At 69.8% G+C, this 112624-nt stretch carries 111 protein-coding genes, 2 tRNA genes and 4 pseudogenes (2 of these 117 running past the window's edge); 82 read left to right on the top strand and 35 right to left on the bottom strand.

The annotated features are described in order from the left end of the window. The 4 genes from P5G46_RS02525 to P5G46_RS02510 all read left to right on the top strand — a co-directional run. Positions 1 to 496, top strand: the 3' end of a protein-coding gene (locus P5G46_RS02525) for a 3-isopropylmalate dehydrogenase (protein WP_408904908.1). It extends 557 nt beyond the left edge of the window; only the last 496 of its 1053 coding nucleotides appear in the window; the start codon falls outside the window, past its left edge; the stop codon is at positions 494 to 496. A gap of 58 nt (positions 497 to 554) precedes the next feature. After that, a complete protein-coding gene (locus P5G46_RS02520) occupies positions 555 to 1661 on the top strand; it encodes a branched-chain amino acid aminotransferase (protein ID WP_239274634.1) in 1107 nt (368 codons plus the stop codon). Between the two features lie 219 nt (positions 1662 to 1880). Further along, a complete protein-coding gene (locus tag P5G46_RS02515) occupies positions 1881 to 2648 on the top strand; it encodes a fumarylacetoacetate hydrolase family protein (protein WP_408904907.1) in 768 nt (255 codons plus the stop codon). Continuing rightward, positions 2641 to 3936, top strand: coding sequence for an MFS transporter (locus tag P5G46_RS02510; protein WP_408904906.1), 1296 nt, complete (start codon positions 2641 to 2643; stop codon positions 3934 to 3936). Before P5G46_RS02515 ends, P5G46_RS02510 begins: the two co-directional genes overlap by 8 nt. Here P5G46_RS02510 and P5G46_RS02505 read toward each other — a convergent pair. Further along, positions 3920 to 4987, bottom strand: a complete 1068-nt coding sequence (locus tag P5G46_RS02505; RefSeq protein WP_408904905.1) for an aminotransferase class V-fold PLP-dependent enzyme — start codon at positions 4985 to 4987, stop codon at positions 3920 to 3922. The two genes, P5G46_RS02510 and P5G46_RS02505, sit on opposite strands and share 17 nt — an antisense overlap. Positions 4988 to 5067: 80 nt before the next feature. Between P5G46_RS02505 and P5G46_RS02500 the strand changes: the two genes are divergently transcribed. From P5G46_RS02500 to P5G46_RS02480, 5 genes are all read left to right on the top strand, one after another. Then, positions 5068 to 6048 (top strand): LysR family transcriptional regulator, encoded by a 981-nt coding sequence (locus P5G46_RS02500; protein WP_408904904.1) that lies wholly within the window; start codon positions 5068 to 5070, stop codon positions 6046 to 6048. Between the two features lie 10 nt (positions 6049 to 6058). Next, positions 6059 to 7573, top strand: coding sequence for a glutamate--tRNA ligase (gene gltX / locus P5G46_RS02495; protein WP_408904903.1), 1515 nt, complete (start codon positions 6059 to 6061; stop codon positions 7571 to 7573). A 408-nt stretch (positions 7574 to 7981) separates the two neighbouring features. Continuing rightward, positions 7982 to 8053 (top strand) — tRNA-Gln (locus P5G46_RS02490). A gap of 202 nt (positions 8054 to 8255) precedes the next feature. Further along, on the top strand, positions 8256 to 11351 hold the full coding sequence (locus tag P5G46_RS02485) for an alpha/beta hydrolase (protein ID WP_408904902.1): 3096 nt from the start codon (positions 8256 to 8258) through the stop codon (positions 11349 to 11351). Between the two features lie 107 nt (positions 11352 to 11458). Then, entirely contained in the window at positions 11459 to 11878 is a 420-nt protein-coding gene (locus P5G46_RS02480; RefSeq protein WP_408904901.1) for a hypothetical protein, read from the top strand. Here the strand turns inward: P5G46_RS02480 and P5G46_RS02475 are convergent. Next, the gene (locus tag P5G46_RS02475) at positions 11853 to 12545 is read right to left on the bottom strand and encodes a response regulator transcription factor (protein ID WP_408904900.1); all 693 of its coding nucleotides are present in this window, start codon (positions 12543 to 12545) and stop codon (positions 11853 to 11855) included. The genes P5G46_RS02480 and P5G46_RS02475 overlap by 26 nt on opposite strands. Before the next feature lie 93 nt (positions 12546 to 12638). Here P5G46_RS02475 and P5G46_RS02470 point away from each other — a divergent pair, with 93 nt between their 5' ends. From P5G46_RS02470 to P5G46_RS02440, 7 genes are all read left to right on the top strand, one after another. Then, on the top strand, positions 12639 to 13679 hold the full coding sequence (locus tag P5G46_RS02470; RefSeq protein ID WP_408904899.1) for an iron ABC transporter substrate-binding protein: 1041 nt from the start codon (positions 12639 to 12641) through the stop codon (positions 13677 to 13679). Positions 13680 to 13717: 38 nt separating this feature from the next. Beyond that, on the top strand, positions 13718 to 15244 hold the full coding sequence (locus P5G46_RS02465; RefSeq protein ID WP_239274705.1) for an ABC transporter permease: 1527 nt from the start codon (positions 13718 to 13720) through the stop codon (positions 15242 to 15244). Further along, on the top strand, positions 15241 to 16182 hold the full coding sequence (locus P5G46_RS02460; protein ID WP_408904898.1) for an ABC transporter ATP-binding protein: 942 nt from the start codon (positions 15241 to 15243) through the stop codon (positions 16180 to 16182). Before P5G46_RS02465 ends, P5G46_RS02460 begins: the two co-directional genes overlap by 4 nt. A 90-nt stretch (positions 16183 to 16272) precedes the next feature. Next, positions 16273 to 17058 (top strand): DeoR/GlpR family DNA-binding transcription regulator, encoded by a 786-nt coding sequence (locus P5G46_RS02455; protein WP_408904897.1) that lies wholly within the window; start codon positions 16273 to 16275, stop codon positions 17056 to 17058. Next, the gene (locus tag P5G46_RS02450) at positions 17055 to 18020 is read left to right on the top strand and encodes a 1-phosphofructokinase family hexose kinase (RefSeq protein WP_408904896.1); all 966 of its coding nucleotides are present in this window, start codon (positions 17055 to 17057) and stop codon (positions 18018 to 18020) included. The genes P5G46_RS02455 and P5G46_RS02450 overlap by 4 nt, the downstream gene beginning before the upstream one ends. A gap of 20 nt (positions 18021 to 18040) precedes the next feature. After that, the gene (locus tag P5G46_RS02445) at positions 18041 to 20107 is read left to right on the top strand and encodes a PTS fructose transporter subunit IIABC (protein WP_408904895.1); all 2067 of its coding nucleotides are present in this window, start codon (positions 18041 to 18043) and stop codon (positions 20105 to 20107) included. A gap of 27 nt (positions 20108 to 20134) precedes the next feature. Then, positions 20135 to 20404, top strand: coding sequence for an HPr family phosphocarrier protein (locus P5G46_RS02440; RefSeq protein WP_063257512.1), 270 nt, complete (start codon positions 20135 to 20137; stop codon positions 20402 to 20404). A gap of 220 nt (positions 20405 to 20624) precedes the next feature. Here the strand turns inward: P5G46_RS02440 and P5G46_RS02435 are convergent, their stop codons facing one another. Beyond that, positions 20625 to 21263, bottom strand: coding sequence for an MBL fold metallo-hydrolase (locus tag P5G46_RS02435; RefSeq protein ID WP_239274710.1), 639 nt, complete (start codon positions 21261 to 21263; stop codon positions 20625 to 20627). 216 nt (positions 21264 to 21479) lie between these two features. Here P5G46_RS02435 and P5G46_RS02430 point away from each other — a divergent pair. Beyond that, positions 21480 to 21555: transfer RNA gene (locus P5G46_RS02430), tRNA-Glu, on the top strand. Between the two features lie 118 nt (positions 21556 to 21673). Here the strand turns inward: P5G46_RS02430 and P5G46_RS02425 are convergent. After that, positions 21674 to 22741 carry a DUF4349 domain-containing protein gene (locus tag P5G46_RS02425; RefSeq protein WP_408904894.1) on the bottom strand — a complete coding sequence of 356 codons (1068 nt, stop codon included), beginning with the start codon at positions 22739 to 22741 and terminating at the stop codon, positions 21674 to 21676. After that, the gene (locus tag P5G46_RS02420) at positions 22738 to 23292 is read right to left on the bottom strand and encodes an RNA polymerase sigma factor (RefSeq protein WP_239274712.1); all 555 of its coding nucleotides are present in this window, start codon (positions 23290 to 23292) and stop codon (positions 22738 to 22740) included. The genes P5G46_RS02425 and P5G46_RS02420 overlap by 4 nt, the downstream gene beginning before the upstream one ends. Positions 23293 to 23445: 153 nt before the next feature. Here P5G46_RS02420 and P5G46_RS02415 point away from each other — a divergent pair, with 153 nt between their 5' ends. Continuing rightward, complete coding sequence (locus tag P5G46_RS02415; RefSeq protein WP_239274713.1) at positions 23446 to 24510, top strand: TerC family protein; 1065 nt, start codon at positions 23446 to 23448, stop codon at positions 24508 to 24510. Between the two features lie 101 nt (positions 24511 to 24611). Here the strand turns inward: P5G46_RS02415 and P5G46_RS02410 are convergent, their stop codons facing one another. Further along, the gene (locus P5G46_RS02410; protein WP_239274714.1) at positions 24612 to 25925 is read right to left on the bottom strand and encodes an LLM class flavin-dependent oxidoreductase; all 1314 of its coding nucleotides are present in this window, start codon (positions 25923 to 25925) and stop codon (positions 24612 to 24614) included. Beyond that, entirely contained in the window at positions 25922 to 27274 is a 1353-nt protein-coding gene (locus P5G46_RS02405) for an O-acetylhomoserine aminocarboxypropyltransferase/cysteine synthase family protein (RefSeq protein WP_239274715.1), read from the bottom strand. The genes P5G46_RS02410 and P5G46_RS02405 overlap by 4 nt, the downstream gene beginning before the upstream one ends. 232 nt (positions 27275 to 27506) lie before the next feature. Between P5G46_RS02405 and leuC the strand changes: the two genes are divergently transcribed. The 6 genes from leuC to P5G46_RS02375 all read left to right on the top strand — a co-directional run bounded on the left by leuC (position 27507) and on the right by P5G46_RS02375 (position 33878). Beyond that, on the top strand, positions 27507 to 28988 hold the full coding sequence (gene leuC, locus P5G46_RS02400; RefSeq protein WP_239274716.1) for a 3-isopropylmalate dehydratase large subunit: 1482 nt from the start codon (positions 27507 to 27509) through the stop codon (positions 28986 to 28988). Position 28989: 1 nt separating this feature from the next. Beyond that, positions 28990 to 29586, top strand: coding sequence for a 3-isopropylmalate dehydratase small subunit (gene leuD / locus P5G46_RS02395; protein ID WP_239274717.1), 597 nt, complete (start codon positions 28990 to 28992; stop codon positions 29584 to 29586). Positions 29587 to 29649: 63 nt separating this feature from the next. Beyond that, complete coding sequence (gene murA / locus P5G46_RS02390) at positions 29650 to 31023, top strand: UDP-N-acetylglucosamine 1-carboxyvinyltransferase (protein WP_239274718.1); 1374 nt, start codon at positions 29650 to 29652, stop codon at positions 31021 to 31023. Between the two features lie 3 nt (positions 31024 to 31026). Further along, positions 31027 to 31767, top strand: a complete 741-nt coding sequence (locus P5G46_RS02385) for a lysophospholipid acyltransferase family protein (RefSeq protein WP_375095524.1) — start codon at positions 31027 to 31029, stop codon at positions 31765 to 31767. Continuing rightward, positions 31757 to 32893: an NAD(P)H-dependent glycerol-3-phosphate dehydrogenase gene (locus P5G46_RS02380; protein ID WP_239274720.1), complete on the top strand. Its 1137-nt coding sequence runs from the start codon at positions 31757 to 31759 to the stop codon at positions 32891 to 32893. Before P5G46_RS02385 ends, P5G46_RS02380 begins: the two co-directional genes overlap by 11 nt. Further along, complete coding sequence (locus P5G46_RS02375; RefSeq protein ID WP_239274721.1) at positions 32793 to 33878, top strand: D-alanine--D-alanine ligase family protein; 1086 nt, start codon at positions 32793 to 32795, stop codon at positions 33876 to 33878. Before P5G46_RS02380 ends, P5G46_RS02375 begins: the two co-directional genes overlap by 101 nt. Positions 33879 to 33893: 15 nt before the next feature. On the opposite strand, the gene P5G46_RS02370 is transcribed toward P5G46_RS02375, so the two are convergent. Then, positions 33894 to 34391: a DUF3515 family protein gene (locus tag P5G46_RS02370; protein ID WP_239274722.1), complete on the bottom strand. Its 498-nt coding sequence runs from the start codon at positions 34389 to 34391 to the stop codon at positions 33894 to 33896. A gap of 25 nt (positions 34392 to 34416) precedes the next feature. Between P5G46_RS02370 and thiL the strand changes: the two genes are divergently transcribed. Then, positions 34417 to 35409: a thiamine-phosphate kinase gene (thiL, locus tag P5G46_RS02365; protein ID WP_408904893.1), complete on the top strand. Its 993-nt coding sequence runs from the start codon at positions 34417 to 34419 to the stop codon at positions 35407 to 35409. A 91-nt stretch (positions 35410 to 35500) separates the two neighbouring features. Here the strand turns inward: thiL and rsmD are convergent, their stop codons facing one another. Then, positions 35501 to 36064, bottom strand: a complete 564-nt coding sequence (rsmD, locus tag P5G46_RS02360) for a 16S rRNA (guanine(966)-N(2))-methyltransferase RsmD (RefSeq protein WP_239274724.1) — start codon at positions 36062 to 36064, stop codon at positions 35501 to 35503. Between the two features lie 49 nt (positions 36065 to 36113). Between rsmD and P5G46_RS02355 the strand changes: the two genes are divergently transcribed. From P5G46_RS02355 to mutM, 6 genes are all read left to right on the top strand, one after another. Beyond that, a complete protein-coding gene (locus tag P5G46_RS02355) occupies positions 36114 to 38276 on the top strand; it encodes an ATP-dependent DNA helicase RecG (protein ID WP_408904892.1) in 2163 nt (720 codons plus the stop codon). A 16-nt stretch (positions 38277 to 38292) separates the two neighbouring features. Beyond that, a complete protein-coding gene (coaD, locus tag P5G46_RS02350) occupies positions 38293 to 38790 on the top strand; it encodes a pantetheine-phosphate adenylyltransferase (protein ID WP_239274726.1) in 498 nt (165 codons plus the stop codon). A 119-nt stretch (positions 38791 to 38909) separates the two neighbouring features. Beyond that, positions 38910 to 39404, top strand: a complete 495-nt coding sequence (locus P5G46_RS02345) for a YceD family protein (protein ID WP_408905268.1) — start codon at positions 38910 to 38912, stop codon at positions 39402 to 39404. Positions 39405 to 39406: 2 nt separating this feature from the next. Continuing rightward, on the top strand, positions 39407 to 39616 hold the full coding sequence (gene rpmF / locus P5G46_RS02340) for a 50S ribosomal protein L32 (RefSeq protein ID WP_013586329.1): 210 nt from the start codon (positions 39407 to 39409) through the stop codon (positions 39614 to 39616). Between the two features lie 10 nt (positions 39617 to 39626). Continuing rightward, positions 39627 to 40307 carry a ribonuclease III gene (rnc, locus tag P5G46_RS02335; protein WP_239274727.1) on the top strand — a complete coding sequence of 227 codons (681 nt, stop codon included), beginning with the start codon at positions 39627 to 39629 and terminating at the stop codon, positions 40305 to 40307. Then, positions 40300 to 41190, top strand: a complete 891-nt coding sequence (gene mutM, locus P5G46_RS02330) for a bifunctional DNA-formamidopyrimidine glycosylase/DNA-(apurinic or apyrimidinic site) lyase (RefSeq protein WP_375095528.1) — start codon at positions 40300 to 40302, stop codon at positions 41188 to 41190. The genes rnc and mutM overlap by 8 nt, the downstream gene beginning before the upstream one ends. Before the next feature lie 117 nt (positions 41191 to 41307). Here mutM and P5G46_RS02325 read toward each other — a convergent pair whose 3' ends face one another. Together P5G46_RS02325 and P5G46_RS02320 are read right to left on the bottom strand one after the other, a co-directional pair. Beyond that, a complete protein-coding gene (locus P5G46_RS02325) occupies positions 41308 to 42390 on the bottom strand; it encodes a GNAT family N-acetyltransferase (RefSeq protein WP_375095529.1) in 1083 nt (360 codons plus the stop codon). A gap of 55 nt (positions 42391 to 42445) precedes the next feature. Beyond that, on the bottom strand, positions 42446 to 42727 hold the full coding sequence (locus tag P5G46_RS02320; protein WP_408904891.1) for a hypothetical protein: 282 nt from the start codon (positions 42725 to 42727) through the stop codon (positions 42446 to 42448). Between the two features lie 441 nt (positions 42728 to 43168). On the opposite strand from P5G46_RS02320, the gene smc reads away from it, so the two are divergent. From smc to P5G46_RS02300, 4 genes are all read left to right on the top strand, one after another. Further along, a complete protein-coding gene (gene smc / locus P5G46_RS02315) occupies positions 43169 to 46696 on the top strand; it encodes a chromosome segregation protein SMC (RefSeq protein ID WP_408904890.1) in 3528 nt (1175 codons plus the stop codon). Between the two features lie 4 nt (positions 46697 to 46700). Beyond that, entirely contained in the window at positions 46701 to 47573 is an 873-nt protein-coding gene (gene ftsY / locus P5G46_RS02310) for a signal recognition particle-docking protein FtsY (protein WP_239274732.1), read from the top strand. Between the two features lie 70 nt (positions 47574 to 47643). Then, positions 47644 to 48144 carry a DUF2004 domain-containing protein gene (locus P5G46_RS02305; protein WP_375095533.1) on the top strand — a complete coding sequence of 167 codons (501 nt, stop codon included), beginning with the start codon at positions 47644 to 47646 and terminating at the stop codon, positions 48142 to 48144. Position 48145: 1 nt separating this feature from the next. After that, complete coding sequence (locus tag P5G46_RS02300) at positions 48146 to 48574, top strand: MSMEG_6728 family protein (protein ID WP_408904889.1); 429 nt, start codon at positions 48146 to 48148, stop codon at positions 48572 to 48574. Position 48575: 1 nt separating this feature from the next. Here the strand turns inward: P5G46_RS02300 and lipA are convergent, their stop codons facing one another. Both lipA and lipB read right to left on the bottom strand, forming a co-directional pair. Beyond that, positions 48576 to 49610: a lipoyl synthase gene (gene lipA / locus P5G46_RS02295; protein ID WP_239274735.1), complete on the bottom strand. Its 1035-nt coding sequence runs from the start codon at positions 49608 to 49610 to the stop codon at positions 48576 to 48578. After that, the gene (gene lipB, locus P5G46_RS02290; RefSeq protein ID WP_308192640.1) at positions 49607 to 50284 is read right to left on the bottom strand and encodes a lipoyl(octanoyl) transferase LipB; all 678 of its coding nucleotides are present in this window, start codon (positions 50282 to 50284) and stop codon (positions 49607 to 49609) included. Before lipB ends, lipA begins: the two co-directional genes overlap by 4 nt. Before the next feature lie 26 nt (positions 50285 to 50310). Between lipB and P5G46_RS02285 the strand changes: the two genes are divergently transcribed. Both P5G46_RS02285 and ffh (P5G46_RS02280) read left to right on the top strand, forming a co-directional pair. Next, the gene (locus P5G46_RS02285; protein WP_239274737.1) at positions 50311 to 50856 is read left to right on the top strand and encodes a TetR/AcrR family transcriptional regulator; all 546 of its coding nucleotides are present in this window, start codon (positions 50311 to 50313) and stop codon (positions 50854 to 50856) included. A 148-nt stretch (positions 50857 to 51004) separates the two neighbouring features. Beyond that, on the top strand, positions 51005 to 52549 hold the full coding sequence (ffh, locus tag P5G46_RS02280; protein WP_239274738.1) for a signal recognition particle protein: 1545 nt from the start codon (positions 51005 to 51007) through the stop codon (positions 52547 to 52549). Positions 52550 to 52597: 48 nt separating this feature from the next. On the opposite strand, the gene P5G46_RS02275 is transcribed toward ffh (P5G46_RS02280), so the two are convergent. Continuing rightward, a complete protein-coding gene (locus tag P5G46_RS02275) occupies positions 52598 to 53761 on the bottom strand; it encodes a glutamate--cysteine ligase (RefSeq protein ID WP_408904888.1) in 1164 nt (387 codons plus the stop codon). Between the two features lie 189 nt (positions 53762 to 53950). Between P5G46_RS02275 and rpsP the strand changes: the two genes are divergently transcribed. The 4 genes from rpsP to trmD are packed head-to-tail and all read left to right on the top strand — an operon-like array spanning position 53951 to position 55971. Next, complete coding sequence (rpsP, locus tag P5G46_RS02270; protein WP_239274740.1) at positions 53951 to 54364, top strand: 30S ribosomal protein S16; 414 nt, start codon at positions 53951 to 53953, stop codon at positions 54362 to 54364. Between the two features lie 5 nt (positions 54365 to 54369). Beyond that, a complete protein-coding gene (locus P5G46_RS02265; protein WP_063257548.1) occupies positions 54370 to 54600 on the top strand; it encodes an RNA-binding protein in 231 nt (76 codons plus the stop codon). Continuing rightward, a complete protein-coding gene (gene rimM, locus P5G46_RS02260; protein ID WP_408904887.1) occupies positions 54600 to 55280 on the top strand; it encodes a ribosome maturation factor RimM in 681 nt (226 codons plus the stop codon). The genes P5G46_RS02265 and rimM overlap by 1 nt, the downstream gene beginning before the upstream one ends. A 1-nt stretch (position 55281) precedes the next feature. Continuing rightward, positions 55282 to 55971 carry a tRNA (guanosine(37)-N1)-methyltransferase TrmD gene (trmD, locus tag P5G46_RS02255; protein ID WP_239274742.1) on the top strand — a complete coding sequence of 230 codons (690 nt, stop codon included), beginning with the start codon at positions 55282 to 55284 and terminating at the stop codon, positions 55969 to 55971. Positions 55972 to 56060: 89 nt separating this feature from the next. Here trmD and map read toward each other — a convergent pair whose 3' ends face one another. After that, complete coding sequence (map, locus tag P5G46_RS02250) at positions 56061 to 56843, bottom strand: type I methionyl aminopeptidase (RefSeq protein WP_408904886.1); 783 nt, start codon at positions 56841 to 56843, stop codon at positions 56061 to 56063. 103 nt (positions 56844 to 56946) lie between these two features. Between map and P5G46_RS02245 the strand changes: the two genes are divergently transcribed. From P5G46_RS02245 to P5G46_RS02210, 8 genes are all read left to right on the top strand, one after another. Further along, positions 56947 to 57438, top strand: coding sequence for an MFS transporter permease (locus tag P5G46_RS02245; RefSeq protein WP_239274744.1), 492 nt, complete (start codon positions 56947 to 56949; stop codon positions 57436 to 57438). Between the two features lie 157 nt (positions 57439 to 57595). Then, complete coding sequence (gene rplS, locus P5G46_RS02240) at positions 57596 to 57943, top strand: 50S ribosomal protein L19 (protein ID WP_228164508.1); 348 nt, start codon at positions 57596 to 57598, stop codon at positions 57941 to 57943. 266 nt (positions 57944 to 58209) lie between these two features. Continuing rightward, entirely contained in the window at positions 58210 to 58947 is a 738-nt protein-coding gene (gene lepB / locus P5G46_RS02235; protein ID WP_239274745.1) for a signal peptidase I, read from the top strand. Then, the gene (locus tag P5G46_RS02230; RefSeq protein ID WP_239274746.1) at positions 58944 to 59597 is read left to right on the top strand and encodes a ribonuclease HII; all 654 of its coding nucleotides are present in this window, start codon (positions 58944 to 58946) and stop codon (positions 59595 to 59597) included. Before lepB ends, P5G46_RS02230 begins: the two co-directional genes overlap by 4 nt. A gap of 48 nt (positions 59598 to 59645) precedes the next feature. Continuing rightward, positions 59646 to 59969, top strand: coding sequence for a DUF2469 family protein (locus P5G46_RS02225; RefSeq protein ID WP_022878868.1), 324 nt, complete (start codon positions 59646 to 59648; stop codon positions 59967 to 59969). 93 nt (positions 59970 to 60062) lie between these two features. Then, complete coding sequence (locus tag P5G46_RS02220) at positions 60063 to 60425, top strand: YraN family protein (protein ID WP_239274747.1); 363 nt, start codon at positions 60063 to 60065, stop codon at positions 60423 to 60425. After that, positions 60422 to 61945, top strand: a complete 1524-nt coding sequence (locus tag P5G46_RS02215) for a YifB family Mg chelatase-like AAA ATPase (RefSeq protein WP_408904885.1) — start codon at positions 60422 to 60424, stop codon at positions 61943 to 61945. Before P5G46_RS02220 ends, P5G46_RS02215 begins: the two co-directional genes overlap by 4 nt. Continuing rightward, entirely contained in the window at positions 61942 to 62388 is a 447-nt protein-coding gene (locus P5G46_RS02210) for a hypothetical protein (RefSeq protein WP_408904884.1), read from the top strand. The genes P5G46_RS02215 and P5G46_RS02210 overlap by 4 nt, the downstream gene beginning before the upstream one ends. 81 nt (positions 62389 to 62469) lie before the next feature. Here the strand turns inward: P5G46_RS02210 and P5G46_RS02205 are convergent, their stop codons facing one another. Continuing rightward, entirely contained in the window at positions 62470 to 63087 is a 618-nt protein-coding gene (locus tag P5G46_RS02205; protein ID WP_344071390.1) for an aquaporin, read from the bottom strand. 40 nt (positions 63088 to 63127) lie between these two features. Between P5G46_RS02205 and P5G46_RS02200 the strand changes: the two genes are divergently transcribed. Then, the gene (locus tag P5G46_RS02200; RefSeq protein WP_195691676.1) at positions 63128 to 64090 is read left to right on the top strand and encodes an IS481 family transposase; all 963 of its coding nucleotides are present in this window, start codon (positions 63128 to 63130) and stop codon (positions 64088 to 64090) included. A 10-nt stretch (positions 64091 to 64100) separates the two neighbouring features. Continuing rightward, a complete protein-coding gene (locus tag P5G46_RS02195) occupies positions 64101 to 64418 on the top strand; it encodes a hypothetical protein (protein ID WP_195691675.1) in 318 nt (105 codons plus the stop codon). Here the strand turns inward: P5G46_RS02195 and P5G46_RS02190 are convergent. The 3 genes and pseudogenes from P5G46_RS02190 to P5G46_RS02180 all read right to left on the bottom strand — a co-directional run. Beyond that, a pseudogene (locus tag P5G46_RS02190) lies at positions 64415 to 64576 on the bottom strand (gamma carbonic anhydrase family protein); the annotation flags it as partial. The gene P5G46_RS02195 and the pseudogene P5G46_RS02190 sit on opposite strands and share 4 nt — an antisense overlap. Beyond that, positions 64509 to 64868 carry a histidine phosphatase family protein gene (locus P5G46_RS02185; RefSeq protein ID WP_408904883.1) on the bottom strand — a complete coding sequence of 120 codons (360 nt, stop codon included), beginning with the start codon at positions 64866 to 64868 and terminating at the stop codon, positions 64509 to 64511. The pseudogene P5G46_RS02190 and the gene P5G46_RS02185, both read right to left, overlap by 68 nt. Positions 64869 to 64915: 47 nt before the next feature. Further along, positions 64916 to 65299, bottom strand: coding sequence for a histidine phosphatase family protein (locus tag P5G46_RS02180; RefSeq protein ID WP_267189647.1), 384 nt, complete (start codon positions 65297 to 65299; stop codon positions 64916 to 64918). Positions 65300 to 65413: 114 nt separating this feature from the next. Here P5G46_RS02180 and P5G46_RS02175 point away from each other — a divergent pair, with 114 nt between their 5' ends. From P5G46_RS02175 to P5G46_RS02120, 12 genes are all read left to right on the top strand, one after another. Then, positions 65414 to 66460 carry an ABC transporter substrate-binding protein gene (locus tag P5G46_RS02175; RefSeq protein ID WP_195691674.1) on the top strand — a complete coding sequence of 349 codons (1047 nt, stop codon included), beginning with the start codon at positions 65414 to 65416 and terminating at the stop codon, positions 66458 to 66460. Continuing rightward, on the top strand, positions 66457 to 67239 hold the full coding sequence (locus P5G46_RS02170) for an ABC transporter permease (protein ID WP_195691673.1): 783 nt from the start codon (positions 66457 to 66459) through the stop codon (positions 67237 to 67239). The genes P5G46_RS02175 and P5G46_RS02170 overlap by 4 nt, the downstream gene beginning before the upstream one ends. After that, a complete protein-coding gene (locus P5G46_RS02165; protein ID WP_195691672.1) occupies positions 67236 to 68027 on the top strand; it encodes an ABC transporter permease in 792 nt (263 codons plus the stop codon). Before P5G46_RS02170 ends, P5G46_RS02165 begins: the two co-directional genes overlap by 4 nt. 2 nt (positions 68028 to 68029) lie before the next feature. Then, positions 68030 to 69058: an adenosine deaminase gene (add, locus tag P5G46_RS02160; RefSeq protein ID WP_228178106.1), complete on the top strand. Its 1029-nt coding sequence runs from the start codon at positions 68030 to 68032 to the stop codon at positions 69056 to 69058. Then, entirely contained in the window at positions 69055 to 70467 is a 1413-nt protein-coding gene (locus tag P5G46_RS02155; RefSeq protein ID WP_195691670.1) for an amidohydrolase family protein, read from the top strand. The genes add and P5G46_RS02155 overlap by 4 nt, the downstream gene beginning before the upstream one ends. Further along, positions 70464 to 71279 (top strand): ABC transporter ATP-binding protein, encoded by an 816-nt coding sequence (locus tag P5G46_RS02150; protein ID WP_228178107.1) that lies wholly within the window; start codon positions 70464 to 70466, stop codon positions 71277 to 71279. The genes P5G46_RS02155 and P5G46_RS02150 overlap by 4 nt, the downstream gene beginning before the upstream one ends. Before the next feature lie 49 nt (positions 71280 to 71328). After that, entirely contained in the window at positions 71329 to 71970 is a 642-nt protein-coding gene (locus tag P5G46_RS02145; RefSeq protein WP_195691669.1) for a GntR family transcriptional regulator, read from the top strand. Positions 71971 to 72031: 61 nt separating this feature from the next. Then, positions 72032 to 72775, top strand: a complete 744-nt coding sequence (gene biuH, locus P5G46_RS02140; RefSeq protein WP_330169682.1) for a biuret amidohydrolase — start codon at positions 72032 to 72034, stop codon at positions 72773 to 72775. After that, positions 72775 to 73794, top strand: coding sequence for a ring-opening amidohydrolase (locus tag P5G46_RS02135; protein WP_195691667.1), 1020 nt, complete (start codon positions 72775 to 72777; stop codon positions 73792 to 73794). Before biuH (P5G46_RS02140) ends, P5G46_RS02135 begins: the two co-directional genes overlap by 1 nt. Next, positions 73791 to 74495: a biuret amidohydrolase gene (gene biuH, locus P5G46_RS02130; protein WP_228178108.1), complete on the top strand. Its 705-nt coding sequence runs from the start codon at positions 73791 to 73793 to the stop codon at positions 74493 to 74495. Before P5G46_RS02135 ends, biuH (P5G46_RS02130) begins: the two co-directional genes overlap by 4 nt. Further along, positions 74492 to 76258: an allophanate hydrolase gene (gene atzF, locus P5G46_RS02125; RefSeq protein ID WP_286932984.1), complete on the top strand. Its 1767-nt coding sequence runs from the start codon at positions 74492 to 74494 to the stop codon at positions 76256 to 76258. The genes biuH (P5G46_RS02130) and atzF overlap by 4 nt, the downstream gene beginning before the upstream one ends. Continuing rightward, the gene (locus P5G46_RS02120; RefSeq protein WP_408904882.1) at positions 76227 to 76943 is read left to right on the top strand and encodes an alpha/beta fold hydrolase; all 717 of its coding nucleotides are present in this window, start codon (positions 76227 to 76229) and stop codon (positions 76941 to 76943) included. The genes atzF and P5G46_RS02120 overlap by 32 nt, the downstream gene beginning before the upstream one ends. 15 nt (positions 76944 to 76958) lie before the next feature. Here P5G46_RS02120 and P5G46_RS02115 read toward each other — a convergent pair whose 3' ends face one another. Beyond that, a complete protein-coding gene (locus tag P5G46_RS02115) occupies positions 76959 to 77477 on the bottom strand; it encodes a gamma carbonic anhydrase family protein (RefSeq protein ID WP_228178109.1) in 519 nt (172 codons plus the stop codon). Positions 77478 to 77565: 88 nt separating this feature from the next. Here P5G46_RS02115 and ffh (P5G46_RS02110) point away from each other — a divergent pair. After that, positions 77566 to 78642 (top strand): annotated as a pseudogene (ffh, locus tag P5G46_RS02110) (signal recognition particle protein); the annotation flags it as partial. Between the two features lie 57 nt (positions 78643 to 78699). On the opposite strand, the pseudogene P5G46_RS02105 reads toward ffh (P5G46_RS02110), so the two are convergent. The 3 genes and pseudogenes from P5G46_RS02105 to P5G46_RS02095 all read right to left on the bottom strand — a co-directional run. Then, a pseudogene (locus tag P5G46_RS02105) lies at positions 78700 to 78810 on the bottom strand (hypothetical protein); the annotation flags it as partial. A 49-nt stretch (positions 78811 to 78859) separates the two neighbouring features. Next, positions 78860 to 79351 (bottom strand): GNAT family N-acetyltransferase, encoded by a 492-nt coding sequence (locus tag P5G46_RS02100; RefSeq protein ID WP_408905267.1) that lies wholly within the window; start codon positions 79349 to 79351, stop codon positions 78860 to 78862. Positions 79352 to 79365: 14 nt separating this feature from the next. Further along, positions 79366 to 80685 carry an FAD-dependent oxidoreductase gene (locus P5G46_RS02095; RefSeq protein ID WP_408904881.1) on the bottom strand — a complete coding sequence of 440 codons (1320 nt, stop codon included), beginning with the start codon at positions 80683 to 80685 and terminating at the stop codon, positions 79366 to 79368. 88 nt (positions 80686 to 80773) lie between these two features. On the opposite strand from P5G46_RS02095, the gene P5G46_RS02090 reads away from it, so the two are divergent. Further along, positions 80774 to 81127, top strand: a complete 354-nt coding sequence (locus P5G46_RS02090) for a metalloregulator ArsR/SmtB family transcription factor (protein ID WP_408904880.1) — start codon at positions 80774 to 80776, stop codon at positions 81125 to 81127. Here the strand turns inward: P5G46_RS02090 and P5G46_RS02085 are convergent. The 7 genes from P5G46_RS02085 to P5G46_RS02055 form a co-directional block, all read right to left on the bottom strand. Further along, positions 81124 to 82119 (bottom strand): hypothetical protein, encoded by a 996-nt coding sequence (locus tag P5G46_RS02085; RefSeq protein ID WP_408904879.1) that lies wholly within the window; start codon positions 82117 to 82119, stop codon positions 81124 to 81126. The two genes, P5G46_RS02090 and P5G46_RS02085, sit on opposite strands and share 4 nt — an antisense overlap. 62 nt (positions 82120 to 82181) lie before the next feature. Then, on the bottom strand, positions 82182 to 82349 hold the full coding sequence (locus P5G46_RS02080) for a hypothetical protein (RefSeq protein WP_408904878.1): 168 nt from the start codon (positions 82347 to 82349) through the stop codon (positions 82182 to 82184). Then, positions 82349 to 83098 carry a hypothetical protein gene (locus P5G46_RS02075; RefSeq protein ID WP_344069013.1) on the bottom strand — a complete coding sequence of 250 codons (750 nt, stop codon included), beginning with the start codon at positions 83096 to 83098 and terminating at the stop codon, positions 82349 to 82351. Before P5G46_RS02075 ends, P5G46_RS02080 begins: the two co-directional genes overlap by 1 nt. A 6-nt stretch (positions 83099 to 83104) precedes the next feature. Beyond that, positions 83105 to 83491 carry a hypothetical protein gene (locus P5G46_RS02070; protein WP_344069016.1) on the bottom strand — a complete coding sequence of 129 codons (387 nt, stop codon included), beginning with the start codon at positions 83489 to 83491 and terminating at the stop codon, positions 83105 to 83107. Positions 83492 to 83517: 26 nt separating this feature from the next. Then, positions 83518 to 86067, bottom strand: a complete 2550-nt coding sequence (locus P5G46_RS02065) for a hypothetical protein (RefSeq protein WP_344069019.1) — start codon at positions 86065 to 86067, stop codon at positions 83518 to 83520. Further along, positions 86060 to 86410 (bottom strand): helix-turn-helix domain-containing protein, encoded by a 351-nt coding sequence (locus tag P5G46_RS02060; RefSeq protein WP_344069021.1) that lies wholly within the window; start codon positions 86408 to 86410, stop codon positions 86060 to 86062. The genes P5G46_RS02065 and P5G46_RS02060 overlap by 8 nt, the downstream gene beginning before the upstream one ends. Beyond that, positions 86410 to 87522: a tyrosine-type recombinase/integrase gene (locus tag P5G46_RS02055; protein ID WP_408904877.1), complete on the bottom strand. Its 1113-nt coding sequence runs from the start codon at positions 87520 to 87522 to the stop codon at positions 86410 to 86412. Before P5G46_RS02055 ends, P5G46_RS02060 begins: the two co-directional genes overlap by 1 nt. A 163-nt stretch (positions 87523 to 87685) precedes the next feature. On the opposite strand from P5G46_RS02055, the pseudogene P5G46_RS02050 reads away from it, so the two are divergent. The 3 genes and pseudogenes from P5G46_RS02050 to P5G46_RS02040 form a co-directional block, all read left to right on the top strand. Continuing rightward, positions 87686 to 88432 (top strand): annotated as a pseudogene (locus P5G46_RS02050) (DNA-processing protein DprA); the annotation flags it as partial. 87 nt (positions 88433 to 88519) lie between these two features. Then, positions 88520 to 89422, top strand: coding sequence for a tyrosine recombinase XerC (locus P5G46_RS02045; RefSeq protein ID WP_408904876.1), 903 nt, complete (start codon positions 88520 to 88522; stop codon positions 89420 to 89422). A 194-nt stretch (positions 89423 to 89616) separates the two neighbouring features. Continuing rightward, positions 89617 to 90312 carry a DUF3060 domain-containing protein gene (locus P5G46_RS02040; protein WP_408904875.1) on the top strand — a complete coding sequence of 232 codons (696 nt, stop codon included), beginning with the start codon at positions 89617 to 89619 and terminating at the stop codon, positions 90310 to 90312. Between the two features lie 36 nt (positions 90313 to 90348). Here P5G46_RS02040 and P5G46_RS02035 read toward each other — a convergent pair whose 3' ends face one another. Continuing rightward, a complete protein-coding gene (locus P5G46_RS02035) occupies positions 90349 to 90888 on the bottom strand; it encodes a murein hydrolase activator EnvC family protein (protein ID WP_408904874.1) in 540 nt (179 codons plus the stop codon). Between the two features lie 314 nt (positions 90889 to 91202). Here P5G46_RS02035 and rpsB point away from each other — a divergent pair, with 314 nt between their 5' ends. From rpsB to P5G46_RS01990, 9 genes are all read left to right on the top strand, one after another. After that, positions 91203 to 92096 carry a 30S ribosomal protein S2 gene (gene rpsB, locus P5G46_RS02030; RefSeq protein ID WP_239276225.1) on the top strand — a complete coding sequence of 298 codons (894 nt, stop codon included), beginning with the start codon at positions 91203 to 91205 and terminating at the stop codon, positions 92094 to 92096. A gap of 129 nt (positions 92097 to 92225) precedes the next feature. Further along, positions 92226 to 93053 carry a translation elongation factor Ts gene (gene tsf, locus P5G46_RS02025; protein WP_408904873.1) on the top strand — a complete coding sequence of 276 codons (828 nt, stop codon included), beginning with the start codon at positions 92226 to 92228 and terminating at the stop codon, positions 93051 to 93053. Between the two features lie 115 nt (positions 93054 to 93168). Further along, a complete protein-coding gene (gene pyrH / locus P5G46_RS02020) occupies positions 93169 to 93888 on the top strand; it encodes a UMP kinase (RefSeq protein WP_375095544.1) in 720 nt (239 codons plus the stop codon). 74 nt (positions 93889 to 93962) lie between these two features. Then, positions 93963 to 94517, top strand: a complete 555-nt coding sequence (gene frr / locus P5G46_RS02015; RefSeq protein WP_408904872.1) for a ribosome recycling factor — start codon at positions 93963 to 93965, stop codon at positions 94515 to 94517. A gap of 3 nt (positions 94518 to 94520) precedes the next feature. Further along, positions 94521 to 95570, top strand: a complete 1050-nt coding sequence (locus P5G46_RS02010) for a phosphatidate cytidylyltransferase (protein WP_408904871.1) — start codon at positions 94521 to 94523, stop codon at positions 95568 to 95570. Next, entirely contained in the window at positions 95567 to 96142 is a 576-nt protein-coding gene (locus P5G46_RS02005; RefSeq protein WP_239276220.1) for a DivIVA domain-containing protein, read from the top strand. Before P5G46_RS02010 ends, P5G46_RS02005 begins: the two co-directional genes overlap by 4 nt. A gap of 46 nt (positions 96143 to 96188) precedes the next feature. Next, a complete protein-coding gene (locus tag P5G46_RS02000) occupies positions 96189 to 96905 on the top strand; it encodes an aggregation-promoting factor C-terminal-like domain-containing protein (protein ID WP_408904870.1) in 717 nt (238 codons plus the stop codon). A 7-nt stretch (positions 96906 to 96912) separates the two neighbouring features. After that, the gene (locus tag P5G46_RS01995) at positions 96913 to 97200 is read left to right on the top strand and encodes a hypothetical protein (RefSeq protein WP_408904869.1); all 288 of its coding nucleotides are present in this window, start codon (positions 96913 to 96915) and stop codon (positions 97198 to 97200) included. Beyond that, on the top strand, positions 97200 to 97922 hold the full coding sequence (locus P5G46_RS01990) for an alpha/beta hydrolase (protein WP_408904868.1): 723 nt from the start codon (positions 97200 to 97202) through the stop codon (positions 97920 to 97922). Before P5G46_RS01995 ends, P5G46_RS01990 begins: the two co-directional genes overlap by 1 nt. A 3-nt stretch (positions 97923 to 97925) precedes the next feature. Here P5G46_RS01990 and P5G46_RS01985 read toward each other — a convergent pair whose 3' ends face one another. Beyond that, positions 97926 to 99002, bottom strand: a complete 1077-nt coding sequence (locus P5G46_RS01985; protein ID WP_239276216.1) for an AI-2E family transporter — start codon at positions 99000 to 99002, stop codon at positions 97926 to 97928. A gap of 174 nt (positions 99003 to 99176) precedes the next feature. Here P5G46_RS01985 and P5G46_RS01980 point away from each other — a divergent pair, with 174 nt between their 5' ends. Beyond that, positions 99177 to 100979, top strand: coding sequence for a DUF8094 domain-containing protein (locus P5G46_RS01980; protein WP_408904867.1), 1803 nt, complete (start codon positions 99177 to 99179; stop codon positions 100977 to 100979). Then, on the top strand, positions 100976 to 101923 hold the full coding sequence (locus P5G46_RS01975; RefSeq protein WP_408904866.1) for a tetratricopeptide repeat protein: 948 nt from the start codon (positions 100976 to 100978) through the stop codon (positions 101921 to 101923). The genes P5G46_RS01980 and P5G46_RS01975 overlap by 4 nt, the downstream gene beginning before the upstream one ends. Before the next feature lie 57 nt (positions 101924 to 101980). On the opposite strand, the gene glgB is transcribed toward P5G46_RS01975, so the two are convergent. From glgB to glgX, 3 genes are all read right to left on the bottom strand, one after another. Continuing rightward, positions 101981 to 104119, bottom strand: coding sequence for a 1,4-alpha-glucan branching protein GlgB (gene glgB / locus P5G46_RS01970; protein ID WP_239276213.1), 2139 nt, complete (start codon positions 104117 to 104119; stop codon positions 101981 to 101983). After that, entirely contained in the window at positions 104116 to 106083 is a 1968-nt protein-coding gene (locus P5G46_RS01965; RefSeq protein ID WP_408905266.1) for a maltotransferase domain-containing protein, read from the bottom strand. Before P5G46_RS01965 ends, glgB begins: the two co-directional genes overlap by 4 nt. A gap of 201 nt (positions 106084 to 106284) precedes the next feature. Continuing rightward, positions 106285 to 108375 (bottom strand): glycogen debranching protein GlgX, encoded by a 2091-nt coding sequence (glgX, locus tag P5G46_RS01960; RefSeq protein ID WP_408904865.1) that lies wholly within the window; start codon positions 108373 to 108375, stop codon positions 106285 to 106287. Positions 108376 to 108421: 46 nt separating this feature from the next. On the opposite strand from glgX, the gene P5G46_RS01955 reads away from it, so the two are divergent. From P5G46_RS01955 to ligA, 3 genes are all read left to right on the top strand, one after another. Continuing rightward, positions 108422 to 109606, top strand: a complete 1185-nt coding sequence (locus P5G46_RS01955; protein WP_408904864.1) for a cysteine desulfurase family protein — start codon at positions 108422 to 108424, stop codon at positions 109604 to 109606. Positions 109607 to 109615: 9 nt separating this feature from the next. Continuing rightward, positions 109616 to 110713 carry a tRNA 2-thiouridine(34) synthase MnmA gene (gene mnmA / locus P5G46_RS01950; protein WP_275438187.1) on the top strand — a complete coding sequence of 366 codons (1098 nt, stop codon included), beginning with the start codon at positions 109616 to 109618 and terminating at the stop codon, positions 110711 to 110713. An 81-nt stretch (positions 110714 to 110794) separates the two neighbouring features. Then, on the top strand, positions 110795 to 112624 hold the 5' portion of the coding sequence (ligA, locus tag P5G46_RS01945; RefSeq protein ID WP_408904863.1) for an NAD-dependent DNA ligase LigA. 579 nt of this gene lie beyond the right edge of the window; 1830 of the gene's 2409 nt are visible here — the first part of the coding sequence; it begins with the start codon at positions 110795 to 110797; its stop codon lies off the right edge, out of view.

The following is a 112624-nucleotide window of genomic DNA, read 5'->3' as shown; positions in this document are numbered from 1 at the left end:
CCTCGTGCACAAGACGAACGTGCTCGTGCACGCCGGTGGAATGTGGAAGCGCATCGTGGATGCCGTCGCGTCGGAGCACCCCGAGGTCGACGTAGACTACCTGCACGTCGACGCGGCCACCATCTTCCTGGTCACGAACCCGAGCCGCTTCGATGTGATCGTCACCGACAACCTCTTCGGCGACATCCTGACCGACCTGGCCGGCGCCGTCACCGGTGGCATTGGCCTCGCCGCATCGGGCAACATCAACCCCGACGGCGCGTTCCCCTCGATGTTCGAGCCCGTCCACGGATCGGCGCCCGACATCGCGGGCACCCAGAAGGCCGACCCCACGGCCGCGATCCTCTCCGTCGCCCTCCTGCTCGATCACCTCGGGCTCGGCGACGAGGCCGCCCGCGTCACCCGCGCGGTCGAGGACGACATCGCGGCCCGGGATGCCACTCCCCGAACCACTGCGCAGATCGGCGACGCCATCGCCGGACGCGTCCGGGCGTAACCTGGACCGATCGGCACGCGCCGTCGCTCGCGCCCCCCGACACCGTGTGAAAGAGACCATGACGACCATCGACACCGACCCCGACACCGGACTCGACCCGCTCGAGTTCGCCGTCACCCGCAACCTCGCCGCCAAGAACGCCGCTCAGCGCGACGAGATCCTCGCCAACCCGGGCTTCGGGCAGAACTTCACCGACCACATGGTCGACATCTGCTGGTCGGTCCGCGGCGGGTGGCACCGCCCGCGCGTCTCGCCCTACGGCCCCATCTCGCTCGATCCGGCGGCCGCCGTACTCCACTACGGCCAGGAAATCTTCGAGGGCATCAAGGCCTACCGCCACGCCGACGGGTCGATCCACACGTTCCGCCCCGACCAGAACGGTCGACGGCTGCAGCGCTCGGCTCGGCGTTTGGCGCTGCCCGAGCTCCCCGTCCCGTACTTCCTGCAGTCGCTGCGCGAACTGATCGCCGTCGACGGGGCCTGGGTACCTTCGGGCGCCGACCAGAGTCTCTACCTGCGTCCGTTCATGTTCGCGAAAGAGGCGTTCCTCGGCGTGCGGCCCGCTCACAAGGTCGCCTACTACCTGATCGCGAGCCCCGCGGGCGCCTACTTCAAGGGCGGAGTGCAGCCGGTGTCGATCTGGCTGAGCGAGGACTACTCCCGCGCCGGCAAGGGTGGCACTGGAGCGGCCAAGACGGGCGGCAACTACGCCGCGAGCCTGCTGCCGCAGTCGGAGGCCTACGAGAACGAGTGCGACCAGGTCGTGTTCCTCGATCAGGACCGCAACGTCGAAGAGCTCGGCGGAATGAACGTCGTGTTCGTCTACAAGGACGGCACGATCGTGACGCCCCAGTCCGACTCGATCCTCGAGGGCATTACGCGCGACTCGCTGCTGCAGCTCGCGCGCGACCGCGGCCACCACGTCGTCGGACGCAACGTGTCGCTCACCGAGTGGCGCGAGGGTGTGGCATCCGGGGACATCGTCGAGGTGTTCGCGTGCGGAACCGCGGCCGTCGTCACCCCGATCGGCGTTCTCAAGGGGCGCGACTTCATCGACGAGCAGCCCACCGGGACGCTCGCGCTCGAGCTGCGCGAAGAGCTGACGAACATCCAGTACGGTCGCGCCGAGGACAGGCACGGCTGGCTGTACCGCCTCGACGCCTGACCGCGTCCCGCACGGAGGGGTTCCCGGATGCCGGGGCCCCTCCGTTCGCGCTTGCCCCGGTGCCCCCCCCCACGCATAAACGCGATCGGCGCGCAGAAACACGTGTAGAGCGCGTTTCTGCGCGCCGATCGCGTTTATGCGCGAGAGGCCGGGACGCGTATGGCTCCGCCCCGTCGCTCGGACCGGACGGATGGCGGATGCCCTGGATAGGCTGAGACGGTGAAGATCGCTCGATTCAGCTACCAGGACACCCTTCGTTACGGAATCGTCGACGACGCCGAACTCGTCGTGCTCGGGGGCGACCCGCTGTTCGCCGGCTTCGACACGACGGGGGAGCGGATTCCGCTGTCCGAGGTGACCCTGCTCGCGCCGGTCATTCCGCGGTCGAAGGTCGTGTGCATCGGAAAGAACTACCACGATCACGCGGCCGAGATGGGCGGTGAGGCCCCGGCCGAGCCCCTCATGTTCCTCAAGCCCACCACGTCGGTGATCGGCCCCGACGACGCGATCGTCCGGCCCACCGCCCTCAGCTCTCGCACCGACTACGAGGGAGAGGTCGCGGTCGTCATCGGTCGCGTCGCCAAGAACGTCCCGGCCGAACGCGCCGACGAGTACATCTTCGGCTACACCGTCGCCAACGACGTGACGGCGCGAGACCTGCAGAAGCGCGACGGTCAGTGGACCCGGGCCAAGGGGTTCGACACGTTCTGCCCCGTCGGACCCGTCATCGAGACCGAACTCGACACGGATGCCGCGACGATCACGACGCGCGTCAACGGCGAGGTGCGACAGAACGGGCCGATGTCCGACATGATCCACTCCGTGCCCGAGCTCATCGCGTACGCCTCGTCGGTGTTCACGCTTCTCCCGGGCGACCTCATCCTCACCGGGACCCCTGCGGGGGTCGGGCCGTTCGAGGCGGGCGACACCGTCGAGGTCGAGGTGAGCGGGATCGGAGTGCTGCGCAACACCGTGCGCGATGCCTGACACCGGGCCGGGCGCTGCCGGTCGGCCCGGTGCCGGACCCTCCGCTGCCACGCCCGACGGTTCGCGCGCGGGCGCGGTCGGCATCGCGCACGTGCAGCGGCGCTCGGTCCGGGTGCTGGCGGCGGGGCAGGTGCTCACGGGTGTCGCGTTCGGTTCCACACTTTCGCTCGGCGCTCTTCTCGCGGCCGACCTGTCGGGCCAGGAGGAGCTGTCGGGTTTCGCGACGGCGGCGGTGACCCTCGGCGCGGCGCTCACCGCGATCCCCCTGGCGCGGCTGGCTTCGGCCCGCGGCCGGCGATTCGCTCTCAGTACCGGCAACATCGCCGCCCTGGCGGGTATCGCGGTGGTCATCCTCGCGGCATCGACGCGCGCGTTCCCTCTGCTGCTGGCGGGCATCGCGCTCATCGGCGCCGGCAATGCCGGAACGCTGCAGGCCCGCTTCGCAGCGACCGACCTGGCGAGCACCGCGCGCCGTGGCCGTGACCTCGCGACGGTCGTGTGGGCCACGACGGTCGGCGGAGTGGTCGGTCCTCTGCTCCTGGCTCCTGGCGAGGTGCTCGGCGCGGGGATCGGGATGCCACGGCTCACCGGCGCCTACCTGTTCTCGTTCGCGGCGCAGGCGTGCGCGCTGGCGCTGTACGTTCTGCTTCTTCGTCCCGACCCGCTGTTGCTCGCGCAGCGCCGCGCGCGCGAAGGCGCGGCGGCGGCCATCGCCGATACGGTGACCGACCGTCCCGCGCTCGCCCGATATGCGATGTTCGCGGTGGCCGCATCGCACGTGACGATGGCGGCCGTCATGGCGATGACACCCGTGCACCTGTCGCACATCGTCGCCCCGGATGCCGTGACCTGGGCGGTCGGCGTCACCATCGCGCTGCACGTGTTCGGGATGTACGGGCTGTCGCCGGTGTTCGGCATCCTCGCCGACCGCGTCGGGCGCCTGCCCACCGTGCTGCTCGGGCAGGCGCTCTTCATCGCCGCGCTCACGATCGCGGCGTCGCTGTCGTGGTCGCAGGCCGGGGTGCTGGTGGCACTGGTTCTGCTCGGACTCGGCTGGAGCGCCTCGACGGTCGCCGGCTCTGCGCTGCTCACCGAGGCGACGCCGCTGGCCGCGCGGCCGAGGCGGCAGGGCCGCAGCGACACGCTCATGACGGCATCGGCCGCGGTGGGCTCGATCGTCGCGGGGCTCATCCTCGGCGCGGCTGGTTACGGCGGGCTGGCGCTGTGGGCGCTCGTCCCGGTCAGTGCCGTCTGCCTCGGCGCGGCGTGGGTCAGGACACGACGGTAAGCATTGGCGACCGCTCCGCGCGCAACGCCGAGACGGCGCGATCGACGTCGTCCTCGTCATTGAAGACGTGGAAGGCGACGCGCGCCCGCCCGGCGCGTCCCGAGGCGGTGATTCCGGATGCCGTGAGCTGGGCGAGCGCGGTGCCCTCGGCATCCGGCCAGGTCACGATCGCCGAGGGGCGCACCGGTTCGGTGAGCTCCAGGGCCGCGCGAAAGCGCGTCGCCAGCCCCGTGGCGTGCGCACGGAGGGCGTCGGCATCGGCAGAGGCGAACAGCGCGAGGGCCGGTGCGGCACCGACGAAGGCCTGCCAGGCGGGGGACACGTCGAAACGTCGCGCGTCGGCGGCCAGCCGCGCCTCCGCTCCGTAGCAGGACGCCCACGGGTCGTGGCCCGAGTACCAGCCGGCCTGCACGGGACGAAGCCGTGCGGCAAAGCCGGGAGAGAGGGTGAGGAACGCTACTCCGCGGGGGGCGCACAGCCACTTGTAGGCGTGGCACACCGTGGCGTCGAACACCGTGGCATCCACGGGAAGCCACCCCGCGGCCTGAGTGAGGTCGCACAGCGTCCGTGTTGCGGTGCGCGCCGCGGCGGCCACGATGGCGGCGGCGTCGGCGACCTCGCCGGTGGCGGACTGCACGAGAGAGAAGGCCACGAGCCACGTGTCGGCGGTGATCTCCTCGGCGAGGTGTTCCAGGGGCGCACACCGCAGACGTACTCCGCGGCCTGCCTGGGCGAACGGCGCGACGAGTGAGGCGAAATCACCCGCGGCGCAGAGGACCTCGGCCCCGTCGGGCACACTCGCGGCGATCAACGACACCGCAACGGACGTCTGCGCGGCGATGGCGACATCCGACGTCGGCGCGTGGACGAGACGGGCGTACGACCGGCGGGCGTCCTCGACGGCACGGGAGGCAGCGGCGATGTCCGGGTGCCCGGATGCCGCGGCGTCGAGGTCGGCGGTGAGAGCTGCGACCGTCGCACGCGGGGGCAGGCCGAGCGTGCAGGCGGCGAGGTAGTCGCGGCCTCCGGTGAAATGACGGGCGAGGGTCATGCGTCCAGGGTGCCCGGCTCCGCGCTATTGCACTACAGGAGGCTTTGCATGAAAAACATGCCTCGTGCTTATGTATGGGAATGACCGACGGGCTCACCGACGACATCCTCGACGCGCACTCCCTGCGCGTGGTCAAGACGATCGCCGATACGGGATCGATCACGGCGGCCGCACACGCCCTCGGCTACAGCCAGCCGGCGGTCAGTCAGCAGCTGCGGCGGTTGGAGCGGCGAGCCGGGCTCCCCATCGTCGAGCGGGTGGGGCGAGGGGTGCGCTTGACCGAAGCTGGGTGGGTGCTCGCGCGCCACGCGGCGGCGGTGACGACGGCGCTCGACGCGGCCGCCGGTGATCTCGCGGAACTGCGGGGAATGCGAGCCGGGCGTGTTCGCATCGCGGCGTTCCCTTCGGCGTCGTCGACGGTCGTGCCGAAAGTGATCGCGTCGCTCACGGCCCGTCGGCCGGGTATTGCGCTGAGCTTCGTCGAGAAGGAGCCCCCCGAGGCCATCGCCGCCGTCCGGGAGGACCGTGCCGACATCGCGCTCGTGTACAGCTTCCCCGGCGACCGCTCCGAACGGGGAGCGCCCGCCGCGACGGGCCTGTCGGTGCGGACCGTGGGCGCCGACGACACGGTGGTGGTCGTCCCCTCGGGGCACCCTGCCGCCGGAGACGAGCCCGTCGACCTGTCGCTCCTCGCGGGCGAACGGTGGATCGCGGGGTGCCCGCAGTGCCGCGGTCACCTCCTCGAAGCGTGCGGTCGCGCCGGCTTCGCCCCCGACATCGCGTTCGAGACCGACAACTACGTCGCCGTCGAGAACCTCGTCGCCCAGGGGGTGGGAGTCGCGATCCTGCCGCGGATGGCGGTGGCATCCCTCCCGCTCGTCGCCGGGATCGCGGTGCCGCGCCTCCCCGCGGCCGAGGCCCGCACGCTGCAGGTCGTCACGGCCCGCGGCGCCCACCGCGTGCCGGCGGTCGGGGCGGCGCTGCGCGCCGTCGACGAGGTGCTCGCCGACTATCCGGGTCCGCGCTCCACCGGCCCCGGATTCGAAGGCGCCCCCGAGTAGGATCGAGGGGATGTCTGCCACGCCCGATCCCCGCACTACGACCGCCACCGGCGCCGACGTCCGCGTCCGGTTCTGCCCGTCTCCGACGGGCCTTCCGCATGTCGGTCTCGTCCGCACGGCCCTGTTCAACTGGGCCTACGCACGTCACCACGGCGGCACGCTCGTCTTCCGAATCGAAGACACCGACGCCGCGCGCGACAGCGAAGAGAGCTACCAGCAGCTTCTCGAGGCGCTGCGCTGGATGCGCATCGACTGGGACGAGGGCGTCGAGGTGGGCGGTCCGCATGCGCCCTATCGGCAGTCGCAGCGCCACGACATCTACCGCGAAGTCCTCGGCAAGCTGATCGCCGCCGGCGCGGTCTACGAGAGCTACTCGACGGCGGAAGAGATCGACGCACGCAACGAGGCCAACGGCCGTGCCAAGCAGCTCGGCTACGACAACTTCGACCGCGACCTCACCGAGGAGCAGAAGGCGGCGTTCCGCGCCGAGGGCCGCGAGCCCGCGTGGCGGCTCCGCGTCCCCGATGAAGACCTCACGTTCGTTGACCTGATCCGCGGCGAGGTCACCTTCCCCGCCGGGTCCTTCCCCGACTTCGTCATCGTGCGGGCCGGCGGCGTCCCGCTCTACACGTTCGTCAACCCCGTCGATGACGCGCTCATGGGCATCACCCATGTCATCCGGGGCGAAGACCTCATGCCGTCGACGGCTCGCCAGCTCGCGCTCTACCGTGCTCTGATCGACGCGGGGGTCACCTCCTACGTGCCGCGTTTCGGTCACATGCCCTTGGTGCTGGGCGAGACCGGCAACAAGAAGCTCTCCAAGCGCGACCCGCAGGCCGACCTGTTCCTGCAGCGCGAGAAGGGCTTCGTCCACGAGGGTCTCCTGAACTACCTGGCGCTGCTCGGATGGTCGATCGCCCCCGACCGTGACGTGTTCACGCTCGACGAGCTCGTCGCGGCCTTCGACATCGCCGACGTCAACCCCAACCCGGCGCGCTTCGACCAGAAGAAGGCCGAGGCCATCAACGGCGACCACATCCGCATGCTGGATGCCGACGACTTCGCCGCGCGCATCGTGCCGTATCTCGCGGGCGCGGGGTACATCGCCGAGGAGCCGTCCGAGGAGCACCGCGCGCTCATCGCCGCCGCGGCGCCGCTCGTGCAGGAGCGCGTGCAGCTGCTGGGCGAGGTGCCGGGGATGCTGGGCTTCCTCTTCGTCGACGACGTGTCGTACGCCGAGGACGCGCTGAAGGGTCTGCCGGCGAACGCGGGCGAGGTGCTGGTGGCGTGCGTGGGCGCGCTCGAGCTCGTCCCCGAGGGGGAGTTCTCCGCGGCTGCCGTGCAGGACGCGCTCTCGCGCGCTCTCGTGGAGGAGCTGGGCCTCAAGCCCCGCGTGGCCTACGGGCCGCCGCGCGTCGCGCTCACCGGCCGCCGCGTGTCGCCGCCGCTGTTCGAGTCGATGGAACTTCTCGGCAAGGCCGCGACGCTCCGCCGCCTCGACGCCCTGGTGCAGCACCTGGGCTGAGCCGCTCGGGGTCGCGCCGCGGCCGGGCGGCTGGGGGTTCTTCGCGCGTGCGGTTTCCGCGTGCGTTCGGTTCCGCGTCCCGCGCCCGCACGGGTTCCGCACGCGCGCGTGCGCGTGCCCGCCTCCGCGCCCGCGTGGTCCGCGTCCCGCGCCCGCGCGGAACACGCATGCGCCCGTGCGGGTTCCGCGTCCCGCGCCCGTGCGGGTTCCGCGTGCGTCGGCGTCCGGACTCGCCGCCGATCTTCTGTTCAGTGTCCAAGACACGCGGATGCCAGGTCCCGGCGTCGGCGTGTCTTGGACACTGAAGCGCGGAGGGCTGGGCGCGACGCGCGCGGGAGGGCGCCGGTTTGGCGCTCGGCGCCGCGTCACGTAAGCTTGATCCTCGGCACGAACTCCGGTTCTGCGCCTTGGGGTATGGTGTAATTGGCAACACGGCTGATTCTGGTTCAGTTGTTCTTGGTTCGAGTCCAGGTACCCCAGCAAGAGAGAAAGTCCGGAATTATCGCTTCGCGATGACCGGGCTTTTGTCATTCCTGGGCGCATTCTTCGCGCAATTCATCGCCGGAATCAGATTCGTGCTCGCGCCCCGCCCCGGCGATCTGCTTTACTGCGGTGAATCACGTGACCGGGGGGCATCGTCGTGAGCTTCCGGTCGTTCGCCCTGTCGTCCCGGAGCCGCCCGATGTTCACTCGCCCCCGGCGTCGCCGCCTGGCCGTCGTCTCGATCCTGCTTCTGCTCTTGACGGGAATGGCCGCCGCTCCGGCATCCGCGCTCTCGCCCGACGACGTCGTCGTGGCATCGGGGGAGAACTGGACGGTGGAGAGGGCCCCGGCGGGGTACACCGTCACCCTGCGGCTGACGGAGCCCCTGCCGGTCGTCAGCGACGCTCCGACGATCGTGGTCGATGGCGAACCGGTGGGCATCGCGCGGACGACGGACGGCGGGCGCACGCTGACCCTGACCACACCGGACCAGCGCGTCGCCTCGGCGGAGGAGGTCGTGAGGGGCTGGGCTTCAGGATCCGGCCCCAAAGCGGGGGAGGACGGCGCGGGGCAGGACGATCAGCGTCGAGCGCCGACCCCGCGGGGTGACGAACCGCAGGAGCGGGACGCTCCTGCCCCCACCATTCCGCTCGCCGACCCGTCCGAGACGGGGCCTAACGCCGTCCGTGAGGCGGAGTACGACTTCGGCGATCGCAGCGTCGCCCTCGCCGGCTACACCGACATGCGGGGCGAAGTCGCCGGCAAGCTGTACCTGACGACCGCCGCCGGCGCGCGCCCCGTCGTGCTTCTGCAGCACGGTCGTCACGTCACCTGCGGGGATGCCGGATCGGGCGAGGCCGGCCTGGTCTGGCCGTGCGACGGAGACGACATGGTCATCCGGTCCTACCTCGGCTACGAGAAGACAGCGCGGTCCCTCGCGTCCCACGGGTACAACGTCGTCTCGATCTCCGCGAACGCGATCAACGCGACGGATGCCGAATTCACCCTGGACCAGGGGGCGCAGGCGCGCGGCCGGCTCGTGCTCGACACTCTGCGGATGCTCGAGCGGCTGAATCGCGGCGAGGCGGTGGTCTTCGAGGATCGCCCGGACGACGGCGGCGCCGCCTCGCGTACGTTTGACGACGCCCTGACCCGCGCGACCGAGCGCGCGGATCACCCCGCGGCACCTGCCGGTCTGACGTCGGACGACCTCGAGGGCCGCTTCGATCTGTCCCGCGTCGGTCTCATGGGTCACTCCCGCGGCGGAGAGGGCGTCGTCACCGCCGCGCAGCTCAACGCCGCCGCGGCCGAGCCGATCGGCATCCGGTCGGTGCTTCCGCTGGCGCCGACGGATTTCGCCCGGCGCACGCTGTCGGACGTCACGACGATGGCGGTCCTCCCGTACTGCGACGGCGACGTCGCCGACCAGCAGGGGCAGAAGTACATCGACGACTCGCGCCGCGCCTTCGGCGACGACGTCCTGCGTTCGGCGGTCTGGGTGATGGGCGCCAACCACAACTTCTTCAGTTCGGTGTGGACGCCGGGGGAGTACCCCGTGGGCGGATCCGACGATTGGAGCACCGACGACACGACGTCCGCGTGCGCGACGACCGACCCCACGCGCCTGACCGCTGCCGAGCAGTACCAGGTCGGCGCGACCCTCATGACGGGGTTCTTCCGCCTGACCCTCGGTGATGAAGCCGGCTACCAGGGTTTCGTCGACGGCACGGTGGCCCCGTCGACGAACCTCACGACCTTCGCCGACATCCGGGTGATCGCGACGCAGCCGCGATCGGCGAGCGATCTCGTCACCGACTTCGCCGGCGGGGGAGCCCCCGTGATCCTCGACGGAGACGCCACCGCGGAGGTGTGCGAAGGCGCCATGGTCATGGCATCCCGCCCGTCCTGCTCGGGGCGCTCCGACGCGCAGGTTCCGCACTGGAACCCGTCGTTCCTGGCCCCGTACGTCCCCCTGTTCCCGGCCACGCGCTTCGAGTGGGAGATCGCCGGCGCCACCGCCCTGCGCATCCCCCTGCCGGAAGGACAGCGCGATGTGCGCGACCGCGCGGCACTCACCGTCAAGATGGCGCCGGGAGACCGCGTCGACGTCGGTACGGACCTGCTGATCACCCTCGTCGACGGCACTGGTGCCGAGTTCGCGACGACGGCGTCGTCGCTAAATCTTCGGGCGGTCCAGCGGATGCCGGCGGGGGCGTTCCCGTTGGACAAGGTCGTGCTGCAGCAGGTCACGCTTCCCCTCGACGACGTCGTCGGCATCGACCTCGGTGATGTGCGCGAGGTCCTCCTGGAGCCGCAGGTCGGTGTCGACGGCGTGCCGTGGGGTGAGCTGTACCTGTCGGATCTTGCGTTCGAGTCCCCTTCCACGGGGGCACCGACGGTGGTGGCACGCTCCTCGGTGAACATGGCCGAGACGCGGGTGGAGGAGAAGGCGGAACCGTGGACGGCTGCTGTCGCGGTGTGGCTCGACCGTCCGTCGGATGAACCGGTCAGCGCCTACGTCGGCATCGGCTCCGGGCCGGGTGGCGAGGCGCCGCCCGCAGGGCTGGGCGCCGAACGTGTCACCTTCGCACCCGGCGAGACGTGCCTCGCCGTTCCCGTCACCATCGTCGGGAACCAAGACCCATCAGGTGAGCCTGTCTCCATCGCGGGGACGGCGGCCACCACCAGCGAGACGGCGGTCTCGGGGTCGAGCGACTTCTCCGGCATCCTGGTCCGCGAGGACGACGGGGTCGAGAGTGCACCGTCCGTTCCCGCGTTCGGCGTGCAGGGTGACGTGTGCGCGGAACTGTCGGCCTCGCGTACCCCCGGTGTTCTCCTGACCTCCGAGAACGAGCCCGCACGCGGCGAGCCGGTCTCGTTCACGGCCACCGGGTTCCGCAACGGCGAGGCGGTGGTGGTGACCCTCGGCGGTACGGCCCTTCCCGCCGTGATCGCGAACGCGGCCGGAACAGCCGTGATCGAGACGGTGGTGTCGACGGATGCCGTGCTCGGGTCGATGCTCGTGAGGGCGGAGGGCGCCGGCTCGGCGCGCGTCCAGGAGGCAACCGTCCGCGTGCAACCTGCGGCACCGACCCCGACGCCCACGCCGACCCCCGTTCCGACCTTCACGGCGACGGTGACACCGACGGCCACTCCCGCGGCCTCGGACGGCGGCCGGCTGGCACGCACCGGCGTGGACGGCCAGATGTGGCTGTTCGCGGTCATCGGAGGAGTCCTTCTCGCCGCTTCCGGGGTCACTGCCGTAGCGGTCAACCGGCGCCGGCGCGGTCAGTGATTCCGCCGGGCACGGGGCGCGCGGTATCAACGTCGGGGCATCGACGGGCCGCGCGGTAGCATCCGAATCGGCATCCGCTTCCGGCCTCGCCCCGAGAGAAGGTTCCCGTGACTCGTACCTGGTTCGCCGCGACGGTTGTCGTCGCGTCCGCGCTCGTCATCAGCGGCTGTGCGTCCCCGACCACTCCCGCTGAGCCTGCCGGAGCGTCGCCGTCTGCCAGCGTCAGTGCGGACGGAGGGCCGCAAGCGCTGCCCCCGACGATCGTCTCCCCCGGGGAACTGGACGGCACGGACGTGGCCGTGATCGTCGGAACCGCCCTCGTGATCGCGGTCGACGACGGCACCGAAGACCAGTGGCGTGGCACGACCACCGACCCGGCGATCGCGGAGTTCTCCGCGGGCGGGGCGGAGGGCGGGGCGACCTTCCGCCCCGGCTTCGAGGCGCGCGAGATCGGCACGACTCAGGCGACCCTCACCGCACCGGACGGGCGCGAGATCGCGTTCACGATCTCGGTCGTCGCACCCTGACGACGGACGACGCCCCCCGGACGGCGCTCCGCGTGAGTGATCGTCGTCGAGGCAGGGCGACGTGGCCGCCGGCCAGGGCGAGTGCCACCGCCTCGAGCTGGGACCGGGCACCCAGAGCCTCGCGCAGGGCCTTGATGTGGTCGCGGACGGTGTGCGGTGACAGACCGAGCTCGGTCGCGATCTGAGCGGGACGGCATCCCCGGCACAGGAGCTCGAGGATGTCGCGCTGCCGCGGGGACAACGTGTCGAACGGGGTGATCGCGAGCCCCGCGGTGATGCGTGGGTCGTCGGGGGTGGCGTGATGGATCGCGTCGACGAGGTCGTCGAGGCGCGTGTCTTTCGCGAGGTACGCCGATGCGCCGCCGCGCAGCGCACGCGCCGCCGCCCCGACGGTGGGATGAGCGGTCAGCAGGAGGATGCGCGTCCCGGGGGAAACGGCGGCGAGTGACCGGACATCGACCTCGTCTCCGACCGGCACGTCGATGACGGCGGCACCGACGTCGCAGGCCGCGAGCTTTCGGCATCCCTCGTCGAGCGTGCTCGCCGTGGCAGCGCACGAGAGGGCCGGGGAGGCATCGAGCGCGAACGCGAGGAGGTCAGCGTGGACGCGCTGATCGGTGATGACGAGCACCCGCAGAGGTGGGGCGGCCGGGCTGACGGCGGACATGACTCCCTCACTTTGGGGGGAAGGGGCGATATAGGTAAGGCTAACCTGATCTTGTCGCGATCACGACCGTCCACATCGAAGTCCAGGAGCAGCATGTCTCGTCGTCGTCCCGCCCTCAGCGCGCTCGCACTCGCCATCGTGGGCACCATCGCCCTCACCTCGTGCGCCACCGGCGCCCCTCAGGCCGTTCCCTCCCCGCCTGAGCAGGAAACGTCGCTCGTCGTCTACTCGGGTCGAGACGAGAAACTCGTCGCCCCTCTCATCGCGCGGTTCGAAGAGGCATCCGGGATCGACGTCGAGGTGCGCTACGCCGGCTCCACCGAACTCGCTGCGCAACTGCTCGAGGAGGGGGATCGGACACCCGCGCAGGTGTTCCTCTCCCAGGACTCCGGGTCGCTCGGGGCGGTGGAGGCCGAGGGTCTCCTCAGCACTCTCCCCGACGTTGTCACGTCGGCCGTGCCCCCGGAGTACTCGTCCGCGAACGGCTCCTGGGTGGGGCTCACCGGTCGTGCGCGCGTCATCGCCTACGACAGCCAGACCTACACGGCCGATCAGGTCCCCGGCGACGTGTTCGCGCTGACGGAGCCGGAATGGAAGGGCAAGGTCGCCATCGTGCCCTCGAACGCCTCCTTCCAGGCTTTCCTCACGGCGCTGCGCGTCGAGGAGGGCGAGGAGCGTGCGCGCGAGTGGCTGGAGGGGATGGTCGCGAACGAGCCGCAGATTTATGCGAAGAACGGAGAGGTGCTCGAAGCCGTCAACAACGGCGCCGTTCCTCTCGGGCTCATCAACCACTACTACTGGGCACGCTCGGAGCAGGATCCGTCAACGCTGCGAGCGCAGCTGAAGTTCGGTGACCCCGGCACCGTGTCGGCCCTCGTGAACGTCACCGGTGCCGCAATCCTCGAAGGGGCCGCCGACTCGCGAGCTGCCCGGGATTTCGTGCAGTTCCTCGTTTCGGAGGACGCGCAGAGGTACTTCGCCGAGGAGACGTCGGAGTACCCCCTCGTCGCGGGCGTCCCCTCGCCGGCAGGTGTCCCCGAGCTGTCGGAGCTCGGGGGGCCCGACATCGACCTGTCGTCGCTCTCCTCCGTCCGGGAGACGGTCGCGATGCTGACGCAAGCGGGGCTGCTCTGACGGTTCACGAACGCCACGGACACCGGGGGGCCGCCATCGTGCGAACGGGCCCCCCGGTGTTCGCGCTCGCCCTCGCCACCCTCGTCGCTGCAGCGGTCGCCGCCCCCCTCGTCCAGCTGGTGGTGCGGGTGGGGTCGGGTGATGTCGGGGCCGTTGCCGCCGTGGTGTTCCGTTCCCGGACCATGGACCTGCTGATCGCCACCGTCGGGATCGCTTTCGCAACCGCGGCGGGGGCTCTCGCTCTCGGCGTCGCCACCGCGTGGGCGCTCGTCCGCGTGCGCCTGCCCGCACGGGCGCTGTGGCGCGTGGTGGCGTGCGCACCGATGGCGCTCCCCAGTTACGTCGCGGCGTTCGGTTGGATCTCCGCGGTACCGGGGCTCTCGGGGGTCGGTCCTCTGGTCGTGCTCCTCGTGCTGGTCACCGCGCCCTACGTCACGGTGCCGACCATGGTGGCGTTCGCCCGAATGGACGCTTCGATCACCGACGCCGCTCGCACCCTCGGCAGCTCTCCGGCTCGTGCCTTCGTCGTCGGCACGCTGCCTCAGGTGATTCCGGCGGCTCTCGCCGGCACGCTTCTCGCCGCCCTGTACGCCCTGTCGGACTTCGGAGCGCCCGCCCTCCTGCGAGTGGATACGCTCACCACCGGAATCTACGCCCAGTTCACGGGCGGTTTCGATCGCGCGCTGTCCGCGGCCCTGGGGCTCGTGCTGGCCCTTCTGGGCGCGGTCTGCGTCGCCGCGGAGTCCGGCGCACGCCGCCGGGCCGGCGCCCGGGCCGGTGCGAGTACGGCGCCGCCCGCGCCACTGGTCCTGAGCCGAGCGGCCACGGTCGGCGTCCTTGCCGCCCTGACGCTCATCGGTGCGGCGGCCGTGCTGGTCCCGCTGGGAGCCCTGGTCGCTCGGGCTCCGATGGCGGGCCGCTACGCCGCGACCGCGCAGGAGCTGGGGGATGCCGCGATGTCGACCCTCGCGTTGGGAGTGGGTGCGGCAGTGCTCACCGTGCTGGCCGCACTTCCCGTGGCCTGGCTCGGTGCGAGACATCGCACGCGACTCGTGCGGGTGCTCGAGACCGTCAGCTCGATGGGGCATGCACTGCCGGGCCTCGTCGCGGCGCTCGCCCTGGTGGCTCTCACGCTCGCGGTGGCGCCCGGCGCCTATCAGGGTGCGGGCGCCCTGGTCGCCGCCTACGCAGTGCTGTTCCTTCCCAAGGCGATCGTGTCGAGCAGAGCGGCCTTTGCCGGGGTGCCGCCGTCGCTCGAGGACGCCGCGCGCACCCTCGGCGATGGACCCTTCGTCGCGTGGTGCCGAGTGACGCTGTCCAGCGCGGGTCCCGGGATCCTGGCGGGGGGAGTGCTCGTCATGGCCGCGGTGATGAAGGAGCTGCCCGCTACCCTCCTGCTCCGCCCGATCGGGGTGGACACCCTCGCCACCGAGCTGTGGTCGGCCACGAGCGCGGGGGCCTACGGGGCGGCGGCGTGGCCCGCACTGCTCCTGGTCGCCGTCGGTCTCGTACCGGCGCTGGCGATGGCGCGCGGCATCCGTTCGCTGGGGGAGGCTGATCGATGACCCTCCGACTGCACGCGGTCTCCGGCGGCTATGGACGTGGGGCCGTGGTCGACGGTGTCGATCTCGACGTCTCTCGAGGCGAGATCGTGTCGGTGCTGGGCCCTTCGGGGAGTGGGAAGAGCACCCTCCTTCGAATGATCGCGGGACTGCATCCGCTGACGTCGGGCGGTATCTCCTTCGACGGGCGCGACATCACGGCGGTGCCGACGCACCGTCGCGGGGTCGGTCTCGTCCCGCAGGACGGTGCGCTGTTCCCGCGTCGCACGGTCGCCGGCAACGTCGCTTACGGCCTGCCGGGAGTGTCGGCACGTCGCGCCGCCTCGCATCCGGAGGTGCGGCGACTCCTCGACCTGGTGCAGCTGTCGGACCTCGCCGATCGATTGCCGCATCAGCTGTCGGGCGGTCAACGGCAACGGGTCGCGGTGGCGCGGGCATTGGCCGCGCGGCCGGGGGTGGTGCTTCTCGACGAACCGTTCAACGCCCTCGACGCGGCTCTGCGCGCGGAGGTGCGGACGGGAGTGTGCGCGTTGCTGCGCGAGGTGGGTGTCGCCGCCCTGCTCATCACTCACGATCGGGCGGAAGCGTTCCTGGCCGCTGACCGGGTGGCCGTCTTCCGGGATGGCTCCATCGCCCAGATCGGCTCGCCGGGCGAGGTCTATCGTCACCCCGTCTCGGCCGAAGTCGCGTGTCTGACCGGCGACGTCGTCGATGTTCCGCCGGTGCTGCGTGGGGGCGCCCCGGACGGTGTGGTGCGTCCTTCTCAGATCTCTCTCGATCCGAAGGGCGGGGTCCGCGCGGTCGTCACTGCGGTGCGGGACGCGGGGGAGCGGCAGATCGTCTCGGTCAGGATGGCGGGCGGCGAGGTGCTCGACATCGATTGCTCCGCGTTCTCGCTTCCGCCTGAGGCGGGTTCCGAGGTGGGACTGCGGTTGGACTGAAGCGCATCCTTCTCGGCGATCCGCACCGACCGGGGTGTTGCTTCTTGTTGTTTTGCGTTGTAACGTGTGGGAATCTTCGAAGGAGATTCCGTGTACGCAATGGAGCGCCAACAGCTCATCGAGCGCGAACTGCGCGAGATCGGCCGAGTCAGCGTCGTCGACCTCGCCCGACGTTTCGACGTCACCACCGAGACCGTGCGTCGAGACCTCGACCGCCTGGAGCGCACCGGTTCGCTGCGCCGCGTGCACGGTGGCGCGGTCGGCATCGACCGCGCGAGCACCACGGAGGTGTCACTCTCCGAGCGTCGGCTCCGGCAGGGGGAAGCGAAGCGAGCGATCGCTATCGAGGCGACGCGCCTGCTCACTCCCGGCTTCCGCGGCTCGATCTTCATCGACGCGGGTACCACCGCAGCCGCCGTCGCAGCCGAACTGCCGCAGGTGTTGGCAGAGGGCGGGGCCGAGGTCGAACTGGTGACCCATTCCCTCGAGGCGGCACATCTCCTCGCCGGAGACGATCGCGTCTCCCTCACGGTCATCGGTGGGAGGGTCCGCGGGGTCACCGCTGCGGCCGTAGGCGCACACACCGTGCGAACGATCGGCGAGTTGCGCCCCGACATCGCGTTCATCGGGACCAACGGCGTGAGCGCCGGATTCGGACTCAGTACACCCGACCCCGAAGAGGCGGCCGTGAAGACCGCGATCATCCGGGCCGCGCGTCGGGTCGTGGTCGTCGCCGACACCGCCAAGTTCGGCGAGGAGCTGCTGGTGCGTTTCGCCCGACTCGACGAGATCGACGTCCTCGTCTCCGACGGATCGCCGCCCGAGGACCTGGCCGCGGCTCTCGCCGAAGCCGACGTGGAGGTGCGCGTCGCATGATCGTCACTCTGACCGCCAATCCGTCGGCGGACCGCGCGGTTCACCTGACGGAGCCCCTCGTGCCCGGGGAGGTCCAGCGGGCGGCGTCGTCCCGCGAGGATGCCGGAGGCAAGGGCGTCAACGTCGCCCGTGTCGTGTCCGCCGCCGGCGCGCCCGCACGCGCCGTCGTCCCGGTCAACGATCACGATCCTTACCGGCTGCTGCTCGACGACGCGGGAGTGCCGTTGCAGATCGTGCCGGTCGCGGGCCGCGTTCGCGCCAACCTCACCATCACCGACCCGACGGGGGAGACGACGAAGCTCAATCTTCCCGGTGCGCAGCTCGCGCCGGCCGAGGTGCGAGCCCTCACGCAGGGAGTCGTCGACGCGGCGGAAGGGGCCACCTGGCTCGTCCTCGCCGGCTCGATCCCGCCCGGTGTGCCGGAGACGTTCTACGCCGACCTCATCGCCGCCGTCCGCGACCGCTGGGGCGCCGCGGCACCCCGCATCGCCGTCGATGCCTCGGGAGCCGCCCTGGCCGCCGTCGTCGCCACGGCCCACCCCGACCTCATCAAGCCCAACCACGAAGAGCTCGCCGAACTCCTCGGCGAGGATGCCATGGGCGATGGTGACATCGTCCCCGACGCGACGCGACGAGCCTCGGCTCTCGTGCCCGATCGCGTGGCATCCGCTCTCGTGACGCTCGGTGCCGACGGCGCGCTGCTGTTCGATGCCGACGGCGCCTGGCGCGGACGCGCTCCCCGGATTCGAGTCGCTAGCACGGTGGGCGCGGGCGACAGCTCGCTCGCCGGGTACCTGCTCGCCGATCTCGAGGGGGCCCCGGCCCCCGAACGCCTCGCCCGCAGCATCGCGTATGGCGCCGCTGCGGCGACCCTGCCGGGGACACAACCCCCGACACCGGCCGACCTGCCCGACGGGCCGATCGCCGTGACCGTCCTCTCCACACCCACCGCAACATCCTGACCACGAAAGGTCACAAGACAATGTCCGACATCATCACACCGGAGCTCGTCAGTCTCGACGCGCCCCTGGGAGCCGACAAGCAGTCGGTGATCCGTGCTCTGGCCGAGCGGGTCGTCGCGCAGGGCCGCGCGACGAGCGCCCAGGAACTCTTCGACGATGCGTGGGCCCGCGAACAGAAGGACGAGACGGGCCTGCCCGGGGGCATCGGCATCCCGCACGCTCGCAGCGCCTCGGTCACCGAGCCGACGCTGGCCTTCGCGCGGCTGTCTCCCGGCGTCGATTTCGGTGCGCCGGACGGTCCCGCCGACATCGTGTTCCTCATCGCCGCGCCCTCCGGCGCCGACGAGGCCCATCTCGCCGTGCTGTCGCAGCTGGCGCGCAGCCTCATGAAGCCCGAGTTCACGGGCGGTCTGCGTGCCGCGGCGACTCCGGCCGACGCGGTGCGCATCATCACGGATGCCATCACCCCCGCCGAGTTGCCCTCCGCGGCCGCGGCCACCCCGGTGCCCGCCGCGACGCGCGCCGAGGCGCGCACCGCCACCGCGACGAAGACGACGAAGATCGTCGCCGTCACGGCCTGCGCGACCGGCATCGCCCACACGTTCATGGCGGCGGACGCCCTGACCGCGGCGGGCGCCGAGACCGACGGCGTCGAACTCGTCGTCGAGCCGCAGGGCTCGAGCGGCTACAAGGCGCTGCCGCAGAGCGTGATCGATGACGCCGACGCCGTGATCTTCGCCGTCGACGTCGACGTGCGGGAGCCGCAGCGGTTCGCCGGCAAGCCGGTCGTCCGCGCGGGTGTCAAGCGCGGCATCGAACAGCCGAAGCAGCTCATCGCCGAGGCGATCGCCGCTTCCGAGAACCCGAACGCGGCGCGCGTGCAGGGCGGTGCCGCTGCGGCATCCGCGTCGGACGCTCCTGTCGCCCAGCAATCGGTCGGTCGCCGCATCCAGCGGTGGCTGCTCACGGGCGTCAGCTACATGATCCCGTTCGTCGCCGGTGGCGGTCTGCTCATCGCGCTCGGCTTCCTGCTCGGCGGGTACCAGGTCACGCAGAACGCGGCGAACGTGATCATCCAGAACTCGCTGTGGGATCTTCCCACCGACGACATCACGTCGCCGCTCGGGCCCGTGGGCCAGTACCTCGGATCCGTGGCGTTCATGATCGGTGCGACGTCGATGGGCTTCATCGTCGCAGTGCTCGCCGGTTTCATCGCCTACGCGATCGCCGACCGCCCCGGTATCGCCCCCGGTTTCGTGGCCGGTGCCGTCGCGGTCCTCATGAACGCGGGCTTCATCGGCGGCATCATCGGCGGTCTGCTCGCCGGTTTCATCGCGTGGTGGCTCGGCCGCTTCGACGCCCCGCGGTGGCTGCGCGGCCTCATGCCCGTCGTGATCGTGCCGTTCCTGGGCTCGATCTTCGCCTCGGGTCTGATGATCCTGTTCCTCGGCCGCCCCATCGCCGCGCTCATGGCGGCGCTCACCGAGGGGCTCACCTCGCTCGCCGCATCCAGCGCGGGTGCCATCGTCCTGGGCGTCATCCTCGGCCTCATGATGTGCTTCGACCTCGGCGGACCGGTCAACAAGGTCGCCTACGTCTTCGCCACCACGGGGCTGGCCGCCGCGACCCAGACCAACACGGCTCCGTACCTGATCATGGCCGCTGTGATGGCCGCCGGCATGGTGCCGCCGCTGGCGATGGCTCTGGCATCCACCGTCCTGGCCCGGCCGAAGTTCACGCCCGTCGAGCGCGAGAACGGTGCGGCCGCGTGGCTGCTGGGCGCCTCGTTCATCTCCGAGGGCGCGATCCCGTTCGCGGCGGCCGACCCGCTGCGCGTCATCCCCGCGTCGATGGTCGGAGGTGCGATCACCGGTGGCCTGAGCATGCTCATCGGGGTGCAGTCGTTCGCCCCTCACGGCGGCGTCTTCGTGTTCTTCGCGATCAACCCGTTCTGGGGTTTTGCCCTCGCGATCGCTGCGGGTACCGTCGTGACGGCGCTGATCGTCGTCGCCCTGAAGGGCATCGGCCGCAGCACCAAGGACGCCGTCGTCGCCGAAGCTGCGCCGGCAGCCCAGGTCGCGGCCTAAGACCCCGTCGGATCGGAAGGATTCACCATGGCAGAACGTCAGGCCACCATCGCCAGCAGCTCGGGTCTGCACGCCCGCCCCGCGAAGCTCTTCGTGCAGGCCGTGCAGGAGAAGAAGGTGCCCGTTACCATTTCGGCCGCGGGCGGCCCCGACCTCAACGCGGGCAGCATCCTCTCGCTGATGGGTCTCGGCGCCGGTCACGGCACGGTCGTGACGCTGAAGGCCGAGGGCGAGGGTGCCGAGCAGGCGCTCGACGAGCTCGTCGCGCTCCTCGAGACGGACCTCGACGCGCAGTAAGCCGTATCTCCGCAGAACACCGGATGCCACGGGCCGTAGGGCTCGTGGCATCCGGTGTTTTGTTCTCTTGCCGAGGCAGCGTGTGCGGCGGTCAGTGACCGTCGGGCTGGGCCGGCACAACTCCTGCGGGATCGCCCACTATGGGCCCTGTGGGGGACGGCGTTCCGGTTCTGCCGGAGTTGTGGGGCGGCCTCCGCCCCGGTGCCGCCGAACGGCGGGGTCAGACCTCGGTGGAGTCGCCGGGGCCGAGGTCGACGAAGGATCCACCGTTCTGCTCGACGGCCCAGGTGAGGCGGGCGTCGCCCATCTGCTTGCCGGCAACCGACAGGGTCATGTCGTGTGTGGCGAAGGCGCGCTCCGGCTTGACCGCCAGCACGTAGTCCATCGCGTCGGCGATCCTCAGCCAGGGCGCTCCGACGGGAGCGGCGAGGAGCTTGACGGAGGTGTGCTTCGGGACCGTGTAGGAGTCGCCGGGGTAGAAGAACGCATCGTTGACCAGGACGCCGACGTTGTCGACCACCGGGATGGACTCGTGGATCACCTCGTGCCGTCCGCCGAAGAACTCGAGGTGGAAGGGTCCGAGGTCGAGAGTGTCGCCCGGGTGGACCGCGGTGACATCGAATCCCGCCGCGGCTTTACGAACACCCTCGGGGCCGTAGATCGGCAGGCCCGGGTGCGCCTTCTGCACGCGGGTGAGATGCTCGGGCGTCCAGTGGTCGGGGTGCTCGTGCGTGATGACGACGCCGACGAGGCCGGTGAGATCTTCCAGCGGCGAGGTGAAGGTGCCGGGGTCGATGACCAGGGAATGACCGGCCTCGGTGAGCACCAGAGCCGCGTGTTCGTGTTTGGTGACCTGCATGGGTGCGAGTCAACCCTCCGGTAGGGGAGCGTGCAACCGCTGGACGCGAGGCGCTCGGGATGCCACGGGTGAACGAGCGGTGTGGGATTCGCCCGGGATCTTCCCCCTAGGGCCCTCGCGCGGTACCGTGGGCGGGACACGCCCGGGCTGCGAGTCATTCGCGGCCCGATTTGTCGTGCGCGGCATCCGTAGTGCATACTTGAACGGTTGCGACGCGGCCCCATCGTATAGCGGCCTAGTACGCCGCCCTCTCACGGCGGTAACGCGGGTTCGAATCCCGCTGGGGTCACCAACGAGAAGAAGCCTCGACCGAATGGTCGGGGCTTCTTCTCGTTCTGGCGGGGCCGTTCAGCGGAGAGCCGAAGGGCGAAGCAGCGCCGCGCCCGTGCGGTCTCGGCAGCACCACCGCCCTACGCCTCGTGCGCCCCCCGACGTGCACGCACGATGCGTCGAACGCCCCACACGATCAGCAGCAGAACACCCGCCACGGCGATCCACGGCAGCAGGAAGCCCAGGCCGATGACGACGCCGTTCAGCGTGGCGATCAGGCCGTTCCACCCGGCGACGAGGCCGTCGCCGAAGCCCGCCGGATCGGCGACAACGGTCTCTGACCGGACGTTCAGCTGAACGCTGAGCGACGACATCGCCACCTGTGACTCGAGCGACTGCAGCACCTGCCGGTCGGAGTCCAGCTGCGCCTGCCGGTCGGCGAGCGCGCTCTCGGCCGCGATGAGGTCGGCCACCGACCCGGCTTGCGTCATCAGCTCGGTGAGCCGGGCGACGGATGCCTCGCCGGCGGCCACACGGGCTCTCAGGTCGACCGTCTGCTCGGTGACATCCGAGCGCGTCACGCTTGTCGCGGTGACCTCGCCGACCTCCGAGAGGCCGTCCATGACCGAGGCGAGAGCGTCGGCCGGCACGCGGACCGTGATCCATCCCGAGGACGCCGTGGTCGATTCCGGCGTCGCACCGTCCAGGGGAACGACACCCCCGCCGCCCCCGACCTGCGACGACTCGACGTAGCCGCCCGCCGCGGCCGCGGCATCCGACACGCGGTCGATTGCGGCGCGGACGTCGTCGACCTCGATCGTGCTGGAACCGGTGGCGATGATGTCGCGCCCGGCCTGGGTCGCGGTCGAGGAGTCCGCAGCGCCTCCGGCCGACATCTCCGGGAGGGCCTGACCGCTGACGTCGCGGAGTCCCTCGTCGGGGGTGTCGACACCGAAGCCGGGGTCGACGGCACCGCCGGCTTCAGTGACGCCGGAGATGCTCGATCCGGATGTGCCGGTCGGTGTCGAAAGCGCCGGACCGATGACGGCGGCCACGACGAGCACGGCCGCGGCGGCCCCGATGCCCGTCCATACGCCGCGCCGGCGTCGACGCCGGGTGACGCGCTCGTCGGCGATGCGTGCGAAGACCGCGGACTCGATGGCATCCACGCGGTCGTCGCGCAGAGAGGGAAGGGTGGGCGTGGTCATGGGGTCTCCGTCTCCATCGCGGTGGCGCGCACCCGGGAACGGATGCGGGAGAGGCGGTTGCGCACGGTGCCGTGCGAGACGCCGAGGGAGTCGGCGGCGGCCTGGTAGCCGTAGCCCTCGGCGGCGCACAGCCGGAAGATCTCGCGGTCGAGCTCGCCGAGACCGTCGACGGTCGCGAGGATCGTTGCCACGGTCTCGGCCTCGACGACCTGGTTCTCGACGTCGACGAGCGCGGGGATCCGTTCGTCGAGTTCCGCGGTCGTCCCGCGGCGGTGGCGGGACCGCAGGCGATTCTGCGCCTGCAGTCGGCACACGGTCGCCAGCCAGGGCAGGAGCGACGTCCCCTCGAGCGTCAGCTTCGGAAGCTTCCGCCACGCGACGACGAACGTCTCTTGCGCGACGTCCTCCGCATCGGCCTCGTCGTGCACCAGGCCGTAGGCGATCCAATAGACCGGGCGCACGTACGCGCGATAGAGCGACCGGAACGCCGCCTCCGACCCGCCGGCGGCGCGCGCGACCAGCGCCCTGTCGTCGATCACGTCGTCGGTCATGGCATCCGTTCCCTCTGTCCGGTACCCGTGCGAGCACTCTCTCACCTAGAGGTGTCCGCGCGTGCGGCATCGTCTCACGCGTGTTCCGTCCGATGACCCCGGCGCGGGGCCGAGGTCGATAGACTTCAGCGTTTCCCCCGACGAAAGGCCCTCATGGAGCTGCAGCTGGACCCGGTGTTCCAGACGGTGACCCTGGTGGTGCTGGTGCTGATCCTCGCCGCGGATCTTCTCCTCATCCTCAAGCGCCCCCACATCCCCTCGCCCAAGGAATCGACCCTGTGGGTGGTCTTCTACGTCACTCTCGCGTTGATCTTCGCCGGGGTCCTGTGGGCCGCCGCCGGGGGAGAGGTCGCGGGGCAGTTCGTCGCCGGGTGGCTCACCGAGTACAGCCTGTCGATCGACAACCTGTTCGTGTTCGTCCTGATCATGGGGCAGTTCGCCGTGCCGCGCCGCTACCAGCAGGAAGTGCTGATGGTGGGCATCATCATCGCCCTGGTCCTGCGCGGTGCGTTCATCCTCGTGGGCGCGACGATCATCGAGAACTTCAGTCCGATCTTCTACGTCTTCGGCGCATTCCTCATCTACACGGCCGTCCGCCAGGCCTTCCCCGGCGACGATCACGACGATGACGAACGCAAAGAGAGCTTCATCGTCCGGATGCTGCGCCGCGTGCTGCCCATCAGCGACTCCTACGACGGCAAGAAGGTGCTGACCCGCATCGACGGCAAGCGCGTGTTCACGCCCATGATCATCGTCTTCGCGGCGATCGGTGTGACCGACCTCCTCTTCGCGATCGACTCGATCCCGGCCATCTTCGGCATCACGCAGAGCCCGTTCATCGTCTTCACCGCCAACCTCTTCGCCCTCATGGGACTGCGGCAGCTGTACTTCCTGCTCGGCGATCTGCTGGAGCGTCTGCGCTACCTGCACTACGGCATCGCCTTCATCCTCGCGTTCATCGGCGTGAAGCTCATCCTCCACGCGATGCACGTCAACGAGCTGCCCTTCCTCAACGGCGGAGAGCCGATCGAGTGGGCGCCCGAGATCTCGACGTGGGTCTCCCTCGCCGTCATCGTGCTGTCGATGGCCGTCGCGACGATCGCGAGCCTCGTCGCGTCGCGTCGTGAACCCTCCACCGCGGGACCGCAGGATGCGGCCGCACAGGTCGCCGACGAGAAGGGAACCCCGCCGACGGTGGAGCAGCCTCGACGCGATTGACGTCTGCGCCCGGCATCCGTGTCCCACTTTGTGCAGGATGCGGCGTCGAGATTTGCACAAAGTGGGACATGCACCACCTGTGGAGCGAGGTGCGCCGGCGGTCAGAACGCGCGGAGGTTCGCTCCGAGTCCGCCGTCGACGTACTCCTCGCGCAGGATGCCACGGCGGCGGAGGATCGGCACGAGATCGTCGAGCAGCCGGTGCACCGTAACCGGGTGCAGGTCGCCCCACAAGAGCACCCCGTCGTTGCCCCACTCGCCGAGCTCCTCGATGCGGTCGGCGAACTCGCTCGCCGTGCCGACGAAACCGGAACCGTCGGTCAGTCGTCCCAGACGCGCGTGGGATGCCAGGATTGCGCGCAGGGGAGCGTCCGGCTCGTGCTTTCCGACGAGGCGGCGAATGCTCCCTTCCGACACGTGTTCGCCGAAGATCGCACGATCCAGCGGGCGATCGAGGTCGAGACCGGTGAGATCGGTCTCGAGGTCGCTCGATTGCTTGCAGGCGATGGTCAGCAACGCGGCGTCGTCGGGATGGGCCGATGCGGCCACGAGCCGATCGGCTTCCTCCGGCGATGAGACGAGCACGGGCTGGATGGCGAAGAGGATCTTCACGTCGCTCGGTGCGCGTCCGGCTGCCTCGGCGGCGGCGTGGATGCGCCGCCGGTAGGCGCGGATGCTCTGCTCGTCGAGCGGCGCGAGAGCCAGTTGCACGTCCGAGTTCCGCCCCGCGAAGGCGAGGCCGCGACCGGATCCCCCGGGCGAGACGATCGCCGGTTCCCCGTCGGTGAAGGGCACCGCGTTGAGGGGGCCGTCGAATCCGAAGTACTCGCCGCGGTGCGACGTCGCAGTCAGGAGGTTTCCGTCGGCGTACACGCCGGTCTCTTCGTCCTCGACGAGCGCACCGTCGCCCCAGCTGCGCCACAGCGAGCGCAGACCGTCCACCCACTCCTCGGCGCGGTCGTACGCGGCGTCGTGTCCGAGCTGAGGCGCGGTCGAGAAGTGCCTCGCGCTGCCGGTGTCGGTGACGACGTTGAGACCCAGCCGGTGACCGCTCAGGTGCTGCAGCGTCGCGAACTGCCGAGCCGCGGTGTAGGGGAGGTAGGCCGCCGGGTTGACGGTGGGCACGACGCCGAGGTGCCGGGTCGCGGCGAAGAGGTAGGGGGCGAGCAGGAGCGGATCGTGCTTGGGCCCGCCGAACGCGTGCCGCACCCGCAGGTCGATCGTCTCGGCGCTGCCGAGCGAAGGCGCGTCCTCGATGATGAGCAGGTCGAAGCCCGCCTGTTCGAGGGTCCGCGCGGAGTCCTGGTAGAGCCCGGGCTCTGTCCAGCGGTGGTTCCACCGCAGGTAGGGGTGACCCCAGCCGTGCGGTCCGAACCCGCGCGCGAGGAACCACCCGAAGTGCTGCGGGCGCGTCACAGTACGACCACCTCTCGCTCGGAGCCCCGGGTGCCGGCATCCGTTCGCCGACCGCCGGTGGCGACGGATGCCACGCTGTCGAGGGCCTGGTCGAGGTCGGCCACGAGGTCGTCGACGTCTTCGATCCCGATGGACAGACGCACAGTGCCCGGGAAGACCCCCGCGAGTTCGCGCTCGGCCACGGTCCGGCCGGAGTGGCTCGTGCTCTGCGGGTGGAGGATGAGGGAGCGGACGTCACCGAGGTGCGTCATGTGCGTGATGAGCCGCACCGACTGCACGACGTGTCGTGCCGCATCGAGCCCGCCGCGGAGCGTCACGGTGAACACCGACCCACTGCCGCGCGTGAGGTAGCGGCGTCCGAGCGCGTGGTGCGGATGCGAGGGGAGACCGACGTAATCGACCCGCTCGACCTCGGGGCGGGCCTCGAGCCAGCGCGCGACCGCGAGCGCGTTGGCCGACTGCCGCTCCATGCGCAGGCTGAGGGTCTCGACGCCCTGCCCGATGAGGAAGGCGTTGAGCGGCGAGGGGGACGGACCGAAGCGCGGCGCGACGCTTTCACGCAGGTACTGCCCGCGCGCGCGGCGACCGTACTTCTCGGCGTAGCTCGGCCCGCCCAGGCGGTCGCTGTGGGCGAGGTGCGGAAAGAGGTGACCGGAGGCGGCGGCGTCGAAACGCCCGTCGTCGATGATCACGCCGCCCAGGACAGCACCCTGCCCGGCGAGGAACTTGCTCGCGGAATGCACGACGACCGCCGCACCGTGCTCGAGCGGGCGGAGGAGATACGGGGTGGTGAACGTGCTGTCCACGACCAGTGGGATGCCGCGCTCGGCACCGATCGCGGACACCGCGGCGACGTCCAGGACGTCGTTGCGGGCGTTGGAGAGGGTCTCGGCGAAGAGCGCTTTCGTGCGCGGGGTGATGGCGTCTCGCCACGCGTCGAGGTCGGACGTGTCGACGAAGGTCGTCTCGATGCCCAGGCGGGCGAGGTTGTCCAGGAGCAGTCCCCGTGTGCCCTCGTAGATGTGTTCCGAGACCACGAGGTGGTCACCGGCTCCGGCGAGACCCAGGAGCGCCACGGTGACGGCCGCTTGCCCGCTCGAGACGAGGATCGCCTGGTCGCCGCCTTCGAGCGACGCGATCCTCTCCTCGACCGCGTGCACCGTGGGGTTGCCGGTCCGGCTGTAGCCGAACCCGCTGCCGGTGGCGAAGTGCGCGGCCGACTCGTCGAGATCCGAGAAAGTGAAGCCTGCGGTCAGGTAGATGGGCGTCGCTCGCGGCGAGGCGGTCGCGGTCGACGCGCCCACGTGCACCTGCCGGGTCGAGAATCCGGCGTCTTCCTGCGCGCCCATGCGGCACTCTCCTTTCGTCGGCGTGGCGACAGGCTCGCACGGGGGTGGCCCTCCCGCCCAAATGTGCGGCGTCGTGTTACGCGGGAGGGTGTCGGCGGCCCGGTGGTATCGTGGCGACGTGCGGATCGTCGGCCTCCTCCTTAGCGGCCGCGACGAGACCTTGTTCTAGGCCTTTCTCGTCGCGGAGTTCGTCGCGGGCCTCACATCCCATCCGAGGAGAAACGCAAGTCTCATGAGCACGACATCGATGGACGGCATCCACGTTCCGGATCGTCCCCGCACCCTGGCCGAGAAGGTCTGGGACGACCACCTGGTGGTCAAGGGCGAAGACGGTCAGCCCGACCTCATCTACATCGACCTCCACCTGGTGCACGAGGTCACGAGCCCGCAGGCGTTCGACGGCCTGCGTGCCGAGGGGCGTCCCGTCCGCCGTCTCGACCTCACCATTGCGACGGAGGACCACAACACCCCGACGCTCGACATCGACAAGCCGATCGCCGATCTCACCAGCCGCACGCAGATCGAGACGTTGCGCCGCAACGCCGAGGAGTTCGGCGTCCGCATCCACTCGCTTGGTGACAAGGAGCAGGGGATCGTGCACGTCGTCGGTCCTCAGCTCGGTCTCACGATGCCCGGCATCACGGTGGTCTGCGGCGACTCCCACACCTCCACGCACGGCGCTTTCGGCGCGATGGCCTTCGGCATCGGCACCAGCGAGGTCGAGCACGTCCTGGCAACGCAGACGCTGCCGCTCAAGCCCTTCAAGACGATGGCGATCACCGTTGAGGGCGAGTTGAAGCCCGGCGTGACCGCGAAAGACATCATCCTGGCCGTCATCGCCAAGATCGGCACGAACGGCGGTCAGGGCTATGTGCTCGAGTACCGCGGCAGCGCCATCCGATCCCTCTCGATGGAGGGCCGGATGACGATGTGCAACATGTCGATCGAGGCCGGTGCCCGCGCGGGCATGGTCGCGCCCGATAACACCACGTTCGAGTACCTGAAGGGCCGCCCGCACGCGCCCCAGGGGCAGGACTGGGACGACGCCGTCGCCTACTGGCGGACGCTGCCCAGCGACGAAGGCGCCGTGTACGACGCGGAAGTGTTCCTGGATGCCGACGAGCTCGAACCTTTCGTCACGTGGGGCACCAACCCGGGTCAGGGCGTTTCGCTCTCCGACGTCGTGCCGACCCCGTCCGAGATCAGCGACGCGAACGAGCGTGCCGCCGCCGAGCGGGCTCTGGAGTACATGGACCTGCGGCCGGGGACGCCGATGAAGGACATCCCGGTGGATGCCGTCTTCATGGGATCGTGCACCAACAGCCGCATCGAAGACCTTCGCGCTTTCGCCTCCGTCATCCGCGGTCGTTCGAAGGCCGAGAACGTCCGCGTCATGGTCGTGCCCGGGTCCGCGCGCGTCCGACTCGAGGCCGAGGCCGAGGGGCTGGACAAGGTGTTCACCGAGTTCGGCGCGGAGTGGCGTTTCGCGGGGTGCTCGATGTGCCTCGGGATGAACCCCGACCAGCTGGCGCCGGGGGAGCGGTGCGCCTCGACGTCGAACCGCAACTTCGAGGGCCGGCAGGGCAAGGGCGGGCGAACGCACCTCGTCTCTCCGTTGGTGGCCGCCGCGACCGCGGTCCGAGGGACGCTGTCCAGCCCCGCGGACCTCGATCCGCTGCCCGCCGAGACCGTCGCGACCGGGGCGGAGGCCTGACATGGAGAAGTTCACCACGCACACCGGCGTCGTCGCCCCGCTGAAGCGGTCGGCGGTCGATACCGACCAGATCATCCCCGCCGTCTACCTCAAGCGCGTGACCAAGACCGGGTTCGAGGATGCGCTCTTCGCCAACTGGCGTCAGGACCCCGACTTCGTCCTGAACCAAGAGGCCTTCCGCGCCGCGTCGATCCTCGTCGCCGGCCCGGACTTCGGTACCGGCTCCAGCCGTGAGCACGCCGTCTGGGCGCTGCGGGATTACGGGTTCAAGGTCGTCCTGAGCCCGAAGTTCGCCGACATCTTCCGCGGCAACTCGGGCAAGCAGGGCCTGGTGACGGGCGTCATCACCGAGGACGACGTCGAGCGCATCTGGGCCGCGGTCGAAAGTAATCCCGGGGTCGCGATGACGGTTGACCTGGATGCCAAGACGGCGACGCTCGGCGACCTCCGGGTTTCGTTCGAGATCGACGATTACACTAGGTGGCGGCTTCTCGAAGGGCTCGACGACATCGGGCTCACTCTGCGCGACGAAGACAAGATCGCGCAGTTCGAGGCGCGCCGCGAGGCATGGCGGCCGCGGACCCTCCCGGTCCGCTAAGCCCGGCCGGCCCGATCGGGCCGCTCCGCCGCCCCTCGTCCACGAAGTGAGGTCCACCCCCCTATGAGCACACTCGTCACCGATTCCGGAGACCGATTCCCCGGACAGCCGGACTGGGAGGCGGCCGAGACGCTGTCGATCCGCGGCGGACGCCCGTTGCGCGGAACGGTCGAGGTCAAGGGGGCGAAGAACCTCGTCACCAAGGCGATGGTGGCGGCCCTCCTCGGCGAGACCACCAGCACGCTGCGCGACGTCCCCAGCATCAGCGACGTCAAGGTCGTGCGGTCCCTCCTCGAGGTGCACGGCGTCACCGTCACCGAGGGCGAGGAGGAGGGCACCCTCCACCTCGACCCGTCCGGCGCGGTCGCGGCGCACTTCGAGGAGATCGACGCGCACGCCGGCGCTTCGCGCATCCCGATCCTCTTCTGCGGGCCGCTCCTGCACCTTCTCGGTGAAGCGCTCATCCCCGACCTGGGCGGATGCCGCATCGGCGACCGCCCGATCAACTTCCACATGGATGCGCTGCGCGCCTTCGGCGCCGTCGTCGACAAGAGCTACGAGGGCATCCGCATCACGGCGCCCAACGGTCTGCACGGGGCGAACATCACGCTGCCCTACCCGAGCGTCGGGGCGACCGAGCAGGTGCTGCTGACGGCCGTGCGCGCGAAGGGCGTCACCGAGCTGCGCAACGCCGCGATCGAGCCCGAGATCATGGATCTCATCGCCGTCCTTCAGAAGATGGGCGCGATCATCTCGTACGAGCCCAACCGCGTGATCTTCATCGAAGGCGTCGACCGTCTGGTCGGCTACGACCACCGCGCGATCTTCGACCGCAACGAGGCCGCCTCGTGGGCGTGCGCGGCGCTGGCCACCGATGGCGAGATCTTCGCCAAGGGCGCCCGGCAGCAGGACATGCTGACCTTCCTCAACGTGTTCCGCAAGGCCGGGGGATGGTTCGACGTCCGTGAGGACGGCATCCTCTTCCGCCGTGGGGATGCGCTCAAGCCCGTCATGGTCGAGACCGACGTGCACCCCGGATTCATGACCGACTGGCAGCAGCCCCTCATCGTGGCGCTCACCCAGGCACCGGGCACCTCGGTCGTGCACGAGACGGTCTACGAGAACCGCCTCGGATTCACGCAAGCCCTGAACAAGATGGGGGCCGACATCGTCGTGCACCCCAAGGGCATCGCGAGCCCCGATCGCCGAGTGCCGCGTCGCGACCTCGAGCAGGCGGCTGTCATCAACGGTCCCACGCCGCTGCACGGCGCGGACGTCGAGGTGCCCGACCTGCGCGGTGGCTACAGCTACGTGATCGCGGCTCTGGCGGCCGAGGGCGAGTCGACGGTGCGCAACATCGGCATCATCCGCCGCGGGTACGAGAAGTTCCTCGAGAAGCTCACCGCTCTCGACGCCGACTTCGACGTCGTGGGCTGAGCGGTGGCCGCCTCTCCCGAGAAGAGCCGGCCGAGCGCCTTCTGGCCCCTCGCGGCGGTCGTGGTGCCGCTGGTCGGCGTGTTCGCCCGCATCGAGCTGCGGGGCGTCGAGAACCTTCCTCGCGAGGGGGCCTACGTGCTGGCGCCCAATCACAACTCCGAGTTCGACCCGCTCGTCGTCGCGGTGGCCGTGTGGCGGGCCGGGCGCGCGCCGCGCTTCATGGCGAAGGAGAGCCTGTTCAAGGTTCCCGTGCTCGGGGCGGCGCTGCGTGCCACCGGCATGGTCCCCGTGCCGCGCACCTCGACGAGCGCCACCCAGTCGATCACGGCGGCGCAGGACATCGCCCGCGACGGTCGCGGGGTCATCGTCTACCCCGAGGGCACCCTCACGCGCGACCCGGACCTCTGGCCGATGCGCGGCAAGACCGGCGCCGTGCGACTCGCCCTCGGCGGCAACCTGCCGCTCATTCCCATGGCCCAATGGGGCGTGCAGCAGATCCTGCCGCGCTACGGGAAGCTGCGCTTCCCGCGTCGTTCGAAGGTGATCGTCGAGTTCGGTCCGGCTCTCGATCTCTCGGCGCACACGGCGACGGCAACGCAACCCGCGACCCTGACGCGCGCGACCGATGAACTGATGGCGCGCCTCGCCGAGATGCTGTCGGGCCTGCGGGGCCTGCCGGCCCCCGCCGAGCGCTGGAACCCCGCGCAACACGGGCAGAACGAGACGGGCCGCCTTGAGTCGTAAGCACGAGGCCCCCGCACCCAAGGTCGCCGTCGTCGGTGCCGGCAGCTGGGGCACGACGTTCGGCAAGATCCTCGCCGACGGTGGCGCATCGGTCGTCATGTGGGCTCGCCGGCCGGAGCTGGCCGCCGAGATCACCGAGTCCAAGCGCAACAGTCGGTACCTCTCGGGCATCAACCTGCCTCGCACGATGACCGCGACGACGAGTCTCGCCGAGGCTCTCGACGGCGCGGAGCAGGTGTACCTCTCCATCCCCAGCCAGGCGTTGCGCGAGAACCTCGCCGACGTCAAGCCGCTCGTCGAGAACACCGGCGCTCCGATCGTGTCCCTCATGAAGGGCGTCGAGAAGTCGACGGGCCTGCGCATGAGCCAGGTCATCGAGCAGGTGCTGCTGTGCGATCCGTCGCGCATCGCGGTGGCATCCGGTCCCAACCTGGCCCTCGAGATCGCGCGCGAACAGCCCACGGCCGCCGTGATCAGCTCGCTGAGTCCCGAGACGGCCGAAGCGGTCGCCCGGCGCGCACGTAACCGCTACTTCCGGTCGTTCGTCAACACCGACGTGATCGGAACCGAGTTCGGCGGCGTGCTGAAGAACCTCATCGCGGTGGCGATCGGCATCGTCGACGGCGTCGGCTACGGAGAGAACACGAAGGCGTCCATCATCACGCGCGGCCTCGTCGAGATGACCGACTTCGCCGTCGCGCAGGGCGCGCAGCCCGAGACGCTGCAGGGCCTGGCCGGCCTCGGTGATCTCATCGCCACGTGCCAGTCGCCGTTGAGCCGCAACAACACGGCCGGGCGCCTGCTCGGTCAGGGCTTCGGCTACCAGGACGTGGTCAAGCAGATGCAGCAGACGGCGGAGGGCTTGGCATCCGTCGCGCCCGTCCTCCAGCTGGCGCGGGAGGTCGGCGTCGACATGCCGATCGTGCGCCAGGTGAAGATGGTGCTGGACGGCACCATGGATCCGCGCGACATCGCGCCCCATCTCACGACCGACGACGACCAGCCGCAGGGCGAGAGGACGCAGAATGACCAGACCGGCGGTGGTGGTGCTCTTCGGCGGGCGCTCCAGCGAGCATTCGATCAGTTCCGCCACGGCGGGCGGGGTGCTGCGGGCGATCGACCGTGACCGTTTCCGGGTGATCCCCGTCGGCATCACCCGTGACGGCGCTTTCGTCCTGGAGGCCGACGACCCCGACAAGTTCGCTCTCCGCCCCGAGAAGCTCCCCGAGGTCGTCGACAACGGCACGCGGGTGCGGCTGCCGGACTCCGTCCTATCCCGCGAGTGGACGGTGACGGATGCTGAGGGGGAGCGGTCGCTCGGCGAGGTCGACGTCGTGCTCCCGATCCTGCACGGGCGCTTCGGTGAGGACGGGACGGTGCAGGGGCTCCTCGAGCTCCTCGGCATCCCGTACGCGGGCGGCGGCGTGCTGATGTCGGCGATCGGGATGAACAAGAACGTCACCAAGAGGGTGCTGCGCTCGGCGGGAGTGCCGGTGGTGCCGTGGGTGGCCGTGACCCGCGCCGATCTCGAGTGTGACCGCGAGCTGTGGGAGCGGCGAATCCGCGCGCTCGACCTGCCCGTGTTCGTCAAGCCCAATGAGGCCGGGTCGAGCGTCGGCGTGACGAAGGTCTCGCGCTGGGAAGACCTGGACGCCGCCCTCGAGACGGCGTTCGCCGAAGACCGTCTCGCCCTCGTCGAGCAGGCGATCGTCGGTCGCGAGCTGGAGTGCGGTGTGCTGCCGGGCCGCAACGGCGGACCTGTGCGCGTCAGCGTCGCCGGTGAGATCGTCGTCACCGGGCGCGAGTTCTACGACTTCGAGGCCAAGTACCTCGACGCGCCGGGCGTCGACCTGGTGTGCCCCGCCGACCTCCGCGAGGGCGAGCTGTCCGAGATGCAGCGCATCGCGGCGCACGCCTTCGAGGCGCTGGGAGGCGAAGGGCTCGCGCGCGTCGACTTCTTCTACACGGGCACCGAGTTCTACGTGAACGAGGTCAACACCATGCCCGGCTTCACCCCGATCTCGATGTTCCCGACGTGCTGGATCGCGTCCGGGCTGTCGTATCCCGAGCTCATCAGCGACCTGCTCGACGCCGCGCTCGACCGCGTCTAGGGTCGCGGACCGCGGTCAGGGGGTCGGCGCGGGGCTCGCGTCGGCGGGCGACGTGCACACCTGTCCCGTGGCCGGGAGATAGTCGCGGATGAGGGGCGCCAGGGCCTGCGCGACGTCGGCGCTACTCGCCTCGGCGTAGTCGAGGTAGACCTGGACGGCGGGCTCGCGGCCGAACGTCGTCAGCGTGTAACGGTTCTCGGCGGCCTGCGACTCGTCGACGAGCCAGTCGACGCCGTCGAAGGGACGGCAGGGCAGCGTCGACGGGCCGGGAGCCTCGAGCCCGCACGTCAGCAGGATGCTCGCGGGGGTGCCCCACGCGCCCGTGGCCTGTGCGTCGGTCCACCGACGCTCCTGACCGGAGATGCTCTGCGGCAGGCGGGAGATGACCTGCGCGCACGCGGGATCGTTCGCGCCTTCCGCGGGCTGCATCGCCACGGTCGTGCTGCACGCGGCGAGCCCCGGAAGCAGGGCGAGTACAGCGAGCAGCGCGAAGAAACGACGGGAGCGGGACACCCCTCCAGGCTAATAGCGTGGGGGAGTGACCGACGCCGAGCCGACCGTGGGAGACCTGTCCGAGGGACAGGTGCTGCGCGGCATCCTGGACCGTCTTCCCGCCTCGACCGCGCCCGTCGGGCCTGGCGACGACGCCGCGGTGCTGGCGGTGCCCGATGGCAGGGTCGTCGCCACCACCGACACGCTCGTGCACGGTCCGGACTTCCGGCTCGCGTGGTCGTCCGCGGTCGACCTGGGGTACAAGGCCGCGGCGGTCAACCTCGCCGACGTCGCGGCGATGGGTGCCCGACCCATCGCGCTGCTCGTGGCGCTGGCCATGCCCGACGAGACCCCGATCGCGTTCGTGCGCGGTCTCGCCGACGGGCTCGCGCAGGCGTGCGCCGAACTCGCGCCGGGCTGCGCCGTCGAGGGCGGTGACCTGACCGTCTCCGACACCCTGACGATCGCCGTCACGGCCCTGGGCAGCCTGGAAGGTCGCGCGCCCGTGCGCCGCTCCGGGGCGCGGCCCGGGGATGCGGTCCACGTCATCGGGGAGCTCGGTGTGGCGGCTCGGGGCCTGGATCTGCTGTTCACGCGATTCACGGATGCCGCGGGCTCACCGGTGGCGGTGACCCCGGAGGGTCGGGCGGCCCTCGACCCCGCAGACTCTTACGCGCTCGATCGACAGTTGCGCCCCCGCCCTCCGATCGCCGACGCGCTGCGGGCGGCGGACGCCGGTGCGACGGCGATGATGGACGTCTCCGACGGTCTCGCGCTGGATGCCACGCGCCTCGCGGACGCGTCGATGGTGACGATCGCGTTCGACGCGGGGGCGCTGGGCGAGGACGTCGCGCTCGCGCTGGGCGGGGGAGAGGACCACGGCTTCCTCGCGACGTTCCCCGAGGGCGTCGTCGCCCCCGGGCGGCGTGTCGGGACCGTGCACCCGCGGGGCGAGGTCGCGGTCACGGTCGACGGTCGGCCCTGGACCGGCCACGCAGGCTGGGATCCCTATCGCGACTGGGACGCCGGCCGCGGCTGACGTCCCCCTAGGGCGCGAGTCGCCAGGTTTTGTCGCCTGCCGCGCGCGGCAAGCGACAAAACTTGGCGACTCGCGCGCGGCAGGACGGTGGTCAGCGGGACGGTCGGCCCCACCAGAGCGTCGTGTCGCCGTAGGTGCGATCGCGCTCGGGCTCGAGGCCGGCGGCCGCCCAGTCGGGGGCATGAGATCGTTTGGCGCGCTCGACGACCACCGCGGCGTCCGGGCTCAAGCGCGGAGCGAGGCTCGTGAGGACCCGAGCGATCTCGTCATCGGTGGCGTCGTAGGGCGGGTCGAGGAACACGAGGTCCCACTCCGCGGTTGCCGCCTCGACGTAGGTCGACGCGTTCGCGCGATGCACGCGCGCCACTCCTCCCACACCCGCAGACCGCAGGCGGTCGGCGTTCTTCCGGATGAGGGCGGCGGCCGGCGCGGACAGTTCGACGAGGTCGGCGGTGTCGGCGCCCCGGCTGAGGCTCTCGAGGCCGAGCGCGCCGGACCCCGCGTACAGGTCGAGCACGCGCGCGCCGGCGATGAGGTCGGCCGACTCCAGCGCGCCGAACAGCGACTCGCGCACGCGGTCGCTGGTGGGCCGCGTGCCCTTGGCCGGGACGTCGAGGACCGTGCCGCCCGCGCGGCCGGAGATGATGCGAGTCACCTCCTCACCCTACAAACCGTGTGTCCGGGGGGATGCCTAGACTCGGTGCATGCCCGGTCTCTCGCTGTCGTCGCGCCTCGACGGCGCCGTGGGCGGCAAGACGGCTGCCGCCTTCGAGCGCGCCTTCGGCATGAAGACCGTCGGCGAACTGCTCGAGCACTACCCGCGCCGATACGCCCGGCGCGGCGAGCTGACGCCCATCGCGTCGCTACCCCTGGGCGAGCCCGTCACGATCGTGGCCGAGGTGGTCAGCGCCACGGAGCGGCGCATGCAGAACCGGCGCGGCTCGCTGCTCGAGGTGATCATCAGCGACGGTGACGGTCGCCTGTCGCTGACGTTCTTCAACCAGTCGTGGCGTCTGAAAGACCTCACGCCCGGGCGCCGGGGCATCTTCTCGGGCAAGGTGGGCGAGTACCGGCGTCAGACGCAGCTCACCCACCCCGACTACTCGCTCTTCGACGATCTCGAAGAGGCGCGCGCCGAGGCCGAGGTGAACGCCAAGCGGCCCATCCCGATCTACCCGGCGACCAGTTCCGTGCCGAGTCCCCTCGTGCAGAAGACGATCGCCCTCGTCCTCGATGCTCTGGGCAGCGTCGATGACCCGCTGCCCGACGATCTCCGCGCGCGGCACGGTCTCGTGAGCGCACGGACCGCGCTCGAGCACATCCACCGTCCGTACCACGACGACGAGATTCCCCCCGCCGTCGCGACCCTGCGCATGCAAGAGGCGTTCGTGCTGCAGACGGCGTTGCTGCAACAGCGGCAGTTCGTGCGCGCACTGTCGGCGACTCGACGACCCGCAGCGCCGGGGGGCCTTCTCGAGCGCTTCGACGCGGCGCTGCCGTTCGAGCTGACGCCCGATCAGCAGAGCGTGGGGGCACGCATCGCCGGCGACCTCGTGGGCGACTGGCCCATGAACCGTCTCGTTCAGGGCGAAGTCGGTTCGGGCAAGACCCTCGTCGCCCTGCGCGCCATGCTGCAGGTCGCCGAGTCCGGGGGACAGTCCGCCCTCATCGCCCCCACCGAGGTCCTGGCGGCACAGCACGTGCGCTCGATCGCGAAGATGCTCGGCCCGCAGCTCGCGCCCGAACTCATGCCCACGTTGCTCACCGGGCAGCTCCCGGCTGCGGAACGCCGTCGCGCCGCGCTGCGCGTGGCATCCGGTCAGGCGAGGATCGTCGTCGGAACGCACGCCCTGCTGAGTTCCACGACCACCTTCGCCGATCTGGGATTCGTCGTCGTCGACGAGCAGCACCGCTTCGGCGTCGATCAGCGCGAGGCGCTCCGTGCGAAGGGCGACTCGCCGCACACGCTCGTTCTGACCGCGACGCCCATTCCTCGCACCGTCGCGATGACGGTGTTCGGCGACCTGGACGTCTCCACGATTCGCACGATGCCCGCGGGGCGCGCCGGCATCCAGACTTTCGTGGCACCGCTGGCCGAAAAGCCCGGGTGGTTCGCGCGGGTGTGGGACCGGGTGGCCGAAGAGGTCGCGCAGTCGCGCCAGGCCTTCGTGGTCTGCGCGGCGATCGACGCCGAGAAGCTCACGAGCGACGAGGTCGGTGACGAACCCGCAGCGGATTCCGCCGACACACGCACGCGCTGGGGCGTCGTGCAGGTGCAGGCCCTGCTCGGCACTCTGCCCGCTTTCGCCGATATCCGGGTCGAGATCCTCCACGGCAAGATGCACGCCGACGAGAAGGATGCCGTGATGCAGGCGTTCGCGCGCGGCGACATCGACGTCCTGGTGGCCACGACCGTCATCGAGGTCGGTGTCGACGTGCCGAACGCGTCGACCATGGTGATCCTCGAGGCCGACCGCTTCGGCGTCTCGCAGCTGCACCAGCTGCGAGGGCGCGTGGGTCGCGGTGGCCTGCCCGGCCTGTGTCTGCTCGTGACCGAGGCGGCGCCCGGCACGTCGTCGCGGTCGCGGGTGGAGGCTGTGGCCCGGACGCTCGACGGTTTCGAGCTCGCCGAGGTCGACCTCGAGCTGCGCGGCGAAGGCGACGTACTCGGCGGGGCTCAGTCGGGGGTCCGGTCCTCCTTGCGGCTCCTGCGGGTGGTCACCGACGCCGACCTCATCGTGCAGGCGCGCGCCGCCGCCGAGGCGGTGCTCGCCGACGACCCCGCGCTCGTCCGGCATCCGGGTCTGGCCGCCGCTCTCGAGCGTCGGGTGGGCGTCGAGGAGCGCGCGGCCCTCGCCAAGTCCTGATCGGTAGGCTGGCGATATGAGTCCGCGGATCGCCGTCGTACCCGGTTCCTTCGACCCTCCGACGCGGGGGCACCTCGACGTGATCCGCCGGGCCGCCGGTCTGTTCGATCAGTTGCACGTGCTGGTCGTCCACAATCCCGGCAAAGAGGCGATGCTGCCCATCGCCCAGCGTCAGGCTCTCCTCGAGCAGTCGATCCAGGAGGAGGGCATCGAGGGCGACGTCATCGTCGCGGCGTGGAGCATGGGCCTGCTCGTCGATTACGCCACCGACGTGGGGGCACAGGTTCTCGTCAAGGGCATCCGGTCCCAGGTCGACGTCGCTTACGAGACTCCCATGGCGATCGTGAACCGCGACCTCGCGCACGTCGAGACGGTGTTCCTCCTGCCCGACCCTTCGCACGCGCTTGTCTCCAGCTCGCTCGTGCGTCAGGTCGCCGCGCTCGGCGGCGACGTCTCGCCCTACGTGCCGGGCCCGGTTGCTCGGTTCCTCGACACCGGCGCGCGCGGGCTCTGAGCCCTCGTTCCGCACGGCCCCCGTTCAGGGCCGCGCGGGTAGCATGGACGACCGTGAGAACCCACCGCCCCGGCCCCTTCCAGCTCCCCGTGCGCGATATCGAGCGCAAGCCGGGCGAGATGCGCGAGCACGAGCTCGACATCCCCGCTCCGGAGAAGTGGGGCGAGGGCCTCGTGTCCGTCGCCGCCGCGGAACCGCTCGAGATCGACGTGCGCCTGGAGTCGGTGCACGAAGGCATTCTCGTGTCGGGAACCGTCGACACCACGGCGACGGGAGTGTGCGGCCGTTGCCTCACCGACATCACCGAGCCTGTCGAAGTCGAGTTCCAGGAACTTTTCGCGTATCCTGGGGACGAAGCGAACGACTTCGAAGTTCAAGACGACCACGTGGATCTTGAAAATCTGGTCCGGGATGCCATTGTCCTCTCGCTTCCGTTCCAGCCGGTGTGTCAGCCGGATTGCCTCGGGCTCGACCCGGTCACGGGTGAGAAGCTGACGGAGAGCGCCGGTGACACGGAGCAGACGCCTGTCGATCCTCGGTGGGCCGCGCTCCAGCAGTACACCCCAGACGACGGCGATGCGCTCCGCGCCGCCCCCAAGACAGAGAAGAGCTAGCCATGGCAGGTAACCCCCCGAAGCGGAAGGTCTCCCGCTCCAACACCCGCTCGCGTCGCGCGCAGTGGAAGGCCGAAGCCCCCGCGCTGGTCAAGACCATCGAGAACGGCAAGGTCGTCTACAGCCGCCCCCACCAGGCGAAGGTCGTCACCGACTCGCAGGGCACCGAGCTCTTCCTCGAGTACAAGGGCCGCAAGGTCGCCGACGTCTGATCAACGTCCGGTGACGCGTAACGCTGCGCTCATCGAGAAGCTCGGGGTCGACATCGACCCCGAGCTTCTTTCTCTTGCGCTGACCCATCGCTCGTTCGCTTACGAGAACGGCGGCATTCCGCACAACGAGCGCCTCGAGTTCCTCGGCGACTCGGTCCTCGGCCAAGCGGTGACGGTGCGTTTGTACACCCGGCATCCGGAGCTCGACGAGGGGAGCCTCGCCAAGCGACGCGCGAGCGTCGTGTCGACCGTGGCCCTCGCGGAGGTCGCGCGGGCCATCGGGCTCGGCGATCATGTGCGCCTCGGGCGCGGGGAGATCCTCACGGGCGGCCGTGACAAGGACTCGATCCTCGCCGACACGATGGAGGCGGTGATCGGGGCGACGTACCTGTCTGCGGGTCCTGACGCCGCGACCGGTCTGGTGCTGCGCCTGGTCGAGCCGCTGCTGGCGGATCCGGACCGTTACGGCGCGGCGATGGATCCGAAGACCAGCCTTCAGGAGATCGCGGCGCGCCTCGCGCTCCCGGCGCCCGTGTACTCGGTGGCGGCGGCCGGTCCGGACCACGATCGGCGTTTCACCGCGACGGTCGTCGTCGGCGACGTCACGGCCCAGGGGCTGGGGTCGAGCAAGAAGCACGCCGAGATGGCTGCGGCGCTCACGGCATGGCGCGAGTTGAGCGCGCGTGCCTGAACTCCCCGAGGTCGAGGTGGTCCGCGCCGGCCTCGAGCCGGCGGTCAGCGGCGCCCTCATCGTCTCGGTCGACGTGCGCGACGCCCGAGCGCTGACGCGACACACGGGCACGGCGGAGCACTTCGAGGCGGAGCTCACCGGTCGGCGGATCTCTGCCGCGGTGCGGCGCGGCAAGTTCCTGTGGATGCCGGTCGGAGACGACGAGGCGATCGTCGCCCACCTGGGGATGAGCGGTCAGATGCTTCTGCGCGTTCCCGGTGCGCCCGAGGAACGGCACGAACGTATCCGTGTCGAGCTGGAGAACCCGGTTCACGGAGATCTCTCCCTCGTCTTCGCCGACCAGCGCACGTTCGGGTCGCTCGCTCTCGATCGGCTCATCGACACCCCGGATGCCGCGCCCGCCGGTCGTGGCTCGCCGCTGTCGCGCGTGCCGACGCAGGTGGCCCATATCGCCCGTGACCCGCTCGATCCGGCTTTCGACGACGCGCGATTCCGGGCGCGGCTGGCGCGGACATCGTCGGGCATCAAGCGCGTCCTGTTGGATCAGACCGTGGCCAGCGGCATCGGCAACATCTACGCCGATGAGTCGCTGTGGGCCGCGCGCATTCACCCCGAGACCGCGGCATCCGATCTTCCGACCCGCTCGGTGAACCGCCTGCTGGCCGAGATCCGCGCGGTGCTCGAGAAGGCTCTCGCCGAGGGTGGGACGAGCTTCGACGCGCAGTACGTCAACGTCAATGGGCAGGCGGGGTACTTCGCGCACTCTCTGAACGCGTACGGCCGCACCGGTCAGCCGTGTCCGCGCTGCGGCCGGCCGATCGTGCGGGTGTCGTTCATGAACCGTTCGAGCCACTTCTGCCCGCGCTGCCAGCGCATGCGCTGACCGGTTTCGCTGCTCGGCCGTTCGGGCGCGAGACCGCATCCCGCCGACGAATCGGCCGCGGGAAGCGGGACGGATGTCGGCGGGATGCGGTTTCGGCGAAGTGCGTACGGCGTCGGATCACGCGAGCGTCTTCTGCCACGCCCCCTCGTACGACGTCGGCACGAAGCCGATCGCCTCGTTGATCGACAGCATGGGCCGGTTCTCCTCGGCGTTGTACGTCATGACGCGCGGCGACTCCGGGACCGCCTCGCGCCACGCGAGCAGCCCGGCGCACTTGACGAGCATGCCCAGGCGGTGGCCGCGGTGGGCAGCGACGACCAGGGTGTCCTCCTGGCTGGTCACGGTCGTCCGGTCCTTGCCGATGGCCAGTTCGTTGAACGCCGCGAGCTCGCCCGTGTCGACGTGCTGCGCCACGGTCACGAGGACGTGACGTTCGGCATCGGTGTACGTCCGTTCCCACTCGAGCACTCGGTTGGCGTCCCACTGCTCCTCGTCGTAGTCGAGACCCGCCGATGGTGCGTCGGTGACCATCCGTGACTTCATCGCGGCGTAGGCCTCGACGAACTCCGGGGGAGTGGGGAGGATCCACTGGATGACGCGGTATCCCGCGGCCGCCTCCTCCGCCTCGGCGAGAAGGCGGCGCAGATGGGGCTCGGCGCCGGTCAGGTCGAGGTAGCTCTGACGGACGATCTGCTCGAGCCGATATCCGGATGCCAGGAAGAACCGGGCCGCGTGGTCGAGGGGAATGTGGCCGAAGCCCGTCGGCGCGTCCAGCTGCGGACCGGCGACGGCGGGGTGCTCCGCCCACGACTGCAGGACGGTGCGACCGTGTTCCCGCGCGGTGCGCTCGATGAGGTCGTGGGCGGCACGGCCGATGCCGCGCCCCCACACGTTGCGGCGCAGTTCGATGAGCCAGAAGGCCGTGCGTGCGCCCTCCTCCTGGGGGAGGTCGAGGCCGACGCGCCCCACCACCTCGCCGTCCACGACGGCCAACCACAGAAGGCGGATCTGCGAAGCGGTCGGCCGGTATGCGGGAAGGAGCTCGTCGGCGGGCATGGCGTGGTCGTCGTGTCCGGCGATCTCCGCGTAGACGATGTTGCGTACGCGGGTCATCTCGCGGAAGTCGGCGGCGTCGGCGTCGTCGATGGAGGCGGGTATGCGGAGGGGGCGCAGCTCGAGGCCGGCCGGGAGGGTGATCATGTCGGTTCTTTCGTCGGAGGGGAGAAGGGGTGGGGCCGGGGGTGGCCCCACCCGATCAGAAGGGTCGGTGCGCGTGCACCGCGAGCCGCTGCCAGTCGGCCTCGCGCTGCTGACGTTCGAGGGCATTGCGGCGCGCCAGGTGCGCGGTCTCGGCGGACCGTGCGGCGCGGCGGGCCGCTTCATCGGCGCGGGCGGCGGCGCGCACCAGCAGCCAGACGCCGAGGCGAAGGGACAGGCGGTCGAGGGGGCCGAGGCGGCGCTCGGCCGAGGGCTCGACGACGGGGACAGAGAACGCGGATGCCGGGTGCTGCGGCGCGCGCGTGAGCGAAGTGTTCATGCGGAGGCTCCGGTGGAGAGAGGCGAGGAAGATGCCGAGTCCGGCGTGGCCGGGACGGGCGAAGAGGGCTTGAGAAGCCCGGGAGCACGGCATCCGATGATCGGATGACGGTGCGGGAGCGGAGACGCGAAGTCTCAACGCGGCAAGGTCACGCGCGACGCGCTGGCATGCCGACGGCGGTGGTCACTCCACGCAGGGGTGCAGACAGCACGGGGGTGGCGATGAAGCCGGTGGTGTTGCGAATCATGGTGTGACCTCCTTTCGACGTCGGTTGCGACCCCCGACGCTAGCGGTGTCGTTCAGCGAATGTCAAGCGAAGATCCAGAAACGGGTGACATCCGGGCGCGTCGAACGCGCGACCGATCGGCCAGCCACCGCGGGATTCCGCGGGTCGTCGGGTAGCGTGAAGCGGAAGTCCACCTGTCGGGAAGGCGCATCCGTATGCACCTGAAGAGCGTCACGCTGAAGGGCTTCAAGTCGTTCGCCCAGTCGACGACGTTCGCGCTGGAACCCGGGGTCACATGCATCGTCGGCCCGAACGGGTCGGGCAAGTCCAACGTCGTCGACGCGCTGGCCTGGGTCATGGGGGAGCAGGGCGCGAAGACCCTCCGCGGCGGCAAGATGGAGGACGTCATCTTCGCGGGCACGTCCACGCGCGGTCCGCTCGGTCGCGCCGAGGTGCAGCTCACCATCGACAACTCCGACGGCGCGCTGCCCATCGAGTACAGCGAGGTGACGATCAGCCGCACCCTGTTCCGCACCGGTGCCAGCGAGTACGCGATCAACGGACAGACGTGCCGGCTCCTGGACGTGCAGGAGTTGCTCAGCGACTCCGGTCTCGGACGCGAGATGCACGTGATCATCGGGCAGGGGCGCCTGGACAGCGTGCTGCAAGCGTCGGCGGAGGAGCGCCGTGGCTTCATCGAGGAGGCCGCGGGAATCCTCAAGCACCGTCGTCGCAAAGAGAAGACGGTCCGCAAGCTCGAGGCGATGGAAACCAACCTCACGCGGCTGAGCGACCTCGCGGGTGAGCTGCGTCGTCAGTTGAAGCCGCTCGGCAAGCAGGCGGAGATCGCCCGGGAAGCGGCGACGATCGCCGCGATCGTCCGAGACGCCAAGGCCCGTCTCTTCGCCGACGAACTCGTGCGACTCCGGCATGAGCTGCGAGACGCCGCCGCCGCCGAGAGCGAGCGACACACCGAGCGCCTCATGCTGCAGGATCAGGCGGACGGCATCCGGCGGAAGGTCGAACGCCTCGAGGAGGAACAGCGGTCGGAGGCGGTGGACCGGGCTCGACGGGTGGCCTTCTCGCTCGAGCAGGTGCAGGAACGGTTGCGGGGCCTGTACACGCTCGCCGGTCAGCGCCTCACCCTGCTCGCCGACGATGAGGGTGACGCGTCGACGGTGGCACCGACGGTGACCCAGGCCATGATCGACGACCTGCGCACCGAGATCGACGAGATCGCGGCGGGCCTGGGTGATGCGCAGGATGCCGCGGCGGAGGAGGCCCGCGGCGTCGCGCGGGCACGGGCGGAGCTGGACGCTCTCGACGCCGACATCGCGGCGCAGAGCGCGCTCGTGTCGGAGCATGACATGAAGCTCACGGCGCTGCAGGGATCGGCTGACGCCGCGGCCTCCGGCCTCGCGGCGGTGCGCGCCGCGGTCGAACGGCAGCAGCGGGCGCTCGACGCGGCGCTCGAACGACGCGCCGAAGCGGAGGAGGCCCGCACGGCGCTCGACCCCGACGTCACCCCGGAGGAGTCCACGGCCGAGCACGCTGCGGCCTACGAGCGCGCTCAGCGTGAGACCAACGACACCGAGACAGAGGTCGCGCAGCTGCGGGACCGCCTCCACGCCGCCGAGCGTGAACGCGACGCGTTGACGGCGCAGACAGCCGCGCTCGGGCGCGCGCTCGACGTGCGCAACGCGGCGGCGGACCTCGTCGCGAGTGGGACCGATGGCATCCGGGGTCTGGTCGGCGATGCGGTCAAGGTCACGTCCGGGTATGAGGCGGCGATCGCCGCGGCGCTGGGGTCACTCGCCGAGGGGCTTCTCGTGGAAGACGGCGCGGCGGCGTTCGCTGCCGCCCACGCGGCCCGCGACGGCGAACTCGGCGTCGTCGAGATCGCGATCGCCGATGCCCCCGATGCCGACGGCGCCGCCGCGATCGACGGGGGAGTGCGTGCGGTCGACGTCGTCACAGCCCCGCCCGGGGTGCGGGGAATCCTGTCGGGCGTCGTCATCGTCGACGACATGTCGTCGGCCGAGGCACTGCGCCCGGTCCTCGCGTCGGCTCCGCCGGGAACGGCCGTCGTCACGCGCGACGGAGCGGTCCTCACCGCGCGCACGCTGCGGGCCGGCTCGGGGTCGGGGCGTTCGCGTCTCGAGCTGGCGGCCGAGCGCGACGCAGCGGCGGAAAGGCTGTCGGAGATCTCGGTGGTCGCAGATTCCCTGCGGGAGGCCCTCTCGGAAGCTCAGGGGAAGCTCACCGCTGCCCGTGCGCGCACGAAGGAGACCCTCGCGACACTGCGCGCGCACGACGCCGCGCTGGCCGCGCACGCGGAGAAGCTCAATCGCGTGACCGTTCGGCACGAGGCGGCCGTCGCCGAGTGCGAGCGTCTCGCGGCGGGTCTTGTTCAGGCGCAGGCGGCGGTCGCCGACGCCGAAGAGACCGCACGCGTGGCCGACGAGGCCCTCGCCCGCGCGCGAGAGGCGCCCCGTCCGATGTTGGATGCGTCAGCGAGGGAGGGGATGCTCGCCGACCTCGAGACCGCGCGCGAGAGGGAGATGCGCGCGCGCCTCGACATCGAGACGCTCCGCGAGCGCGTGCGTGCCGGTGAGGTCCGCATCGTTCAGCTGGAGCAGCAGCGCGAGCGTGAGCGTGCCGCGGCGGCCGCCGCTGCGCGCCGAGCCGTCATCCGGCGGGCGCAGCGCGAAGTCGCGGCCGATGTCGCCGCGGCGCTGCCCGCGCTGCTGGATTCGGTCGACAGGTCGGTCAGCCAGGCGCGGGTCGAGCTCGCCGCGGCAGAGACGGCCCGTTCGGCCGTCACCGCTGATCTGAGCAAGGCCCGCGCCGAGGAAGCGGCGGTGCGCGATCGACTTGCTCGTCTCACCGAGAGCGTCCACGGACTCGAGCTGCAGATGCACGAGAAGAAGCTCCACGTCACGAGCCTGCTCGAACGCGTGCAGTCCGAGCTGTCGCTGGACGAAGACATCCTCGTCTCCGAGTATGGTCCCGACCAGGACGTTCCCCGCGCGGACGGCGAGGGCTCCGAGCCGTTCGACCGTTCAGCGCAGAAGCGCCGCCTGCAGGAGGCGGAGCGCAAACTCGCTCAGCTGGGGCGCGTGAACCCGCTCGCGCTGGAGGAGTTCGCCGCGCTCGAACAACGGCACGCCTTCCTGACCGAGCAGCTCGCCGATCTCCAGCAGACGCGGGCTGATCTGCAGACGATCATCGCGGAACTCGACGAGCGCATGCAGACGATCTTCGTCGCCGCCTTCGAGGACACCCGCACGGCGTTCGGTGAGATCTTCCCGATCCTGTTCCCCGGTGGTGCCGGCAGCATTGCGCTGACCGACCCCGAGAACCCCCTCACCACGGGCATCGAGGTGGCCGTACGCCCGGTCGGCAAGAAGATCGAGCGGCTGTCGTTGCTCTCGGGCGGAGAGCGCTCGCTCGCGGCCGTCGCCTTCCTCACGGCGATCTTCACGGCACGGCCGAGTCCGTTCTACATCCTCGACGAGGTCGAGGCCGCTCTCGACGACGCCAACCTGGGCCGGCTCCTCGGGGTGTTCGAGAAGCTGCGCGAGAGCAGCCAGCTCATCGTCATCACGCACCAGAAGCGGACGATGGAGATCGCCGACGCGCTCTACGGCGTGTCGATGCGCCAGGACGGTGTCTCGGCGGTGGTGGGACAGCGCGTCGGCGACCGTGCCCGCACCGCGCCGGAACCGGCCCCCGTAAGCTGAGGGAATGGCTGAGAACTCCTGGTCGCTCGGCCGCGCGCTGCGCGGGCTGTTCGTCAAACCCACGATCGACGAGACCACGTGGGACGACCTCGAGACGGCGCTGCTGACCGCCGACTTCGGCCCCGACGTCACCGAGCGGCTCATCGACGAGTTGCGCGAGAAGGTCGAGCGCTACCGCACCACGGACCCGCGCGACCTGCAGCGCATGCTGCGCGAGACGCTCGAGGAGCATTTCGCCAAGTTCGACACGACGCTGCGCCTCACCGAGCGTCCCGCGGTCGTTCTCGTCGTGGGCGTGAACGGCGTCGGCAAGACCACGACGATCGGCAAGTTCGCCAAGTTCCTGCAGCGGTACGGACGTTCCGTCGTGGTCGGTGCGGCCGACACGTTCCGCGCGGCCGCCGTCGACCAGCTGGCGACCTGGGCCGAGCGCGGGGGAGCCACGATCGTGCGCCCGCAGCACGAGGGTCAGGATCCGGCATCCGTCGCCTTCCAGACCGTCGCGCACGCGAAGGAGACGGGAACCGAGATCGTGCTCGTCGACACCGCGGGCCGCCTGCACACCAAGGGCGGTCTGATGGACGAGCTCGGCAAGATCAAGCGCGTGATCGAGAAGCAGGCGCCCATCAGCGAGGTGCTTCTCGTTCTGGACGCCACCACGGGGCAGAACGGCCTCATGCAGGCCCAGGCCTTCCTCGACAGCGCCGGCGTCACGGGCCTCGTGCTCACCAAACTCGACGGCTCGGCCAAGGGCGGATTCGTGTTGGCGGTTCAGGAGCGCACCGGTATCCCGGTGAAGCTCCTGGGGCAGGGCGAGGGCATCGGCGACCTCACGGGCTTCACGCCGCACGTGTTCGCCGCGTCGCTGGTGGACTGACCCCATACCGCATGCGTCGCGGCGGGCGGGTCGCCTTCCGCGATACCGGTCGGGCTGGTTTCATGGGGGAATGGCGATCGAGCACGACTTCTTCGGACTCCTCGAGTCAGGGCCCGACGGGTCGATCTTCTGGTCAGAGAACGTGGAGTTCGGCGATCAGAGTGTCACCGTCGACCTCACGGCGCCCGATCAGGACGACGTGTCCGTCGACGCGCTCGACGTCGCCGCAGCGATGATCTCGTCACTGGAGGCCATCGACCTCGCCGCGCGCAACGCCATGGTGAACGAGCTGGACGACCGCACGAGCGAGGTGACGGAGTACATCCTCCAGCAGCAGGCGACCCTGGGCGATGAGTTGGAGGATCTGCTCGTCGACGCCTCCGGCGACACCCACATCGACGTGATCAAGTCGCTGCAGCTCATGAGCATGACGATCCTCGCCGATGAGCACGGGGGAGCCGACCCGTTCGCCGTCCTCGAGTACGCGCTCGATCCGGACGCCACGGACGACGTGCTGCTGGTCAATCTCGCGTCCGACGGACAGGTGCAGTCGGTCACGAGCGCCGACTGACGTGCAGACCTTCCTTCCCTTCCCCTCGTTCGTCGATTCGGCTCGCGCCCTCGACAGCCGCCGCCTCGGCAAACAGCGCGTCGAGACGTTTCAGCTGCTGAGGGCTCTCACGGTGCCGGACCACGGATGGCGTCATCATCCCGCGGCCAAGATGTGGGACGGGCACCTGCCCGCTCTGGTGTCGTACGGGCTGGTGATGACGGATGAATGGGTGGCGCAGGGCCGCGCCGACACCGTGCGCGAGAAGATCCGCGTGTTCGCCCCGGAGGTCGACGGGATGCCGCAGGATGCCCTGGAGCTGCCGCCGTGGCTCGGCGACGAGGCGTTCCACCTCGCGCACCGCTCCAATCTCGTCCGCAAGGACGCGGAGTTCTACCGTCTGCGCTTCGGCGACGTGCCGGACGACCTGCCCTACATCTGGCCGGTCTGAGTCAGACCGCCTGAGCGAACCCGGCGTCGGCCGCGGCGATGTCCTTGGCCAGGTGGGCCAGGTGCGGGGGGATGTCGCGTCCCTTCGACATCATCGACTGCGCCCACAGGCGTCCGGCGCGGTAGGACGAGCGCACGAGCGGCCCCGCGAGAACACCGAGGAATCCGATGCGCTCGGCCTCCTCCTTGAACTCCACGAACTCCGCGGGCTTGACCCAGCGCTGCACGGGCAGGTGCCGCGGGCTCGGACGAAGGTACTGGGTGATCGTGATGATGTCGGTACCGGCTTCACGCAGATCCTGCAGTGCCTGAACGACTTCCTCCGGCTCCTCGCCCATGCCGAGGATGAGGTTCGACTTCGTGATGAGTCCCGCGTCGCGTGCGGCCGTGAGGACGCCGAGCGAACGCTCGTACCGGAAGGCGGGACGGATGCGCTTGAAGATGCGCGGGACGGTCTCGACGTTGTGCGCGAACACCTCGGGCCGCGACGAGAAGACCTCCTCCAGCAGGCTCGGGTTGCCGGAGAAGTCCGTCGCGAGGATCTCCACTCCGGTGCCGGGGTTGTCCGCATGGATGCGGCGCACCGTCTCGGCGTGCAGCCACGCGCCCTCGTCGGGGAGGTCGTCTCGCGCGACGCCGGTCACCGTGGCGTATCGCAGCTGCATGCGGGACACGCTCTCGGCGACGCGGCGCGGTTCGTCGCGGTCGTAGTCGGCGGGCTTGCCCGTGTCGATCTGGCAGAAGTCGCAGCGCCGCGTGCACTGGGAACCGCCGATGAGGAACGTCGCCTCGCGATCCTCCCAGCACTCGAAGATGTTGGGGCAGCCGGCCTCCTGGCAGACCGTGTGCAGTTCCTCGGTCTTCACGAGGTTCTGCAACGCGGTGTACTCGGGCCCGAGGCGTGCCTTGGTCTTGATCCATTCGGGCTTGCGCTCGATGGGGGTCTGCGCGTTGCGGACCTCGAGGCGCAGCAGCTTCCGACCACCCGGGGCGGTGGATGCCGAACCACCGGTGTTGCCGCTCCCGCACGCGCTCACGCCGCGACCGCCGTGTACTCGGCGCGGAAGGCGTTCTCGACGCTGGCGACGATGTCGGCGGGGGAGACGTCGGCACCGACGACCTCGCTCACCGTCGTGACACCGGCATCCGTGATCCCGCAGGGGACGATGCCTCGGAATCCGGCCAGGGAGTTGTCGCAGTTGACTGCGAACCCGTGCATGGTGACACCTTTCTCGACGCGCACGCCGATCGCCGCGACTTTGTCGACACCCAGTGGTCGGCGTACCCATACGCCGCTGCGGCCGTCGACGCGGAGGCCCTCGACGCCGTGCGCGGCGAGGGCGGAGATGAGCAGGGACTCGAGGCGGCGGACGTGGGCCACGACATCCATCGGCTCGGGGAGGCGCACGATCGGGTAGCCCACGAGCTGGCCGGGGCCGTGCCAGGTGATCTTCCCCCCGCGATCGACATCGACCACCGGCGTGCCGTCGGTCGGGCGCTCGTGAGCCTCGGTGCGCTTGCCGGCGGTGTAGACGCTCTCGTGCTCGAGGAGGAGCAACGTGTCGCGTCGGGCGCCGGCCACCACGTCGGCGTGCACCGCGCGCTGCAGCGCCCACCCGTCGAGGTAGGGCACGTAGTCGGGGGCGAGCCCCACGTGCTGAATGTCGAGCATCGCCGCTCCCGCCTTGTTGGATTGCGTCCAACAATACACGGTGCCACGCGTTCTAGGCTGTCTGCATGGCCACCGAATCTCGCAGCGGTCGCCCTCGCGCCTCGTCCCGCGAGGTGCTCTCCGAGGCGGCGTGCGAGCTGTTCCTGGAGCAGGGATACGACGCCACGTCCGTCTCCGACATCACGCGGCGCGCCGGGGTCAGCCGGTCGAGCTTCTTCAACTACTTCTCGGCCAAGAGCGATGTCCTGTGGTCGGGCTTCGACGCGCGGGTCGACGCGGCGGTCGCCGAGCTGCGCGACGGCGGGGCGATCGACGCGGTGCTGTGCGGCATCGGCGACGGGCTCGCGCCGGACGCCCTCGCCCTCGCGATCGTCAACGCGGATGCCATGGGTATCGCCGCCGAACTGGACCGCGACCGTGCCATCCGGCAGTTCCGCCTGCAGCGGGAGGCCGCCGCACGTCTGGTGCGCGACGGCGCCGAGCCTCTCGCGGCCCAGGTCCGCGCCGGGGCGTTGTCGGCCGCCGTGCTCGCCGCGGTCTGGGCCTGGGCCGACCACACCGCCGGTCGTTCGCTGACCCAGACGCTGTCGGAGGCCCTGTCCGCGGCGTGAGGGGGCGTCATCCGCTGTTCCCGTTGACCGCACACCCTCCGCCCCGCCGACCGGGGAGGGTCGAGGTCCGCCGGATCGCGGGGGTCACGCGACGGCCCCGACCGGCGCGGCGGCGTCCCGCGTCGGCTCCGCGTAAACTCTTCCCATCATGGCGACTTTCGGCACCCTCTCCGACCGGCTCACAGAGACCTTCCGCAATCTGCGCAAGAAGGGGCAGCTGACCCCCGCCGACGTCGACGGGACGGTCCGAGAGATCCGGCGTGCCCTGCTCGACGCCGACGTCGCGCTGCCGGTGGTGAAGGAGTTCACGCAGTCGGTGCGCGAGCGCGCCCTCGGCGACGAGGTCAACCGCGCCCTCAACCCGGCGCAGCAGGTCGTCCAGATCGTCAACGACGAGCTCATCGGCATCCTGGGTGGACAGCAGCGTCGCCTGCAGTTCGCCAAGAACCCGCCGACGGTCATCATGCTCGCGGGCCTCCAGGGGTCGGGCAAGACCACGTTCGCGGGCAAGCTCGCCAAGATGCTCGAGAAGGACGGCCACACGCCGCTCCTCGTCGCCTGCGACCTTCAGCGTCCGAACGCTGTGAACCAGCTCCAGGTCGTCGCCGAGCGCGCCGGCGCCGCGATCTACGCCCCCGAGCCCGGCAACGGCGTGGGTGACCCGGTCAAGGTCGCTCGCGACGGCGTCGCGTACGCCACGCGCCAGCAGCACGACATCGTCATCATCGACACCGCCGGCCGTCTCGGCGTCGACGCCGAGCTCATGAAGCAGGCCTCCGACATCCGTAAGGCGACGCAGCCCGACGAAGTGCTCTTCGTCATCGACGCGATGATCGGTCAGGATGCCGTGAACACGGCGAAGGCGTTCCAGGACGGCGTCGACTTCACCGGCGTCGTGCTGTCCAAGCTCGACGGCGATGCCCGCGGTGGCGCGGCGCTGTCGGTCGCCTCGGTCACGGGCCGGCCCATCATCTTCGCGTCCACGGGCGAGGGGCTCGACGACGTCGAGCCGTTCCACCCCGACCGCATGGCATCCCGCATCCTCGACCTCGGTGACATCCTCACCCTGATCGAGCAGGCGCAGCAGGCGTTCGACGAGGCCGAGGCGATGAAGGTCGCCGAGAAGCTCGCGACCGAGACCTTCACGCTCGAGGACTTCCTCGAGCAGATGCAGCAGATGAAGAAGATGGGCTCCATGAAGAAGATGCTCGGGATGCTCCCGGGCATGGGGTCCATGAAGCAGCAGCTCGAGGACTTCGACGAACGCGAGATCGACCGCACCGAGGCCATCATCCGCTCGATGACTCTGGCCGAGCGACGCAACCCCAAGATCCTCAACGGCTCGCGGCGTCTGCGCATCGCGCGCGGTTCGGGCATGACCGTGACCGACGTCAACCAGCTCGTGCAGCGCTTCGAACAGGCCGCCAAGATGATGAAGACCGTCGCACGGGGCGGTGTGCCCAACATCCCCGGCATGGGTCCGGTGGGGGGCAAGCCCGGCGCCTCGTCGAAGCGCGGTAAGCAGCAGAAGGCGAAGGGCTCGCGCTCGGGCAACCCCGCCAAGCGTGCCGCCGAGAACGCCGGGGTGGCCGCGGCCGCTCCCGCCACGGGGTCGGGCTTCGGACTCGGCGGTCAGAAGGCGCCGAGCGAGGCCGACCTCGCGGAGCTGCAGAAGCTGCTCGGACGGGGCTGACAACGCCCGCACGGCCGCGCACGCCGAGAAGCGGCGTGTCCGAGGTGGTCAGACCCGCAGCGCGGCCAGGTGCTCGCGCAGCGTCGGGCCGCCCCGGAACTCGCGGATCAGGTGCTGCACGACCGCGCGCAGGTCGCCGTCGGCGGCCTCGGCCACCGCGAGCTGACGCGCGGAGCTGCCTCCCGTGGCCAGAATGGTCTCGAGTCCGGCGAATTCACGCGCGCACTTGAGCTCCACCGCGATGTCGGCCAGCTCCTCCATCGTGGCGCGCAGATGATCGCGCACGGGGAGCTGTGTGCCCTGTCGGTCGACGATGACGCGCGCATCCAGTCCGTACCGCGCCGCGCGCCACTTGTTCTCCCGGGCATACCACGGGGGGATGCCGGGGAGTTCGCCGCCGGCGTCGAGGATCCGCGAGAAGCGCTCGACCAGGGTCTGCGCGAGGGCCGCGACGGCGGCCAGCTCCGGCAGCGTCGACATGCCGTCGCACGCGCGGATCTCCACCGTGCCCCACCGGGGCGCCGGACGGATGTCCCAGCGCACCTCGCTGGCATCCGCCATGACCCCCGTGCGCACCATGTCGTCGAGGTACTCCTCGAAGTCCTCCCACCGGTCGAGCTGCCAGGGCAGACCCGCGGTCGGCAACTGCTGGAACACCAGGGCGCGGTTCGAGGCGTAACCGGTGCGCTCGCCCGCCCAGAAGGGGCTGGATGCCGACAGCGCCTGCAGATGCGGGAGGAACACCGTCAGCGCGTTGACGATCGGGATGACCTTGTCCGCGTCGTCGACGCCGACGTGCACGTGGATCCCCCAGATCATCATGTTCCGCCCCCACCATTGGGTGCGCTCGATGAGCTTGTGGTAGCGCGTCTTGTCGGTGACCTCCTGGTCGTACCACTGCGCGAAGGGGTGGCTGCCGGCGCACAGCATCTCGAGGCCGCGCGGTTCGGTCTGCTCGCGCAGCGCTCCGATGGCATCCGCGATGTCGTCCACGGCCTCGGCAACGGTGTGCCCCACGCCACTGGTGACCTCGACGGTGTTCGTCAGCAGTTCGCCGGTCACCGTGAACCGCTCGTGCGCGGTGGCCTCCTCGACGAGCTCCAGAATCTCGGGCGCGCGGGGCGCGAGATCGCCGGTCTCGCGGTCGGCCAGCATGAGTTCCCACTCCAGTCCGACGGAGGAACGCGCGGACGGTGCGAAGGGGAGCCTCATGCGGTCAGTCTGACACGACGACACGGGCGACGGCGGGTTCGCGACCCGTCGTGTCATCTGGCAGAATAGAGGGTCGGACCAGGTGCTCGACCCTCTATCCAGCACCGGTCCTCCTCTTTGAGCTTCCGCCGGGTGTGCACCCCACGCTCCAGGCGACCGGTTCGTTCATTTCCCACCACAGGAGAAATCGTGGCTGTCAAGATCCGTCTCAAGCGTCTCGGCAAGATCCGTGCGCCCTACTACCGCATCGTCGTCGCCGACTCGCGCACCAAGCGCGACGGTCGTGTGATCGAGGAGATCGGCAAGTACCACCCGACCGAGGAGCCCTCGTTCATCGAGGTCGACTCCGAGCGCGCCCAGTACTGGCTCGGCGTCGGCGCTCAGCCGACCGAGCAGGTGCGTGCCATCCTCAAGCTCACGGGCGACTGGGGCACCTTCAAGGGCGAGAAGGACGCGAAGTCCACCGTCAAGGTCCGCGAGCCGAAGGCCGCGTTCGAGGCCGACGCCTCGAAGAAGTCGGTCGTCAAGCCCAAGGCCGAGAAGAAGGCCGAAGAGGCTCCGGCCGCCGACGAGGCGCCCGCCGCCGAGACCTCGGCAGAGTAAGTCCCGTGCTGTCCGCCGCGCTCGAGCACGTCGTCAAGGGGATCGTCGATCACCCCGACGCCGTGACCATCCGTTCCGCCACCTCGCCCCGCGGCGAGGTGCTGGAGGTTCGCGTGCACCCCGATGATCGGGGTCGCGTGATCGGGCGCGGCGGTCGCACCGCCAAGGCGCTGCGCACGCTCATCACGGCCCTCGCCGACGGGCAGCGCGTCCGCGTCGACGTCGCCGACGACTGATGGCGGCCGGCGACGCCGCGGGCGCTCAGCCCGCCAAGACCCAGCTCCGCGTGGGCCGCCTGGTCAAGGCCCACGGCCTCAAGGGCGCGTTCAAGCTCGAGCTGTACACCGATGACCCCGAGGGACGTTTCGTCCCCGGCAACACCTTCACCCTCCAGGTTCCCGAGTCCTCGCCGTGGCACGGCCGCGAGCTGACGGTCCGGGAGTTCCGGTGGATGAACTCCCACCCCGTGGCCTTCTTCGAGGGCGTGGACGACCGCACCGTCGCGGAAGAGCTCGTCAAGGCGATCCTCTGGATCGATCAGGACACCGAGGCCGCGCCCGCGGAAGACGATGCCTGGTACGACCACCAGCTGGTCGGGCTCGACGTCGTCCGCGACGGCGACGTCATCGGACGCGTCGTGCGGGTCGACCACTTCCCGGCCCAGGACCTTCTCATCGTCCGCCCGACGGGTCGCGGAGAGGACGCCGATGTCCTCGTCCCCTTCGTGAGCGCCATCGTGCCCGAGGTGGATGTCGACGGTGGTCGGGTCGTGGTGACCCCGCCCGCCGGACTCTTCGAGGAGCTTCCGGGCGACGACGACTCTCCGCGAGAAGACGAGGCGCCCGAGGGTGATGCCGAGCGCGGCGCGCCCGACTCGGTGGCGACCGACGAGGCCGCCGACTCCCGCGAGGACTGACGTGCGCATCGACGTCGTCTCGATCTTCCCCACGATCTTCGACGCGCTCGAGGTGTCCCTGCTCGGCAAGGCCCGGCAGAGCGGACTGCTCGACGTACATATCCACGATCTGCGCGACTACACGCACGATCGCCACCGCACGGTCGACGACACCCCCTACGGGGGCGGTGCCGGCATGGTAATGAAGCCCGAGCCGTGGGGTGAGGCGCTCGACGACGTCACGCGCGATGCCGAGGCGTCACCGGTCATCGTCTTCCCCTCGCCCGCGGGCGAGCGGTTCACGCAGAAGATCGCGCGAGAGCTTTCGACGGAGCAGCACCTGGTGTTCGGCTGCGGCCGGTACGAGGGTATCGACGAGCGGGTGTTCGACTACGCCGCGGGGCTCGGTCGTGTGCGACTGCTGAGCCTGGGCGACTACGTGCTGAACGGGGGAGAGGTCGCGGTGATGGCGATGGTCGAAGCCATCGGCCGTCTCATCCCGGGCGTGGTCGGCAACCCCGAGAGCCTGGTCGAGGAATCGCACGAGGACGGACTCCTCGAGTACCCGTCGTTCACCAAGCCCGCCTCGTGGCGCGGTCGCGAGGTGCCGCCCGTGCTCCTGAGCGGGAACCACGGCGCGGTCGCCGCATGGCGGCGTGAGCAGCAGTTCGAGCGCACGCGTCAGCGCCGTCCCGACCTGCTGCCCGACTGAGCCCTCGTTCGCCGTCCGCACGGCGCACCGGCGGCGGAGATCCGGAGGGCCCGTGGCATCCCGTCATCTGGATGCCACGACGGCGATGCTCAGTCGACGCCGAGGAACGACCGGTCGGTGAGCACGACGGGCCCGTCGGCCGTGATGGCGACGGTGTGCTCGGAGTGTGCGCCGCGGGAGCCGTCGGCGCTGCGCAGCGTCCACCCATCGGGGTCGGTGATGAGCTTGTCGGTGGTCTGCAGGAACCACGGTTCGAGGGCCACGACGAGACCGGCGCGCAGCGGGTAGCCGCGACCGGCCTTGCCGTCGTTGGGGACGTGCGGGTCGCCGTGCATCGTGCGGCCGACACCGTGGCCGCCGAAGTCGGTGTTGATCGACAGGCCGTCGGCGTGCGCGACGGCGGCGACCGCGGCCGAGATGTCGCCGATCTTGTGGCCCACGGTCGCCGCGTCGATCGCCGCGGCCAGCGCCCGCTGGGTCGTGCCGATGAGGGCGAGGTCTTCGTCGCGGGGGGTTCCGACGACGAACGACACCGCGGAATCGGCCACCCAGCCGTCGACCGAGGCGGCGAAGTCGAGCGAGACCAGGTCGCCGTCGCGGAGCACGTAGTCGTGGGGGAGACCGTGCAGCACCGCATCGTTGATCGAGGTGCACAGCACCTTGCCGAAGGGGCTGGCCCCGAACGACGGGTGGTAGTCGATGTAGCAGGACTCGGCCCCGGCGGTTCGGATCATGTCGTGCGCGCGACGGTCGAGCTGGAGGAGGTTGGTTCCGACCTTCGTCTCGTCCCGCAGCGTCGCCAGCACTTCGGCGACGAATCGGCCCGCCGGGCGCATGGCGTCGATCTCGGCGGGTGTGCGCAGTTCGATCATCGATGGTTCCCTTTCCTCGAACCCCCATTCTCCCTGACGTGGGGAGGGCGCACCGCGCAGGGGTTCGAAGCGTCCGCACAAGTGGGACCCGTACCATCGGCTCATGGTGCTCCGGCGACTCTTCCTCCACTGGCTCTTCCCGGCGGCCTTCGTCCTGCCGCTGTGGCTCTTCGTCGGCTGGATCGTCTTCAGCGGCGGCAGCGGCTGGGCTCTGCTGTGGTTGCTGATCGCCGCCCCCGCCGTCTTCGTCACGCAGACGGTCGTCGCCCTGATCGTTCGCGGTCGCGGCTCGGTGCGCACCGAACGCGCCGTGTCGTGGCGCGACGTCATCGGAATCGGGCTCTGGCAGCTCTGCGTCATCGCGCTCGGTCTCTACGATGGCCGGACGTTCTTCCCGCTCCTCGTGCTGAGCGTCGTCGGCGCGTTCGTCCTGATCTGGTCGTCGCTCGCGCAGCTGTGGAACGAGGCGCGCGGGGGAGTCGCCCTCTATCGCACGGCGGACGGCACCGGGTACATCCCCCCGACGCGTGAGCGCCCGCGGCCGCGTGTCGAGGGTGACGTGATCGTCGTCACCGAGAAGCCCGTCTCTGACTGAGTCGGTTTGGACGGCACCGGCGTCCATGGCAGAATAGGCGTTTGTGCCCTGACCGGCTCTGCCTCAGGGGAGTCCGCCGCTTCCGCGGCTCGGGCACGCTCCATCTTTTCCCATTCATCGTGCGATCGACCTGTGGCGGTCGCAGGAAGTGACGATCATGCAGATCCTCGACGCCGTCGACGCGGCTTCGCTCCGCTCCGACATCCCCGTCTTCTCGCCCGGCGACACCGTCAAGGTGCACGTCAACATCACCGAGGGCAACCGCTCGCGCATCCAGGTCTTCCAGGGTGTCGTCATCGGCCGCTCCGGCGACGGTGTGCGCGAGACCTTCACGGTCCGCAAGGTCAGCTTCCAGGTCGGTGTCGAGCGCACCTTCCCCGTGCACAGCCCCGTGATCGACCACATCGAGGTCGTCACCCGTGGTGACGTGCGCCGCGCGAAGCTGTACTACCTGCGCAACCTCCGCGGCAAGAAGGCCAAGATCAAGGAGAAGCGCGAGCGCTGAGCCCGCTGAACCGAACGCCCCGCGATCCGTCGCGGGGCGTTCGTCGTTCCCGCGGGGTCATGGTTCGGTATCCGCGGGAACGTCATTCGCGAGACTTCATCGCGCGGACAACACCGGCGCAGACTGCGGGGGAGATGTCGGCGCGATGAAGTCTCGGCAACTCCCGGGGGAGTCGGATGCCGTGTGCGGTTCGGTCGGCGCGGAGGAATGTGCGAGGCTTGTTCCCTCGGTCTTCCGGTGTGCGGTGAGCCCGGCGAAGGATCAACATGAGCGACGAAACCGCATCCCCCTCGGCCCCGACGACGCGTCGGCGGCGGGGTGCGCTGACCTTCCTGCGGGATGTCGTGGTGATCCTCGCGATCGCCCTGCTCGTGTCGTTCCTGGTCAAGACCTTCGTCGTGCGGTCGTTCTACATCCCTTCGGCGTCGATGAACAACACGCTCCTGCAGAACGATCGCATCCTCGTGGATGAGCTCACCCCGCGGTTCGGCGAGTACTCGCGGGGCGACGTCGTCGTGTTCCGCGATCCGGGCGGATGGCTTCCCGTCACGGTGCAGCCGCCGCGTCCGCCACTCGTCGAAGCGACCGACTGGCTGCTGTCGCTCGTCGGTCTCGCGGCGCCGGACAGCGACGACCACCTCATCAAGCGCGTCATCGGCACGCCCGGCGACCACGTCGTGTGCTGCAACGCGCTGGGCCAGACGACCGTCAACGGCGTTCCGCTCGAGGAGCCCTACGTCAAGCTCGCGCCCGGGGCGACCGCGCCCGACCCCCTGCCGTACGACATCACCGTCCCGGACGGCTCGCTGTGGGTGCTCGGCGACAACCGCAACAGCTCGAAGGACTCGCGCTACAACCAGGAGCAGCCCGGCAAGGGATTCGTCCCGATCGACAACGTGGTGGGCCGCGCCTTCCTGATCACGTGGCCGTTCGACCGGTTCGGTCTGATCGATTTCCATCACGAGGTGTTCGCGGGGGTGCCCGCACCGGAGACCTCGCCGTGATCGAGCCCACCCTGACCCTCGAGCGGCGGCTGCTGAAGGAGCACGCCCTCGTCATCGCGTGCGACGAGGTCGGGCGGGGCGCACTCGCCGGCCCGGTCGCGGTGGGTGCCGCCGTCATCGATCCGTCGCGGTCGCGCAAGCGTGTTCCGGCGGGCCTGCGTGACTCGAAGCTGGTTCCCGAGGCCCGTCGCCCCGAGGTGGCCGCGCGTGCCGCGGCTTTCGTGCAGCACAGCGCTGTCGGCTGGGCCAGCTCCGAGGAGATCGACGAGATCGGCATCATCCGCGCTCTCGGGCTCGCCGCCGTCCGGGCGATCGCCGATCTCCGCGCTCACGGCGTCGTCCCCGAAGACGCGCTCGTCATCCTCGACGGCAATCACGACTACATCACGCCGGCGGGCGAGCGTGGACTGCGCGTCCAGCCCATCATCAAGGCCGACCGTGACTGCGCGAGCGCGGCCGCGGCATCCGTCATCGCCAAGGTCGCCCGCGACGCCGTCATGACGGGCCTGCATGACGAGCTGCCCGCGTACGGGTGGGCGCGCAACAAGGGCTACGCGAGCCTCGACCACCGCGAGGCCATCGGCGTGCACGGCATGAGTGTGCATCACCGTCGCTCGTGGGCCATCGCGGCGGCGCCGACCCTGTTCTGATCACCCGCGGTCGGTGTCGGCGTGCGGCGCGCCTAGGATGGAAGCACCATGGATGACGACGTCTTCGAGGACTACGACCGCGAACTCGAACTGGCCCTGTACCGCGAGTACCGCGACGTGGTCTCGCAGTTCCAGTACGTGATCGAGACCGAACGCCGGTTCTATCTCGCCAACGATGTCAATGTCGTCCGCCGCGATACCGAGCACGACTTCTACTTCGAGATCTCGATGACCGATGTGTGGGTGTGGGACATCTACCGCGCCGACCGGTTCGTGAAGTCCGTGCGCGTTCTCACGTTCAAGGATGTCAACGTCGAAGAGCTCTCCCGCCGCGACTTCCAGCTTCCGGAAGAGCTCTCGCTCGACAGCTGACCGCTCCTCCCCACCTCGCGCTCCGCGTGAACCGTCCCCGAAAGGGGATTCCGGCCCGGCAGCGGTCGTGTCGCGGATGCCACGCTCTCGGGCATGGCAGCGAAAGACGACCTCGGGCGAGCCGGTGAAGAACGGGCCGCTCGTCACCTGACCGCGCTCGGATTCCGAGTCCTCGACCGCAATTGGCGGTGTCCGCAGGGCGAGATCGACATCGTCGCCGCGACGGCCGACACGCTGGCTGTCGTCGAGGTGAAGACGCGCGCGAGCGAGGCGTTTGGGCACCCGTTCGAGGCGATCGACCGCCGGAAGGCCGCGCGGCTGTGGCGTCTGGCAATGGCGTGGATCGCCGCTCATCCCGACGACGCCCGCGGCCGCAGCCTGCGGATCGATGCGATCGCGCTGATCGGACCTGACCCGCGCACGGCGCAGCTCGAGCACCTCGAGGACGCGCTGTGACCGTCGCTCGAACGTGGGCCGTTGCGCTCACCGGGGTGCGAGGCGATCTGGTGGAGGTGGAGGCTGACCTGTCTCCGCAGACGCCCGAGTTCTCCATCATCGGACTGCCCGACAAGGCGTTGGGAGAGGCCGGTCGCCGCGTGCGGAACGCGTGCACCAATCGGGGAGTGGACCTGCCGAAGCGTCGGCTGACGGTGAATCTCTCGCCCGCGAGTCTTCCGAAGCGCGGATCGGCATTCGACGTCGCGATCGCGGTCGCCGCGCTCGCGACGACCGGGATGATGGATGCCGGCCGTGTCGCCGACACCGTGCACATCGGCGAACTCGGCTTGGACGGACGCCTTCGGCCCGTTCCGGGAGTGCTGCCCGCCGTACTCGCCGCTCAGCGCGCCGGCAGGGCACGCGTCGTGGTGCCGGCGGCGAATGCGGCCGAGGCATCTCTCGTGGACGGCGTCGAGGTGCGGGCGGCGACCTGTCTCGCCGAGGTCGTGCGGTGGCACGGGGGGAACAGCGACGCACCCGATCTCACGCCGGTTCTGGCACCGGAGTCTCCCGCGACGCGCGACGAGGATCTGGATCTGGCGGACATCCTCGGGCAGCCCGACGCCGTCGATGCCCTGATCGTGGCCGCCGCGGGCGGACACCATCTCCTCATGAGCGGCCCGCCCGGCGCGGGGAAGACCATGCTGGCCCGGCGGCTGCCGGGCATCCTCCCCGATCTCGACGACGGCGCCGCGCTGTCGGTCGCCTCGGTGCGTTCCCTGTCGGGCGAGGTCGTGACGCATCTCAGCCGGACGCCACCGTTCGAAAGCCCGCACCACGGCGCCAGCGCGGCGGCGCTGATCGGTGGCGGGTCCGGGGTCGTCCGCCCGGGCGCCATCGCGCGCGCGAGCGAGGGCGTGCTCTTCCTCGACGAGGGTGGGGAGTTCCCGGCATCCGTGCTCGACGCGCTGCGGCAGCCGTTGGAGAGCGGGGTGATCCAGGTGCACCGTTCGGGGGTGTCGGCTACCTTCCCGGCGCGGTTTCAGCTCGTCGTGGCGACCAACCCCTGCCCGTGCGGGCAGTACGGCGTCCCGGGTGGCGTGTGTGACTGCGCGCCGCAGGCGATCCGCCGCTACACGCGGCGGCTTTCGGGGCCCCTGCTCGACCGCATCGACCTCGATCTCCGGCTGCAGCGGGTGTCGGACGCGCGTCGTTCGATTGCCGCGACCGCCGTGACGACGCGAGATGCGCGTGCGACCGTGCGGTGTGCGCGCGAACGGGCCGCGCGCCGGTGGGCCGAGACTCCGTGGCGGCGCAACGCTGATGTGCCCGGTGCGTGGCTGCGCGGCGCGGCCGCACCCGACCCCGAAGTGTTGCGGCCCCTCGATACCGCGCTTCGCCGGGGCACCCTCACGCTCCGTGGCTACGACCGCCTCCTTCGCGTCGCCTGGACGGTCGCGGACCTCGCGGGGCACGACCGGCTGCACCCGGACGATGTGGGTCGTGCCTTGTTCCTGCGGCAGGGGAGCGTGGCATGACGCAACCCGACCTGTCGATGGATGCCGCCGTCACGGCGCTGGCCGGGGTTGATCGGCCGCGCGATCGTGATGCGAGCGAGACGTACGCGCGCGTGTGGTGGTCGGTGCTCGCCGAGCCGGGAGACGGCGCCGCGGGGGAGCTCATGGCGCGGTTCGGGCCGGAGGATGCACTTCGTATCGCATTGTCGGATGTCGACGACGAGTGGAGCAGCGCCCGCAGCCGCTGGATGCCGCGCGCGGATTCCGGCGCCGTCCGTCGCGCACTGGATGCCGCCCGGCGCGCGGGCGCGAGGCTGCTGGTGCCGTCCGACCCACGGTGGCCTTCGCGTCTGCACGACCTCGGCACGCATGCGCCGCACGTGCTGTGGCTTCGGGGTGACCCGGAGCCCGCCGAGTCGGCGCCGACGGACTGGCATGTTGCGGAGTTGGAACTCGCGCTATAGCCGTAGTGGGGGACCGCCGAGTGGCTGGGAGTCGGGCGTATTGGGACGGACTTCCCGCTCGCGCGATGACCGCGACGATGCTCAGTCGGCCAGCGGGTCGTTGACCGACTGCCGCGACTGGGGGAACAACACGACGGTGAGGGTTATCGCGGTGCCGGCGCCGATCAGTTGTGCGGCGAGGAACGGGAGCACGGAGGTGGGGGCGATGCCGGCGAAGGTGTCGGTGAAGATGCGGCCGATGGTGACGGCAGGGTTGGCGAACGAGGTGGAGCTGGTGAACCAGTAGGCGGCGCCGATGTAGGCGCCGACCGCCGTCGCGATCACGGGTGCGGGCCGGCCGGTGCGGGTGAGCCCCATGATGAGGAGCACGAGGCCTGCGGTGGCGACGATTTCGGCGAGGAAGGTGGCCGGGGTGGCGCGGTCGGTGGTGGAGATCGCGGTCGGGGTGGCGAACATGGCATTGGCCAGGACCGCGCCGCCGATCCCGCCGGCGACCTGCGCCGGCAGATAGACCATGAGCTCCCGTGCCGGCAGCCCGGTGCCGGGGCGGCGGCTGAGGAGGGCGTCGGCGGCGGAGACGACGGGGTTGAAGTGTGCGCCGGAGACCGGGGCGAGCAGGACGATGAGGACGCCGAGGCCTAGCTGTAGCGACCCGGGACGTTGTGTGCGTCGCGGGTAGGTGAAGACCTCCGGGACGATGTGGGTATCTGACAACTCGCATCGGTGACCGGAGGTCTTCGTGGTTCACGCTAATGCTCATTTGACGCCGAGGGGGCGGCTTCGGCTTGCTCGTGCGGTCGTTGTCGGCGGCTGGTCGCTCGCCCGGGCTGGGGAACGGTTCCAGTGTTCGCAGGCGACGGCGAAGAAGTGGGCCGATCGATACCGGGCGGGTCAGCCGATGACTGATCGCAGTTCCCGTCCGTATCGATCGCCGACCCAGCTTGACCGTCGCACGGAGCGGCGGATCGTCGCGATCCGCTTCAACCGGCGGTGGGGTGCTCGGCGGATCGCCTGGCATCTGGGGTTGAACCCGGCGACCGTGGGTCGGGTGCTTGCCCGCTATCGGATGCCGCGGCTGTCGCATCTGGACCGCAACACCGGGCTGCCCGTTCGGAAGCCGAAACCGATCCGGTACGAGGCGGCCGCGCCGGGCGATATCGTGCATGTCGATATCAAGAAACTGGGTCGGATCCCTGACGGTGGCGGCCACCGGATGCTCGGCCGTCACGCCGGACGCCGCAACCGCCGCGCCGGGACCGGCTACTCGTTCCTGCACCACGCGGTCGATGACTGCACCCGCCTGGCCTACTCCGAAGAGCTCGACGACGAACAGAAGGACACCGCCGCCGGGTTCTGGATCCGCGCCCGCGCTCACTTCGCCGAAGCCGGCCTCACCGTCAAAGCCGTCATGACCGACAACGGCTCCTGCTACCGCTCCCACGACTTCGCCGCGGCCCTCGGCGAGGGAGTCCGGCACATCCGCACCCGCCCCTACCGGCCACAGACGAACGGGAAAGTGGAGAGATTCAACCGCACCCTCGCCGCCGAGTGGGCCTACGCATCGACCTACCTCTCGAACGCGGCAAGATCAGCCACCTACGCCGACTGGCTCGAGGAATACAATCACCGACGACCCCACACCGCCCTCGGAGGCCACACCCCCACCTGCCGCCTTCACAACCTCACGGGTCGCTACACCTAGGGTGGTCGCCATGAGTGACAGCGACGTCTACGTCAGCCCCACCCGCGTCCCTGCCGGCATCGCCCTCCTGCTCGCCGTGCTTGGCACCGCCGCCATGTACGCCGGCTTCGTGCTCGGGGTTCCCGCCGCCCTCGACGGCAGCGGCAGCGGAGCGGGTGGATTCATCGTGCTGTTCCTCGCCGGAGCCGCGCTCGTGCTGGCGGCGCTGGTGATCTCGATCGTCTGCCTCGTGCGCGGTCTCGCGCGCGGCATCGCGATCCTGGCGCTGGTCGTCGCGCTGGTGCCGGTCGTCGGCGTCGTGATCCTGCGGATCGCGGCGGTGTCCTAACCCGCGGCGTCCTGACCCTCCGCCGCCTTGTACACCTTCGACCGCGGCACATAGCGCGCGGAGTTGCCGAGCAACCCCGCGACCTCCTCGTCAGTGAGCTCGCGGCGCACCTTGCCCGGGATGCCCGCGACGAGCGACTGCGGCGGCACGATCGTGCCCCTCGAGCACCACCACCTCGCGTGCCGTGGCAGACCACGAGCACCGCCTTGCCGGGAAGTCGGTGGCGATGCGGGTCAGGGCCACGACCCCGTGCACAGCGACGGAGTCGAGCGACGCTGCGCCCGGATACTCCCGGTCGGGCCAGCGCGCGATCGCGGCGGCGGCCGAGGTGCCCTCCAGCTCGCCGTAGTCGCGTTCGGCGAGCTTCGGATACGCGGTGCCGAACGGGGTGTTCAGCCCTTCCGCGATGATGCGGGCCGTCTCGCGGGCGCGCAGGAGCGGGAAGTTCACGACCGCATCCACGGCAGTGAGCGCAGGGTCATCGGGGTATCCGCCACCTATCGGTGTCCGGTGTTGTTGAGCCGGATGTCGCTCGATCCCTGGATGAGTCCCTCGGCGTTCCAGTCGGCCTGACAATGCCGGATGAACGCGACGATCATGACGTGAAGGCACCGATCACGCCGACCACGGGTCCAGACCGCCCCGGAGCCCACGACGACGAGCCTCACGGGCGCCACCAGCAGGAGGAACCGCGCCCGGTGGGCGAGGCGCCACGGCAGCACGCCCAGGTATCGCCGCGCGAATTCCCGGATCGCGGGGGTCGTCGATCGTCGGCGTTGTGATCCTGAGGATCGCAGCGACCGCCTGACTTCGGGGTGCTCGCCGAACGCTTCAGTGCCGGGAACGGCGCCGGTGACCCGCCCCTGCGGGCGGCGCAGCATCTTTTACACGCTGGAAATGTTCAGGCCATGCCCGCGTAACGACAGCCAGCGAGCATGGATCGTATACAAAACGCGAGAGATCTCGTCATGATTGCCGCGAGAATTGAGAGGCTTATGAAGACTTCAAGCCACCGCGATAGGCGTCTCGCCTGGGCGGGTGCGACCATGGTGGGGATGCTGACGATCGCCGGTTGTGCGGCGGAGCCATCGACCGAGGAAGAGTCCCTTCCGGTCGTGGCGACACAGCTGAACTGGGTCACCAACGTGGAGTTCGCCGGAATGTGGATCGCCGAGAGCGAGGGCTACTACGCGGAGGAGGGCATCGTCGCCGAATGGCTGCCGGGCGGCCCCAACGTCTCCAACACCGTTCAGATCGTCGCATCCGGTGACGCACCGATCGGACTCGATACGAACTTCACCTCGTTCATCGACGCCGTGTCGGAGGGAGCCGACGTGGTGCTCGTCGGTGCTGTCTACCAGGAGAGCCCATTGGCAATCCTGTCGCTCTCCGAGAACCCGATCAACTCGGTCGAGGACATGATCGGCAAGCGCATCGGAAGCCCCCAGGGGCAGCAGCGTGAACTGGATGCCATCTTCACCATCAACGGGCTAGAGCCGGATTACGAGTTCGTGCCGATCGGCTACGACGTGCAAGCGCTCGTGAACGGAGACGTCGACGGGATCACCGCCTTCGCCACCAACCAGGGACTCATCCTCGAAGAGCAGGGTGTGGACTACACCAGCGTGTCGTGGCAGGACCTGGGTCTGGATGTCTACTCCAACATGATCTTCGTCGACCGCACCTACCTGGAAGAGAACCGCGACCTGGTTGTCGCCTGGTTGCGGGCTACCGTGAAGGGCTGGGAGAAGAACGCCGACGACCCCGAAGTGGCCGCGCAGCTCGCGGTCGACGTGTGGGGAGCCGACCTGGGACTCTCGCTGAGCCAGCAGATCAAGGAGAACATCAATCAGATCCCGATGACGACGAGCGATCTCACCGCGGAGTCGGGTCTGTTGCGGATCTCGGCGGAGGACATCGAGCAGAAGATGTACCCGATCCTGCGGGCTGCGGGCATGACCGATCTTCCTGATGTCGCGACTTACGTTGACGAATCGCTGCTCGACGAGGTCTTCGGCGGATCGGCAACCCTGCTCCGATGACTGTGCAGGACCTCGGTCCGGTCGGCACGGCGACGCGGTCCCGAAAGACCATCGAGATCGTGATCGGCGTGCTCCTCTTCGCCTCGGCGTGGGAGATCATCGGCCGGACCGGGGTCCTCTCCACCTCCTGGCCACCCCTCACCGACGTGTTGTGGGTGATCGTCGATCCCGCGCGTGCGCCGAGGTTGTGGGGGGCGCTCGGGGTGACCGTCCAGGAGGGGCTTCTCGGCGGCGTGATCGGAATCAGCGCCGCGGTGGCGACCGCGGTGCTCTCCCGCCTGATGCCGGTCACGCGTCGCCCGGCGGAGCGCTTCGCGGTTCTCGTCGAGGCGGTTCCGGTCGTCGCCCTCGGCCCGCTGCTCATGGTCCTTCTGCCCCGCGCCGTCGTGCCCGCGGCGCTGGCGGCGACAGCGGCCTACTTCGCTGCCTTTGTCGTCATCTGCTCCGCGCTGTGGACCCGACGGGCGGCGCAGGAGGACCTGTTTGCCGTACTGGGTGCCCGGCGGATCGCGGTGCTCGCGCAGCTGGAAGCGCCCGCGGCGCTCCCAGCGGTGTTCGCGGCTCTTCAGCTGGCGATTCCCGCGGCCCTGTTGGGGGCGGTGATCGGCGAGTGGTTCGGCTCCGCCCGGGGCATCGGGCCCCTGCTGATCAACTCGATGCAGAACTACGACATCCCGTTGCTGTGGGCGGCGGGGGTCCTGACCGCAGTGCCCGCCAGCATCGTCTACGGCGGCGCTGCGTCACTCGCCCGGCGGAGCGCGGCGAGGTTCGGGCTGTGAACGCGCGCGTGACGGCTATCGGGCGAGCGGTCGCCCGGTTCGCCTGGGACAACGTGGCGGTCGTGGCGATCGTCGCCGCGTGGGCGCTGTGGGTCGTGATCGGGCAGGTCAACCGGGTCGTCATGCCCTCCCCGGCGAGTGTTCTCGCCGACCTGGTCGGACATCCGGATGCGTATCTTCCCGACCTCACGGTGAGCGCCGGGCTGGCCGCGACGGGTCTCGTCCTGGGACAACTGCTTGGCATCGGACTCGCCATCGCGGCCCATCTCTCAGGAGTCGTGCGTGCGGCGGTGCGGCCCGCGGTGCTGATCGTCCGCGCTGTTCCCATGGTGGCGATGGTTCCGATCTTCGCGCGGATTGTCGGTTACGGAACGCCGACCGTGCTGGTCGTCGCCACACTGGTCGCGTATTTTCCAGCGTTCGTCCTGGTGTCGCGCGGTCTGGCCTCCGCCTCGCGCAGCAAGCAGGACCTGCTGACGGTGCTGGGAGCCTCGAGATGGACGAGGTTCCGGCGGCTCGATCTCCCGGCCGCGGTCCCTTCGCTCTTGGAGGCGTTCCGGCTCTCTGCGGTCGGGTCGGTGGTCGGGGTGCTGCTCGCCGAGTTCGTCGTCGGGTCGTCGGGTCTCGGGCAGCTCTTCGTGGTGTCGCGGGTCTCCTACGACATGTCGCGATCCTGGGGTGCCGCCATCGTCGCCACAGTGCTCTCTCTCGCATTCTTCGGGCTGGCTTCGGCCGTGACGCGGTGGCTCGAAGCGGCTTATCACGACGGCAGTAATGGGAAGGGATGATCGTGAACGACAACATCGACGAGGCTTGGGTACGGACGGTACCCAAAGCCGAGGTCCACGTGCACCTGGACGGATGCATCGACCGGGAGGAGCTGATGCGACTGGCCGGCAAGTACGGGGTGCCCCTTCGCCGACCGGCCGAGCAGCTCTTCGATTTCGACGGACTCACCGAATTTCTCCAGTTCCTCGACTGGGGTGCGTCGCTGGTCAGGACCGCCGACGACGCGGCATCCGTCGCCTATCGGTTCGCCCAGAGGCAGGCGGCCAGCGGCATCCGCTACACCGACGTGATCATCAACCCGACCCACTGGGAGGCCTGGCGCGGAAATATCGCGGGACTCGTCGACGCCCTCGACGCCGGATGGCGAGAGGCGGAACAGGACGGACTCCCGTCGACTGGCCTGTGCCTGAGCTTGTTGCGCCAGCAATCCGCCGCTGAGGCCGATGAACTGCTGGATTGGATGCTGGAGCGGGACCATCCGCGGGTGGTCGCCCTGTCGATCGACGGCGACGAAGCGGTTGCCGGGCGTGTGTCCGCAAGGTTCGCCGACACTTTCCGCCGCGCGGCATCCCGTGGCATTTACCGGACCGTTCACGCAGGGGAGTCCAGTGGTCCCGAGGGTGTCCGCGATGCGATCGACCTCCTGATGGCCGATCGTATCGATCACGGCTTCCGCGCGATCGAGGAACCGGCGCTGGTCGCCGAGATCGCCGACCGAGGCATCCCGCTCGGCATCTGCCCGGGGTCGAACGTCGCTCTTGGATTTACCGAGAGCCGGGCCGCGCATCCAGTCGAGGAGTTGCGGCAAGCCGGGGTGCGGATCAGCCTCAACACCGACGACGGCACTGCCCTGGGATCGATTCTCGACCAGGAGTACGCCGCGACCGCGCGGGCGTTCGGCTGGCAGCGCGATGACCTTCTCGCCATCGCGCGAACATCGATCGAGTCGGCCTTCTGCGACGATGACCGTCGTAGCGCGCTGCTCGCGGAGCTCGATGCGGTGGCAGCCGGCGAGGAGGCGCGGGCATGAGCGCGGTGGCGATCGTTGACGCGCGAGTGCTGACGATGGACGATGAGCGCCGCGACCTCGAGCGGGCGACCGTGTTGGTCGAGGACGGCGAGATCGTCGCAGTGGGATCGAACGTCGAGATTCCCGTCGGCTCGCGGGTGATCGAGGCGGCGGGGCGCGCGGTGATCCCGGGACTCGTGAACGCGCACACCCATGTGCCGCAGATCCTGCTTCGCGGCGGCTACTCCCACGATCGGCCACTCTACGAGTGGCTCTACAACGTGCTGTACCCGGGCCTGAGCGTGTACGAGAACGACGACATCCGGTGCGCGACCTTGCTGTTCGCGACGGAGGCGTTGATGAACGGTGTGACGACGATCGTTGACAACGAGGATGCTGGAACGCGTTCCATGGTCTCCACCGCGGCGAGCACTGTCGAGGCCCTCGTCGAGAGCGGCATCCGCGCTGTATACGCTCGCATGTTCGCCGACCAGCCTGCGCCGGGTTTCGAGGATTATCTCGGCGCGGTCCGTGCGAAGGCCCCGGACGTTCCGGACAGCGACATCTTCGTCGACACCGATCGCGTCTTGGCCGACCTCGATGAGATCGTGCGGAGGTACGACAGGGCCGGTGAGGGTCGGATCCGAGTGTGGCCGTCGCCGGCGATCCCCGGAATCGTCTCCCGACGCGCCCTGCAGCGGAGCCGACAGATCGCGCGCGAGCGCGGAACCATGTGGACGATGCACGTCGCCGAGGACGAGCGGGAGCGCGTGCAGCACATGATGGGCGCGGTCGAGTATCTCGACAGCGTCGGTGCGCTCGATGAGAGGTTGCTCGCGGCGCACTGCATCGACGTCTCCGATCGTGAGATCCGGTTGCTCGCAGAATCGGGCACCCGGGTATCGACGCAGCCGGCGAGCAACGCCTTTCTAGGCGCCGGGGTCGCGCCGGTTCCGCGAATGCTCCGGGCGGGCATCCCGATGGGGATCGGCACGGACGATGCGAACTGCTCGGATGCGGTCGATCTCTTCGGTTCGATGAAGCTCCTGGCGCTCCTGCACCGCGCGGTGAGTCGTGACCCGGGGGCGATCAGTCCGCAGCGGGTCGTGGAAATGGCAACGATCGAGGGAGCGCGGGTTCTGGGTATGGATGACCTGATCGGATCGATCGAGGTCGGCAAGCGCGCCGACCTCGTCATCCTTGATCTGGAGGAGCCGCGGATGACGCCCGCGGCCGACTTGTACGCGGCGCTCGTATTCTTGCAACCCACGGTCGCGGTACGTACCGTGATAGTCGACGGTCGGGTCGTCGTCGAACGCGGCGTTCCTACCTTCCTTGGCGCTGACGGCGACCTCGCGGCCCTGGTGCGGGAGGCCTCGGAGCGTTCCCGCGGCATCGCGGACCGCGCACGACTCCAGGTGGGCCGATGAACGCCGGCGCGCCTCTCGGGCGCAGCGTGCGGGTCGAGGCGGTCTCGAAGTCGTTCCGGCTGAAGCGCGGAGCGTCGGTCCAGGCGATCAAGCGGGTAGACCTGGAGATCGCCGAGGGGGAGTTCGTCGCGCTCATCGGCCCGTCGGGCTCGGGGAAGTCGACGATCTTGCGGATGATTGCCGGACTTGACGAGCCGACTTCGGGGTCCGTGACGATCGCCGGTGAGCATCCGCGAGTCCTCGCGCGCGATCATCGCCTGGGTGTCGCGTTCCAGGACCACGCACTGCTGCCGTGGTTGACGGTGCGCAAGAACATTGAGCTCCCTTTCCGAGTCGCGGGCCGTGACGTCGATCGGCACCAGGTAGATGATCTGATCGACTTGGTCGGACTCCGGGGCTTCGCCGATGCGCGCCCGTCCCAGCTTTCCGGCGGGATGCGTCAACGAGTCTCGATCGCGCGGGCTCTGGCTCTGGATCCCTCCGTTCTGCTTCTGGACGAGCCGTTCGGAGCGCTCGACGCGGTGACGCGACGACGACTCAATGTGGAGCTGCAGGCGGTGTGGACGCGGTTGCGCATCACGACGCTCCTCGTCACGCACAGCGTCGAGGAGGCGGTGTTCCTCGCCGACCGAGTCGTCGTGCTGAGCGCCAGACCGGCGCAGGTCGCCGATGTCGTCGAAGTGGGGTTCGAGCGACCCCGTGAGCCGGATCTGCTGCGGGATGATCGCTTGCATCGCATCGTCGACGGGCTGAACGCGCGACTGGACGCGACGGAGGCGGAATCGTCCGCAAGCGGGGGAGCATCCAGCTGAGGCGACCGGAACTCGGCATCTGGCGGGGTTGGTCCCTAGAGTGAGGAGCATGGCTTCTCGTGCTGGGCTTCCCCTGCGCGACGTGATTGCCGCCGCGATCCGGGGACGGATCATCGATGGCTCGTACGTTCCCGGCAGCCGGCTTCGCGAGGAGGAGATTGCTTCCGATTTCGACGTCTCCCGAGTACCCGTGCGCGAGGCCTTTCAGGTGCTGGAGCAGCAGCGCTTTCTCGAGTTGCGCAAATACAAGGGTGCAATAGTCGCCCAGCCCGAGTCATCGGGCACCCGCGAGCTCATCGCGATCCGCGCCGAACTCGAGGCGATGGCGGCGCGGCTTGCCGCGGCTGCCCACGGAGGGGCGATGGCACGCGAACTTCGATCTCTTACAGAAGAGGGCAGCACCCTCGACCCGGTGACCGAACCCGAGCGCCATTCGGAGCTGGTGGAGCGATTCCACGACACGGTGGCGATTGCTTCCGGAAATCGAGAACTCGTCGAGATGCTGAGGACGCTGCGCAGCCGCCTCAGTTGGATATTCGGAGCGGAGCTGGCTGCGCGCGCTGCCGGGTCGTGGGATGAGCATCGCGACATCTGCGCGTCGATTCTCGGCGGCGAGGAGGCCGCGGCTCATCTCATGCGCGAGCACGTCCTCGGCGACCTTGCGTTCTTCGACGAGCTCATCCGTCGCTGAGGTTTAACACGGCGGTAACACTCCGACGCCGGCCCTCTCCGGTAGGTCGTATACGATCGAGGTGAGCAAGGGAGTCATAGTGACCACGACAACACCGCAGGCGATCCAGGCGGATCCCTATGCCTGGCCGTGGCACGGTCAACTCGATCTCACGCGCACGGCTCTGCTCTGCATCGACTGGCAGGTCGACTTCTGCGGCAGCGGTGGATTCATTGATTCGCTGGGCTATGACATCAGCCTGACCCGTGCGGCGATAGAACCCACCCAAAGAGTGCTTGGGCGGGCGCGCGAACTCGGGCTGACGGTGATCCACACGCGAGAAGGGCACCGCCCCGATCTCTCTGATCTGCCCGACACCAAGAGGTGGCGTTCCGCCAGTCAGGGGGTCGAGATCGGGTCCGTCGGGCCTCTGGGACGCGTGCTGATTCGAGGCGAGGCTGGGTGGGAGATCATCCCCGAGTTGGCCCCGCTTGCGGGTGAGACGGTCATCGACAAGCCCGGCAAAGGTGCGTTCTACGCCACCGACCTCGAGCACATTCTGCGCATGGCGGGGATTACCGATCTGCTGATCACGGGGTTGACCACCGATGTCTGCGTGTCGACCACAATCAGGGAGGCCAACGATCGCGGGTTCGAGGTACTCGTGCTGTCGGATTGCACGGCCGCGACCGATCGCGCCCGGCACTTGCAGACGATCGAGATCCTCACGATGCAGGGCGGCTTGTTCGCGGCTGTCGCTTCATCGGACTCCGTCCTCGCCGCGCTGGGTGCGGAATCGCTCCCGGCCGACGACCGGACGCGCTGATGTATGTCGATCTGACGGTCGTGCCGGTTGCTGCCCCCGACGACGCCCCGGTCGACAGGGTGTTCGGGCGAAGGGTCCTTGCCGTCATCGGAAAGACGGAGGGGAACGGCGGCGTTAACGACTTCAGCCGGGCTCTCGCGACTCGCGCCTGGACCGAGGGGCTCTCGGAACCGGCGTTGACCGTCATGTCGGGCGGCACTGAGGGAGTCCTCAGCCCGCATGTCACCGTGGTTTCGGAGGGTTCGACATCAGGCAACGGGCGACTTGCGGCGGGGTTCGCGCAGACCCCTCGGTTATCTGTCGAAGGGCTCGGGCGCCGAGAGCAGGTCGACGCGGTCGCTGCGGCGACGCTCGAAGCGTGCCGCAACGGAGGCTTTGATCCACGCAACGCCCACATGGTGCTCGTGAAATGCCCTTTGCTGACGACCGAGCAGATCGTGTCAGCGAGAGGCGGGGCCGTGACGGATGATCCCTACCTATCGATGGCGCGATCCCGAGCGGCTAGCTCGCTGGGCGTCGCGCTCGCGTGCGGAGAGATCGGCGGAGTCGAAGCGGACCAAGGCCTCGCAGGCGATCCTTCTGTCTGGTCGGCGGTCGCTTCGGCTTCCGCCGGTATCGAGCTCGACCGGTGCCTCGTGCTGGCGTTCGGGTCTCGACTCGACCCCGGCGGACAGCTGAACGCTGAGACGGTGGTCATGCACGACGCGATCGACGTGGAGGAGATCGTCGCGCTCCGCGATCGCATCCGAGCCGCCGGCGGCACCATCGTGCAGGTCTTCGCGAAGGCCGAGGCGAGTCCGGACGGGCGGATCCGAGGGTTACGGCACACGATGCTCACCGACACCGACCTCTCGTCGACACGACACGCGCGCGCGGCCGTAGGAGGCCTTCTAGCGGGGGTGTTCGGGCGCACATCGATCTACGTCTCCGGAGGCGCCGAGAACCAAGGGCCACCTGGAGGAGGTCCGGTGACGGTGGTGTGGCAGGAACCCACGGGCGGAGGTGAGACGAGGCGATGACGAGCAGATTCGGGCCGGTAGCGGCCACACCGTACGCGTGGCCGTTCGACGGAACGTTCTCCGCCCAGTCGACCGCGCTCCTGTGTATCGACTGGCAGGTGGACTTCTGCGGGGTCGGTGGCTACGTCGACCGCATGGGGTACGACCTCACACTCACCCGACGCGGACTCGCGCCCACAGCGCGGATCCTCGGTTCCGCTCGCGCGGCAGGCCTCCAGGTGATCCATACTCGCGAGGGTCATCGGGCGGATCTCTCGGACTGCCCGCCCAACAAACTCTGGCGCTCGCAGCAGATCGGTGCCGAGATCGGGTCGTCAGGACCGGGAGGACGCATCCTCGTACGCGGGGAACCCGGGTGGCAGATTGTGCCCGAAGTGGCACCTCTCGTGGGCGAGATCGTCATCGACAAGCCTGGCAAGGGGGCGTTCTACGGAACCGATCTCGACGTGATCTTGCGCACTCGGGGGATCACTCATCTGATTCTGACGGGGATCACAACCGACGTCTGCGTGCACACGACGATGCGGGAGGCGAACGATCGCGGCTACGAGTGCCTTCTGCTCAGTGACTGCACAGGCGCCACCGATCACGGAAACTACGAGGCGGCGCTGAAGATGATCACCATGCAGGGGGGTGTTTTCGGTGCGGTCGCGGAGTCGTCGGCGCTGGATGACGCGTTCGGTAAGGGATCCGCGCGGTGATCTCTCCTCGCATGGAGATCGCCCGCCTCCACTCCGCGTACCGGCGGGGAACCTGCACACCTCGCGATGTGGCGGAGCGCACTCTGGCTGCGATCGATGCGCGAGGACGTGACGGAGTCTGGATCTCGGTCTCCGATCGACTCGTCCGAGATGCTGAAGCACTCGATCCTGCCGATCGCGATCGTCTTCCGCTCTGGGGCATCCCCTTCGCGGTCAAAGACAACATGGACGTCGAGGGGTGGGCGACGACGGCGGCGTGCCCGTCTTTCGCCTACAGCCCCCAGCAGTCGGCACCCGTGGTTCGCGACCTGATCGCGGCAGGCGCGATCCTCGTCGGCAAGACCAACCTGGACCAGTTCGCTACCGGTCTGAACGGTACCCGTTCTCCTTACGGGACGCCCTCCTCGGCCCACGATAGCTCCCTCATCTCCGGCGGGTCGTCATCAGGATCCGCGGTAGCTGTTGCGGCGGGCCTGGTTGCGTTTTCTCTGGCGACCGATACCGCGGGGTCCGGGCGCGTTCCCGCGGCGTTGAACGGGGTCGTCGGTCTCAAGCCGAGTGTGGGCCTTGTCAGCACTCGCGGTGTCGTGCCGGCGTGCCGGTCGCTCGATTGCGTTTCGGTGATGGCGAACTCGGTTGCCGACGCAGCCATCGTGGCTCAGGTGATCGCCGGCTTCGATGATCAGGACCCCTGGTCGCGCCCGCTCCCGGTTCCTTCCGCCCGGGTTGCTTCGGTCTCGCTCGCCGGAGTCCGCCTGGGCGTGCCTGAGGTTGTCGCCGGATGGGGCGAGCGTGGCGAGGAGGACGCGTGGAGTCGGGTCCGTGCCGACCTCGTCCGAGCCGGAGCCGAACTGGTTGAGATCGACTACACCCCGCTTCTCGAGGCAGGTCGTCACCTGTATGGCGGTGCGTGGCTTGCTGAGCGCGCGACCGCCGTCTCTGTCGCGCTCGAGGAGGACCGAGACGACGTCGACCCGGTCGTGCGCCAGATCTTGGCGGGCGCCGGTGCGATGTCGGCCGCACAGGTCTGGTCGAGTATGCACCGCGTGTGGGAGTTGCGGCGGGAGGCGGATGACATCCTCCGTTCGGTCGATGCTCTGCTCACTCCCACGGTGACGAAGACCTACACGGTCGAGCAGATGCGCGCTGACCCCGTCGAACTCAACGCGCAATTGGGTACCTACACGACCTTTACCAACCTGCTCGACATGTGCGCCATCGCGGTCCCGGCGGGGAGTACGGCGGCGCACGTCCCCTTCGGTGTCACCCTTCATGGGCCTTCCGGTGCCGACCAGGAACTCGCAGGGCTGGCGTCGGCGCTCGCGGATGCGGTCGACCAGGACTCGCTGATGGAGGTCGCCGTCGTCGGCGCCCATCTCGAGGGGTTCGGACTTCATCACCAAATCACCGATCGCGGCGGGCTCCTGAGCCGGCGCACGATGACCGCACCCCGGTACCGGCTCTACGCGCTCCCCGGCGACGAGCCGCGACGTCCCGGGCTGGTGACCGATCTACGAGAAGGCGCTCGTATCGAGGTCGAGGTCTATCGGCTTCCGACTGCTACCGTCGGGTCCTTTCTCCGCGGTGTGAGTGCACCGTTGGCGATCGGCACGCTCGAGCTCGACGACGGCACCGCCGTCCACGGATTCGTCTGCGATCCGACGGCGCTCGAGGGAGCGCGTGACATCACCGCGTACGGCGGGTGGCGCTCGTATATGGCCGCGGCGGCCGATGATCTCAACAGGGCGGCCGATGCCAGCTGACGACGTCCCGATCCTCGCGGTTCACGGGGTCGCGGCCTCACCTGCCGTCTGGGATCCTCTGAAGCGCTTGATTCCACAGCTCCGGGCGCTTCGTCGCCCGAAGACCGGTCGGTTGGAGGACGAGATCGAGTGGCTGGCCGAGTATGCGGCGGGCGCGGTCATCGTGGGGATGTCAGGCGGGGCAACCCTCGGTCTCGCGCTCGCGGGCATGGGTGCCGCGTGCCATGGATTCGTCCTCCATGAGCCGGCGGCGGGGAACCTGGTGCCGGACCTTCTCTCCCCGACCGCCGAGGCCTTTCGCCGTGGCGGGACGACAGCGGTGGGTAAGGCGCTCTATGGCAGGAGGTGGTCGGTCGACCTGCTCGATGACCACGGAGACGTCGACGCGACGACGGCGAAGGAGATCGCCATGTTCCGCAGCTTTCAGCCTCGACGTCGACCGGTCGGGGGACCCCGATGCGTGGTCACGACGGGGTCTCGGTCGGCTGCGCCCAGGCACCATGTTGCGAGAGAGCTGCGGCGGCTGGGCTACGAGACTCGCACCATCGAAGGCTCCCGGCACTTCGTCACATACGAGCAGCCCGCGAGGCTGGCCGCCCTGGTGCGCGAGGTCGCCGGATTGGATGCGCCCGGGCATCCGGGGATCGATGACGGAGGTTCGGGGTGGGCGAGGTTCTGGTGGTGACCTCGCGGCGGTCTTCTAGACCTCGGCCGCGCGGTAGATCTTCGACCGCGGCACATAGCGCGCGGAGTTGCCGAGCAGCCCGGCGACCTCCTCGTCGGTGAGCTCCCGCCGCACCTTGCCGGGGATGCCCGCGACGAGCGATCGCGGCGGAACGACGGTTCCCTCGAGCACCACCGCCCCCGCGGCGACGAGCGAGTTCGCGCCGATGACGGCGCCGTTCAGCACGGTCGCGTTCATGCCGATGAGGCATCCGTCTTCGACGACGCAGCCGTGCACGACGGCGGCGTGGCCGATGCTGACGTCGGCGCCGATGATCGTCGGGTTGCCCGCCTCGGTGTGGATCACCGCGTTGTCTTGGAGGTTGCTGCGTTCGCCGAGCACGATCTCGTCGATGTCGCCGCGCAGCACCGCGCCGAACCAGACGTTGGCATCTGCAGCGATGCGCACCTTGCCGATCACGGACGCGTTCGGGGCGACCCAGGCGTCGGCGGAGATGTCGGGCTCGTGCCCGTCGAAGGGGAGGATGACCGGCATTCCGCCAGCCTAGCCATCATCGTCAGCGCGGCCGGGGCCGCGACCCGCTGAGCCCGCTGGCGGCATCCGCACCTAAACTGTTCGCGACATGGCCGCCTTCTCCTCGCTCTCCGATCGCCTCACCGCGACCTTCAAGAACCTCCGCACCAAGGGCAAGCTCACACCCGCGGACGTCGACGGCACGGTGCGGGAGATCCGGCGCGCTCTTCTCGACGCGGATGTCGCCCTCGAGGTCGTCAAGGAGTTCACCGGCGCCGTGCGCGAGCGCGCCCTCTCCGACGAGGTCAACAAGGCGCTCAACCCCGCCCAGCAGGTCGTGCAGATCGTCAACGAGGAGCTCATCGGCATCCTCGGCGGTCAGCAGCGGCGCCTCGACTTCGCGAAGAAGCCGCCGACGGTCATCATGCTCGCGGGCCTGCAGGGTGCCGGTAAGACGACCCTCGCGGGCAAGCTCGCGAAGTGGCTCAAGAAGGAGGGGCACACCCCGCTCCTCGTCGCGAGCGACCTCCAGCGCCCCAACGCGGTCACCCAGCTGCAGGTGGTCGGCGAGCAGGCCGGCGTTCCCGTCTTCGCGCCCGAGCCCGGCAACGGCGTCGGCAACCCCGTCAAGGTCGCCAAGGACGGCGTCAAGGAGGCGGAGCGCAAGCAGTACGACACCGTCATCGTCGACACCGCGGGCCGACTCGGCATCGACGCGGAGCTGATGAAGCAGGCGTCCGACATCCGCACGGCCGTCGACCCCGACGAGGTGCTCTTCGTCATCGACGCGATGATCGGCCAAGACGCCGTCACGACGGCGCGCGCGTTCCTCGACGGCGTCGACTTCACCGGAGTCGTGCTCTCCAAGCTCGACGGCGACGCGCGCGGTGGCGCGGCGCTCTCGGTCGCCTCGGTCACGGGTCGGCCGATCATGTTCGCCTCGACGGGTGAGGGCCTCGACGACTTCGAGCCCTTCCATCCCGACCGCATGGCGTCGCGCATCCTCGACCTCGGCGACATCCTCACCCTCATCGAGCAGGCGCAGGCCGCGTTCGACGAGGAGGAGGCGGCGAAGGTCGCCGAGAAGTTCGCGACCGACAGTTTCACCCTCGACGACTTCCTCAAGCAGATGCAGCAGCTGCGCAACATGGGCTCGATCAAGGGCATGCTCGGGATGCTGCCCGGCGCCCGCGGCCATGTGGTGGCTGACGGTGGGCTGGCGCAGCCCGAGCTGCTCGGCGAGCCGGCTCACCATCGCCCGTCCGCCGTCGGCGTCGCGGATCAGCTGGACGATCCGCGCGCGAGTGGGGTCGGCGAGCACCGCCAGCGCGGGAGCCTCCACCACCGAATCCATAGACCGCAGTCTATCCTCGGGAGCGGACTCGAGCCCGATAAAGCGGCGGTCAGGTGCCGTTGCGGGTGGAGCGGCGCTCGATCAGCACGGTGTCGCGCCATTGGCCGGCGTGCGGGCCGAGCTGGGAGCGGGCGATCCGTTCGCGGCGGCCGACGACGCGGAAGCCGGCCTGGTCGTGCAGCCGCAGGCTGGCGGTGTTCTCCGGGAAGATGCTGGACTGGATCATCCAGTAGCCGGCGTCCTCGGCCGCGGCGATGAACGCCTCGAGCAACTGTCGCCCGATGCCGTGGCCGTGGTGGCCTGGGTGGACGTAGACGGAGTGCTCGATCACCCCGCGATAGACCTCCCGCGACGACACCGGCGACGCAGCGGCCCAGCCGATCACCGTCCCGGTGTCGTCGACGGCAACGAGGCGGGCGTCGGGGATCTTGCCGGCGTCGAACTGCTCCCAGGACGGCGTGGTGGTCTCGAAAGTCGCTTCACCGGCGGCAATGCCGGCGGCGAAGATCGCCTCGACCTGCGGCCAGTCCGCCGCCGTCATCGCCCGGATCGTGGTCACGAGCAGCACGAGTTCCCGCTGCTGAGGTCGGTGGAGCAGACCCCGGTGGCCGGCAACGTGAGCTGGACCTCGGTGGCGGCGGGCATGTCGCCATCCAGCCAGGCGGCGATGGAGCGGACCTGCTCGTAGCCGGTGGCCAGCAGGAACGTCGGGGCTCTTCCGTAGGACTTCATCCCGACCAGGAAGAATCCCGGCTCGGGGTGGCGCAGTTCGGCGAACCCGTGCGGGGCGACCGTGCCGCAGGAGTGCAGGTTCGGGTCGATCAGCGGTGCCAACCGCCTGGGGGCTTCGACGATGTCGTCCAGCTCGAGGCGGACCTCCCGCAGCATCGACAGGTCAGGACGGAACCCTGTCGCGTTCACCACGACATCCGCATCCAGGAACGCCTCCTCACCGCGACGCCGCCCGACGAGACGAACGCCGTCGTCGTGGGGCTGCAGGCGGGAGATCTCGAATGAGTCGACCAGGGTGATCTGGCCGGTGTGGACGAGCTGGTCGACGCGGGAGCCGAGCTTCGCGCGGTCGGCGAGCTCGTCGTCCGGCGACGAGGAGACCCGGATCGCAGAGGGGTTGCGGATCAGCCAGGTCACCCGCGTGCCCAGCTCGTCCTTGGGCAGCTGGGCGAGGCCGATCAGCGTGTTCGCGGCGGAGTGCCCGGCGCCGACCACGACGGTGTGCTTCCCGGCGAACGAGGAGCGGTCGGTGCCGAGGACGTCCGGGAGGGCGTGCAGGATCAGGTCGTCGATGTCGGTCGCGCCGATCGGGTCCAGCCCGGTCGAGGCGAGCGGGTTGGGGGTGGTGTAGGTGCCGGACGCGTCGATCACCGCCCGGCCGGTGATCTCCTCGACGGTCCCGTCCGGCGCTTCGAGGCGCAGCAGGAACGGGGTGGTCGCGCGGCCGGCGGTGCGAGTGCGGTCCATCCCGTCCCGGGTCACCGCGACCACCCGGGTGCCGAACCGGATCCGCGACCCGATCTCGGGCAGCCCCGCCAGCGGCGCGAGGTAGTCGTCAACCAGCTCGTGGCCCGTTGGCGCCCGGCCCTCGTCGGTCGGTGCGGTCCAGCCGGCGGCGTCGAGCAAGCGGCGGGAGGGAGGGTCGATCAGGTGCCGCCACGGGGAGAACAACCTCGTGTGACCCCAGAGCCGGACCGAGGATGCGATGCGGTCGCCGGCCTCCAGGATGGTGAAGTCGATGCCCCGCTCCACGAGGTTCGCCGCGGCGGCCAGGCCGATCGGTCCGGCGCCGATGATCACCACCGGTAGCGTTGCCAGACGATCGCTCGTCGCGGTGCGCGGGGTGAGATCGAGCAGGGTCATGAGACCGCCTCCAAAGGATATTGATGAACGTCGATGCTCAGTATCACCACATGTATCGAAACCTGTCAATATCGACTAGTGTCGATGCATGGTCACGAGGCTCGAGGTCACCGACGTCAGTTCCGCGGTGGCGTGCTGCGCTCCGCTGGTGCGCGAGCCGATCGGGCAGACGGATGCGGAGCAGCTCGCCGTGACCTTGAAGGCCCTGGCCGATCCGGCCCGGTTGCGGCTGCTGTCGATTGTCGCCTCCTCCGAGGATCAGGAGGCGTGCGTGTGCGACCTGATCGACCCGATCGGGCTGTCCCAGCCGACCGTGTCCCATCACCTCAAGGTGCTCACCGAGGCCGGGTTCCTCACCCGCTCCAAGCGCGGAACGTGGGCGTATTATCGGCTCGTCCCGGACGCGCTGCAGCAGGTCTCCGGGCTGCTGGTGTCCGCCTAGTAGCGGTCCTTCTCCCAGAAGATGTATTCCTGGTCGTCGTCGGTGAGGCCCCAGTCGACGCCGATCGAGCGCATCCAGGCGTTCATGAGCCGGCAGAGGTCGGCCAGGACCGCGCCGATCTGATCGGTGGTCATGGGCTCGTCGACTGGGCGGAGCCGGTGGAAGGTCAGGCTCCAGGCGTCCCAGCTGTCCTCGACGTAGTCGGCCCAGCCGTCCGGCAGCGGGTCCGGGCGGCGCGGTGTGCCGTTCTCGTCAAGGCCGAGCTCGGGGGCGAGGTAGGCGAGCACGCGGACCAGGCCGTTCGCGGCGGTCAGGGTGCGGTAGGCGGCCGCGCCGATATCGGCCCGCCAGGTGCGCTTGGCCTCGTTGAGCTCCGCGCGCAGGTGCGCGATCGCGTCCGTGAGGTGGTCGACATGGTGCAGCGGCGAGGGGGCGTGGAGGGCGGTGTATTGCTCGATGCGGTTGTCGTCGACGTGCGCGGCCAGCGGCTTGCGGCAGGCGGCGTCGCTGTTGCTCAGGCCCTGGACGTCCTGGTAGGCGTCGGCGTCCTCGCCGCGCAGCCGCAGCGCGGCGTGTCCGGCCTCGTGCCGGCTCAGGTGCTCGGCCGCGGCGATCACGTGCGCGACCAGGGCCTCGACGGATCCGACGTCCTCCCGGGTGGCGAACAGCACGTCGACGGAGACCACGATGTCGAACGTGCCGTCGTCGTGCGGCAGGGTGATCGCCCCGGCGTGGCCGGCGCCGCGGTCGGTGGTGTAGGGGTTGTCGTCGGCGCGCTCGGTGACCCGGTTCACGGTCGAGATCATGTCGCCGGTGAGCGTCAACCGCCACCGCGTGGTGTCCGGGACCAACTCGACGATCCCTGTCACCAGGGTCTGCAGCAGTCCCTGCTGCTCGATCATGAACGACAACGCGCCAGCAAGCTCCGGATCGTCGCCCTCGGCGAATCCGTCGAGGGCGATGTTGATCGGTGGGGCGGGTGCGTCGGTCATCACCGTCACCATAGACGAGGCCGACGACATCACTGCCGCCGCGGCGCCAGCGCCGCCGGGTATCAGGCGCCGCGCAGCGGGTCGATGGTGCGGTCGATGAGGCCGCGCGAGGGGCAGAGCCAGACCAGCTGCAGCGTGTCGTCGATGTGACCGGGCTCGAGCGGTTCGCCGCAGGCCGGGCAGTTCCGGCCGGGCGGGAGCCCGTCGGCCTCGATCGGCCCGGTCGTCATCACAGGGAGGCGGGCGGGTCCGCGGCCAGGGAGTCGGGCTCGTTGATGAACGCGAGGAACCGCTTGCCTTTCTGCGAAGTGCGCGGCGCGAAGATGCCCTGCGGGGTCATCATCGTGGTCAGCGGGATGGAGGCCAGGCCCGCGCGGTCCAGGTCCGCGGCGGCTTGACCGACCGGGCCGCTCCAGACCTTCTGCGGGACGCCGAGCGCGGTGCCCAACGGCCCGTCGATGCCGCCCATCATCAGGTTCGCGTGCTGGGCGTAGAGGCCGCGGGACTGCAGCCAGCCGGTGGGGTCGGTGAAGTAGTGCAGCAGCCAGACGTGCAGCTGGTCGAACTCGTCGACCAGTCGGGTGAACTGCTCACGCTCACTGGCCGAGAACGGCGCCCACGAGCCGCCGTTGGCGACCGCCGCGGCCAGCCGTTGCCGCTTCTGCCGGCTCGCGGTCTCGGCCGCGGCGCGCTGCGCTCGGGTGACAGCGGCGATGAACTCGTCCGATCCGACGATGTCCTCGATCGTCGCCGCCTCATCCAGCCGCGAGGTCGCGTCGGTGAGGGCCCGCGCGATCGCGACGTTGAACTCGTGCTGCCGCTCGGCCTGCCGACTCTCCAGCGCGTGCGCGAGGGTCTCGGCGGCCAGCGGGCCCACCACGGGAACCATGGAGAGCGCGGCCTTGCCCGCGAACGCCAGGGTGTCCTCGGCCGGTTCGTGCGGCGGGATCAGTGCATCCAGATTGGTCATGTCATCCATGATGGATCACCTGGCCGACATGCCGGACGGGTTCGCCCGCTGCTGCACGTGGACGGGGCAGAGGGTCCAGACCCACCCTCGGATCGTGACCTGCCCGGCCGGCTGGCCGCAGTCCTCGCAGACGGTGGCGCTGTCGTCCTCGGCTTCCCGGATGGCGGCCGCGAACCCGGCCGCGTCGATGTGGTCGTCCTCTTCGGGGCGCGCGTAGTAGCGGAGGGTGCCGAACTTCGTCTTGCATTGCTCGACGAGATAGCCGGGCGAGATCTCCGCGAGCCGCTGGTCCAGCCGGGCGAGCAGATCCAACCATCCCGGGCCGACGTCGATGGCCGGCGCCCAGCCGTCCGCGGTGCGGTCGGCGATCGCCTGGATCTGCGGGGGAAGCTCATCGTTCATGCCCTCGAGTCTGCCGCGGCCGCGGATCAGCGGGTGAGCACGCTGTAGCGGGCGTTGCTGGCCGTGACCGCCTCCGCCCAGCGGGTCGCGGCGACGATGTGCAGTCCGGTCAGCCGCGCGATCACCGGCGCGGGCAGCTGCTGGGCGAGGGAGGCCAGCGCGCCGGCGCGGGCATGCCGGGCGCGGATGCCGAACCTGGCCAGCCGGTCGGTGAGGGAGTCGCGGGATAGCGGTGCGCCGTGATGCTGGCCGGGGAACAGCCAGTCCGCTTCTCCGGCGTCGGTGAGAAGCCGCGGCGCGTCGCGGTGCTCGCGGGCGGCGATCGCGAGCTGCCCGATCTCCGCGGGAAGCTCCAACGGGTCGGCGCCCAGACGGATCGTGACCGGGTCGGCAGCGGTGATGTCGGTGACGCGCAGCAAGTGCAGTCGGGCGACCGGGATTCCGAACAGCAGCAGCAGGGCGCCTGCCAGCCGGGTCCGCGGGTCGCCGTCGTGCGCGGTGAGCACCCGGCCCAGCAGCTCCCAGCGTTCGTCGACGCTCGCGCCGGTCGGGGTGTTCGCGGTGCGGGTCAGCGGAACCACCTGCAGGCGGGGGCAGGTGCCGTTGCGGGCGGCCCATTCCAGGAACGCCGCGACGCGGCGTGCAGCCCTCGGCCTCTCGAGCAGCCAGAGATCCAGCCGCGCCTGATCCAGCATCGTCACGGACTCCGAGCGTGCGGTGAGCCAGTCCAGCAGGCTGAGGACCTGGGTCAGTTCCTGCCGTCGCCCGTCGGATTGCCGGCGCCCGACGGAGTTGTGCTGCTCGCGCAGCTGCCGCAGATGACGCCACCGGACGAACCGGTCGAACAGGCGGCGATGATCGGGGTCCGCGATCGCCTCCGACTTCTCCCGGCACCACGCCTCGAACCGGACCAGCTGCTCGTCCCGCGCTGGCAGCAGGCCATGCTCGACCAGCAGCGCGCGGACGGGCGCGGTCGATCCCGGCGTGCCCAGCCGGTCCAGCAGTTCGTGGCTCAGCGGATCCGCGCTGCGCAGCGCGTCACGCAACTTCGCGACCGTCACGTTGCGGCGGAACGCATCGAGGGTGCGCCGTTCGTCCGCGGCCAGGAACCGGTCCCGCAAGGCGGCGAGGATCGGATCGGCCGCCACGACATCGTCGGGCAGCAGTTCGCGGATCTTGTCGTGGGCGTAGCAGCGATCACACCAGCGGCGGTGATGCAGCCGGCCGTGCGTCCCGCAGCGTCGGCAGTCGCGGAACATCAGCGGGCTGGTCCTGGCGCAGCGCTGGCAGAGCGGGCCCTGATCGGTGCGGGCGCTGACCCGGGCGTCGCGGCCGCAGCCGATGCAGGCCTCCAGGATGTGCGGGGCGCAGTGCCAGCAGAGCGGCTCTCCGTCCGGGGTGTGCCGGATCGGGAGCACCACCCGGGCGCAGACCGAGCACGGCTTGCGCAGCAGGGCGCACGTCGTGCAGATCGCCTTCGCCGTGCCCGCAAACCGGCACTCCCGTTCCTTCCCGCAACGATGACAGACGTCCACGCGCGCGGCGGCGTAGCAGCGCAAGCAGACCGCCTTCTCGGTGCCGGGGAACCGGCACCGGCCCGAGGTGCCGCAGACCGTGCAGATATCGGCGCCCGGCGCGGCGCGGCAACTGGAACACATCGGCCCGTCCGGGGTGCGCACCGCGATCAGCCGATGGTTCCGGCAGCCGATGCAGGTCGCCGAGGACTCCGGCAGCTGGTTCGTGCAGGCCTGGCAGAGCCGGTCCCCGTTCGCGAGCCGCAGCTCCAAGTGGGCGGTGCTGCCGCATCCGTCGCAGACCGCGCGGTGCGCCGCCTTGTAGCAGGCGCCGCAGCAGATCCGCCCCTCGAGCCGGTCCGGGAGCCTCCCGACCCTCCCGCAATGCCCGCAGGACAGCGTCGGCAGATCGGCGCCGAGCTCACGCAGCCGCTCGCAAAAGCTCGCGAACAACACCGACGCCGCCGGAGGGTCGGCGATCCATCCGACGCCGAACAGCTCGCATTCCAATGCCAGCCGCAGTGTGCGATCCGCCTTCATCCCCTCGGTCGCCGTCAGCATCATGTGGAGCGTCCCGCCCGGGATGTGGTCGGCGACGAACCGGTCCAGCCGCTCGTCCGCGACCTCCTGCAGCGCCGTCCAGCAGGACCGGCAGTAGGCCCGGTCGGCCACCTGCGCATGCCGACGCTGCCCAGGCCGTTCGCACTCGACGCAGTCGATCATCACGTCCAGCCGGGCCCGGCCGCAGGCCTCGCAGATCCGATCCTCACCGTCCCGGCAGTTCAGCAGCACGACCCGGCTGCAGCGCGCGCAACCCGGCGGGCGAACGATGCTTCCGCCGGCGGCGGCAAGCTCCAGCAGGATGCGATCCAACTGTCGCGGGATCCTCGACGATCCCGCCGTCAGCATCCCTGGGTCAGCGCGCAGCTGTGCGAGCAGCCGCCGCCCTGCGGGTTCCTGGACGATGATGCGATCCACGATCTGGCGGACGACATCTCGCGGGACGGTTGTCTCCACCTCGGCAATGACCGCGACCAGGTCGCCGCGGACATCGTCACCCATCGGTGGGAAGCACGCGTGCCCGCGGCGGACGCAGGCCCTTCTCCCGCAGCGTCGCCGCGCCGCTTGCCGAGTGGTCCTCGCCGTCGGTGCCCGTCGCGGCCGCCGATGCGCCCAGGTCGACCTTGCGGACCAGGTCGTCGGCGCTGCACTCGAAGATGTCCATCAGCGCGACCAGCACGTGCATGTTCAGCCGCTCCGGCTTCTCCGTCGCCAGCCGGTAGATCTGGCTCGCCGACAACTCGATCCCGCGCTCCCGCAGCAGCGGCACCAGCCTCGAGGTCGCGAAGATCCCCGACGCGGCCATCACCTCCCGCAGCCGCCACTCATACCCGATCACCTTCATCAGACCGCTCCTTCCTCCCGCGGCCGCAGCCGCTGCAACGCATCCCGCATCATCTTGTTCGCGAAGTCCCCGCTGACCCCGGTGTAGATCGACGTCGTCGACTGGTGCTGATGCCCGAGCTGGCGTTGCACGAACACCGGATCCACGCCTTCCTCGATCAGATGCGTCGTGTAGCTGTGCCGCAACGCGTGCGGCGACAACACCCGATCCAGCCCGAGATCATCCCGGTAGGCCGCGAACCGGTCCGACAGCTCCCGGGTGCGCAGCCTCGTGCCTCGCTCCGAGAACCACAGCGCCCGCTCGCCATCCGGCCGCATCAACGGCCAGACGTTCTCCAGATAGTCCTGCACCGCCTCCACTGCCCAATCCCGCAGCGTGACCACCGAGCGGCGCTTCGGTGGACCGCCCTTGGACGCCTTCCCGAAGCGGACGTGCAGCATCCCGAACTCGCCGAACTCCGGCGCGTGTGCGTTGCGGTAGAAGTCGGTCACGTCCAGATGAACGGCCTCGTTCGCCCGCAGCCCCCACGCGTAGGTCACCCGCAGCAGCACCGCATCCCGATACGCCGGCAACGCCCCCTTGCGGCCGCTCGCCAGGCACCGCTCGACCTCCTCATCGGCGCGATCGAACAGCGCCTGCAGCTCGTCCCGGGTCAACGGACGCCGGCCGGGATGGCCCTCGTAGTCCTGCAGATGCCGGGTCGTGTTCCAGTCGTGGCAGACCTGCACCGGGTGCGTCCCGAACCGCTGCTCGCATTCGGCGACCCAGCCGTAATGCTCCGAGGTCAGATAGTCGCAGAACTGCCGCACCGCCTGCTGGTAGCTGCGGATCGTCGACGGCGCCAACTGCCGCACCGATACCAGGTCCAGCATCCACTCATCGAACAGCCCCGCCGACCACAGCCACGGCCACGATCCCGCGTGCGCGTGGAACTGCCGCACCGCCCGAGCCGACGCGGTCACGTAGTCCTCGCCCAGCGCGCGGCCGCCCAGCAGCTGCGCACGCCACCCCGTCATCATCGCCTCGAAGACGCTCTCTTCCGCGCGCAGGAACGAGACACCCGAGGCCAGATATAACCCCGCAACACCGTGCGCCACCGGCCCCGAAACCACCCGAATAGCTCCCATCAAACGCAGACATTATGCATCTAACGCGAACGCTCGGTACGAGCGCAACTCGATCCGCACTATCACCAGGTGCCCCGGACCCCTCCTGTACGATCAGCGACACCTAGAACGCCACCCGAACCTGCGTTAGACGCAAAAGGGCGTGGTTGTGGCGATCGTCGGGGCTCGGGCGGCGACGCCCTACGGCGAGGCTGTCGCCGCCGACCTGGCTGCCGAATTGGCTGCCTCGGGCGTCGTCGTGGTGTCCGGGGCGGCGTACGGCATCGATGGCGCGGCGCACCGGGCGGCGCTCTCCACCGAGGGGCGCACCATTGCTTTCCTCGCCGGGGGTGTGGACCGCGCCTATCCCCGCGGACACGAGAGCTTGCTCGCGTCTATCGCGAAGTCGGGTGCGGTGGTCAGTGAGACCCCGTGTGGCGCTGCGCCGACGAAGTGGCGCTTCCTGTCGCGCAACCGCCTCATCGCGGCGCTGGCGGACGCCGTCATCGTTGTCGAGGCGGGGCACCGGAGCGGCTCGCTCAACACCGCTGCGCACGCCGCCCAGCTCGGCCGTGCGCTCGGCGCCGTGCCGGGGCCGGTGACGAGCGCCGCCTCGGCAGGAAGTCATCGTGTGCTCCGCGAATTCGACGGGGTGTGCGTGACCTCGGCCGCGGACGTGCGCGAGATGCTGGGTGGCCCCGTGGCCGCACCGCCGGCAGTCGACGGGCGCACGGACGAAACCAGCCGCCTCCTCGACGCTCTGTCCTCACGGGTCGGACGGGACGCCGAGGACGTCGCGCGTCGCGCAGGCTTCGCGTATGCCGACGCGCAGGCGCTCCTGGGTCTCGCGCAACTCGACGGGCGCGCCGCGCGCGGAGAGGACGGCCTGTGGCGGTCGGTGAAGCGAGGAAGGTGAGGCCGAAGGAAGGTCCGGGAGCGCCGATCCACTGGCGGCAAGCGCGCCATACGGTTCAGGACCGGTCCGAGAGCACATTCTTGATGTGTGCGTATCTCCGAGGCGATCGAGGGCTACCTGAGCCACCTTGCCGACGTGCGCCGTCTCTCGCCGGCGACGGTTCGAGGTTATCGATCCGACCTCGCACACCTCGTCCGCGTGTCCGGCGACCCGGACATCCGAGACCTCGACGTCGAGGCCCTACGGGAATGGCAGTGGGATGCCACGACCAACGGGCTCAGCAAGGCCACGGCCGCCCGCCGGACCTCTGCTGTGAAGGGCTTCTTCCGGTGGGCGCGGGAGGAAGGCCTCATCGACGCCGACCCGAGCGGTCGCCTCGTCGCGCCCAAACGCGGACGCACGCTCCCCACGGTCGTCACGGCACCCGCGCTCGACGATGTGCTCGCGGCAGCGGAGGCCGAGGCGAGGACGGGCGAAGCCGTTGCCCTCCGCGACCATGCGCTCCTCGAATTGCTGTACGGCACGGGTGCCCGCGTCTCGGAGATCTGCGACCTCGACATCGACGATGTCGACCACGACCGCCGCACCCTGCGCCTGCACGGCAAGGGCGACAGGGAACGAGTGGTGCCGTACGGCGTGCCGGCGGCTCGCGCTCTGAACGCCTACCTGGTCCGGGGCCGACCCGCCCTCGCCCGGCGCGGCGAGAGCGCGGCGAGCGCCGTTTTCTTCGGCGTTCGGGGCGGGCGGCTCGGTCCCCGGGCGGTGCACGCCCTCGTGTCCCGCGTCGTGGCGCCGACGGTGGGGGCGGAATCGTTGGGCCCGCACGCGCTTCGCCACTCGGTGGCGACCCACCTTCTCGACGGCGGTGCGGATCTGCGCTCGGTGCAGGAGATCCTCGGGCACGCCAGTCTCGGTACGACCCAGATCTACACTCACGTCTCCGCGGAGCGTCTGCGCGAGGCCTACCGGCTCGCTCACCCGCGGGCGTGAGCGCGCGGGCCGTCCCGCAACGTTCACCCGCGGGCGTGAGCGCGCGGTTCGTCCCCGCAGCGTTCCTCCGCGGGCGTGAGCGCGCGGTTCGTCCCCGCAGCGTTCCTCTCCGGGCGTGAGCGCGCGGGCCGTCCCGCAGCGTTCCTCTCCGGGCGTGTGTGCACGGGTCGTCCCGGCAACGTGGCTCCCCGGGCGTGAGCGCACCGTCCCTTTTCCCCGCGCTCGTCGTCTTGGCGTCGAGCGATCCGGCGCCGTACGGTGGCCTCGTGAATCGCCGCCCTCGACTCGTCGCCTCATCGTGCGGGCTGCTCGTCGGCCTCGCGGTGCTCGCGGGCTGCAGCGCGGCACCGGGCCCGCTCATCACGCGTCTCCCGCCGCCGGCGACCTCGGCTTCTCCCACCGCGGCGACTCCATCGTTCACGCCCTCGCCCTCCTCGCCCTCGCCGACAGAGCAAGGAAGCCCTCCCGCCCCGGCGCCTCCGGCGACGTCTCCGGACGGGGCAGCTTCCATCTGCGCGGAGGGCGGCTCGGCATCCGTCTCCGGTGCCGAGAAGACGGTGCGAGTCGAGGGCACCTGTGCGGAACTGTCCGTCTCCGGGTCGGCGCTGACGGTCGACGCGAGCAACGCGACCATCGGCTCGCTCGTCATGTCCGGAGACCGTATCCGGGTCACAACCGCATCGGCGGACACCGTCATCATCCAGGGCAACGACACCGCCCTCACGACCGCTGGCGCGATCGGGCGGCTCGAGATCAGCGGCGACCGGGCAACCGTCACCATCGGTGGCCGGCTTGATTCCGTTCTCGTCCGCGGTCAGGACAGCACCCTCACCGCGACCGGGGGCGTCGGCGACAGCACCATCGAAGGACGCGGCAACAGCGTGGGATGACGGGCGCGACGAACCCGACCGGCGTCCGCCGGCGAGTCAGCAGCACGGCAGGAGAACAGCCCGCGGCACCCCGCCGAGCAACCGGAGCGGGTTGACATACTCGCCCTGCCACCGCACACCGAAGTGCACCGTCTCGGGAGCGGTGTGTCCTCCCTCGGAGATCTCGCCCACCGCGGCACCGCGAGCCACGGGATCGCCGGCGTGGAGATCCGTAGTCACCGGCTCGAGCGTGGTCACGAGGCCGTCACCGTGGTCGATCGTCACCACCGGTCGTCCGGCGACCGGTCCGGCGAACGCGACGGTCCCTGCCGCAGGGGACCGCACGCGCACGACCGAGCCGAGGTCGATTCCCCGATGGCCCGGTGCATATCGATGGGCGGGGGCCTCGAACGCGCGTACGATCTGAACCACCTCCACGGGCCAGACCCACCCCCGACCGGGCAGGGGATCCGCCTCGTCCGCCACCGAGGGTGCGGGAACGAGGGCGGCCACCATGAAGAGCGCCGTCACCACCATCAGGGTGGAGGCTCTCCGCGTGTCCCATGACGACGAAGAGCGGTGCGCGACCGATGTCATGCGCCGATGGTGCCTGCGAGGGTGACCGCCGCGCAGCCGGTTCACGCCGATCCGTGCGGACAGCTGCGTTCCGCCCTCGTGGGGAGGAGCGGTCCTGTATGCTGGAGGACGCATCCCGTGTATCGGGATGACTCCGCGTGCCCACAGCGCACCGCACTGGTCTTCGGATCAGCGCACCGCGCGGCATCCACACCCCACGGTCCTCCGCCCCGGCGGAAGGCGGGTGTGTGCCGGGCACCAGGCTCGCCGCTCGATCGAACGGCGCGAAACAACCGCAACCACGGCGCGAGAGCGCCCAGAACAGGAGTACGACCATGGCCGTCGTCACCATCCGCCAGCTGCTCGACAGCGGCGTGCACTTCGGACACCAGACCCGCCGGTGGAACCCGAAGGTCAAGCGCTTCATTCTGACCGAGCGCTCCGGCATCCACATCATCGACCTCCAGCAGTCGCTGTCGTACATCGACAAGGCGTACGAGTTCGTGAAGGAGACCGTCGCGCACGGCGGCACCATCCTCTTCGTCGGCACCAAGAAGCAGGCGCAGGAAGTCCTCGCCGAGCAGGCGACGCGCGTCGGCCAGCCCTACGTGAACCAGCGTTGGCTCGGTGGCCTCCTCACCAACTTCTCGACCGTCTCCAAGCGCCTCGCGCGCATGAAGGAGCTTGAGGAGCTCGACTACGAGAACCCGGCCGAGAGCGGCTTCACCAAGAAGGAGCTCCTGCTGAAGAAGCGCGAGCTCGACAAGCTGCACAAGTCGCTCGGTGGTATCCGCAACCTGCAGAAGACCCCCTCGGCGATCTGGGTCGTCGACGCCAAGCGCGAGCACCTCGCCATCGACGAGGCCAAGAAGCTCGGCATCCCCGTGATCGGCATCCTCGACACCAACGCCGACCCCGACGAGTTCCAGTACCCGATCCCCGGCAACGACGACGCGATCCGCTCGGTGAGCCTGCTCACGCGCATCATCGCCGACGCCGCCGCCGAGGGCCTGATCCAGCGTCACCAGCCCGCCGGTGAGGACGAGGCCGCCGAGCCCCTCGCCGAGTGGGAGCGCGAGCTGCTCGAGACCAACGCCGAGACGACCGAGGCTGCGACCGAGTCCGCTGACGACGCCGCCGGCGCCGAGGCCCACGACGAGGCCGTCGCCGACGCTTCGGGCGAGGAGACCTCCGAGGTCGCCGCCGCCGAGGCCGCCGACAGCAAGTAAGCGAAGCCGCCGCTCACCGCGGCGTCACCCGCACAGGCTACGATCCGGCGGGGTCGTGACTGCGCCCCGGGCGCGCACGGCCCCGCCGGTCTCACATCAGAACGCACAACGACAAGGAGACGCCACACCATGGCAAACTTCACGATCGCCGACATCAAGGCGCTGCGCGAGCAGCTCGGCACCGGCATGGTCGACACCAAGAAGGCGCTCGAAGAGGCCGACGGCGACGTCGAGAAGGCCGTCGAGATCCTGCGCCTCAAGGGCGCCAAGGGCAACGCCAAGCGCGCCGACCGCTCCACGAGCGAGGGCCTGGTCACCGCTCGCGAGTGCGACGGTGCCGTCACGCTGCTCGAGCTCGCCTGCGAGACCGACTTCGTCGCCAAGAACGACCGCTTCATCGCGCTGGCCGACAAGGTCGTCACCGCGGCGGCCGCGGCCGGTGCCGACTCGGTCGAGGCCGCCCTCGCCGCCGACGCCGACGGCCAGACCGTCGACCAGCTCATCTCCGACGAGGCCGCCATCATCGGCGAGAAGGTCGAGCTGCGTCGCGTCCGCACCATCCGCGGCGACAAGTTCGAGGTCTACCTGCACAAGACCAGCAAGGACCTCCCGCCCCAGGTCGGTGTCGTCCTCGCCTACACCGGTGACGACGCAGAGACGGCCCGCTCCATCGCGCAGCACATCTCGTTCGCGAACCCCTCGTTCCTCACCCGCGACGACGTGCCCGAGGCCGACGTCGAGAAGGAGCGCGAGATCGTCACCGAGATCTCCCGCAACGAGGGCAAGCCCGAGGCTGCTCTCCCGAAGATCGTCGAGGGGCGTGTGAACGCGTTCTTCAAGCAGGTCGCCCTCCTCGACCAGGACTACGCGAAGGACAACAAGCTGTCCGTCGCCAAGGTCGCCTCCGACGCCGGTCTCACCCTGACCGACTTCGCCCGCTTCAAGGTCGGCGCGTAAGCACCGATGACAAGGCCCGGGATGCCACGGCATCCCGGGCCTTTTCCCTGCGCGAGCGGCGTATCGGTCGCGGTGGCGGGGGAGATAGTTTGAACCAGACGAGAGGACATGACACGTGATCGATGAAGCGACCCGGCGCCGCCGCGTTCTGCTCAAGCTTTCCGGTGAGGCCTTCGGTGGGGGACAGCTCGGGGTCAACCCCGACGTCGTCAGCCAGATCGCCCGAGAGATCGCCGAGGCGGTGGATCGCGTCGAGATCGCGATCGTCGTCGGCGGCGGCAACTTCTTCCGCGGCGCTGAACTCAGCCAGCGCGGCATGGACCGCGGCCGGGCCGACTACATGGGCATGCTCGGCACCGTGATGAACTCCCTCGCCCTGCAGGACTTCCTCGAGCAGGCCGGAGCTGCCACGCGGGTGCAGTCCGCCATCTCGATGACCCAGGTCGCCGAGCCCTACATCCCGCGTCGTGCGCAGCGGCACATGGAGAAGGGACGCGTCGTCATCTTCGGAGCAGGCGCGGGCCTGCCGTACTTCTCGACCGACACCGTGGCCGCCCAGCGCGCCCTCGAGATCGGGGCGACCGAGGTGCTCGTCGCCAAGAACGGCGTCGACGGTGTCTACACCGCGGACCCGCGCGTCGACGCCACCGCCACCAAGCTCGACCACCTCACCTACGGCGACGCCCTGCAGCAGGGCCTGAAGGTCGTGGACTCGACCGCCTTCAGCCTGTGCATGGACAACGGGATGGACATGCGCGTGTTCGGCATGGAACCCGCCGGCAACGTCACTCGGGCGCTGCTGGGCGAGACCATCGGTACCCTCGTCACTTCGTGACGCGCGGCGCGGGCCCGGGCGCCGGGCCCGCGCGCGACTAGACTGAATCGATAGTTCCAACGAATGGAGTCACCGTGATCGCCGATGTCCTCGCCGATGCCGGAGCGCGTATGGATCGCGCCGTGGAGGCCGCGAAGGAGGACTTCGCGACCGTCCGCACCGGGCGCGCGAACCCCCAGATGTTCCAGAAGATCCTGGTCGACTACTACGGCTCGCCCACGCCGCTCGCGCAGCTGGCGTCGCTGAACAACCCCGAGGCGCGCACGCTCGTGGTCAACCCGTACGACAAGTCGGCTCTGAAGGCCATCGAGCAGGCGATCCGCGACATGCCGAACCTCGGTGTCAACCCCACCAACGACGGCAACATCGTTCGCGTGACCATGCCCGAGCTCACCGAGGACCGTCGCAAAGAGTACGTCAAGCTCGTCCGCGCCAAGGGCGAAGACGCCAAGGTTCAGGTTCGCAACCTCCGTCGCAAGGCGAAGGACGATCTGGATGCGCTCAAGAGCGAGGTCGGCGAAGACGAGCTCGTGCGCGCCGAGAAGGAGCTCGATTCTGTGACGCGCGCGCACGTCGACGCGATCGACGAGGCGCTCAAGCGCAAAGAGGCCGAGCTGCTCGAGGTCTGACCCATGCCCGAGGCCCCCGACGCCGACGAGACGGCTCCCGCCGCGCCGCCCCTCCGCCGGAGGGCGGATGCGGTGCGCCGTGCACCGGCCAGCGGTGAGTCGGTGACCGCGATCGAGTCGCAGCTCCGCTCCATGCGATCGGATGCCGAGCAGCACATCGCACAGGCGCGAGCGGAGTTCGATCAGGCGAACGAACGAATCAAGCAGCGCACCGGTCGCGATCTGATCGTCGCCATCCTCATCGGAGTCGCGATCGGCGTCGTGGTCGTCGCTTCGCTGATCTTCGTGAAGAGCCTGTTCGCGCTCTTCGCGCTCGGTGCGATGGTGCTCGCGGTCTTCGAGTTCTCGCGCGCACTGCAGGTGTCGGGGCGGCGCGTCGACGTCGGACCGCAGCTCGCCGCGGGTGTCCTGCTTCTGGCGAGCGGGTTCCTGGCTGGCCTGTGGCTGCACTGGGTGGCCACCCTGGTGGCCGTCGCTTTCGTGATCGTGTGGCGACTGACCGCTCAGCTTCTGGCGGCGGACGAGCGTTCGCACAACGACGTCCTCGCCGATGTCTTCGTCGCGGTCTTCGTCCAGCTGTACGTCCCGTTCCTCACCAGCATGGCCATGATCCTGCTCGCCCAGGACCGTGGTGAGTGGTGGGTGCTGTCCTTCCTGGTCCTGGCCGTCGTCGCCGACACGGGGGCCTACGTGTCGGGGCTGACGTTCGGCCGTGGGGGGCGGCATCCGATGGCGCCCCGGATCAGCCCGAAGAAGACCTGGGAGGGTTTCGCCGGCGCCTGTGTCGCCGCACTCGTCGCCGGCGTTCTCCTGGCGATCTTCATGCTGCAGGTGCCGTGGTGGGCCGGACTCATCTTCGGTGCCGTGGTGCTCGCGACAGCCACCGTGGGTGACCTCGGAGAATCCATGCTGAAGCGCGACCTCGGCATCAAGGACATGAGCTCGTGGCTCCCCGGTCACGGCGGCGTCCTGGACCGGCTGGATTCGATCCTGCCGTCCGCGACGGCCGCCCTGGCGATGTACTACGTCCTCTCGCCGCTGGGGGTGGCATGACCGACACCGAACGCGACCGACGGACGGCGACGACGCCCTTCCCCGATGCCCCCGGCCGGAAGAAGGGGTACGAGAAGCGGGCGGTGGACACGTTCCTAGAAAAGGCGCGTGCGGCCTTCGAGGCCGACGAGCCGGGTGCCCTGCGCTCGACGGAAGTGCGCTCGGCGTCCTTCCCGCTGGTCCGCGGAGGATACGCGATCGGACCCGTCGACGCGGCTCTGGGACGCGTCGAGGACGCCTTCGCCGCTCGGGAGCGCGAGTACGCGCTGTCCCGACTCGGAGCGCGAGCGTGGGTCGCCGAGACGCGCGACACCGCGCAGGTCATCCTCGACCGTCTCGCGCGTCCTCGGGGTTCGCGCTTCGACCGGGTCGGCATCCTGAGTTTCGGATACAGCGTCGACGAGGTCGATGTCGTGGCCGACCGGATCGCCCGCTACCTCGCGACCGGTGATCCCGTCACGCCGGAACAGGTGCGGTCGGTGGCGTTCCGTGCGCAGCGAGGGGGCTACCGCGAGGCGCAGGTCGACGCGGTGCTCGACGCCGTGGTCGAGGTCATGCTCGCCGTGGGCTGAGCCGGCGTCGCGACCCGAGGAAGGCACCGGTAGAATCGTGCGCACTGTGACTTCCGGATCCGATCTCACGCGCGCGACCTCCCGTCGTGCGGCCCGTCGCGGCCCCGCGGTGGTCGACGTCGTGCACCCGGCTCCGAGCCGTCGGCGCGAGCCGCACTGGACCCGTCGGCGCGGAGTCGTCGCCGTGTTCGCCGCGTGCGCGGCGCTGGCTTTCACTGGGGCCTACGTGGGTCCGATGGGAGGCGCGATCCTGCGCGCGCAAGCCGACGAACCGCAGACGGTGACGCTGTACGCCGAAGGGCTCAGCGATGCGCAGCGGGTGTCGACCGGGGGAGAGAAGCAGGCCCCGACGCTCGACCGCTCCAGCTACAACGTGTACGTCAAGCCGAAGCCGACCCCGACGCCGACGCCGAAACCCACGCGCTCATCCTCGGGGTCCGAGGCATCCACCGGTGGCGGCGGCGGCCCGCTGTTCTACTCGGGTGGCGGCGCTCCGGCGGAGTGGATGGCCGCCGCCGGGATCTCCGAGGCCGACCGCGGATACGTCGACTACATCGTGAGCCGCGAGAGCGGATGGAACCCCAACGCCACCAACCGGTCGTCGGGTGCGTGCGGTCTCGTCCAGGCGCTGCCGTGCAGCAAGGTCCCGGGCAACGGATACGACCCCGTCGACAACCTGCGCTGGGCGACGGGGTACGCCACGGGTCGTTACGGCAGCTGGGCCGCCGCATACGACTTCTGGACCAGCAACCACTGGTGGTGACGGGTCCGTGCCCCGTTCCCGCAAGCGTCGGACGTCGAGCGAGCGTGCCGATGTCTCCCTCGATCGTTTGATCGCCGGCTGGAAACGTACCGAGGTCAAGCGCGGAGTCGAGTGGACCGTGCAGCCCATCTCGGCGCCGCAGGCACAGAAGCCGTACGTGTGCCCTGGCTGCGGGCGGACGGTCGACGTCGGCGTCGCCCATGTCGTCGTCTGGCGGGCGGACGGTGTTCTCGGAGATTCGGCCGATCTGGCTGCCCGCCGCCATTGGCACACCCACTGTTGGAGGATCGCCTGATGGAGATACGCGGACCGATGCTGCTGCCCGCTCATCGCGAGGATGTGGCGTTGACGACCGTCGACGGTTTGACGCTCGTCGGCGAGCTCGCTCTTCCCGATCGCACCGCGCCCGTGGCGACGCTCGTGACGTTGCATCCGCTGCCGACAGCCGGTGGTTTCATGGACTCCCACATCCTGCGCAAGGCGGCGGGGCGGTTGCCGGCGCTGGCAGACCTGGCGGTTCTGCGCTTCAACACCCGGGGAACGACGTCACCGCGCGGCACGAGCGAGGGAGCATTCGACGGGGGAGCGTCCGAGGTCTTCGACGTGGCCGCTGCGATCGACTTCGTCCGTGAACGCGGGCTTCCGCGTCCGTGGCTGGTGGGGTGGTCTTTCGGTACGGAGCTGGCGCTGAAGTACGGCCGCGACCACGACATCGAGGGCGTGATCCTGCTGTCGCCGCCGCTGCATCGGGCGACGGCGGAGGAGGTCGCCGCCTGGGCGGGGGACTCGCGCCGCATGGTGGTGCTCGTGCCGGAGTTCGACGACTACCTGCGTCCCGACGAGGCGCGTGAGCGCTTCTCCTCGGTGCCGCACGCGCAGCTCATCGCCGTCGAGGGGGGCAAGCACCTCTGGGTCGGCGAGAACCAGACTCGTCGTGTCCTCACCGAGATCGTCGCGGCGGTGAACCCCGACGCACTCCCGCTCCCCGTCGAGTGGGAAGGTCCCGTCGAAGGCTGAGTCTCAGCGCTCGTTCTGGCGCGGGATGATCACCTCGCGGTAGATGATCAGGATGCTCGCCGCCACGGGGATGGCGATGAGCGCGCCGAGCAGGTTCAACAGCGCGCCGCCGGCGAGGGCGGAGATGACGACGACCGAGCCCGGCACCGAGACGGCACGGTTCATGATGCGGGGCGAGATGACGTACGCCTCGATCTGCATGTAGACGAGGTAGTAGATCGCCGCGGCGAAGATCGCCCACGTCGGCGTCCCGAGGCCCGGGATGAGGCAGGTGAGCACGATGATCGTCGAACCGGTGAGCGTGCCCACGAGCGGGATGAGGGAGAAGAAGAAGGCGATCACGGCGAGCACCGCGGGGAACGGAGCGCCGATGATCGACAGGAAGATGGCGCTCAGGATGCCGTTGATGACGCCGAGGCTGACCTGCCCCATGACGTAGTAGCCGACGGAATCGGTGATCTTCTCCGCGAGTTCGATGAAGCGGGCACGACGGGACGCCGGCACCAACTGGTAGACGGCCGACTTCAGCGACGGCGTCGACGCGGTGAAGTAGATCGTCAGGATCAGCACGATGAACGCGCCGCCGATGCCCGCGGCCACCGCGCCACCGATGGTGAGCAGGCTGTTGCCGACCATCGTCGAGATCGAACCGACATCGAGGGTCGTGAACCAGTTCTGCACCCCTGCCCAGACCTCGTCGATGCGCAGCCACGGGAAGGTCGTCGTCGCCCAGTCCTGCACATTGGCGACGATCTCGTTCCAGCGTCCCGGCTGCAGGAGCTGCTCGATCTGGGTCACGAGCTGCGTGATCTGGCTGACGATGATCGGAACCACCATGAGGATGATGCCCGCGAAGATCCCGAGCACCCCGAGGATCGTGAGCAACACGGCAGCCCAGCGAGGAAGTCCCCGGCGCTCGAGGAACGACACCACGGGGTCGAGACCGAGCGAGAGGAAAAGGGCGGTTCCGACGTACAGCAGGATCGTGGAGAGGTTCTGCACACTCCCGATCAGGAGCAGACCAACGCCGACGCCCAGGGTCGCGAGCAGTGCGACTCGGAAAGGGTTGTGGATCTTCATCGCCAGCGACTCCTGCCTCGAAGACGCGTGCGCGCCTCTCTCGAAAGGATACTGAGCGCATCGTGTCCGGATGGGACCGCCGTGCCTCGCCGCGAACTTTCAGCCGGCCTCGGCTAGTCTGAAACGTCGATTCTTCGGTGGCCGCCCGAGTCGCCGGTGGGGATGGTGTGTAGCGTGAGATTCGTCTGGGCCGTGGTGGCGTTCGTCATCGCCGCCGCCATGATCGGCGCGGGCATCGCTCAGCGCACCGTCTTCCAAGGACCGTCCGAGGCGACCGAGTCGATTCAGACGGACGGCGCGACGGCGTACACGCTCATCGATGGGGCCGTGCTCGGAAGCCTCCCCGGCGCGCAGTCTCTGCGGGTCGAGGGCGACGGCGAGGTCTTCGTCTCGTATGGCCGCACCACCGACATGCAGGCGTGGCTCGCCGACGTCCCCTACACCGCGGTGACCCTCGGCGCCGAGGACGCCGTGCAAACCGCCCTCGTGCCCGCCTCGGCCGACACCGCCGCCACCGAGGCGGCGGGCACGCGCACACCCGTCGGCTCGGACCTCTGGCTCGACGAGTACCAGCAGACCAGTTCGCTCAGCACGACCCTGCAGCTTCCCGCGGACATGAGCGTCCTCGTCGCGAGCGACGGCATCGCACCCGCGCCCTCCAACATCACCGTCACCTGGCCGATCGACAACGCGACGCCGTGGGCAGGACCCCTGATCGCGGGCGGCGCCATCGCCCTCCTCGCCGGCATCGTGCTGTACATCCTCGGCATCCGGCACGTCCGCCGTTCGCGGCGCCCCCGGCGCAAGGGACTGCCGCTTCCCGTGACCGAGCCGATCTCGATCGCCGACGCCGATGCGGCGGAGAAGGGCGTGATCAGCGCGTCGCCCGCCCGCCGAGGCCGCGGAGCTCTCGGTCCCGGGCGCCGGGCGCTCGTCGCCGTGCCGGCGCTCGGGCTCTCTGCGGCTCTGTTCGCGGGCTGCTCGGCGGACGCGTGGCCGCAGTTCGGCGCCAGCGAGACGCCGAGTCCGACACCGTCAGTCATCGTGCCCGAGGGGCAGTTCCCGCCTGCCGTGACGGAGAACCAGGCCGAACGCATCGTCTCGCGCATCGCGACGACCGTCGCGGAGGCCGATTCGTCGTTGGATGCCGCTGTGGCCGAGACGCGACTCGCAGGCCCCGCCCTCGCTGAGCGACAGACCAATTACACGCTTCGTGCGGCGCTGCCGGATCGGCCCGCGCTCCCCGCGATCCCGGCCGAGCCGGCGCAGATCATCCTGCCGCAGACGACCGGCACGTGGCCGCGCACGGTGATGATGGTCGTCGAGTCTGCCGAGACAGACGCGCCGACGACCTCCATCATGATGATGACGCAGGAAGACCCGTGGGCGGATTACCGGGTCTCGTACATCGGCAACCTGGAGGCCTCCACCAATCTTCCGGAGTTGGCCGCGCCCTACGTCGGCGCGACGCAGGTGCCGCCGGACTCCTCCTTCCTCGTGATGCCTCCGGACCAGGTCGCCGCGGCTTACGCCGACCTCATCAACAACGGGCAGAACAGTCCGTCCTGGGGAGCGTTCGACACCGCGAACGACCTGCTCCTGCCGGCGATCGAAGACAACAAGCGCAAGCGCACCGACGAGCTCAACCAGACGGGGCAAGGCACGGCCGAGATCAGCTTCTCCGCGACCGCGGGACCCGCGGAGCCGATCGCCCTGGCGACCCTGGACACGGGCGCGATCGTCGCCGTCAACGTCTACGAGAGCGACACCGCCAAGCCCACCAACGCGGATGCCGTCATCAAGCTCGACAACAACCCCGCGGTGAAGGCACTCACCGGTGTCGACCAGTCGGCGACCGGCTTCACCACCACCTATACCGACCAGATCTTCTTCTACGTGCCCAGCCAGGGATCGGATGACAAGATCCGGCTCCTCGGCTACCGTTCCAGCCTCCTCGAAGCGAAGGTGTCCCCGTGAGCACTCCCACCCCAGGTTCCGTCCTGCGCGGCGCGGTCGATCTGTCGTCGTTGCGCAACCGTCCGCAGCCTCCGGCCGCGACGGGCGAGGCTTCGGCGCCGACCGACTCTGGCGCATCCTCCTCGTCGCTCGTCTTCGACGTCACGGACGCGTCGTTCGGGCAGGTGCTGGAACTCTCGCGCAGTGTTCCCGTCGTGGTCGACCTGTGGGCCGAGTGGTGCGGTCCGTGCAAGCAGCTCAGCCCGGTGCTCGAGAAGGTCGTCGTCGAGCTCGCCGGCAAGGTCGTACTCGCCAAGGTCGATGTCGACGCCAATCCGCAGCTCGCGCAGGGCTTCCGTGCGCAGTCCATCCCGATGGTGGTCGCGCTCGTCGCCGGGCAACCGGTGCCGCTGTTCACCGGCGCTGTGCCGGAGCAGCAGGTGCGCGAGGTGTTCGCGCAGCTCCTCCAGCTCGCGGCCCAGCACGGCGTGACCGGAACGGTCCCCGTCGAGGGCGCCGAGCAGCCGGCGGACGAGCCGGCGGAGCAGCCCCTGCCGCCGCTCCACGCGGAGGCGTTCGCCGCGATCGAGGAGGGCGACTACCCTCGCGCGATCGCGGCCTACGAGCGTGCTCTCGCGGAGAACCCCCGCGATGCCGACGCGCGCGCGGGCCTGGGCCAGGTCCGCTTGCTCGACCGTGTGCAGGGCGTCGATCTCCACGCCGCCCGAGCCGCGGCAGCGGCGGCCCCGACCGACCCGGACGCGCAGTTCGTGGTGGCCGACCTCGACGTCGCGGGTGGGCACGTGGACGACGCTTTCGAGCGACTGCTCGACCTCTTCGCGGCTCTGCCGTCGGACGAGCGTGCCCCCGTCTGGGAGCGGCTTCTCGAGCTGTTCGGTCTCGTCGGCGACGAGGACGCTCGGGTGATCCGCGCGCGATCGCGCCTGGCATCCCTGCTCTTCTGATCCCTGGATTGACGAAGGCCCCGTCCGCGGACGGGGCCTTCGTGGTTCACCGGGTCGTCAGCCGGCGCGGTGGTGCAGCCAGAGCACGCCGAGCGGCGGGACGGTCAGGACGGCGCTTCCGCGCGCGTCGGTCGTGACGGAGCCGAGGTTGCCCTGCCCCGATCCACCGAAGGCCGCCGCGTCGCTGTTCAGCACCTCGGTCCATGTGCCGGCCTCGGGCAGATCCAGGGGGAAGTCGCCGAGCGGAACGCCCGAGAAGTTGCACACGACGGCAATCGTGTTGCCGTGATGGTCGCGCCGGGCGAAGGCCAGAACATTCGGGTTCCACGCCGGGGCGCCCAAGCGCGAGAACGCCGCGCCGTCATGGTCGCGCGACCACAGCGGAGCGTGCTCGCGGTAGACACGGTTGAGCTCTGCGACGAAAGAGTGCAGCTGTGCATGCGACGGTTGGTCGAGCATCCACCAGTCCAGGCCGCGCGACTCGGACCACTCGGACATCTGCCCGAACTCTTGCCCCATGAACAGCAGCTGCTTGCCCGGGTGCCCCCACATGTAGGCGAGGAAGGCGCGCATGTTCGCCAGCTTCTGCCAATGGTCGCCCGGCATGCGTCCGAACAGGCTGCCCTTGCCGTGGACGACCTCGTCGTGGCTGATCGGGAGGATGAAGTTCTCGCTGAACGCATACACGAAGGAGAACGACAGTTCGCCTTCGTGGTGCGAGCGGAACATGGGATCGCGCCCGATGTACTGCAGCGAGTCGTTCATCCAGCCCATGTTCCACTTGAAGCCGAAGCCCAGACCCGCGTGCGCAGTGGGCGCGGTCACGCCGGGGAAGCTGGTGGACTCCTCGGCGATCATCGCGATGCCGGGGTAGCGCTTGTAGGCGGTGGCGTTGACCTCCTGGAGGAAGCGGATCGCCTCGAGGTTCTCGCGACCGCCGAACTGGTTCGGCGCCCACTCGCCCTCGTTGCGGGAGTAGTCGAGGTAGAGCATGGATGCCACGGCATCCACACGCAGTCCGTCGACGTGGAACTCCTCGAACCAGTACAGCGCGTTGGCGACGAGGAAGTTGCGCACCTCGTTGCGGCCGTAGTCGAAGATGAGCGTTCCCCAGTCCTTGTGCTCGCCGCGTCGCGGGTCGGGGTGCTCGTAGAGCGCCTCGCCGTCGAAACGGGCGAGGGCGAAGTCGTCCTTGGGGAAGTGGCCGGGGACCCAGTCCATGATCACGCCGATCCCGGCCTGGTGGAGGCGGTCGATCAGGTACCGCAGGTCGTCGGGGTCGCCGAACCGACTGGTCGGCGCGTAGTAGCCCGACACCTGGTATCCCCACGAGCCGCCGAACGGGTGCTCCGCGAGGGGGAGGAATTCCACGTGGGTGAATCCCTGCGCCGTCACGTACTCGATGATCTCGTCGGCCGCGTCGCGGTAGGACAGCCCGGGGCGCCACGAACCGAGGTGCAATTCGTAGATCGACATGGGCCGGTCGATCGGGGCCGTGCGCGAACGCTCGTCGACCCACGCATCGTCGCCCCAGTGGTAGTCCGATTCGGTCACGACCGACGCGGTGGCGGGGGGCGTCTCCGCCAGTCGGGCCATGGGATCGGCCTTCTGGATCCACGCTCCCGCGCGCGTGAGGATCTCGAACTTGTAGCGGGCGCCGACATCGACACCGGGGAGGAAGAGTTCCCAGACACCGCTGCCGCCCATCGAGCGCATGGCGCTGCCGCTGCCGTCCCACCCGTTGAAGTCGCCGATCACGCGAACCGCGCGGGCATCCGGCGCCCATACGGTGAACGCCGTTCCCGTCGAGCCGTCGAGCTCGCGGAGGTGGGCGCCGAGAACGCGCCACAACTCTTCGTGGCGTCCCTCCGAGATCAGGTGCAGGTCGAGTTCGCCGAGTGAGGGCACGTGGCGGTAGGGGTCGTCGGCGACGTGTTCGCCACCGCCGTCGTAGGTGGCGCGCACGCGGTAGGACCCGGGGGCTGCGGTGTGCACGGCCTCCCAGATGCCCGCGCGGGTGTGGCTCAGCTCGACCGTCGAGCCGTCCGCGAGCTCGGCGACGACCTCCCGTGCGAGGGGGCGCCGGGTACGGATGACCCAGCCGTCGGCGCTCTGGTGCACGCCGAGCACGCTGTGAGGGTCGTGGTGAGCGCCGTGGGCGACGGCATCCAGGAGTTCGGGGGGAAGAGAGGTCATCGCGACTCCTTCACGTGCAGGATGTGCACGGGTTCGGCGAATGCGTCCAAGCGCACGAAGTTGTGGTCGGCCCAGGTCCAGACCTGGCCGGTGATGAGGTCTTCGACCTCGTAGGAAGCGCCCGGCTCGACGCCCCAGATCGTGGTGTCGAGGTGCACGGTCGTCTCGCGCGTCGAGTGCGGGTCGACGTTCGCGACCACGACGATCGTGTCTGCCACGCCGGTGGGCGAGAGCGCCGCGTCCAGGTGCTTGGCGTACACGAGGATGGCGTCGTCGTCGCTCCACTGCACGTGGAGGTTCCGCAGCTGTCGCAACGCCGGGTGATCGCGCCGGATCTCGTTGAGTCGTCGCAGATACGGGGCGAGCGAGTCACCGGCCGCTTCCGCGCCGGTCCAATCGCGGAACTTGTACTCGTACTTCTCGTTGTCGATGTTCTCTTCCGAGCCGGGACGGGCGACGTTCTCGTAGAGCTCGTAGCCGGCGTACACGCCGTAGGTGGGGGCCGCGGTCGCCGCGAGAGCGGCGCGGATCTTGTACGCGGGTCGCCCGCCGAACTGCAGGTACTCGGTCAGGATGTCGGGGGTGTTGACGAAGAGATTCGGCCGCAGGAAGTCGGCCGTCTCGTGGGCGAGACCGTCGAGGAACTCCGCGAGCTCTTCCTTCGTGTTGCGCCACGTGAAGTAGGTGTAGCTCTGCTGGAAGCCGGCCATCGCGAGCCCCTGCAGAGGAGCCGGACGGGTGAAGGCCTCGGCCAGAAACACCACGTCGGGGTCTTCGGCGCTGACGGTCGCGATCAGCCACTCCCAGAACTGCAGGGGCTTGGTGTGCGGGTTGTCGACGCGGAAGATGTGGACGCCCTGCGCGATCCAGTGCCGCACGATGCGCAGCACCTCCGCCCGGATGCCTTCCGGATCGTTGTCGAAGTTGACCGGGTAGATGTCCTGGTACTTCTTCGGGGGGTTCTCGGCGAAGGCGATCGACCCGTCCGGGAGCGTGGTGAACCACTCGGGGTGCTCGGTGACCCAGGGGTGGTCGGGTGAGGCCTGCAGTGCGAGGTCGAGGGCCACCTCGATGCCGTTCGTGCGCGCCGCCTCGACGAACGCGCGGAAGTCCTCGAGCGTCCCGAGATCGGGGTGCACGGTGTCGTGTCCACCCGCGGGGCCCCCGATCGCCCACGGGGAGCCGGGGTCGCCGGGGGAGGTGACGAGGGTGTTGTTGGGTCCTTTGCGGTTGCGTTCGCCGATCGGGTGGATGGGCGGGAGGTAGAGCACGTCGAAGCCCATTCCCGCGACACCGGGGAGCCGGTCGATCGCCGTGCGGAACGTGCCGCTGACGACGGTGCCGTCGTCGGCGCGGGACGCCCCCTCGGAACGGGGGAAGAACTCGTACCAGGCTCCGACACCGGCGCGCTCGCGCTCGACGAGGAGCTCGGCATCCTTGCCGGCCGAGACGAGACCCATCACCGGACGGTCGGCGAACAAGGCGGCGATGTCGGGGTCGCGGACGACTGCCAGAGCGACGTCGTCGTGCGTGTCGGGGTCGCGGAGCGTGCGCGCGGCCGCGTACAAGAGATCCTTGTCGCTCGCGGGGCGCTTCTTCTCTCCGCGGGCACGGTCGAAGAGCTGCGCGCCCATCTCGCGCATCAGGGCCGCGTCGACGCCGGCAGCGATCTTGACGTCGGCCGCGTGCTCCCACGTCGCGAAGTCATCGGCGAAGGCTTCGAACCGGAACCGCCACACGCCCTGCTCGAGCGGAGCGATCAGAGTCGACCAGCGGTCGAACCCGTCGTTGAGAGGCGACAGGCGGTGCAGGGATTCGTCGCCCGAGGGCGAGAAGAGCCGCACGTGCACGCCGATGCGATCGTGCCCCTCGCGGAAGGCGGTCACCGTGAACGGGACGGCCTCACCGACGAACGCGGACGGACGGAAGCGACCGCCGGGAACCTGCGGGTGGGGGAGCGCCATCGGGATGCGCGGCGTCACCACCCCACGGGAGGGCGTCGGTTTGATCGGACGCACCGGGATCGAGGCGGCGCTGCGCCAGGGGAGAACGGGCGAAGGGGTCGTCGTCGTGGTGGCCACCGTCCGAACCTATCGTGGGCGGACGGGGTTCCCGCAGGGCTTGCCCGGGGCCTTGACAGGACGCTCCGCGTGAACGACGGCGCCTCAGCCGCCCGGTTCGTCGCGGAAGAGACGCATCGAGGTCCCCGAGAGCGCGACCGTGTCACCGGGCGAGAAACGGGGCGACTCGTCGGAGGGCGCCTCGTCCGCGCTGGACCACAGCTCCACATACTCGCCCTCGTCCTCGAGGGCCGGCAGCGTCACATCGACCGGGCTCTCGTTTCCGTGCACGATGAGCAGGATCCGGTTGAGCTCTTCGTGCTCGGGGGTGGACGTCGCCAGATACTGCAGCGTCCGGTGCGAGGGATTGGTCCACCGTTCGCTCGACATGGTCGCGCCGTTCTCGTCGAACCACTCCATGACCGAGGCGGACGGGATGCGTTCGCCGAGACGGGCGAAGCGGACGGGGCGCAACGCCGGGTTCTCTCGGCGCAGGGCAAGCAGTCGGCGGGTGTGCGCCAGGAGGTCGTGCTGCCAGGGCGCGAGATCCCAGGAGAGCCAGGTCAGCGGCGAGTCGTGGCAGTACGCGTTGTTGTTGCCGCGCTGCGTGCGGCCCATCTCGTCGCCGGCGGTGATCATCGGCACGCCCGCCGAGAGCAGCAGAGTCCCCATGAGGTTGCGCATCGCCTTCCGGCGCGTGGCGAGGATGCCGGGGTCGTCGGTCTTGCCCTCGGCGCCGTGGTTGTACGACCGGTTCGTCTCGGCGCCGTCGCGGTTCTGTTCGCCGTTGCCGAAGTTGTGCTTGACGTCGTACGAGACCAGGTCGCGCAGAGTGAACCCGTCGTGCGCGGTGACGAAGTTGACGCTCGCGAGCGGGCCGCGCTCATCGGAGAAGGTGTTCGACGACCCCGCCAAGCGGGTGGCGAAGCCCCCGATGCCGACCGGGGCGGTGCTGGCGCGGCGGGCGTAGTCGACATCGCTCAGCCAGAAGTTGCGCACGCGATCGCGGTAGCGGTCGTTCCACTCGTGCCATCCCTCACCGAAGCTGCCGGTCTGCCAGCCCCCCATCCCGATGTCCCACGGCTCGGCGATCAGCTTGACGTCCGACAGCGCGTCGTCGTCGCGGATCGCGCGCAGCAGCGGGTGATCCGGGGTGAAGGAGTGGGTCGCGTCGCGACCGAGTGTCACGGCGAGGTCGAACCGGAACCCGTCGACCTGCACGTCGTTCGCCCAGTACCGCAGCGAGTCCAGGACGAGGCGAGCCGCGGCATCCGTGGCGGTGTTGACGGCGTTGCCGCAGCCGGTCTCGTCGATGTAGACGCCGTCGTCGGTCTGACGGTAGTAGGAGCGGTTGTCGATCCCGCGCAGACTCGTGCGGGGCCCGCCGATCCCCTCCTCCGCGGTGTGGTTGTAGACGACGTCGAGGATCACCTCGAGGCCCGCTTCGTGCAACAGCTTCACCATGCCCTTGAACTCCCGAAGGACCGCCTCCGGTCCCTCAGCCCGGCTCGCGGCCGTCGCGTAGGGGGCGTGGGGTGTGAAGAAGTTGACGGAGTTGTACCCCCAGTAGTTGCTCAGTCCGAGCTGCAGCAGCCGGGGTTCTGTGGCGAACGCGTGGACCGGCAGGAGCTCCACGCTCGTCACGCCCAGAGAGAGGAGATGCTCGATCATGGCGGGGTGCGCGAGCCCGGCGTACGTTCCGTGCAGCGCCGGCGGGACCAGCGGATGCCGCTTGGTCAGGCCCTTCACGTGTCCCTCGTAGATGACCGTGCGGTCCATCGGGATCCGCGGCTTGCCGACTCCACCCCAGTCGAAGGACCCGTCGATGACGACCGATCGCCAGTCGCCGAACCCGCCCGAGACGAGCCCGCGGGAGTACGGCTCGATAAGGAGGGAGGCGGGGTTGAAGGTGTTCCCCGGGCCGTGCGGCCCACCGACCCGGATCGCGTAGCGTGCGCCCGGGCGGAGCAGTGGCGTGGATGCCTCGAACACGCCGCCGCCGGTGGGGGTCATGGGCAGGGTCTCGACGGCCCAGTCCAGGTCGACGTCGTCGAAGATCACGAGCTGCATGGTGTCGGCGTGGGCCGACCAGACCCGCAGAGTCCCGCCGTCGGGGCCCAGCCGCACGCCGAGGTCGTCGAGAGTCGACGTGAGCAGGGCAGGGCGCGAGGACGCGGCCGCTTCGGGTGGGACCATGCGTCCTAGGGTAGTGAAGGACATATCCGGGACGCGGGGAGGGTGCATGACCGTCTATCTCGATCATGCGGCCACGACTCCGCTTCGACCCGAAGCACGGGACGCCTGGCTCGCCGCCCATGAGGTGCTCGGCAATCCCTCGTCCATCCACGGTGCCGGGCAGTCGGCGCGGCGACTCCTCGAAGATGCACGCGAACGTCTGGCCGAGGTGCTGGGATGTCAGCCCATCGAGGTCGTCCTCACCTCCGGGGGCACAGAGGCGACGAATCTGGCGCTCAAGGGGTTGTGGTGGTCTCGCTCCGACTCGGCGGAAGCCCTCGTGCTGCCGGACGGCGAGCACCACGCCACGCTCGACACCGTGGGCTGGCTGACCGCTCACGCGGGCGCCGCGGTGCGCCCCGTCGGACTCGACGCGCTCGGCCGCATCCCGATCGACGACTTCTCGGCCGCGCTTTCCGGATCCGCGCTCGCTACGGCGCTGGTGGCCAACAACGAGGTCGGCACGGTGCAGGATGCCGCCGGCCTGGCGCACGCCGCGGCCGAGGCGAGTGTGCCGCTGCATCTCGACGCGGTGTCGGCGCTCGGGCACATCGACGTCGACTTCGCGGCGTGGCGAGGATCGGTATCCTCTTCCTCGGGCCTGGTGGCGCTGTCGGTGTCGGCCCACAAGGTCGGGGGACCGGTCGGTGTCGGCGCGGCGGTGGTGTCACGTCATGCGCGCATGACACCGCTCCTCCACGGGGGCGGCCAGCAGCGCGGACTGCGCGCGGGCACGCAAGACGTCGCGGGGGCGGCCGCGTTCGCGGCGGCGGCCACGGCCGCGGAAGCTCAGCGCGAGCGCGAGGCCGCGCGGCTCCGCGCGCTGCAGGAGCGGCTGGTGCACGGCATCCTGACCTCGATCCCGGCGGCGCGCCTCCTGGGCGATCCTGAGGACCGGCTCCCGGGCAACGCGCACATCCTGTTCCCGGATGCCGCGGGCGAGACGCTGCTGTTCCTGCTGGACATGGCGGGGATCGCGGTGTCCACCGGGTCGGCGTGCCAGGCGGGGGTCGCCGAGCCGTCGCACGTCGTCCTCGCCCTCGGGCTCGATGACCGCGCCGCGCGTTCGGTGCTGCGCTTCTCGCTCGGGCACACCTCCACGGAGGCGGACATCGAGGCGGTTCTGGCCGCCCTCCCGTCGGCGTACGAACGGGCCGTGGCATCCGGTGCCCGTTCAGCGAGCGCTTCGTAGACTGGGACGATGCGAGTTCTTGCGGCGATGAGCGGTGGCGTCGACTCCGCAGTGGCCGCGGCGCGCGCGGTCGAGGCGGGGCACGACGTCGTCGGGGTGCACCTGGCCCTTTCGCGCGCGGGCGGCACGCTGCGCGCGGGAAGCCGCGGGTGCTGCACCATCGAGGACGCGATGGACGCCCGGCGGGCGGCCGACAAACTCGGCATCCCCTTCTACGTATGGGACTTCTCGGAGCGGTTCCGAGACGACGTGATCGAGGACTTCGTGTCCGAGTACCGCGCCGGTCGCACGCCGAACCCGTGCATGCGGTGCAACGAGAAGATCAAGTTCGCCGCTCTCCTGGAGCGGGCGCTCGAGCTCGGCTTCGACGCCGTCTGCACGGGGCACTACGCCACGCTCGTGGACACTCCCGCGGGGCGTGAGCTGCACCGGGCCTCCGATGCCGCGAAGGACCAGTCGTACGTGCTCGGGGTGCTCACGGCCGCGCAGCTCGCGCACACGTACTTCCCGCTCGGATCGACCCCGTCCAAGGCCGTCGTCCGTGCCGAGGCGGAGGAGCGCGGTTTGTCGGTCGCGCAGAAGCCCGACAGCCACGACATCTGCTTCATCCCGGACGGCGACACGCGAGGCTGGCTGGCCGACCGCGTGGGCGCGGAGACCGGCGAGATCCTCGACCGCTCCGGCGCCGTCGTCGGTCGTCACGAAGGGGCCCACGCGTTCACCGTCGGGCAGCGCCGCGGTCTTCAGCTCGGCGTGCCCGCGCCGGACGGCAAGCCGCGCTTCGTCCTCGAGGTGCGCCCGGTGAACAACACGGTGGTCGTCGGTCCGAAGGAGGCGCTGGCGTGCGCCGAGATCGCCGGGGATCGTTTCACCTGGGCCGGTCGTGCCCCCGAGGCATCCGAATTCTCCTGTCACGCGCAGATCCGCGCGCACGCCGACCCGGTCCCCGCCACCGCGACTGTGCAGGACGGCGTGCTCACGGTGCGTCCCGATGAGCCCTTCGACGGCGTGGCGCCGGGGCAGACGGCCGTCCTCTACGACGGCACCCGGGTCATCGGGCAGTTCACGATCGCGCGTACGGTGTCGGCGGTTCCGGTCGACGCCTGACGACCGTCGGTCCGCGCGTCTCCGGCGGAGGCGCCTCGCAACCCCGCGGGCGATGTCGGAGCCGCTCCCTAAGCTGGGGAGGTGACCGAGCACGACCAGCTTCCCGACGTGTCCCTCGATGAAGCGCGCACCGAGGCCGCGGATCTGACGCAGCGCATCGTCGACGCGCGCGACGCTTATTACGGGCGCGATGCCGAGCTGGTCGACGACGCGACGTACGACTCCTGGATGCATCGGCTCGAGGCTCTCGAGCGGCTCTACCCCGAGCTCCAGGGCCAGGACAGCCCGACGCTCTCGGTCGGCGCCGCCGAGGCGACCGATCTGGTGACCATCGAGCACGCCGAGCGGATGCTGAGCCTCGACAACGTCTTCTCCCCGGAAGAGCTGCGTGAGTGGGCCGTCAAGACCGAGGCGGCGGCGGGTCGTCCGGTGCACTGGTTGAGCGAGCTCAAGATCGACGGTCTGGCCATCAGCCTGCGGTACGAGAACGGCGTGCTCACCTCGGCGGCCACCCGTGGTGATGGCCGGGTGGGCGAGATCGTGACCGAGAACGCGCTGCGGGTCGCGGGGGTCCCGCGGGAGCTCGACGGTGAGGGGCACCCCGCGCTCGTCGAGGTGCGCGGCGAGGTGTTCATCCCGGTCGCGGCGTTCGAGAACCTCAATCGCCTGCAGGGCGAGTACCGTGATCGGGCGGTCGCCGAGGCGCGGGAGCGCGCGAACGCCCGCCGGGGAGGGGCCAAGGCTTTCGACGAGGAGAAAGCCGAACAGGCCGCCGCCCGCCGCTTTCCGGCGTTCGCCAATCCTCGGAACGCTGCCAGCGGCGGGCTCCGGCAGCAGATCGAGAAGAAGTCGGGGCTCGAGCTCGAGGCCGGTCGCGCGCGCATCGCGTCCCTCGCGCTGTACGTGCACGGGATCGGCGCCTGGCCCGACCCGCCGGTGGCCGCGCAGAGCGAGGTCTACGACCTGCTGAAGTCGTGGGGCCTTCCCACCTCGCCGTACAGCCGCGTCGAGTCGACGGTCGAGGGTGTCCTCGACTTCGTGGCGCACTACGGCGATCACCGGCACGACGTCGAGCACGAGATCGACGGTGTCGTGGTCAAGGTCGACGAGCTCTCGCTCCACGATGAGCTCGGTGCCACCAGTCGCGCTCCGCGCTGGGCCATCGCCTACAAGTACCCGCCCGAGCAGGTGAACACCCGCCTCCTCGACATCGTCGTGTCGGTCGGGCGGACAGGGCGTGCTACTCCCTTCGCCGTGATGGAGCCCGCTCGGGTCGCCGGCAGCGTCGTGCGGCAGGCGACCCTTCACAACCAGGACGTCGTCAAGGTCAAGGGCGTGCTCATCGGCGACACGGTCGTGCTGCGCAAGGCCGGTGACGTGATTCCCGAGGTGCTCGGCCCCGTCGTCGAGTTGCGCGACGGAACGGAACGCGCGTTCGTCATGCCGACGGAATGCCCCGAGTGCGGCACGCCGCTGCGCCCCGCGAAAGAGGGCGACATCGATCTGCGCTGCCCGAACGCGAGATCATGCCCGGCGCAGGTGCGCGGACGGGTCGAGCACATCGGTTCGCGCGGCGCTCTCGACATCGAAGCGCTCGGCGAAGTGACCGCCGCCGCGTTGACCCAGCCCGATGTGCCGGCCGAGCCGCCGCTCGACACCGAGGCGGGACTGTTCGATCTCACGGTCGAGCAGCTCGTCCCCATCGAGGTCGTGGTGCGCGACGCTGAGACGGGCGAGCGGAAGATCGACGAGAAGACCGGCGACGAGGTGCGACGGGCGCCGTTCCAGAAGCTCGGGGCCGCGACGTATCCGCCCGGGACGGAAGAGCTCGACCTCACCGAGCGACGCCGTCGCGGAATCCGCAAGGACTACCGTCCGGTGCTTCCGTCCGAGCAGGCGATCAAGCTCGTC

It is taken from the genome of Microbacterium mcarthurae (genome assembly GCF_046064585.1).
GTDB classification, from domain to species: domain Bacteria; phylum Actinomycetota; class Actinomycetes; order Actinomycetales; family Microbacteriaceae; genus Microbacterium; species Microbacterium mcarthurae.
The sequence above is the reverse complement of the archived record's forward strand: the minus strand, read 5'-3'. Positions and strand labels throughout refer to the sequence as shown.

Bases quoted from the DNA above. Each gene is read 5' to 3' on its own strand.
- P5G46_RS02115 (WP_228178109.1), bottom strand. From the start codon at position 77,477: ATGCCGGTCATCCTCCCCTTCGACGGGCACGAGCCCGACATCTCCGCC.
- P5G46_RS02070 (WP_344069016.1), bottom strand. From the start codon at position 83,491: ATGAACGATGAGCTTCCCCCGCAGATCCAGGCGATCGCCGACCGCACC.
- P5G46_RS02155 (WP_195691670.1), top strand. From the start codon at position 69,055: ATGAGCGCGGTGGCGATCGTTGACGCGCGAGTGCTGACGATGGACGAT.
- P5G46_RS01955 (WP_408904864.1), top strand. From the start codon at position 108,422: ATGACCGTCTATCTCGATCATGCGGCCACGACTCCGCTTCGACCCGAA.
- P5G46_RS02505 (WP_408904905.1), bottom strand. From the start codon at position 4,987: ATGACCCTCGCCCGTCATTTCACCGGAGGCCGCGACTACCTCGCCGCC.
- P5G46_RS02150 (WP_228178107.1), top strand. From the start codon at position 70,464: ATGAACGCCGGCGCGCCTCTCGGGCGCAGCGTGCGGGTCGAGGCGGTC.
- P5G46_RS02195 (WP_195691675.1), top strand. From the start codon at position 64,101: ATGAGTGACAGCGACGTCTACGTCAGCCCCACCCGCGTCCCTGCCGGC.
- P5G46_RS02100 (WP_408905267.1), bottom strand. From the start codon at position 79,351: ATGACGGCGGCGGACTGGCCGCAGGTCGAGGCGATCTTCGCCGCCGGC.
- rimM (WP_408904887.1), top strand. From the start codon at position 54,600: ATGGCGGCCGGCGACGCCGCGGGCGCTCAGCCCGCCAAGACCCAGCTC.
- glgB (WP_239276213.1), bottom strand. From the start codon at position 104,119: ATGACCTCTCTTCCCCCCGAACTCCTGGATGCCGTCGCCCACGGCGCT.
- P5G46_RS02450 (WP_408904896.1), top strand. From the start codon at position 17,055: ATGATCGTCACTCTGACCGCCAATCCGTCGGCGGACCGCGCGGTTCAC.
- P5G46_RS02475 (WP_408904900.1), bottom strand. From the start codon at position 12,545: ATGTCCGCCGTCAGCCCGGCCGCCCCACCTCTGCGGGTGCTCGTCATC.
- P5G46_RS02060 (WP_344069021.1), bottom strand. From the start codon at position 86,410: ATGAAGGTGATCGGGTATGAGTGGCGGCTGCGGGAGGTGATGGCCGCG.
- coaD (WP_239274726.1), top strand. From the start codon at position 38,293: ATGAGTCCGCGGATCGCCGTCGTACCCGGTTCCTTCGACCCTCCGACG.
- P5G46_RS02520 (WP_239274634.1), top strand. From the start codon at position 555: ATGACGACCATCGACACCGACCCCGACACCGGACTCGACCCGCTCGAG.
- P5G46_RS02440 (WP_063257512.1), top strand. From the start codon at position 20,135: ATGGCAGAACGTCAGGCCACCATCGCCAGCAGCTCGGGTCTGCACGCC.
- smc (WP_408904890.1), top strand. From the start codon at position 43,169: ATGCACCTGAAGAGCGTCACGCTGAAGGGCTTCAAGTCGTTCGCCCAG.
- P5G46_RS02445 (WP_408904895.1), top strand. From the start codon at position 18,041: ATGTCCGACATCATCACACCGGAGCTCGTCAGTCTCGACGCGCCCCTG.
- P5G46_RS02065 (WP_344069019.1), bottom strand. From the start codon at position 86,067: ATGGGTGACGATGTCCGCGGCGACCTGGTCGCGGTCATTGCCGAGGTG.
- P5G46_RS02510 (WP_408904906.1), top strand. From the start codon at position 2,641: ATGCCTGACACCGGGCCGGGCGCTGCCGGTCGGCCCGGTGCCGGACCC.
- glgX (WP_408904865.1), bottom strand. From the start codon at position 108,375: ATGGTCCCACCCGAAGCGGCCGCGTCCTCGCGCCCTGCCCTGCTCACG.
- rplS (WP_228164508.1), top strand. From the start codon at position 57,596: ATGCAGATCCTCGACGCCGTCGACGCGGCTTCGCTCCGCTCCGACATC.
- map (WP_408904886.1), bottom strand. From the start codon at position 56,843: ATGATCGAACTGCGCACACCCGCCGAGATCGACGCCATGCGCCCGGCG.
- P5G46_RS02210 (WP_408904884.1), top strand. From the start codon at position 61,942: ATGACGCAACCCGACCTGTCGATGGATGCCGCCGTCACGGCGCTGGCC.
- P5G46_RS02500 (WP_408904904.1), top strand. From the start codon at position 5,068: ATGACCGACGGGCTCACCGACGACATCCTCGACGCGCACTCCCTGCGC.
- P5G46_RS02095 (WP_408904881.1), bottom strand. From the start codon at position 80,685: ATGACCCTGCTCGATCTCACCCCGCGCACCGCGACGAGCGATCGTCTG.
- P5G46_RS02375 (WP_239274721.1), top strand. From the start codon at position 32,793: ATGACCAGACCGGCGGTGGTGGTGCTCTTCGGCGGGCGCTCCAGCGAG.
- rpmF (WP_013586329.1), top strand. From the start codon at position 39,407: ATGGCAGGTAACCCCCCGAAGCGGAAGGTCTCCCGCTCCAACACCCGC.
- P5G46_RS02245 (WP_239274744.1), top strand. From the start codon at position 56,947: ATGGTGCTCCGGCGACTCTTCCTCCACTGGCTCTTCCCGGCGGCCTTC.
- tsf (WP_408904873.1), top strand. From the start codon at position 92,226: ATGGCAAACTTCACGATCGCCGACATCAAGGCGCTGCGCGAGCAGCTC.
- P5G46_RS01990 (WP_408904868.1), top strand. From the start codon at position 97,200: ATGGAGATACGCGGACCGATGCTGCTGCCCGCTCATCGCGAGGATGTG.
- mnmA (WP_275438187.1), top strand. From the start codon at position 109,616: ATGCGAGTTCTTGCGGCGATGAGCGGTGGCGTCGACTCCGCAGTGGCC.
- P5G46_RS02305 (WP_375095533.1), top strand. From the start codon at position 47,644: ATGGCGATCGAGCACGACTTCTTCGGACTCCTCGAGTCAGGGCCCGAC.
- P5G46_RS02135 (WP_195691667.1), top strand. From the start codon at position 72,775: ATGTATGTCGATCTGACGGTCGTGCCGGTTGCTGCCCCCGACGACGCC.
- P5G46_RS02420 (WP_239274712.1), bottom strand. From the start codon at position 23,292: ATGACCGACGACGTGATCGACGACAGGGCGCTGGTCGCGCGCGCCGCC.
- P5G46_RS02415 (WP_239274713.1), top strand. From the start codon at position 23,446: ATGGAGCTGCAGCTGGACCCGGTGTTCCAGACGGTGACCCTGGTGGTG.
- P5G46_RS02485 (WP_408904902.1), top strand. From the start codon at position 8,256: ATGTTCACTCGCCCCCGGCGTCGCCGCCTGGCCGTCGTCTCGATCCTG.
- P5G46_RS02405 (WP_239274715.1), bottom strand. From the start codon at position 27,274: ATGGGCGCGCAGGAAGACGCCGGATTCTCGACCCGGCAGGTGCACGTG.
- P5G46_RS02075 (WP_344069013.1), bottom strand. From the start codon at position 83,098: ATGGATGACATGACCAATCTGGATGCACTGATCCCGCCGCACGAACCG.
- P5G46_RS02225 (WP_022878868.1), top strand. From the start codon at position 59,646: ATGGATGACGACGTCTTCGAGGACTACGACCGCGAACTCGAACTGGCC.
- lepB (WP_239274745.1), top strand. From the start codon at position 58,210: ATGAGCGACGAAACCGCATCCCCCTCGGCCCCGACGACGCGTCGGCGG.
- P5G46_RS01965 (WP_408905266.1), bottom strand. From the start codon at position 106,083: ATGGCGCTCCCCCACCCGCAGGTTCCCGGCGGTCGCTTCCGTCCGTCC.
- P5G46_RS02425 (WP_408904894.1), bottom strand. From the start codon at position 22,741: ATGACCACGCCCACCCTTCCCTCTCTGCGCGACGACCGCGTGGATGCC.
- rpsB (WP_239276225.1), top strand. From the start codon at position 91,203: ATGGCCGTCGTCACCATCCGCCAGCTGCTCGACAGCGGCGTGCACTTC.
- P5G46_RS02175 (WP_195691674.1), top strand. From the start codon at position 65,414: ATGAAGACTTCAAGCCACCGCGATAGGCGTCTCGCCTGGGCGGGTGCG.
- biuH (WP_228178108.1), top strand. From the start codon at position 73,791: ATGACGAGCAGATTCGGGCCGGTAGCGGCCACACCGTACGCGTGGCCG.
- P5G46_RS02120 (WP_408904882.1), top strand. From the start codon at position 76,227: ATGATCTCAACAGGGCGGCCGATGCCAGCTGACGACGTCCCGATCCTC.
- murA (WP_239274718.1), top strand. From the start codon at position 29,650: ATGAGCACACTCGTCACCGATTCCGGAGACCGATTCCCCGGACAGCCG.
- P5G46_RS02285 (WP_239274737.1), top strand. From the start codon at position 50,311: ATGGCCACCGAATCTCGCAGCGGTCGCCCTCGCGCCTCGTCCCGCGAG.
- P5G46_RS02010 (WP_408904871.1), top strand. From the start codon at position 94,521: ATGCCCGAGGCCCCCGACGCCGACGAGACGGCTCCCGCCGCGCCGCCC.
- P5G46_RS02180 (WP_267189647.1), bottom strand. From the start codon at position 65,299: ATGCTGCGCCGCCCGCAGGGGCGGGTCACCGGCGCCGTTCCCGGCACT.
- P5G46_RS02085 (WP_408904879.1), bottom strand. From the start codon at position 82,119: ATGACCGACGCACCCGCCCCACCGATCAACATCGCCCTCGACGGATTC.
- ftsY (WP_239274732.1), top strand. From the start codon at position 46,701: ATGGCTGAGAACTCCTGGTCGCTCGGCCGCGCGCTGCGCGGGCTGTTC.
- P5G46_RS02220 (WP_239274747.1), top strand. From the start codon at position 60,063: ATGGCAGCGAAAGACGACCTCGGGCGAGCCGGTGAAGAACGGGCCGCT.
- ffh (WP_239274738.1), top strand. From the start codon at position 51,005: ATGGCGACTTTCGGCACCCTCTCCGACCGGCTCACAGAGACCTTCCGC.
- P5G46_RS02090 (WP_408904880.1), top strand. From the start codon at position 80,774: ATGGTCACGAGGCTCGAGGTCACCGACGTCAGTTCCGCGGTGGCGTGC.
- P5G46_RS02275 (WP_408904888.1), bottom strand. From the start codon at position 53,761: ATGAGGCTCCCCTTCGCACCGTCCGCGCGTTCCTCCGTCGGACTGGAG.
- P5G46_RS02035 (WP_408904874.1), bottom strand. From the start codon at position 90,888: ATGACATCGGTCGCGCACCGCTCTTCGTCGTCATGGGACACGCGGAGA.
- P5G46_RS01985 (WP_239276216.1), bottom strand. From the start codon at position 99,002: ATGAAGATCCACAACCCTTTCCGAGTCGCACTGCTCGCGACCCTGGGC.
- leuC (WP_239274716.1), top strand. From the start codon at position 27,507: ATGAGCACGACATCGATGGACGGCATCCACGTTCCGGATCGTCCCCGC.
- P5G46_RS02355 (WP_408904892.1), top strand. From the start codon at position 36,114: ATGCCCGGTCTCTCGCTGTCGTCGCGCCTCGACGGCGCCGTGGGCGGC.
- P5G46_RS02145 (WP_195691669.1), top strand. From the start codon at position 71,329: ATGGCTTCTCGTGCTGGGCTTCCCCTGCGCGACGTGATTGCCGCCGCG.
- leuD (WP_239274717.1), top strand. From the start codon at position 28,990: ATGGAGAAGTTCACCACGCACACCGGCGTCGTCGCCCCGCTGAAGCGG.
- P5G46_RS02435 (WP_239274710.1), bottom strand. From the start codon at position 21,263: ATGCAGGTCACCAAACACGAACACGCGGCTCTGGTGCTCACCGAGGCC.
- P5G46_RS02005 (WP_239276220.1), top strand. From the start codon at position 95,567: ATGACCGACACCGAACGCGACCGACGGACGGCGACGACGCCCTTCCCC.
- P5G46_RS02345 (WP_408905268.1), top strand. From the start codon at position 38,910: ATGCGCGAGCACGAGCTCGACATCCCCGCTCCGGAGAAGTGGGGCGAG.
- gltX (WP_408904903.1), top strand. From the start codon at position 6,059: ATGTCTGCCACGCCCGATCCCCGCACTACGACCGCCACCGGCGCCGAC.
- P5G46_RS02325 (WP_375095529.1), bottom strand. From the start codon at position 42,390: ATGATCACCCTCCCGGCCGGCCTCGAGCTGCGCCCCCTCCGCATACCC.
- P5G46_RS02460 (WP_408904898.1), top strand. From the start codon at position 15,241: ATGACCCTCCGACTGCACGCGGTCTCCGGCGGCTATGGACGTGGGGCC.
- P5G46_RS02320 (WP_408904891.1), bottom strand. From the start codon at position 42,727: ATGAACACTTCGCTCACGCGCGCGCCGCAGCACCCGGCATCCGCGTTC.
- P5G46_RS02170 (WP_195691673.1), top strand. From the start codon at position 66,457: ATGACTGTGCAGGACCTCGGTCCGGTCGGCACGGCGACGCGGTCCCGA.
- P5G46_RS02470 (WP_408904899.1), top strand. From the start codon at position 12,639: ATGTCTCGTCGTCGTCCCGCCCTCAGCGCGCTCGCACTCGCCATCGTG.
- P5G46_RS02080 (WP_408904878.1), bottom strand. From the start codon at position 82,349: ATGACGACCGGGCCGATCGAGGCCGACGGGCTCCCGCCCGGCCGGAAC.